Source organism: Escherichia sp. KTE114 (assembly GCF_000407765.1).
GTDB lineage: Bacteria > Pseudomonadota > Gammaproteobacteria > Enterobacterales > Enterobacteriaceae > Escherichia > Escherichia ruysiae.
In genome coordinates, this window is sequence record NZ_KE136626.1 from 2,120,773 (window position 1) to 2,236,115 (window position 115,343).

A 115,343-nucleotide genomic window follows, 5' to 3' on the forward strand; every position below is an offset into this window, starting at 1 on the left:
TTTATGGGGTGACTGCGTACCTTTTGTATAATGGGTCAGCGACTTATATTCTGTAGCAAGGTTAACCGAATAGGGGAGCCGAAGGGAAACCGAGTCTTAACTGGGCGTTAAGTTGCAGGGTATAGACCCGAAACCCGGTGATCTAGCCATGGGCAGGTTGAAGGTTGGGTAACACTAACTGGAGGACCGAACCGACTAATGTTGAAAAATTAGCGGATGACTTGTGGCTGGGGGTGAAAGGCCAATCAAACCGGGAGATAGCTGGTTCTCCCCGAAAGCTATTTAGGTAGCGCCTCGTGAATTCATCTCCGGGGGTAGAGCACTGTTTCGGCAAGGGGGTCATCCCGACTTACCAACCCGATGCAAACTGCGAATACCGGAGAATGTTATCACGGGAGACACACGGCGGGTGCTAACGTCCGTCGTGAAGAGGGAAACAACCCAGACCGCCAGCTAAGGTCCCAAAGTCATGGTTAAGTGGGAAACGATGTGGGAAGGCCCAGACAGCCAGGATGTTGGCTTAGAAGCAGCCATCATTTAAAGAAAGCGTAATAGCTCACTGGTCGAGTCGGCCTGCGCGGAAGATGTAACGGGGCTAAACCATGCACCGAAGCTGCGGCAGCGACGCTTATGCGTTGTTGGGTAGGGGAGCGTTCTGTAAGCCTGTGAAGGTGGCCTGTGAGGGTTGCTGGAGGTATCAGAAGTGCGAATGCTGACATAAGTAACGATAAAGCGGGTGAAAAGCCCGCTCGCCGGAAGACCAAGGGTTCCTGTCCAACGTTAATCGGGGCAGGGTGAGTCGACCCCTAAGGCGAGGCCGAAAGGCGTAGTCGATGGGAAACAGGTTAATATTCCTGTACTTGGTGTTACTGCGAAGGGGGGACGGAGAAGGCTATGTTGGCCGGGCGACGGTTGTCCCGGTTTAAGCGTGTAGGCTGGTTTTCCAGGCAAATCCGGAAAATCAAGGCTGAGGCGTGATGACGAGGCACTACGGTGCTGAAGCAACAAATGCCCTGCTTCCAGGAAAAGCCTCTAAGCATCAGGTAACATCAAATCGTACCCCAAACCGACACAGGTGGTCAGGTAGAGAATACCAAGGCGCTTGAGAGAACTCGGGTGAAGGAACTAGGCAAAATGGTGCCGTAACTTCGGGAGAAGGCACGCTGATATGTAGGTGAAGCGACTTGCTCGTGGAGCTGAAATCAGTCGAAGATACCAGCTGGCTGCAACTGTTTATTAAAAACACAGCACTGTGCAAACACGAAAGTGGACGTATACGGTGTGACGCCTGCCCGGTGCCGGAAGGTTAATTGATGGGGTCAGCCGCAAGGCGAAGCTCTTGATCGAAGCCCCGGTAAACGGCGGCCGTAACTATAACGGTCCTAAGGTAGCGAAATTCCTTGTCGGGTAAGTTCCGACCTGCACGAATGGCGTAATGATGGCCAGGCTGTCTCCACCCGAGACTCAGTGAAATTGAACTCGCTGTGAAGATGCAGTGTACCCGCGGCAAGACGGAAAGACCCCGTGAACCTTTACTATAGCTTGACACTGAACATTGAGCCTTGATGTGTAGGATAGGTGGGAGGCTTTGAAGCGTGGACGCCAGTCTGCGTGGAGCCGACCTTGAAATACCACCCTTTAATGTTTGATGTTCTAACGTGGACCCGTGATCCGGGTTGCGGACAGTGTCTGGTGGGTAGTTTGACTGGGGCGGTCTCCTCCTAAAGAGTAACGGAGGAGCACGAAGGTTGGCTAATCCTGGTCGGACATCAGGAGGTTAGTGCAATGGCATAAGCCAGCTTGACTGCGAGCGTGACGGCGCGAGCAGGTGCGAAAGCAGGTCATAGTGATCCGGTGGTTCTGAATGGAAGGGCCATCGCTCAACGGATAAAAGGTACTCCGGGGATAACAGGCTGATACCGCCCAAGAGTTCATATCGACGGCGGTGTTTGGCACCTCGATGTCGGCTCATCACATCCTGGGGCTGAAGTAGGTCCCAAGGGTATGGCTGTTCGCCATTTAAAGTGGTACGCGAGCTGGGTTTAGAACGTCGTGAGACAGTTCGGTCCCTATCTGCCGTGGGCGCTGGAGAACTGAGGGGGGCTGCTCCTAGTACGAGAGGACCGGAGTGGACGCATCACTGGTGTTCGGGTTGTCATGCCAATGGCACTGCCCGGTAGCTAAATGCGGAAGAGATAAGTGCTGAAAGCATCTAAGCACGAAACTTGCCCCGAGATGAGTTCTCCCTGACTCCTTGAGAGTCCTGAAGGAACGTTGAAGACGACGACGTTGATAGGCCGGGTGTGTAAGCGCAGCGATGCGTTGAGCTAACCGGTACTAATGAACCGTGAGGCTTAACCTTACAACGCCGAAGGTGTTTTGGCGGATTGAGAGAAGATTTTCAGCCTGATACAGATTAAATCGACAGGTCAGAAGAGGACGTGTTGATAAAACAGAATTTGCCTGGCGGCCGTAGCGCGGTGGTCCCACCTGACCCCATGCCGAACTCAGAAGTGAAACGCCGTAGCGCCGATGGTAGTGTGGGGTCTCCCCATGCGAGAGTAGGGAACTGCCAGGCATCAAATTAAGCAGTAAGCCGGTCATAAAACCGGTGGTTGTAAAAGAATTCGGTGGAGCGGTAGTTCAGTCGGTTAGAATACCTGCCTGTCACGCAGGGGGTCGCGGGTTCGAGTCCCGTCCGTTCCGCCACTTATTAAGAAGCCTCGAGTTAACGCTCGAGGTTTTTTTTCGTCTGTATTTCTATTTTTGCCAAAATCGCAAAAATCCTCTGCATTTCACGCTCTTTTTCCGCAACAGTCTGAAGCCCATAATCATCTCGGTTAACGAACATAGCATTAGAAGAGGCATATTATGGCTATCCCTGCATTTGGTTTAGGTACTTTCCGTCTTAAAAACGACGTTGTTATTGCATCTGTGAAAACGGCGCTTGAACTTGGCTATCGCGCAATTGATACCGCACAAATCTATGATAACGAAGCTGCCGTAGGTCAGGCGATTACAGAAAGCGGCGTGCCACGTAATGAACTCTATATCACCACTAAAATCTGGATTGAAAATCTCAGCAAAGACAAACTGATCCCGAGTCTGAAAGAGAGCCTGCAAAAATTGCGTACCGATTATGTTGATCTGACGCTAATCCACTGGCCGTCACCAAACGATGAAGTCTCTGTTGAAGAATTTATGCAGGCGCTGCTGGAAGCGAAAAAACAAGGACTGACGCGTGAGATCGGTATTTCCAACTTCACCATCCCGTTGATGGAAAAAGCGATTGCTGCTGTTGGCGCTGAAAACATCGCCACCAATCAGATTGAACTTTCTCCTTATCTGCAAAACCGTAAAGTGGTCGCTTGGGCTAAACAGCACGGCATTCATATTACTTCCTATATGACGCTGGCTTATGGTAATGCACTGAAAGATGAGGTTATTGCTCGCATAGCAGAGAAACACAATGCGACCCCGGCACAAGTAATTCTGGCGTGGGCAATGGGGGAAGGCTACTCAGTAATACCGTCTTCTACTAAACGTGAAAACCTGGAAAGTAACCTTAAGGCACAAAGTTTACAGCTTGATGCAGAAGATAAAAAAGCGATCGCCGCACTGGATTGTAACGATCGCCTGGTTAGTCCGGAAGGTCTGGCTCCTGAATGGGATTAAGCCTCTCTGACAGCTCCTTCGGGAGCTGTTTTTACATGCTCGCTAAGGAAATCGATAAAGGCTCGGATGCGAGTACTTACCGCTCGGTCGCTGTAATAAACGGCACTGAATGGCATTTCCACTGGCAACACTTTATCTGCCATTAACTCCACCAGTTCACCACGAGCAATTTCTCTGTCGATCATATAGTCGGACAAACACGCAATCCCGTTGCCACTCAGGCAAAGCTGTTTCAAGGTTTCCCCGCTATTGGACGACAAACCGTACTTCACTTCATGTAATTGTCCATCGCTACAGGCTATCGGCCAGGTATTGAGGGAAGCGGGTTCAGTGAATCCCAGGCAAACATGTTGCTTTAAATCGTCGATAGTTTCTGGCTTCCCGTAGCGGGCAATATAGTCGGGGGAGGCGATAATTTTTCGATAACTGTTAAATAACGGCCTGGCTCGTAAGCTGGAATCCGTTAACGTACCGGCGCGAATCGCGACATCCACTTTTCTTTCGATCAAATTAATAATCGTTTCGGAGGAGACTAGCGATAAAGTGACCTCCGGATAGCGTTCGCGGAAAGGCTTAATTAACGGCATCAGAAAGTGCAGTACCACAGGGGTTGCGGCATCGATCCGTAACAGTCCGCGCGGTGTATTACGCGTCTCCATAATTTCTGATTCTGCCGCTGCCATCTCCTGCAAAATTGACTGTACGCGACGAAAATAACGCTCGCCTTCTTCCGTCAGGCTAAGTTGTCGCGTGGTTCGATTAAGCAAACTGACGCCAAGTTTCATTTCCAGCTTTTTTACCGCCCGGCTGACCGCTGAGTTTGCTTGCCCTAATTGTTCCGCTGCCCGGCTAAAGCTGCCGCTTTCGACGACCGAAACAAAAATGGCGAGTTCTTCCGATGTGGCTTTCATTTTTGCTCCTGTTGCAAAATAGAAGAGATATTTTGAATTTATTTGTCATTAAACCATCAGGATACGTGATATGTCATCCGATTTAATGTTCTCAATAATGAGCAAAATTCTGTGCGGTGTAAGCACTTGCTTACATAACAATATACAATTGCTCGTTGAAAGAGTGAGCTAAAATCCCTATAACAGTAGAACCCTCCCGAGTGCGGAAGGGTTGACGTAATAGAGGTTTCAAAGTCAAAAGTGCGAAAAAATACCTATGCCATGCGCTATGTTGCCGGACAACCTGCGGAAAGGATCTTACCGCCGGGGTCATTTGCGAGCATCGGCCAGGCATTACCACCCGGAGAACCGTTAAGTACCGAAGAGCGTATTCGGGTCTTGGTGTGGAATATTTACAAACAGCAACGCGCTGAATGGTTGTCGGTATTAAAGAACTACGGCAAAGATGCGCATCTGGTGTTATTGCAGGAAGCGCAGACAACGCCAGAGTTAGTGCAGTTTGCGACTGCTAACTATCTTGCTGCCGATCAGGTGCCCGCTTTTGTGCTACCACAACATCCTTCCGGCGTAATGACCCTTTCGGCAGCGCATCCGGTGTATTGCTGCCCGTTACGCGAACGTGAGCCTATTTTACGTCTGGCGAAATCGGCACTGGTGACGGTCTATCCATTACCTGACACCCGCCTGTTGATGGTAGTCAATATACATGCGGTCAACTTCAGTCTGGGCGTGGACGTTTATAGCAAGCAGTTACTTCCTATTGGCGATCAGATAGCCCACCACAGCGGTCCGGTCATTATGGCGGGAGATTTCAATGCCTGGAGCCGTAGAAGGATGAACGCTTTATATCGCTTTGCGCGAGAAATGTCGCTGCGCCAGGTGCGTTTTACTGATGATCAGCGCCGCCGGGCGTTTGGTCGCCCGCTCGATTTTGTTTTCTACCGTGGTCTGAATGTCAGCGAAGCTTCCGTACTGGTTACGCGCGCTTCTGATCACAATCCGCTACTCGTTGAATTCAGTCCCGGCAAGCCTGATAAATAAGGTATGTCAGGTCTGCCACAGGGCAGACCAACGTTTGGCGCTGCCTTTTTATACTCAACCAACAAAAGGACAGTGCAATGACAACACAATCCCACCATGAGCACGTAGAAAAGCAGTTTAGCTCGCAGGCCAGTGAATATTTAACCAGTACCGTGCATGCATCCGGGCGTGACTTACAGCGCCTGGCGGCGTGTCTGACAGAGTATCCTGACGCTTGCGTACTTGATATGGGCTGTGGAGCAGGACATGCCAGCTTTGTCGCTGCGCAAAACGTGCAGGAAGTGGTGGCGTATGACTTATCTTCCCAAATGCTGGATGTTGTTGCACAGGCTGCAGATACCCGACAACTGAAAAATATCACCACTCGCCAGGGGTATGCCGAAAGCCTGCCTTTTGCCGATCACACCTTTAATATTGTTATTAGTCGTTATTCTGCCCACCACTGGCATGATGTCGGTGCGGCATTGCGTGAAGTGAATCGGGTGCTGAAACCCGGCGGTAGACTGATTGTGATGGACGTCATGTCACCGGGTCACCCGGTACGCGACATTTGGTTACAGACGGTAGAAGCATTGCGCGATGCCTCTCACGTGCGTAATTACGCCAGCGGTGAGTGGTTGACGTTAATCAATGAAGCCTATCTGCTTGTCGATAATTTGATCACCGATAAATTGCCTCTGGAATTCTCTTCGTGGGTTGCGAGAATGCGTACGCCAGAAGTGTTAGTAGATGCTATTCGCGTTTACCAACAGAGCGCATCGACAGAGGTGAAAACGTATTTTGCCTTGCAGAATGATGGCTCTTTCACCAGTGATATCATCATGGTTGAAGCACATAAAGCGGCATAAATAAAAAAGGCACCGGGGGAATCGGTGCCTTTCTGTTATCTGGTTTGTCAGGAATCTGGCATATTGTTGTTTTTCACAAACAACGTCAGCTTATCGCCTGGTTGCAGATTCGCAGTATCACTGTTCCAGCGCATCACATCTTTGATGTTTACGCCGTGACGCTTAGCAATGCTTGAAAGCGAATCACCTTTGCGCACACGATACGTAATACTGTCGCTGTTGTTTGCCAACCGCTGTGCGCTACTACCAGCGCCAATTGTCAGGCTTTGGCCTGGTTTCAGCTTAGAACCGCGCAGATTGTTCCACTGCTGCAAATTCTTTGTGCTTACGCCGAGACGTGAAGCGATGCTTGAAAGCGTGTCGCCAGAGCGTACGGTGTAAACGCGGCTATTAAGCGGCGTATTGTCGGCAACCAGTGTCGACTGTACGGCAGCAATTTCGCCTGAAGCCAGAGATTCACGCAGTTGATCTGCATGTTTCTTTGGCACCATCACGTACTGTGGACCACTTGCGCCCAGCGTGGAGCCTTTCACGCCAGCGTTGAAGGTCTTCAGTTTGCTGACGGAAATTCCCGCCATATCTGCAACCTTCGCCATTTCAACCGGGCTACTCAGGTGTACACGCGCCAGAGCACGGCTTTCATCGGTCGTCGGCAGACGTACACCATAACGCTTGCTGTTTTTGAGAATATCACTCAATGCCAGCATCTTAGGCACGTACTGCTTCGTTTCCTGCGGCAACGGTAACGACCAGAAGTCCGTGGATTTCCCACGCGCTTTGTTCGTTTTAATTGCCTTCATGACCCGACCTTCGCCGCTGTTATAAGCCGCTACGGTCAAAAGCCAGTCGCCATCAAACATCTTGTTCAGACGCTGCATCATGTTCAGCGCGGCAGTTGTTGAAGCAACAACATCGCGACGCGCGTCATAATTGCGGGTCTGTTTCAAACCATAATTGCGCCCCGTGCTCGGAATGATCTGCCAGATGCCTGCGGCATTGGCGCCAGACGTCGCGTGAGGATCAAAAGCGCTCTCCACTATGGGTAGTAGTACCAGTTCCATAGGCATGTTACGTTTTTTAACTTGCCCGGCTATCCAGTACATATACGGCTCTGCCCGTAAAGTTACATCGTGGAGATAGCTCTTATTGCGTAAATATTTCTGTTTCTGTTCGCGAATCCGGTCGTTTTCCGGAATTCCCATCTTTAGCTCGTCGCCTATGAAAGCCCACAAGTCACCATCCGGCGCGATAGACGTCCCATCGTCCATCCATCGTGCCTGACTTGTAAACTTTGCTGCTTCCCCTTGACCAGCTGCAGAAAGGCTCTGTGCGTGCTGTTGAACGTTACCAGTACTCTGGCAACCCACGAGCAGGACAGAGGCGAGTAATATCGCTTTTGCCTTCATGTGTGTGTCAATAGTTGCTTAAAAGACGACCGATCATAACGGCGAACGAAGCCGATGACAAGAAAGTTTTATCAGAATCTATCTTTCTTTGACCTTAACCAGGCAAAACGTTCTTCAGGTTGTTGCAATAATGTTTCTTTATTAATTACATTAATTAAATCAATATCTTCTGTTCTCAAAAAAACATTATTTTGCCGCTCATTTTTCAGAATTACGGGTAGTGTTATTTGATTTTTTGCCCGTAACTCCTTAACTTTACGATAATAATCATTTATAGACAAATCGTGCGGAAGAATGCTCAAAGCAAACTTCATATTTGATAAAGTATATTCGTGAGCGCAACACACCAGGGTATCGTCAGGAAGTTCACTTAATTTTTTAAGTGATTGATACATCCGTGATGCAGTGCCTTCGAATAGTCTACCGCAACCGCCAGAAAACAGAGTGTCGCCACAAAATAGATAAGGTTCGCTAAAGTAACAGATATGTCCTAAAGTGTGACCTGGCGTAGCAATTACACTAAATTCATGCCCCAAAACGAAGGCAGTATCACCATCTTTGACTACCTGCGTTGTTCCCTTATCTTGTGTCTCTTCTGGCCCATACACCACAATTTGCGGATACTTTTCTACCAGTTCTTTTACACCGCCAACGTGATCGTGGTGATGGTGGGTGAGGAAAATCGCTACTGGTTGCCAGTTGTTAGCTGAAATCGCCTTTAATACGGGTTCTGCCTCTCCTGGGTCGACAATCAGGCAACGACCTGCTTCATCAGACAAAACCCAGATGTAATTGTCATCAAAGGCGGAAATACTGTTAAGATTCATATATTACCTCTCAGTGCGAAACGGAAGGTTGTGATGAAACCGGCAAGGACCCCTCAAACTGTCGTGGCTCCTGATTGCTGGGGCGATTTGCCCTGGGGAGAGCTTTATCGCAAGGCGCTGGAACACCAGCTCAACCCGTGGTTCGCTAAAATGTATGGTTTTCATCTGCTTAAGATTGGCAATTTAAGCGCAGAAATCAATTGCGAAGCGTGCGCGGTTTCTCATCAAGTGAATGTTTCTGCGCAAGGAACGCCCGTCCAGGTGCAGGCTGATCCGCTTCACCTTCCTTTTGCCGATAAATCCGTCGATGTTTGTCTACTGGCGCATACATTGCCGTGGTGCACTGATCCGCATCGTTTATTGCGCGAAGCCGATAGGGTATTGATTGATGATGGCTGGCTGGTTATTAGCGGCTTCAATCCCATCAGTTTAATGGGATTACGCAAACTTGTGCCGGTATTGCGAAAAACATCACCCTATAACAGCCGGATGTTTACTCTGATGCGGCAACTGGACTGGCTCTCTTTGTTGAATTTTGAAGTGCTACACGCCAGCCGTTTCCATGTTCTCCCGTGGAACAAGCACGGTGGAAAACTATTGAGCACGCACATTCCTGCGCTTGGTTGCTTACAACTAATTGTTGCCCGGAAACGGACTGTTCCTTTAACGCTAAATCCGATGAAACAGAGTAAAAACAAACCGCGAATTCGCCAGGCAGTCGGCGCCACCCGGCAATGTCGTAAACCACAGGCTTAAACTTCGACTTGATAGCCCGTATCTTCCAGCGTGGGATTCATCGCCGCAGCATGAGCCAGTTCATCACAGCGTTCGTTTTCCGGGTGTCCGGCATGGCCTTTTACCCATTCCCATTTGATTTGATGCTGACCCAGCGCGGCATCAAGACGTTGCCAGAGATCGACATTTTTTACCGGTTTTTTGTCTGCGGTTTTCCAGCCACGTTTTTTCCAGTTATGGATCCACTGGGTGATCCCCTGGCGGACATACTGGCTGTCGGTACTCAAAATGACTTCGCAATGTTCTTTTAACGCTTCCAGCGCGACAATAGCAGCCATCAACTCCATACGGTTGTTGGTGGTGCGGGTGTAGCCTGCGCTAAAGGTTTTCTCGCGTCCGCGATAACGTAAAATAGCGCCATAACCCCCAGGTCCAGGATTACCCAGACACGAACCATCGGTGAAAATTTCTACCTGTTTAAGCATCTCTGGTAGACTTCCTGTAATTGAATCGAACTGTAAACGACAAGTCTGACATAAATGACCGCTATGAGCACTGCAATTACACGCCAGATCGTTCTCGATACCGAAACCACCGGTATGAACCAGATTGGTGCGCACTATGAAGGCCACAGGATTATTGAGATTGGTGCCGTTGAAGTGGTGAACCGTCGACTGACGGGCAATAACTTTCACGTTTATCTCAAGCCCGATCGGCTGGTGGACCCGGAAGCCTTTGGCGTACATGGTATTGCCGATGAGTTTTTGCTCGATAAGCCTACGTTTGCCGAAGTAGCTGATGAGTTTATGGATTATATTCGTGGCGCGGAGCTGGTGATCCATAACGCAGCGTTCGATATCGGCTTTATGGACTACGAGTTTTCGTTGCTCAAGCGCGATATTCCGAAGACCAATACCTTCTGTAAGGTCACCGATAGCCTTGCGGTGGCGAGGAAAATGTTTCCTGGTAAGCGTAACAGCCTCGATGCGTTATGCGCCCGCTACGAAATAGATAACAGCAAGCGTACGTTGCACGGGGCATTACTCGATGCCCAGATCCTTGCGGAAGTTTATCTGGCGATGACCGGTGGCCAAACGTCGATGGCTTTTGCGATGGAAGGTGAAACACAACAGCAACAAGGTGAAGCAACAATTCAGCGCATTGTGCGCCAGGCAAGTAAATTACGCGTTGTTTTTGCGACTGATGAAGAGCTTGCAGCGCATGAAGCCCGTCTCGATCTGGTGCAGAAGAAGGGCGGAAGTTGCCTTTGGCGGGCATAATTAACCGTTAAAGGCGCTAAAAATAGCGAGTTGGGCGATTTTTGCAGCAAACGATTCAAAAGATGAGAAAAAGCGTTGACGAAGGTCGAGGCAATCCGTAATATTCGCCTCGTTCCCAACGGAACACAACGCGGAGCGGTAGTTCAGTCGGTTAGAATACCTGCCTGTCACGCAGGGGGTCGCGGGTTCGAGTCCCGTCCGTTCCGCCAATATTTAGAAAGCCTGAATCAGTAATGGTTCAGGCTTTTGTCGTTTCTGGCTTTCGGGATTTTTCACCCCGGAAGTTAAATGGATATAATCCAGAAAATAGTTACACCATATAATGACCAGTAGTTATAAATTCTGGTCATTTTGGTTATTCCTGCGCATCCCACTTCTCCAGCAGTTCTGCTGGAACTTCATTGATTATCTCCGAAAAGCGTTTTCCGACCAGTCGTTCAGCCTGGCGCAACAAGGGAATGGTCGGGCTGCTTGGTTCACTGTGCTCAAACCAGCGGCGGATGACTCGCAGGCGTTTCAGTGCGTCGTTCCGATCGCTGATTTGCTGTGGCTCTGCGATGATCTTTGCAGTCGTTTCGGCTGGTATATCCACTGTGGGAGCGACATGCTCTGCTAGTGTCAGTCCGGTATTATCGATAGCCGCATACTTCGGCTGATCAGCCTGCGGTTTTGGTTGTGGGATTTCTGGCGTAGTGGTCTGTACCGCCCCAGGCAACAGGGTCAGCAGTTGCGTCAGACGCGAAAAGTCCGGAGCCAGGTCATTGAGCGTTTCACGAGCATGGTGTTGCAGTCGCTCAGTGATCTCGGCGGCCTGGCGAAATGCGTCCAGCGGCAGTGCGCCGCGTGCTTCCAGGTCGGCCAGTTGCTGACGTACTGATTCCGGTGCCAGCGCATCCGCCGGCCGTGATGCAGACAGCGAACGTTCCACATCCCGAACCTGAAGGCGCATGGCGGCGTTGTTTGATAGCGTAATGCCACGAATATCTGCCATTACGCCTTCGTGGTCCAGTAGCGCCGACAGCGCGTTACTGCGTGCTACAGCCGCATCTTCGGCGGTGGTATCTTCAGCCGCAAGCAGTTGTGGATGGATGGTGTCCGGGTTCGTGGCACACAACGTTTCCAGGAGCGTGAGTGTCTCCACCAGCCCTCTGGCTCCACCCTGATGGATGCGGCAGCGCAGTAGGATCACCAGGATGCGGATATCTTTGCTGCGCGCCAGCAGGCGGTGGGCGTCTCGCTCAAGCTCCGCCCAGTTAATGGTTTCCGGCGTACTGACAAAATCGCCATATTGCGCCTCTTCACGCGCTAAGGCGTGGGTGAACAGCAACAAGTACTCTGGATCATACTCTAGATCCGGGCCGCAGGGACATTCAGCCGAAATAGGGTCAGACAGGGGGGTATCCATTAAATTATCCTCAGTGTGCCAAATAGTGTTCAGGTTCGAAAATCATGCCCGTCACCGGGTTGCCGTGCAGGGCTTTCCCTGCCCAGGCGGTCCAGCCAAGCTGATATGGACCGCCAGTAACAGCCGGAGGGGCTGCGTGTGGTTTAAGCTGTAGCTCAATTTCCCAGCAGTATTCAAACCCGGTAAATGCGCGAACCAGTTCCGTTAGTACTGGCAGGTTATTACCACCAGGCAGGAAACGCCGGTAGTCAGCCAGTGTCAGCGGGCCAATCACCAGCCGGAACTTATACTGCATGTCCGGCACGGCCTGGCCGATGAGTGCGCCGTTGCCAATGACGGAAGAGGGGGCTGGCATCCCCAGTCGGGTAATTTCATCATCAGCCACAGTTATCCAGTGCAGGACATACTCTTGTATTCGGAAAGGCACACTGAAATAGTGCGCCAGCGTGGCGGCCAAGCCGTCCGGGTTGCGGGATTCGCGCACCAGATGGGCCGATGCCGCCAGGCGAACGTGATCCGGCAGCGAGCTGTCTGCACTTTCCCGTAAATCCTGTCCGCTGAGGCTGGAGATATAAAAGGCAAAACGGTCATATTCCTGTTTATCCAGACCGCCTCCAGCGGACTGGGCGCTGCGCCATGCCTGATAAAACTGCGTCAACCAGCGGTGATGAAAAAGATCGGTAAAACGGGTCAGGGTCGGATCGCAGCGGCTTTCGGTCCGATTGCGCGCCAGTTCGGTGTAGTGCAGTGGCAGCGGACCGTTCGGTCCCCACAGTCCAAGGCTGTAAAGGCTAAGGTGCAGGCGTCCTTGCTGCCAGCTCACACTGGCGATTTCTCGCGGCGCAAAGGTCAGTGTAGGTGTTTGTCCGAGGCGAAATTTTTCCATACTTGGTTGCCAGGCACTACCTGCAGGGACGGTACACAACTGCACATCCACGCGGCGCATCAGGTTCAGAAAACCATAGCGCCAGGGCGTTTTCTGCGCTTGGGTGAAATCGCCGCTCATACACTTCCCCGTAGTCCGGCTCTGACCGGCCAGGTCATAATTTTCCCACGTTGCATACTGTGCAGTGTCATTTGCGAGAAGGTATTAATGGAAACATGACGAGCGATATATTGCTCCAACACCAGACCGAACAGATACGGGCTGATACCAGAGAATCCGTCCTCATCCACCGTCAGCTCACAACTGACGCCGCGACCATAAACCAGCAGCCCGGAACCGGGCAGACGGCGGGTAACAGGCGTTGTTTTACAGCCAATCAGGCTGCGTACCTGACGCGATTGCGGACTGTCATGCGCCGGAATAAACAGGTTCAGCAGATCGCGCAGTGCCTGACCGCCGGTGCGGTGATCCAGATCGGCCAGCGGCAGATAATTAAAGGATAACTGGCGGATCAACCGCCAGGCCATTTCACGTTCCGCCAGTGGTGGCTGTGGTGGACGAGGTGGACGGATAAGCCCCACGCCTGCCACAGGGATGGCCGCATCTACGGTCAGATCGTCCCGGCCAGTGCGTGCAATAAGACAGGGCAGATCGCGGTTGGTGACCATGGCAGTGATGGTGATATGGCGCAGATTTTCCGGGTATGGGGCTTCATACTGGTCAACCAGCGACAGGAATACTTCCGAGCCCGTATAGGGTGTGCGGGTGCCGTAGCGGCGGGCGTTCTCAGACAACCGACGCGGCTCCCGGCGCAGGGAAAAATAACGCCCATGATTGCCTTCATCATTATTACGGGTGTGGTAGAGCGGGCGAAATGTCATCTTCCGCGTGGTGTCGACTTCCAACCCTTCCACTTCCTGTACCGAAAACACCTCATAGTCGAGCGGATGGGTCCTGTCCACCACCAGGTGCTGCTCCGTCGTGCTGTGAGTGATATCGATCCGGGCGGTGACGCGGGGAAACAGGTTGATCACCGGGGTACAGAACAGGCTGAACTGTGCCGCATTTGTCTGGTGGATCAGCCAGTCTGGCGGCAGGCGGTTCAGTAAGATAACAATTTCCGCCACGCCGCTGTGAATTTTTTGTAACCCGGCAGACAGACCCGTCGGGGTGAAAAAATAAAAGCGTTCCGGGCAGGCAAAATATTCATGCAACAGGTTATGGCCGTGGAACACGTTCCACGCCAGCGGCAATAGCCCTTGATCCGGCTCCAGACCCTCGTACATAACGGGCTGTTTCAGGTTCACATCCAGTACGCCGTCAAAATGACCCGGAACGCCTGCCAGTGTGGCAATGGCGCTGGTGTGCAGCAGTTCGAACAGGTGTGAGGCCGTGCGCTCCTCGCCACAGAGATAGAGCGGCAATCTGTCCAGCCCGGCAAGCTGGCTGAAGGTCAGTTCACCGAAGGTGCGCAGGGTGATGCGCAGCGCCCCGGCGACGTGAATGTTAGCTGGCAGGTAGCGGTGCAGGGCGGGCATATCCGGCGGCGCGGCGGTCAGGCGCGCCTCTTCGATGGCAAGCGGCCACAGTGTCACATCCTGGCTGCTGCGAAACTGGCAGGCGGCGCTTTCACCTTCCGGAATGGAGGAAAAAAAGGCAGTGTTGCGTGGGACGGTGAATCCCTTCGCCAAATCGCCTTCTTCCTGATCGGGATGTAGTTGTGCCACGCTCATTGAGGGGGTAGGGGTGATGTAATTGGGACTGACGACCTCCAACAAACGCTGGGTGAAGCGGGGAAATTCAGCATCAATTTTAAGCTGCGTGCGGGCGGTCAGGAAGCTGAAAGCTTCGATCATACGCTCCACATACGGATCGGCAATATCCGCTCCCTGCATTCCCAGCCGAGCGGCGATTTTGGGATGACGGGCGGCAAATTCGGCTCCCGTTTCCCGCAGGTAGCTCAATTCGCGGTTGTAGTATTCCAGTAGCCGTGGATCCATCACTCACCCTCTATATTAATAAAACGTAATGCGGCTGTGCTCCATATCCAGCGCACTACGTACCCGGAATGCTGTCGGATACGGCTGCGTGAGGATCTCACCGCAAATTTCAAACTGTAATGTGTTATGGCCATTCTGGCGTTGTTCATCCTGTAGCGGGATGATTTGCAGTGTGGAGGTCTTCAGCCGGGGTTCAAACCGGGTAATAGTACGCAAAATGGCTCTGCGGATATCATCCCACTTATGTTCATACAAAAAGCTCCCCGCCAGCGGCGGCAGGCCGTAGTTCACTACGGAAGCAGCCGCCTGCGGGTAACGCGCGGCATCAATATCATCTTCATGGCTGATGGTGTTGAGCAGAAACGACAAATCCCGGCGGATGATCTCTTTAAGCTGAGCTGGGCTAACACTGATATCGTGGTCGCGCTTCTGGTTTGGGGTGTCGTCGCACAGGCGGTCAAACAGAGTGGGTAGTAAGTGTTTGCCCGGGCGCTGGTGGGAGGCATTCATGCATCTTGGCCTTCAGGTGAATTAAAGGTGCAGGTGCTCAAATCCAGCAGGCTGATATCTCCGTGGCTGGTGAGCCACATTTTTTGCCCCAGTGCTTGTACCAGGGTTTCACCGGAACCATCCTGCCAGACGGTTTTGCGGCACAGACACAGGGTATCGGAGGCCTTTTCTGAACCGCTGTAGCGGGAAAATAGCCAGGCTCCATGCGCATCGCCATTGTGAAGTGTGATATTGACGGGTTTCCAGATCAGATCGGTCAGACTCGCTGGCGGGGGCGATTTCAGTGAGCGAATTTGCGAAAGCGGTAGCCAGATATACACGCCACCAGTGACCAGTTCCAGCACTGGGCCGGTACGGGAGTCGCTGTCGCTTATCCAGTCAAATGTGCCACCATTCCACTGTCCGGCTGTGTCTGTTATGGTCTCAAACGCGCGGCTGCGGTGGGCATCGGCATCTGACGTTTTACCACGGGCGTTACAGGCGAGGGCGACAAGCAGATCCTCCATCCAGACGGGCGGAGGGAGAATAAAACCAGGGCGTTGTTCACCATGAAAGCAGGACTGGCGGTATATCTCACAGCGAATCAACTCCCCAAATACCTGTGCTTCTCGGGTATAATTTGCGTCCATTCGGGCGCACAGTTGGATTTGTTGCAGCGCTCGTGACCAGTTGCCGATCACGCACAATAACTGAAACAGGCTGTGCCGATGTAAAGCCTTAGTTGGGTGCATCTTTACTTGTTGCTCTGCCATCTGAATACCTTCCGCTACAGAATAATTCCGCAGCAGCGCCGACAAGGTAGCCGGTAGCACGTTATTGTTTGTCATGATGGATATCTCCGTGTTGTACCGGATTTACCCGGTAATGGCTGTCAATGCCAATGATGCGGTGCTCACGCTGTGTCAGATCGGGTAGGACGGTGCTATGTACCATTTCCGATGCGTATTCCGGGGAAAGCAAGCGCAGAATATCGGGGAGAATCGTTTCGGTAGGCCAGACCGTTTCTCCTTCGCCGGTGGTATCCAGGACATCGAGAATAGCGTCAATGCTTAACCCTCCTGTGATCATATCCTGCAATGAATCAGCTTCAGTGGTCAGATTGCGCAATGAGGCCAGATCCAGCGTAACTGCCTCTTCATTAAGGGGAAATGGATCGGCATAACGATGGATATCTTGTTCAGGGGACAACAATGCCTGGCGGTATTCCTGGTAAAGTAGGGTTAGTGGGGTATCTGTTCCTGGGTTGCCTTCGGTGGCGACTGTGCCATGAACCGGAATGATATCGAACGGATTTTGCGACTGCCGTTGTTGTTGTCGAAACCAGTCAAGATCGAGATATTCGCTTATTGTTTCCAGCGAAACAGCAGTCTGTGGTGTCGTCTTTTCCTCACGTGGAGCAAGAGACGTCGGATTGTCACGAACAAGACACCAGGAAGATAATCCCCATTCAATCAGATCCCCTTCATTCAGGCGCATACGGTGATGCGGCTCGACAATCTGATCATTTACCGTGCAACAATATTCATCGGACTGATTGATTATCCACCACGCCTCTTCATGGCGAGTCAGGCTGAGAGCAATTTTCGCATTCTCATCCACCTCAAAAACAGGAAGCCAGGGCGCGTTGACGGTGAAGATAATCTGTGTTCCTGCAGTCGCGTAAATTGTGCTATCGGTAACCCCGTGCGCCTGTATTTTTTGTAGTCCCCAGATAATATTTCGTTTCATTACGTATCACTGTATAGAGTGTTCTTTTCAATAGAATAATAATTTTAATTTTTTAGATAAGTAATGCTGAACAATTTGTTTTATCAATATTAATTCCTGCGGAAATGTATTGCGGTATTTTTGATATAATATATACATAATGTATATGTAATTGATTTTCTGTATTGAAAAAAATCATAAAAAAGATACTAACCGCTATATTACATTGCGTTCTGTGATATGCATCATTGTTTCATTCTGGAATTTTGATGATTCTATTAATTAGAAGTTCTAATCGGTACATTTATGTTTATGTATCATTTATATGTTCTTACATCATCAGGTGTAACAGATGGACACTCCTGTTTCACGCAGTGCACTATATGGAAAGCTAACAAAACCTTTATTCAGGTCTTTGGAGTCTGCGACAACGTTCTGTAAATTACGCGCTAATCCTTATGTCGAACTAACGCATTGGTTGCATCAGCTAATACAACAACCAGAGAATGATATTCACCATGTCCTTCGGCATTACCAAATAACATCTTTTGATGTAGAGAATGCGTTAATTCAGCAATTGGATATATTGCCTGCCGGAGCTAGCGTAATTAGCGACTTTTCCCACCATATAGATCTTTCTGTTGAAAAAGCCTGGATGTTGGCAAGCATCCGTTTTGGTGATCACAAAATTCGTAGCGGATGGTTACTACTAGCCTGGTTAACCACACCAGAATTGTATCGAGTGTTAAAAAATATCTGTGCGCCATTGGCTGGGTTACCGGTAAATGAGCTATTGGATATTCTTCCGTCTTTAATCTCATCATCCTCTGAAATATCAGAGATTCCATATGATGGTTCGGATTTGAATTCTGCGGTTCCGGGAGAAAGCAGCCAGGCATTTTCCAGTGAATCAGCAGGAAGTAAATCCGCGCTGGCGAAATACTGTCAGGACATGACTGCACAGGCCCGCGAAGGTAGCATCGATCCAGTCACCGGTCGCGAGCACGAAATTCGTACTATGACGGATATTCTGCTGCGCCGTCGGCAGAACAATCCGTTGCTAACTGGCGAGGCAGGCGTCGGGAAAACGGCTGTGGTGGAAGGGTTCGCGCTGGCGATTGCCGAGGGGGAAGTGCCGCCTTCACTGCGTAACGTGCGGTTGCTGTCGCTGGATGTCGGGGCGCTGCTGGCCGGAGCGTCCATGAAGGGCGAATTTGAATCCCGCCTGAAGGCGCTACTGGAAGAGGCTGCGTGCTCGCCGCAGCCGGTGATTCTGTTTGTCGATGAGGTTCACACCCTGGTAGGCGCCGGAGGTACATCCGGTACAGGTGACGCTGCCAACCTGCTGAAACCGGCGCTGGCGCGTGGCAGTCTTCGAACGATTGGGGCGACCACCTGGAGTGAGTATAAACGCCATATAGAGAAAGATCCGGCATTGACCCGGCGATTTCAGGTGTTGCAGGTGGCAGAGCCGGAAGAGGTCGCCGCTGTTGAGATGGTACGCGGGTTAGTCACCACGTTGGAAAAGCACCATAACGTACTGATCCTTGATGAGGCCGTGCGTGCTGCTGTACAGCTTTCTCACCGTTATATCCCGGCTCGACAGCTACCGGACAAAGCCATCAGTTTGTTGGATACAGCCGCAGCCCGCGTGGCGCTGTCGCTGCACACTCCACCAGCAAATATCCAGTTTCTGCGTCAACGGCTTAAAGCCGCCGAAATGGAGCAGGAGCTGCTATTAAAACAGGAAAAAATGGGGCTCCGCGCAGAACGAGGCGACACACTGGCGTCGCAGATTATATCGCTGAAAAGAGAACTGTTTGATGCGGATGAACGTTGGCAGCAAGAACTAGAGCTGGTTCACAGATTACAGGAGCTGCGTGCTGCAAAAACCGGCGAGCGTGATGAAACCACACTGCAACAGTCGGAAGCAGCATTAAGAGTCTGGCAGGGTGAAAAACCCATCGTTTTTCCGGAGGTTAATGCGGCTGTGGTAGCGGCGATTGTCTCCGACTGGACCGGCATTCCCGCTGGGCGCATGGTAAAAGATGAAGCCAGCCAGATCCTGGAACTGCCTGCCCGCCTGGCGCAACGTGTTACCGGGCAAATGGATGCTCTGGCGCAGATTGGTGAGCGTATCCAGACTGCGCGGGCGGGGTTAGGTGATCCGCGCAAACCTGTGGGCGTCTTTTTGCTGGCCGGGCCGTCCGGTGTTGGCAAGACCGAGACCGCGCTGGCGCTGGCAGAAGCAATCTACGGCGGTGAGCAGAATCTGATTACTATCAATATGAGCGAGTTTCAGGAGTCTCACACCGTTTCCACGCTGAAAGGCGCGCCGCCCGGCTATGTTGGCTATGGCGAAGGCGGCGTGTTGACGGAAGCCGTACGCCGCCATCCCTGGAGCGTGGTATTGCTGGATGAAATTGAAAAAGCTCATCACGACGTCCACGAGTTGTTCTACCAGGTATTCGATAAAGGCGCGATGGAGGATGGCGAAGGTGTCCACATCGATTTCAAAAATACCACGCTGTTGTTGACCACTAACGCAGGTGCGGAGCTTATCAGCCAGCTCTATGAGGATCCGGCGCTGATGCCCGATTCAGCAGGGCTAAAAGAGGCGTTAATGCCGGAGTTACGCAAACATTTCCCAGCGGCTTTCTTGGGGCGGGTGACGGTTATCCCTTATTTGCCGTTGGATGAGAAGGCGCGTGGTGTTATTGCCCGTCTACATCTTGGCAGACTGATGGATCGTATGGCAGAGCAGCATAGCGTTTCACTCATCTATGGCGACGAACTCATTACGCACATTGTGGCGCACTGCCCGATGCACGAAACAGGGGCACGCTTGCTGATTGGTTATATCGAGCAGCATATTCTGCCGCAACTGTCCCGTTACTGGTTGCAGGCGATGACAGAGAAAACAGCTATCACGCAAATCTGCATCCGTGTTGATGAGGATGAACAGATTATTTTTGAAACGGATTAATGGAACATCCTTATTGCAAAAGAATTAAGTGGTGCGTTGTGGGTTAGCCGCTTTCCTGGAGGTTCTTCCACCAATGATTTGCAGGGGGCTTTTTGTGCATCGGTAGATAAACTTTTGCGCACGCCTGGTAATGCGCGTGCAAAGGGCTGTATTTCTGCAACATATCGCCCTCCCGCCAGAGCATATCTCATGCGCTGGTCAATTGACGGACATTAAGTATGACATTTCGTTATCCGATGTTGTTGACATTCCTGTTAATGATGTTCGCTTTCTGTGTTCAGGGGGAACCGCCTTTACCACAGGATGTGCAGCATTTTCTGAGTAATGCGGAAATGTGCCAGCATCTTGCTGGTGAATGGGACAGTTCTTTACCAGAGAAGGATAAAAGAGACATCGAAAAAAGGGTTGATACCTGGTGTCCTCCGGCGAAGAAATCACTCCCTGTGTTGCGGAAAAAATACAAAGAAAACAAAGAGATTATAAAAATACTCTCTGCGTATGATTTTTAAACTGTACCGTCGGACCACTCCCCTGGTGTCGTCGGCTGACTGATAAGGAAATGAAGGATTATGGCTATCAACAATAGCGCGCAGAAGTTTATTGCCCGCAACCGCGCGCCCCGTGTACAGATTGAGTATGACGTTGAGATTTACGGCTCCGAGAAAAAAATCGAACTGCCGTTTGTCATGGCGGTACTGGCCGATCTGGCCGGTAAACCACGCGAAGAACTGCCACCGGTCACCGATCGTAAATTCCTTGATATTGATATCGATAACTTCAACGAGCGGATGAAAGCCATTGCGCCGCGCGTGGCATTTGCTGTCCCCAATACGCTGACGGGCGAAGGGCAGTTAATGGTCGATATCACGTTAGAGAATATGGACGATTTTTCGCCTGCGCAGATTGCCCGTAAGGTGGATGCCCTGAACCAGTTGCTGGAAGCACGTACTCAGCTTGCCAACCTGCAAACCTATATGGATGGTAAAGCGGGAGCAGAAAATCTGATCAACAAACTATTACAAGACCCAACGTTACTGAAAGCTCTGGCCAGCGCGCCAAAACCTGTCGCTCAACAGGAAAGTGTCTTATCAGGTGAAACGGGAACAGCAGACTAACTGCGATTTTATTAAGGAACTTTCATGGTAAACAATACTCTTCTGGCGACTGGCGACCTCTCTACTGCGCAAACCACTGCCTATCAGGAAACGGAGTTTGATTCGCTGCTGGATAAAGCCTTCCGTCCCAAGACACCTCAAGCAGCAAAGGCTGTTGAGGCTGCAGTTCAGACACTGGCCCAACAGGCGCTGGCAAACTCTGTCACCGTCAGTGACGATGCTTATAAAAGTATTGCTACGATTATTGAGCAGATCGATTTCAAATTAACGGAACAGATCAAGCTAATCCTGAGTCATCCGGAATTTCAGAAACTGGAGTCCTCCTGGCGTGGGATGGAACATTTGGTTTACAACACTGAAACCGATGAAAAATTAAAAATCCGCTTTATGAACCTTTCGAAGGATGAATTGCGGAAAAATATGAAACGTTACAAAGGGATCGCGTGGGATCAAAGCCCCATGTTCAAAAAGCTGTATGAAGCCGAATATGGGCAGTTAGGCGGAGAACCCTACGGTTGTATCATTGCGGATTATTATTTTGATCACACCCCACCGGATGTGGATCTGCTCGGCTCCATTGCCAAAGTGGCAGCCTCAGCTCATGCGCCGTTTATTGCCGGAGCCTCTCCATCAGTGTTGCAGATGGATTCCTGGCAGGAACTGGCCAACCCGCGTGACCTGACCAAAATTGTCACCCAGAACCTCGAATATGCACCGTGGAACTCGCTGCGTAAAAGCGAGGATTCTCGTTACATTGGCCTGACGATGCCGCGTTTTCTCTCCCGTTTACCTTATGGTGCGAAAACAAACCCTGTCGATGAGTTTGATTTTGAAGAAGATGCGGATGGCGCAGATCACAGCAAATATGTCTGGAGCAATGCCGCCTATGCAATGGGTGTAAATATCAACCGTTCTTTCAAACATTACGGTTGGTGTACGTTGATCCGTGGTGTGGAATCTGGTGGGGCGGTGGAAAATCTGCCCTGTCATACCTTCCCGACCGATGACGGCGGCGTGGATATGAAATGCCCGACGGAAATCGCCATCTCTGACCGTCGAGAAGCAGAACTGGCAAAAAATGGATTTATCCCACTTATCCATCGCAAAAACTCTGATTACGCCGCCTTTATTGGCGCACAATCGCTACAGAAGCCGCAGGAATATTACGATCCAGATGCCACGGCTAACGCCAATCTCTCAGCCCGGTTGCCATATCTGTTCGCCTGTTCGCGGTTTGCGCACTTTCTCAAATGTATCGTGCGCGACAAGATCGGTTCGTTCAAAGAGCGTGAAGATATGCAACGCTGGCTCAATGAATGGATCATGAACTACGTTGATGCCGATCCGGTGAACTCCTCACAGGAAACCAAAGCTCGTCGGCCGCTGGCAGCTGCTGAAGTGGTGGTGGAAGAAGTGGAAGGTAATCCGGGTTATTACGATGCCAAATTCTTCCTGCGCCCGCATTTCCAGCTTGAAGGATTAACGGGGTCGCTGCGTCTGGTCACAAAACTGCCGTCAGTAAAACAGGGTAATGCCTGAGTTTTATGAATATTTTAATGAATGATGTCAGATAATACTCAGGGGGAGATATGGCATATGTTTATGGCCTGGTAGATTCATTGCAGGGCACTGAAATGGTGGGAATGGCGGGAGCAGGAGACAGAAAGGAATGTGTGTTCTTAGTTCAGGTATATGCACATGTAGGGCATACCGGAACGTGGAAGCAGGGGCGGAAAGTTTTCGGAGATAAATCGATCCGCAGAGGAACAGCAATCGCGACTTTTGTGAATGGGAAATATCCACCGAGGGAAGATGCTCATAAACATGCTGCTTTCTATCTCGAACAAGATGATTCGTATATTTATGTTATGGACCAGTGGACAGGTAAAGCCTCGAATGTATCGGCGCGCAAAATCTCCAGAAAAGGCGGAATGCGCAGTGATGGATCCTATCCTGATGCCAGTAATAATGCGGAAGCTTTTTATGTTATTGAGTAGAGAATAGATGCTATGGAGACGCGTTTTATTTTTTCTCTGTTATTGGGTTATATGTTGTTTTATTCACAATCTGTTGCAGCGTGGGAAGTCAGTTGCCCCGTATTTATCAATATAAAATCCTCAACGACAGTACTGGAGTCGGATGTACTTACATCGTGGCAGGAATCTTCCCGCTATGAACCCCGTCTGTGGTTGGACGGTGTAGGGATGTCGCAGGGAAAACCTGAAAACCGGGTGGATCTAAAACCAGAGACAGAGAAAATAAAGGGTGAAAACAGGCAAATATGGGATACCACAACGAACAGTAATCAGGATAGTGAACGTTACTGGGTTTCCTGTATTTATAACCACGGACAGGTTTGGTTATCACAACCGGTACCTGCATCGGCGACACAGTGTCAGGCATCTTCTCTGCCGGGTCAGCGGGAACAAAGAGAGTCATCGGTATCTGTGATATGTAAATAGATATAATACATTCAGTTTATGAATTAATTATATGCCGGTATCTCATTACCGGAAATTATACAGCCTTCTGTTCTTCTGAAATAAGGAGAGGGGGTTCTGTACGGCAATGATTTACCTGTATCCAGATGTACAGATAAATCAGAGATTATTTTTAAGTAATTCTTAATAAGGAAATAAAAATGGCTTATGACATTTTTCTGAAAATTGACGGCATTGACGGCGAGTCAATGGATGACAAACATAAAAATGAAATTGAGGTACTGAGCTGGCGCTGGAATATCCATCAGGAGTCCACCATGCACGCAGGCAGCGGTCTGGGATCCGGTAAAGTCTCCGTGACTAACCTGGAGTTTGAACATTACATCGATCGCGCCAGCCCGAATCTGTTCAAATACTGCGCCTCCGGTAAGCATATTCCGAAGTCTATCCTTGTCATGCGTAAAGCAGGCGGCAATCCACTGGAATACCTCAAGTATACCTTTACTGATCTGATTGTGGCTGTGGTTTCCCCCAGTGGTAGCAAGGAGGGCGAGATCGCCTCCCGCGAGAGAGTCGAACTCTCTTTCAGCACCGTGAAACAGGAATACGTGGTGCAGAACCAGCAGGGCGGCAGTGGCGGCACTATCACCGCAGGCTACGACTTCAAGGCCAATAAAGAAATTTAAGCGGTACTTTTCCGGCCAGGTAAATAGCCTGGCTGGTTTTTATTATTTGATTTTAAAGGAAATTACAGTGAATAAATGGCGTAACCCCGGTGGGTGGTTATGTGCGGTAGCTTTGTCTTTTGTCTGCCTGCTTTCCGGGTGCAGTATTGACAGCGACGACGTGCCGGACCTGATGTCACAAAGACTCGATCTGGTGATTAAGGCTTCCGATAAGGTGAATCCTGACAATCAGAAAAAAGCCGCGCCCATAGAGATACGCGTTTATGAACTGAAAAATGATGCAGCTTTCACGGCGGCGGACTGGTGGTCACTTCAGGAGAATGACAAGGCTGTTCTTGCCGATGATTTACTGCACCGCGATAGCTTTATCCTGCGTCCGGGCGAGGAGAAAAAATTGCGCCGCTCCCTCAATAAGGAAACTACCACGCTGGGGATCCTCGCCGGATACCGCAATCTGGGAAAATCGGTCTGGCGGGCTACATATAAAATTCCTGATCCACCGGAAAAAAGTTGGTACAGCCGCTTTATGCCGAAGAAAAAAGTCGAACTGGATGCTGGCATAGAGCAAAGCGCCATCGTGATTAAAGAACGGGATGAGTAAATTATGAGTTGGAATAACCGGGTGGTCTGGAGTGAAGGACAATTTTTGCTGCCACAGATGTTTCAGCAGCAGGAACGCTATCTGGAACACGTTATTCACTACCGCAGTCTGCCGCTTTCCCCCTTTTTCTGGGGCTTTAGTGAATACAGCATTGACAGTGAGGCGCTGAACATCGGCAAACTGGTGCTGAAGGAGGCTGCCGGGGTGTTTGCTGACGGTACGCCGTTTAATGCGCCGGGCCATACGCCGCTGCCGCCGCCGTTGACCATTCTGCCGGAGCATCTTAACCAGCAGATTTGCCTGGCGGTGCCGGTACGAACGCCGAACAGCGAGGAAACCAGCTTCGACAATAACCCGGAATCGCTGGCGCGCTTTTCGGTGCATGAAAATGAAATTCGCGATGCCAACTCGTTGGGGCGTGGCGCACAATTGTTGCAGCTCAGCCACCTGCGTCTGCGGCTACTGCCGGAAAAGGCAGTGACGGATGCGTGGATCGGTCTGCCGCTGACACGCATTACGGCCCAGCATCCTGATGGACGGATCGAGCTTGACAAAGATTTGATCCCGCCAGTGGTGAACTACCAGGCAAGTTCACTGATATGCACTTGGCTGTCGTGGATCAACGATCTGATAAAAATGCGCGCAGATTCACTGGCGGAACGGTTGACGGGCAGTGATAAACACGGCCATGAGGCGGCGGAAGTGTCGGATTACCTGCTGTTACAAATTCTCAATCGTTTTGGCCCATTACTTATCCATCTGGCGAAAACGCCGCTGTCGCCGGAAGTGCTCTATCGTAATCTGTCCGAACTGGCCGGTGAACTCTCGACCTATGTGCGACCACAAACTCGCCGCCCGGAAGAATATAAAGAATATAAACACCTGACGCCTTATGCTGGGCTGAAATCGGTAGTGGACGAGGTACAGTACCTGCTGAATGCCGTGCTGATCCGGGGGGCGCAGCGGATTCCGCTGGAAGAGGGGGCTTATGGCATCCTCAATGCGGTGGTTGAACCTTCCGAACTATCGGGTTTCAGCGCGCTGGTGCTGACGGTGAAGGCGCAGATGTCTGCCGACGCCCTGCTGCAATATTTTTCCGCCCAGACCAAAATCGGGCCGTCCGAACGCCTGCCGGAACTGATCCGCTCGCACCTGCCGGGGCTGACTTTGCAGGTGCTGCCGGTTCCCCCGCGTCAGATTCCGTTCCAGTCCGGGTACATCTATTACGACATTCGCCGCGATGGAGTGCTTTGGGAACATATTGCCCGCTATGGAGGTATGGCCATGCACACTGCCGGCGAGTTTCCGGGGCTGGAGATGGCTCTGTGGGGAGTGCGTGATAAATGACCGACGATATCCTGACGCCGCAGGCGGCGAATACCCTGCCATTTCAGCCATCAACCGGAGGGGGAAAGGCACCCGACAATGACGGTTACGGCGCGGGCATAAAGGACAGTCTTCGCAAGGAGGAGAGCAAGGTGGTAGTTGAGGACGGCCCGGATATGAAACTCCGGCTGGCTGAAATCACTGCTGCCGCTAATCCCCTGCTGGCGGCGGCTAGTCCTCTGTTATGCGCACTGGCGCAGATGCCCCGCGAACTCGCCCCTGGTTTTATCGAACATTACCGAGCCCTGCTAGAGCGGGAGGTTCGCCGATATCAGACGCTGTGTGACCAGGCAAACCTGCGCCGCGAACATGTGCTGGCGGTACGCTACTGCCTGTGTACGGCGCTTGACGAAGCCGCCAACAATACAAGCTGGGGGCGACGTGGGGTTTGGGCTGGAAAAAGCCTGCTGATCACCTTTCATGGCGAAAGTGAAGGTGGCATCAAGCTGTTTCAGATAATTGGTCGTCTGGCCTCCAGCTTCCAGGAGCACAGCGATGTGCTGGAAATCATTTACCACATACTGGGGCTGGGCTTTGAGGGGCGTTACAGCGTGCGCCCCGACGGGCGTAAACAACTGGATGATATCCGCCAGCAACTGCTGACTCAACTGATCCAGCGCCGCGATCTGGTAACACCAACACTTTCGCCTGGTTTCACCGGTGCCGTCGGCGGTCGGATTCGGCGGATGCAGCGAGTGCCGGTCTGGCTGAGTGGCGGAATAGCCCTGCTGGTGATGTTGACCTTATTTGGTTTTTACAACCACCGGATGAGTCTCGCCACAGAAGCCGTACAGCAGCGTATCGATGCCATTGGTAAAAATCTGCCGCCACCACCCGTTCCCGTGCATAAACTGCGACTGAAAATCTTGCTGGCGAACGAGATCACCCGTGGTCTGCTGACGGTGGAGGAAGATGAGCATCACAGTCGGGTGGTCTTCCGGGGCGACACGATGTTTGTGCCGGGGCAGAAAACCGTGAATGACGCGCTCCGCCCGGTGATTGATAAGGCCGCGCGCGAGATTGCGCGAGTGGGGGGCGCAGTGACGGTGACCGGCCACACCGACAGCCAGCCGATCCATTCTGTGGAATTCCCATCTAACCAGGAGCTATCGGAAAAAAGGGCGACGGAAGTGGCTATGCTGTTGAAGTCCGGTGGCGTTTCTGCCAGTCGAATCCGGGTTGTCGGGAAGGGGGATACCGTGCCGGTGGCTGATAACCGCACTAAAACCGGACGAGCGCAGAATCGCCGGGTAGAAATTCTGGTGGTGGAGTAAATTAATAATGGAAAAGCTGGAGTGTAATGCGTCTAACCATTCGCCAGTGTGGGGAGTAACAGAATTTATATTCTGGAAACTGGCGCCTAAAAAATGGGGGGGAGGAGTAGCATTTGGGCGTTATTTTAAAGATGGTTGGGTGAAGCATAACAGCCTTTTGATCAATGCAGCTGCAAATGCCTGGCATTTACCTGCTCCCTTGCTTGCTGGAGTTTGTTGGATTGAAGTAGGGGGAGCCCCTCAGATTATAGACACGTTGGCATTTGAATTTCGTGCTATGAGTTGGAGTGGGCCTGAGTGGGTTGATGAACATATCACAATAGCTTCGAAACCAGAAAAAACATCTTTTGGTGCGGTGAGTATGCAATTGCGAACTGCAGCCAAAACACTCGGGCTTGATGAGACTAAAATGGATAATTCTCAGTTGCGTGAGCTGGCAAATTGTCTCCAACATAATGTGTTTAATATACAATTAGCTGCAAGACATCTTTATCAATTGGCTGAAAAAGATGGCTTTCAGGTATCCTTACCTCACCTGACAGAAGAACAAATAAGAATTATTGGAGCTCGTTATAATCGAGGTATTTCTCTTAGTCTGGAAAAAATAAAGAAAGATACCAGCTATGGCGATTTTATTATCAACAACTGGTTACATTTCTCTGGTTTATTAATGACTGCCAGGGAGTCCTCATGAAAAAAATAATTAAGATAACAGGATGGTTATTATTCATTATGGGGTTGGTCACTATCATGCTTTTTTCCGGGAATGAGTATCAGTGGATGCAGGATATGGAGCCTTCAATAACAGCATTGCCTCAGGGAAATGGAAATAGAGAGGTAATCAGAAGATTAATTTATTCTATTTCAGCGGCTATTCAGATTGTTCTTTATTTTCTTTCAGTATCACGTACAGGAAAGGGGTTTTCAGTCCTGGGTATTTTGCTATTACTGATTATCGCATGGAGCTCTGAACAATAATGCAAAAATTTCTCAGTCTGCTGTTTTCCCGCCGCGCACTGGCGATTGTCGGCGTGGTGATGCTGGCGCTGCTGGTCTGGTTTATCGGACCGCTGGTGGCGTTTGACACCATGCATCCGCTGGCATCTGTGGGCAATCGGGGGGTGACCATTGTTCTGTTACTGATGCTACTCATACTGTGGCTGGTGAACTGGTCAATGAGCATTATTGGCGTTACGGTTCTGTGCCTGATCATCGGTTTTGTGTCGCCGTTGCTGGCCTTTGGCGACGTTCGCCCTTTTACGCCATTGTGGCTGCGTCTGACGCTTATCGGTCTGATCCTGCTGGCTTATGCACTATACGGCCTGTACCGCCTGTGGCGGGCGCTGCGCCTGGATGAACAATTGTTGCGCCGTTTCCTGCATCCTCGTGGGGAAGACGTGCCGGTGGCCGGGGAAATTAAAGCTGATTTGCGCACCGTCAGCAATATTGTCACCCGCGCCATCCGCCAACTGAAACAACTACGAGTAGATCAGCCATTTTGGCGTAAGGTCCTGGAAGGAAAGCGTTTTCTGTACGAGTTACCGTGGTTTATGGTCATCGGCAGTCCAGGCGATGGTAAAACTACCGCGTTGCTCAACACTGGATTGCAGTTCCCACTAGCAGAACAGATGGAACAGACCGTACATATCCTGAATGTACCTGGTGGCGGCACGCTGCATTGCGACTGGTGGTTTACCAACGAAGCGGTACTTATCGATACCGCTGGGCGCTATGCCCGCCATGATGACGGCGGCGAAACGAACGCGACACAGCGTAACGCCGGAGAGTGGCAAGGGTTTTTGGGGTTGCTGCGAAAACACCGCCCCAACGCGCCGTTGAACGGCGTGCTTCTGACGCTGAACGTGGCAGATCTAACCGCGCAGTCATCGGCAGAACGCCTGGCTACTTGTGCAGCCCTGCGTGCACGGCTGGCAGAACTGAGAGAGACGCTAGGGATCCGTTTTCCTGTGTATCTTATTGTCACAAAAATGGATCTGTTGCCGGGCTTTACGGAGTATTTCCGTGGTCTTACCAGTCACCTTCGTACCCAGGTATGGGGCTTCACTTTGCCTTACAGCCGGAAACGGAATTCCGCAGATCTGCAGTCGCGACATGCGCTCTGTGGGCAGGAACTGGCAAATCTGACGCGGCGGCTGGATCAGGGGCTGGATACCCGGTTGCAGGAGGAGTACGACCTTAAAAGCCGCCAACGGCTCTACCGCTTCCCGCGTGAATTTGCCGCGCTGGGCGCGCCATTGCTGGAAGCCATTGAACAGATCTTCCTCGATTCAAAATTCGACGCCACCCAGCTTAACAACACCCTACGCGGCGTCTTTTTCACCAGCGCCGCGCAGGCGCAGGCGGACGCCGTGGCAGACCATACGGGCATCTGGCAGCGTTTTGTGCGGGCAATAAAAGGGAAGGCGGATTCACCGTCTCATACCCTGCCGGACGGCAACCGCAGCTATTTTCTCCACGATCTACTAAAACAGTTAATCTTCCGTGAAGCGCACCTGGTGGAGCCGAATCTCCAGTGGGCATGGCGTTATCGACTACTGCGTACCGGCGGGCATCTGTTGGTACTGGCGCTGGCTTTCTGGTTATGGCAGGGAATGCAGGGCAGCCAGCAGGGTAACAACGGGTATCTGAGCGAAATTGCTAACCGTACGACCCGACTGGATACCGATGTCAAAGACTATACCGGAAACCCCGCGATGCAGCCGGTTCCGGCATTATTGAACCAGGCACGGGCGTTGTCAGCCTGGCCTGGTCTGGATCCTGACTCACCGCCGCTGGCCTGGCGTTATGGCCTTTACAGCGTTCCGCCGGTGACGGAGAGCGTGGCGTCCCTGTATGACCGCCTGCTGGAACGGTTGCTGCTGCCGCCGCTGGTAAAACGCATGGAATATGTGCTTTCGGATGCGATAGCGCGTCAGGACAGCAAAGCCGCCTATGACGCCCTGCATGTTTATTTGCTGCTGAACCTCGATAAAGACCACGAGGACAAATACAACGCGGCGGAAATTCACTCATGGGTACTGAATGACCTGGACAACCGAGATAGCATGGCGGAGTTTGGTGGTCGCGCAGCCGTGCTGGAACATATCGACGCTCTGTTTGACGGTAGCCGCGTAGTGCATTCGCCCTACGAAAAAGATGAGAGGTTGATCCGCCAGGCGCGAACTTTCCTCGATGGACACACCAGCACTGAGCGTATCTATGCTCGTGCACTGGCTTCTATGGAGAGTGAAGCACCGCAGGAGTTTTCGTTGGTGCGCGCTGTAGGGGCAGATGCAGGAAGCGTCTTTGTTCGTACTGATGGCGCGCCGCTGGATCGGGGTGTACCGGGTATCTTCACCCGCGAAGGCTACCGGGGGTTATTTGACAAACGACTGCCTGAATTTGTTACCGCAGCGTCAGCGAATGATGCCTGGGTAATGGGGCGGGAAAATGCGCAAAAAAAAACGACTGAGAATGTAATGAGCCAGCTACCGGGACAGGAACTCCCGGTTACCCGTGAAGTCCGTCGCCTGTACCTGGCTGAATATGCCCGCCGGTGGCAGGATTTTCTGGTCAGTATTCACAGCATCAACAGCGCCGGGGAGGACGGTAGTCCGGGGCTGGCCTATGACCTTCAGGTACTTCGTACCCTGGCCTCGCCGGATTCACCGCTGATGCGGCTGAGTAAAGCCGTGGTGGAGCAGACCACCCTGGTACCGCCGCTGGATGCACAGGCCAGACAAAAGCAGATGGCCCAGCGAGCGCAGGATCGGCTTTCCGGTAATGCGGGAAAAGCGGTACAGACGGCGAAGTTGTTCCAGGATATCCATCCAGAAGAACGTCTGGAGAAAACGCTGGTGGATGATCGTTTTGCCGCATTGCGGGAAGTTGTTTCCGGGCGTATGGACAGCGGACAAGGGGGCGGCGCACCACAGCTTAATTCGCTGCTGACGATGCTCAATGAATATTACACCCAGCTCACCATTGCAGACAGTGCACTGGCGGCCAGCACATTACCGGGTCGCATTTCGGCGGCGGATAAACTTCAACTGGAGGCAGCAAAACTACCCGCGCCGCTGAAAAATATTCTGCTGGATTTAACACAGCAGGGGACACGCAAAATCAATGCCGGAACGGGTGAAGTGCTGAATGCGCAAATGGAGGCGGTGATCGGTGATGAGTGCCGTGATGCCATTGACGGACGTTATCCCTTTGCCGACAGTCCACAGGAAGTCAGCGCGGACGATTTTAACCGTATCTTTGCCAGCGGCGGCGTGCTGGATGCCTTCTGGACGAAACAACTGGCCCCGCTGGCGGATACCGCCAGCAATCCGTGGCGCTACAAACCGACCGAAGGCAATATGACCTTACAGGGGCCGGATCTGACGCCATTTCAGGAGGCGAAACAGATCCGAAGCGTTTTTTTTAACGGGGAAGGTGGGAAAAAGTTCTCCTGGGCGATGCAGGTCCGCGTCGTGGATATGGACCCTGCCATCACCGAACTGGTGATTGATATTGACGGTCAGGTGTTGCGCTACGCTCACGGCCCGGTCAGGCCGCTAAAAGTGAACTGGCCGGGGCCGCGCAACGGCTCAATGGCGGAAATCACCGCTAGCCCGCGCATCCGCCAGGACACCTCGACGCTACTGACTAACGGGCCGTGGGCGCTGTTTCACCTGCTGGACGCGGGTAACGCGCAGGATACAGCGGTACGGGGAACGCAGCAGGTGGAGTACAGTTTTGATGGGCGACGGGTAGTGCTGGAAATCACCGCCGGGAGAGACTTTGACCCGGTGAACCGGGGACTACTGCAACGCTTCGCCTGCCCGGAGAGGGCGCTCTAATGCGCCGTGCTACGGCAGTATCGACCCCGGCGATGTTCGGTAGGTTGCCGGACCAGCGTGATTATGTGCGCTGGCGGGTGAGCGCGAACGAAGGACAGGTGTGGCAGGCGTGGCTGAACCAGCAGACGTGGCTTGGGCAGGGGCGGCATATTGTACTGCCGGAAGGATCGAATACCGTGACGACGGGAGAGAATGACGGTTGGATGCACTTATCACCGCGTGAAACGTCGGTGCTGCCGGAGCACCATCCGCTGCCGTGGAGCTTCGTCCTGTCGCCGGGGTTTTTACCCATTGGCGGGCGTGATGAATGGCTGACAGGGGTACTGACCGCCTCACGTGACAGCACGGGCAGGCCGTGGCCGCTGGTGATTTACCAGCGTGCCGGACGGGAATGGCTGGAAGAGAGTCTGGATGAAACGCAAGGCTGGCTGTACTGGCTGGCAAGACTGGCGGCAGTACATGTCTCACCACAGACAGAACGCTGCGGGCGACTGGCGGAGCAGGCAGACCAGCTGTGGGCGATGTGGCGACCGGGGCCACGCTGGGCGCAGTGGTTGCGTGGTTTGCGGCGTGTACCGCAGCGCAGCCGGGAACTCACCGGCCTGCCGGACGCACCGGTAGTGGAACTGCCCGGCGTGCGGCACCTGCCGTGGCCGGGCTGGCCGGACAAAATGCTGACGCAGGCACAACAAGGGCAGGGCTGGTTCTGGCAGCAGAACAGCGAGGGGCGGTATGTGGATGCGCTGCGGCTGACGGGGCAATCCTCATAATATATAAAATCATATTCCCCCCCCAAAATATTTCAGATGAAACCATATAATATTTAACGAGAATAAAATGACCAAGCTTAAATATGATGAAAACGGCCTGCTGGCAGAATACTATGCAAAAACAGATATTGACGGTGATGTCATCACTCACAAAGATGACAGAATGACGTATTTATTAAATAAAAATACTGGCTCTATTTCTGTAGTGATAAAGTGGAAGTATGAGTGGTATAAGGATAATACCGTTACAGATGACTGGACTGTATTGGAAAAAGCTATTTTCATGAGATCAGTATATTTATCTGTTCAACAGGCATGGAATGGCAAAATAACTTATTCTGTTTCCGGTGAGTCTGAGTTCGCTAAAAAATTCCAGGGGGAAGCTTTGCCTTTTGATGTGAGGATAATTCCTGTATCTCAGAATGAAGACTGGTTGGTAATTGCAACTAAAGTTTTGCCTGGTGCTGATTTAAGAACGTATGTTGATTTTAAGAACAGCACGGTTCATGTTGACTCAGCAGACCTGGAGAAAGTAGCAAAATGTTTTAATTGTAACAATACAGTGCAAATAAATATACCACATGAAGCCGGACATGTACTTGGTTACTTAGATGATGATTATGATTCTTCGTCTCCGTATGTTGGAGATGTTAGTGGGCTGATGAATATGGGAATGGAACTCCGGGAAAGATATCTTAAAAACTCAACTATAACGTTGAATGTAATAATGCCTGATACTAACTTCACTCTATTGAGTGTAACCAAATGAAATTAATCTGTATTATAGTGTTCTTTCTTTCAATAAATTACGTAATCACAGCAAATGTTTTCGAGCCTTCTGTAGTTTCTCAATCTACCAGGTATTATGAGGAAAATGATATACAGAATGGAAGTAACGATGCTTTTTTTGTGGAAAAATACGGCCCACCTGTTCATGAGTTCATGAAGCCACGATATAAGTTTGCCGGTGAATATTATATCGGCTTGAATCAGACTTATCGCATCACAAACCCTGAATTTAAAGATGTTCCTATTAAAGAAATGTTCTGGAACCTGCAAGAGGATTTAAATCTTACATGCTGGTTCCATTATAAAGACGGGCAGTGGCGGGTTATTTCTTATATTTTTTGGCCACCAGGGGCTAAATTTTAATCCGGTATTAAAGGAGTAAACACCATGAGTTTTGTATCTACGGGTAATAAACCAGTTGGAAACGGTGGACCCGTCATCACCACACCACCAATAGCTCGCGAAAGTGGCGGTATGAGCACAGGTTCAGCCGCAACTGGTGTTGCTGATGCAGCCGAACAGATGGCAGAACAGGCAGTTGCAGATCTATTTGGTGCGCTTCCAGAACCGTCAGGACTGGTTAAAGCTGCAGTAGCTGCTGCGCAGGCTGCCGCCGCAGCGGCAGGGATCTCGGATATGGCTGGTGCAGTTCAGGATGCGGCGGCATCGCTTGCTGCCGCTGGTCCGGGGGCGCATAACGTCACAGTAAGTGGTAGTGCGGTGCCGGCGCAGATGCTGCTGTTTGCAGGTATGAATGGTTCGGAAGGGCTTGGGAATCTGTTTTCCTATACAGTACAGCTTAAAACGCCTGACACCCTGAACCTCGGATATGTCTCCCCTGCTGCCAATCTGCCGCTCAAACCGATGGTGGGCAAAGACCTGTGCGTCAATATTGAACTGGATGGCGGCGGCAAACGGCATATCAGCGGGCTGGTGACGGCTGCGAGGGTAGTCGGTCACGAGGGGCGCTCAGTCACGTATGAATTGCGCATTGAACCGTGGCTGAAGCTGCTGACCCACACCAGCGACTACAAAGCTTTCCAGAACAAAACCGTGGTGGAGATTCTGGATGAAGTCCTGGCTGAATATTCTTTTCCGGTGGAAAAACGGCTGGTGGAAAATTATCCGCCCCGCGCCTGGCAGGTGCAGTATGGTGAAACCGATTTTGATTTCATCCAGCGCCTGATGCAGGAATGGGGTATTTACTGGTGGTTTGAGCACAGCGAGAACAGCCACACACTGGTACTGGCTGATGCCATCAATGGTCATAAAGTGTGCCCAGACTCGCCGCTGGTAGAGTGGCACCAGGAAGGACTGAAGCTGGATAAGGAATTTATCCACACCATTACGGCCAGTGAGAGGCTGCGTACTGGAAAGTGGGTGCTGGACGATTTTGATTTTATGAAGCCGCGTTCGCTGCTGAAAAGTACCGTGGCTAATCCGCGTGATACCGGTCATGCTGAATATGAGCATTACGAATGGCCTGGTGATTACTTCACTATAGGGGAAGGTGAGATGCTGACGCGCATTCGTATGGAAGCGCAGCGCAGCCCTGGCAGCCGGGTTGGAGGGGCGGGGAATATCCGCACCCTCATGACTGGTTACACCTTTACGTTGATTAATCATCCGACGGCGGAGGTCAACCAGGAATATCTGCTGGTGCAGACCACACTGTTTTTACGGGACAATGCGCAGTACAGCGGCCAGGACCAGCATTTTACCTATGTCACCACGTTCGAACTGCACCCTACCAGTGAAGTCTACCGCCCACAGCGAACCCTGAGCAAACCCCATACCAAAGGCCCGCAGAGCGCCATCGTCACCGGTCCGGCGGGGCAGGAAATCTGGACGGATAAATATGGCCGGGTGAAGGTGCAGTTTGGCTGGGATCGTTATGGTAACAATGACGAAAACAGCTCCTGCTGGATCCGCGTCAGCTACCCATGGGCGGGAAAAGGATTCGGGATGATCCAGATCCCGCGCATCGGCCAGGAAGTGCTGGTGGATTTCAAAAACGGCGACCCGGATTTACCCATCATTGTAGGGCGGACATACAACCAGGATACGATGCCGCCGTGGGGACTGCCGGGCATGGCGTCGCAGAGCGGGATATTCAGCCATTCGTTACAGGGGGGGCCGACCAACGGAAACATGCTGCGCTTCGATGACAAAACGGGCGCGGAAGAGGTGAAGTTCCATGCGGAAAAAGACCTCAATACCACAGTAAAAAACAATGAAACCCACACGGTCATGGTCGATCGCACAAAAACCATTGTCAAAAATGAAACCATCAGCGTGGGAGAAGACCGTAATGCCACCATCACAAAAAATGATGGGCTTTCCGTCAAACTAGCTCAAACCATCAATGTCGGGACGACATATCGTCTGGACGTTGGCGATCAATTTACCCTTCGCTGCGGCAATGCAGCGCTTGTATTACACAAGGATGGCTCGATTGAGTTTTGCGGAAAACAACTTTTACTGCACACCAGCGATGTTATGCAACTCATTGGCAGTGGCATTGATATGAATCCGGATGGCGGCACAGCCATGACTGCGGATGATATTGCCCCGTTACCTACCCCGGACGTTTCTGAATAAAAAAATATAAAAGGAATTTTTTCTATGACCAGCCTTTACCGTATTCAGGAGGGCAGCTTTGCCCTGCCTGAAACTTTTCTTGATCGCACCGTCAATATCTTCGTCCCGTCGGGCAATGAGAGGGCAACTCCCAGTCTGAATATTTCCCGCGACACGCTCAGGCCCGAGGAAAACCTGACCACCTACATTGACCGCCAGATAGCCTTGATGAAAAAAAACCTGGGTCAGCACCGGGTACTTTCGCGGGGAACGGCAGTGGCGGGAACTGGCGAAGCTGCCATGACAGGTGAACAGATTCTCGCAACTCATCGTTCTGGAAAAACAGAAGTGTACCAGCGTCAGGCCGGGTTTATCACCGGGCCAGGAAAGGTTCTGGTGTTAACCCTGACCAGTCAACGTCCTTTTGATGAGCATACTGACCAGCTATGGACTGCCTGGTTGACCAGTTTTCAGCCCGCTAAAAGTTAAAACAACATGGAGGTTTTGTCATGTATGAAGCCGCACGGGTGGATGACCCCATCTACCACACCAGCGCCCTTGCCGGGTTTCTTATCGGGGCTGTCATTGGCATCGCCATTATTGCCGTCGCCGCCTTTGCTTTCTTTACCTGTGGTTTTTTGGCCGGGCTGATTCTGGGTTTTCTGGCTGATCAGATAGCCTCCGGGGTATTACAACTGGGAGAGGCCATCGGGCGCTCGATACATTCCACTGCGGGAAAAATTCTGACCGGCTCTCCCAATGTCAGCACCAACAGCCGACCTGCTGCTCGGGCCGTACTGAGTACGGTGATATGCGAAGACCATTCCCCGGAAATCCGCATTGCTCAGGGATCCGGCAACATCTACATCAACAGCCAGCCCGCCGCCCGTAAGGATGACCACACTGAATGTGATGCAGTGATTGAGGACGGCTCTCCCAATGTCTTCCTCGGCGGCGGTACGCAGACGGTGCTGGAAATCAGCCCGGAAATCCCCGACTGGCTGCGTCAGGTGGTGGATGTACTGTTTGTGGTCGCCGGAATGCTTGGCGGGCTGGCTGGCGCCTGGCGTCAGGCGGCAAAGCTGGGCTCGAAATTTGGCACAAAATGCGCGGCCAAATTTATTGGTGGCGAAATTACCGGGATGGCCGTTTCCGAGGCCGCTATGGGGTTGTTCAGCAACCCGGTGGATGTCACGACCGGGCAAAAAATCCTGTTGCCGGAGACGGATTTCACCCTGCCGGGCCGTCTGCCTGTCACCTGCTCACGCTTTTATGCCAGCCACCTGGAAACAGAGGGAGTTCTGGGTAGAGGATGGCGGCTGAACTGGGAGATAAACCTGCGCGAAGATGAGGCATATATCACCTTCATCGGAGTACAGGGCCGGGAGCTGAGTTATCCGAAAGAAATGCTGACGCCGGGCCATCAGATATTCGACCCCGAAGAGCAGTTTTACCTTAGCCGCCTGCATGACGGGCGCTATGTGCTGCACTACACCGACCGCAGCTATTACGTGTTTGATGAATTTGATGACCACGGCGTCGCGCCGTTACTTTTTATGGAGACGCCGCACCGGCAGCGAATTGCTTTCGGGCGTGAGAACGGCAGGCTGGTGCGGGTAGCCTCCAGCAGCGGACACCATTTGCTGTTGCACCGCACGTTGACGCCGGCAGGAGAACGACTTTCGCATATTGAGCTGGTGAAGGGCGGGCGTCCCGGCAACCTGGTGGAATATCGTTACGATGATAACGGGCAACTGACCGGCGTGGTGAACCGGGCCGGTGTGACGGTGCGTCAGTTTGCCTATCAAAATGGCCTGATGACAGAGCACCGCAACGCGACGGGCTTCACCTGTACCTACCGCTGGGAAGAAGTTGAGGGTTTTCCCCGTGTGGTGGAGCACTCGACCAGCGACGGCGAGGATTACCGGTTCCACTATGATTTTGCTGGCGGGCAGACGGTGGTAACCGGCAGGTTAGAGCAGAAGTGGCAGTGGTGGTTTGATGAACAGACGTATGTGACCGCGCACCGGACGCCGGGCGGCGGGATGTACCGCTTCACCTACAACGAAAACCATTTTCCCGTCGCCGTGGAACTCCCCGGCGAACGCAGGGTAACGCTGGAATACGACACCCTGAGCCGGGTGGTGAAAGAGACGGACCCGGCGGGCAGGGTGACACAGACGCAGTGGAACGGCAGTTTTGCTGAAATCACGCGCCGGGCACTGGATGACGACCACGTATGGAAGGCGGATTACAACGAACACGGGCAGGTGATACGGGAGACAGACCCGGAAGGGCGCGTCACGCGGTACGGGTATGATGAACAGGGGCTGGCGGTCAGCCGCACGGATGCGCGGGGCGGCGAGGTTGTGCTGGTGCTCGATGCGCGCGGTCAACTGACGCGTTACACCGACTGTTCAGGGCGCACCACGGATTATGAATACGATGAAGACGGCAACCTTACGGCGGTGACGGATGCACAGGGAAAAACGGTACGCATCAGCTATAACCGTCTGGGGCTGCCGGAGACGGTCAGCCACCCCGGTAAACAGCAGGACCGTTACACGTGGAATGCGCTGGGATTACTGAGCAGCCACCGTCGCATCACGGGCAGCGTACAGTCCTGGCAGTATACGCCGCGCGGCCTGCCGGCAGTTCACACGGATGAAGAGAAACGGGAGACGCGCTGGCAGTACACACCGGAAGGTCTGGTTGCCAGCCTGACTAACGGCAACGGGGCACAGTACCGGTTCAGCCACGATGCGGACGGGCGGCTGACGGGAGAACAGCGCCCGGACGGTCTGATACGGATGTTTGTGCTGAACGCTAGCGGGTATCCGGTCATCATCCAGATGCAGGGCACAGAGGGCGGGGTGCGTGATGAGCGGCAGGTGCGTGACGCGCTGGGCCGCCTGCTGCGCAGTGACACGCAGCACAGTACACGGACCTTCAGCTATAACCGCCTTGACCAGATAACGGAAGTGACGCTCACCCCCACGGAAGAAGGGGAACGGCTGCATCACATGCAGCCGGACACGGTACGCTTTTCGTATGACCGCAGCGGGTGGCTGACGGCGGAGCACAGCGTGCACGGCAGCATAACGTACCGGCGCGACGTGCTGGGTAATCCCACCGATATCACGTTGCCGGACGGGCAACATCTCAGCCATCTTTACTACGGCAGCGGGCATCTGTTGCAGACGGCGCTGGACGGTATCACGGTGAGTGAATATGAACGTGACAGCCTGCACCGCCAGGTGATGCGCACCCAGGGGGCGCTGACGACGTTCAGCGGGTACAACGCCGACAACCGGTTAAGCTGGCAGCGCAGCCTGATAACCGGCAGCCAGACTCCGCAGCAGGCCGGTACTCCCCCGGCGCAGAACGACAGCGTGACGGCGCGGGATTACATCTGGAACGCAGACGGTGAAGTCGGCGGCATTAACGACAAACTGCGCGGCTGCCTGGTGTTCAGCTATGACCGGAGCGGCTGGCTGACCGGGCGCACGGGTCAGATGTACGACCATGACCATTATTATTACGATAAAGCGGGAAACCTGCTGACGGATGAATATCAGGGCGCGGTGATGGATAACCGCCTGCCGGGCTACGGGCGTGACCGCTACAGCTATAACGAATGGGGCGAACTGACAGAGCGCAGGGACCAGCAGCTGGAGTGGAACGCGCAGGGCCAGTTAACGCGGGTTATCAGCAGCAACAGCGAGACGCGGTATCAGTACGATGCGCTGGGCAGGCGCATCATCAAGGCGACATATGGCCGCCATACGGACCAGAGGGAACAGCGGCGGACGACGTTTGTGTGGGAAGGGTTCCGGCTGTTGCAGGAGACAACGTGGCAGGGAAAGCGGACGTACCTGTACGACGCGGAACAGCCGTACACGCCGTTGGCGGCCATCACGGGGTGCGGAGAGAGCCGGAAAATCTGGTATTACCACACGGACCTGACGGGAACGGTACAGGAGGTGACCGCAGCGGACGGGACGCTGGTATGGGCGGGCTACCAGGCGGGGTTTGGAGAAAACCGGGGCGACATCAGCAACAGCGGGGCGTACTTTGAGCAGCCGCTGCGGCTGCCGGGGCAGTATTATGATGAAGAGACGGGGCTGCACTATAATCTGTTCAGGTATTATGCGCCGGAGTGCGGGAGGTTTATCAGCCAGGACCCGATAGGGCTGGCGGGGGGCATAAACCTTTATGCTTATGCGCCTAATCCGTTAAGTTATATAGATCCCTTAGGGCTAACTAATTTAAATAGTGCTCAACAACAAATCGATGCTGTTCTTAGAGAACATTTATCAGCAATACAAGCAATTGATCCTAATGCTACAATAGGTTACAGAGGTAGTGCAGCAAGTGGTATTAGTAAAGCGCACGATCCAAGTATCTCTAGACCTATAGATTTTAATAACTTTGATGTGGATGCTTATATAAAATCAGATTTTTTGGCTAATGATCCCGCCTTTACTAACAGGCGTCGTGATGCTGCAGAGATTTCAGGGATGAAAGAAATCGAGGCATCTATAGATCGTAAATTACGTGCGATTTTCCCTGGATTAAGAGCTGAACCTTTTGGTTTCAGAATTTTTAAAACCCATGAGTTAAGCGATTTGGCGCGGCATGGCGATACTCAGCACAATGTTGGCTGTAAGTAGGAGTTAATGAGTATTAATAAGAGATGGTTAACTTTTGTATTAAGTGATGATGGGTCCTTTGATGAACTTATCATCAAAACAGAACTGGCATTCAAGCATAAACTAATATGTATAGATGATGAGGGTCGTTATATTGCCAGTGCTGATCTTGATGAGTTCAGTATTAAAGTTATAGACAAGGCTGACAGGCTTAGTGAATTGTTATGCGATGAAGATTATACACTTAAAATAACAATTTACTCAGAGGAATATTTTAATGATGAGTTTGAAGAATATATAAAAAAAATATTACATAAAAATGGAATTCAATGGAAACGATGTGTCTGGACCCCTGATAAATTAGCCTGCTAAATTATAATTGCTGTCTAAATATATAAAGTCGGAAAGAATATTAAATCTTCCCGGCTTTTTTTATTATTTAGCTCTCGTTCAGCACACTAAACATCCCGTCACGCATCCCCTTAACTGCCTGTTTAACCTGATAAAGCTCCTCCCGCAGTTCCTGCACCTTGTCACTGTCAGCGATGATGGTCAGGCACCCCTCCGAAATCTTCACCGTGACACCCCGCCCGGTATCAAATCCCGCCTCAGTCAGCCAGTCGCCTTTAAGGTGCACCTGGGGTGCCGTGAGTAATACGTGGTCATGCCGATTTTACGGTTCTCATGCCGGTCGCTGACATAGCCCACCTGTTAATGGCGCTGTTTTTTGGAAATGGTGACTTCCGGCGTAATGATTCGTGTTCAGCCATGATTAACTACCTTTATTAGTTGCTTGTGGTGAGCGGTGATTAAGGGGGGGCTGCCCCAGGGAAAGATCACATGACGTTGTTTTTTGCACTAAATAATTCGCACTATATATTCAATAATTGAGTAATTCCTTATTACTAAAAACTGTTTTTCACAGCTTATATATAATCAAATGCTCCTTACATAAATAAGGAGAACAAAATGGAACTTAAAAAATTGATGGAACATATTTCTATTATCCCCGATTACAGACAAGCCTGGAAAGTGGAACATAAATTGTCAGATATCCTGGCGCTGACAATCTGTGCCGTCATTTTCGGGGCTGAAGGATAGGAAGATATAGAGGATTTTGGGGAAACACATCTCGATTTTTTGAAGCAATATGGTTATTTTAAAAATGGCATCCCTGTTCACGATTCCATTGCCAGCGTTGTATCCTGTATCAGTCCTTGCGGAGGGCGTCTAACCCCGCCCCTTCCCTAAAAACAATGCCAACTCACAGCAACCTGAACCCATCCGCGTCCTGCCATGCCGGGAATTTTTCACGATATTCGCGTAATGCCACTATCGAAAGTTCTGCATCTATGCGTGTGGCCTGATGTGGTTCGGCGGTAGCGAGAGTTTCGCCTTGCGGATTAATCACCCGACTATCACCGCGATAGTGGCAGCCATTGCCATCACTACCCACGCGATTACATCCCACCACATATGCCTGGTTTTCAATAGCGCGAGCCGTCAGCAAAGCCTGCCAGTGCAGAGAGCGCGGGGCAGGCCAGTTGGCGACGTAGATGGCGAGGTCATAATCATTGAGATTGCGCGACCACACCGGAAAACGCAGGTCGTAGCACACCTGCGGCAAAATACGCCAGCCGCGCCATTCCACAATCACTCGCTCATTGCCCGCTTTATAATGCAGATGCTCATCCGCCATGCGGAACAGATGACGCTTGTCATAAAAATGTACCGTGCCGCCCGGCTCAACCAGCAAAAAGCGATTAACCGAACCTGAGTCCGTTTGTAATGCAACACTGCCTGCAATCAGCGCATTGCACTGCTGCGCTTTGGCGGTCATCCAGTTCACCACGTCCTGCTGCGCCAGAGACGTAACCGCCGCTTCCATGGCAAAGCCGCTGGTAAACATCTCCGGTAGAACGATCACATCACGCCCGGTAATACTTTCCAGTTGTCGATCAAAGTGGCGCAGATTGGCGGGACCATCCATCCACACCAACGGTTGCTGCAAAAGCGTAATCTTCAAACCAGGCACGGTGTACAACTCCTTTATGCGAAGGGATTTATAACTTTAACACCTTATCAGGCTATTACCTTACTGTGGAATAAATTGATAACAAATGCAGATATTGGAAATATCTGATTTGCAAAATATCGTGTTATCGCCAGGCTTTAGGGTGTTAATAACATGGGCAGGATAAGCTCGGGAGGAATGATGTTTAAGGCAATAACGACAGTCGCCGCTTTGGTCATCGCCACCAGTGCAATGGCGCAGGATGATTTAACAATTAGCAGCCTGGCAAAGGGCGAAGCTACCAAAGCTGCGTTTAATCAGATGGTGCAAGGGCATAAGCTACCAGTCTGGGTGATGAAAGGCGGTACTTATACCCCCGCACAAACCGTAACGTTGGGAGATGAGACTTATCAGGTGATGAGTGCGTGCAAACCGCATGATTGCGGCTCGCAACGTATTGCGGTGATGTGGTCCGAGAAATCTAATCAGATGACGGGTCTGTTCTCGACTATTGATGAGAAAACTTCGCAAGAGAAGCTCACCTGGCTGAATGTGAACGATGCGCTCTCGATTGATGGTAAAACGGTGCTGTTCGCGGCGTTGACTGGCAGCCTGGAAAACCATCCAGATGGATTTAATTTCAAATAATTAGCAGATAAAGAAACGGAGCCTTTCGGCTCCGTTATTCAATTACGCGGCTTCAATTTTCCGCACTTTCTCCGGCAACTTTACCGGCTTCGTCGCCAGCTCTTCCGGATCAAAGTCATCAACGTTAATACTGCGCAGACGGCTTTCTTCAGCTTTCACCAGAATAGCGGCTTCATCTTTATCAATCAGCCCCTTCGCCAGCGCGTTGTGCGCCAGTTCATCCAGACGGGTAAACGGCAGGTTTTTACCCAGCTCTTTACAGATCCGCTGATGAATTGGGTCGGCGGCAATCACATCCACCAGCGCCTCTTCCAGCAAGCCAACCGGATTATGCTCACTCGGCGTCAGGTACTGACCGCGACCAATGCGAGAACGGGTGGCGTTTGGCACTTGTAAAATTTTCGCCACCTTATGATCCAGCTTGTCAGACGGCGCCAGATAGTGACGACCGGTTGGGAAGATCACCACATTCAGCAGCCCGGCAACCACGCGGTTCGGGAAGTTTTGTAGCAAATCATCCATCGCCTGTTCAGCCTGATACAGCGCATCCTGAACGCCCCAGTGCACCAGCGGCAGGTCAGCTTCATTGCGGCCTTCGTCGTCATAACGTTTCAAAACGGCGGAGGCGAGGTAAAGCTGACTTAAAATATCCCCCAGACGTGCCGAGATACGCTCACGTCGTTTCAGGCTACCACCCAGCACCGCCATCGACACATCGGAAAGTAAGGCGAGGTTGGCGCTCAGGCGGTTCAGGTGCTGGTAATAACGTTTAGTCGCATCGCCGGTTGGTGTGCTACTGGTTAAACCGCGCGTCAAACCGAGCCAGAAGCTACGAACTTTGTTACTACCGACGTGACCGATATGTTTGAACAACAGTTTATCGAACGCGTTGACGTCATTGTTCTTCGCCGCTTCCATCTCTTCGAGCACGTACGGATGGCAACGAATCGCCCCCTGACCGAAGATCATCATACTACGGGTCAGAATATTCGCCCCTTCAACGGTGATGGCAATCGGTGCGCCCTGGTAAGCTCGCGCCAGGAAGTTGCTCTGACCGAGCATAATGCCTTTACCACCAGTGATATCCATCGCATCGATAATCGACTGCTGCCCACGGTGGGTACAGTGATACTTAACGATAGCCGACAGCACGGCCGGTTTTTCACCGAGCATAATGCCGTAGGTAATCAGCGACGCCGCAGCATCCATTACGTACGCATTACCGGCAATACGCGCCAGCGGCTCTTCAATCCCTTCCATCTTACCTATAGAGATTTTGAACTGACGACGAATGTGAGCATACGCCCCCGTTGCCAGCGCCACCGACTTCACGCCGCCGGTTGAGTTGGAAGGTAGGGTGATGCCACGACCCACCGAGAGACACTCCACCAGCATCCGCCAGCCTTGTCCGGCCATTTTGGGGCCGCCGATAATGTAATCGATCGGTACGAAGACATCTTTTCCGCGCGTCGGTCCGTTCTGGAACGGCACGTTCAGCGGGAAGTGGCGACGACCAATTTCCACGCCCGGCGTGGTGGTCGGGATCAGCGCACAGGTAATGCCTAAATCTTCTGCACCACCCAGCAGTTTGTCCGGGTCGGAGAGTTTAAACGCCAGCCCAAGCACGGTCGCAATGGGTGCCAGCGTAATATAGCGTTTGTTCCAGGTCAGACGCATTCCCAGCACCTGCTGGCCCTGCCACTCACCCATGCAAACAATCCCGGTGTCCGGAATAGCGCCCGCATCGGAACCCGCTTCCGGGCTGGTCAGCGCAAAGCAAGGGATCTCCTGACCACGCGCCAGACGCGGCAGATAGTGATTTTTCTGCTCGTCAGTGCCGTAATGTTGCAGCAGTTCACCCGGACCTAATGAGTTTGGCACGCCGACGGTAATCGCCAGAATCCCGCTCACCCCAGAGAGTTTTTGCAGCACGCGAGACTGGGCATAAGCCGAGAACTCCAGCCCACCGTACTCTTTCTTGATGATCATCGCGAAGAAACGATGCTCTTTCAGATACGCCCACAGCTCCGGCGGTAGATCCGCCAGTTCATGGGTAATCTGGAAATCATTCGCCATTCGGCAGGCTTCTTCTACCGGGCCATCGAGAAACGCTTGCTCTTCAGCGGTCAGGCGCGGCTGCGGATAGTTATGCAGCTTTTTCCAGTCCGGTTTACCCTGGAATAGATCGCCTTCCCACCAGGTCGTTCCGGCGTCAATCGCTTCTTTCTCAGTGCGCGACATCGGCGGCATCACCTTACGGAAACCGCGAAACACTGGCGCTGAAATCATCGACTTACGCATTGGCGCAAAGTTAAACGGTACGAGGATAATGGCCAGAGGCACCAGTACCCACGCCGACCACAGACCAGCGACGCCGAGGGCGGCTGTCCAGGCGAGCAAAATCAGACTGCTGATAAATAAGCTCACGCGGTGATAAAACAACGCGCCGAGCAGGACAACCGTAGCGAGAATACTCAAAATCATCATAACGAAAAGCCCCTTACTTGTAGGAGGTCTGACCACTTGTGATGATATGGTTGTAGTGGATGTAAAAACATTTAGCAATGCGTTTACAATATAATTACAACAAAGCTCACATTGTTGCTGTTTTTATCCGCACTTCGGGTCAAAAAGTCCTGGTCATTCCGCCGAGCTGGTCTTCTCGCTTCTGGCGGTATCCGGTACACTGCATTTTGTCTATTTCATTTATGCTGAAGGATATCCTCATGTACCAGGATCTTATTCGTAACGAACTGAACGAAGCGGCGGAAACGCTGGCTAACTTTTTAAAAGATGACGCCAATATTCACGCCATTCAGCGCGCGGCGGTCCTGTTAGCAGACAGTTTTAAAGCCGGTGGCAAGGTGCTTTCCTGCGGCAACGGCGGCTCCCATTGCGACGCCATGCACTTTGCAGAAGAACTGACGGGGCGCTACCGTGAAAACCGTCCGGGCTACCCGGCGATTGCCATTTCCGATGTCAGCCACATCACCTGTGTTGGTAATGATTTTGGGTTTAACGATATTTTCTCCCGTTACGTTGAAGCAGTAGGTCGCGAAGGTGATGTGCTGCTGGGGATCTCCACCTCCGGTAACTCAGCTAACGTAATCAAGGCGATTGCGGCGGCGCGTGAGAAGGGCATGAAAGTGATCACCCTGACCGGTAAAGACGGCGGCAAAATGGCTGGCACGGCAGATATCGAAATTCGCGTTCCTCACTTTGGCTATGCCGATCGCATTCAGGAGATCCACATTAAAGTTATCCATATCCTGATCCAGTTAATTGAAAAAGAGATGGTCAAGTAAGAGCACTTCCCCCTCTCCCTTTCAGGGAGAGGGCCGGGGTGAGGGAAACAGCACTCACCTTTTTACTTTTTAATCAATCTTCGCCGGGGGCATTTCCCCCGCTGTTGTGGAGGTTACCCATGTGCGAACTGCTCGGGATGAGCGCCAACGTCCCAACCGATATCTGCTTTAGTTTCACCGGGCTTGTACAGCGCGGTGGTGGAACCGGGCCACATAAAGATGGTTGGGGTATCACCTTTTACGAAGGTAAAGGTTGTCGCACATTTAAAGATCCACAACCCAGCTTTAATTCCCCCATCGCCAAACTTGTCCAGGACTACCCGATAAAATCCTGCTCGGTAATCGCTCATATTCGCCAGGCCAATCGGGGCGAGGTGGCGCTGGAAAATACTCACCCGTTTACCCGTGAGCTATGGGGACGCAACTGGACTTATGCGCATAACGGGCAACTGACGGGCTATAAATCACTGGAAACCGGCAACTTCCGCCCGGTAGGTGAAACCGACAGCGAAAAAGCCTTCTGCTGGTTGTTGTATAAACTGACGCAGCGTTACCCGCGTACGCCGGGCAATATGGCGGCAGTGTTTAAATATATCGCCTCACTGGCGGATGAACTGCGGCAGAAGGGCGTTTTCAACATGCTGCTTTCTGACGGGCGCTATGTGATGGCGTATTGCTCGACGAATTTACACTGGATCACCCGCCGCGCGCCGTTTGGCGTGGCAACGTTGCTGGATCAGGATGTGGAAATCGACTTCAGCTCACAGACCACACCGAATGATGTGGTCACGGTGATTGCGACTCAGCCGCTGACGGGCAATGAAACCTGGCAAAAGATTATGCCAGGCGAATGGCGCTTATTTTGCCTCGGGGAGCGTGTAGTTTGATGCCAGTTGTGGCTGCACCACTTCGTGGCTCAACGGCTTGCTGACCACGTAACGGCCATTGACTACAGAAACGGTCGGTGGCTTACGAGTCTGTTCAAAGTAGTCGTAGCCTGGCTTGAGTTGCTCCCAGAAGTCCTTAAAGTTGGAATACTTATGGCGCTTCATATTGGCGTCGGTCATGCGGAACGGGTAAATACTCACCTGCACGCTCGGCTGACCAAATACCAGCGCACCAGTAACGAACTGGAAGATCTCATCAATACCCTGATTGGTCATCGCGTAGCAGCCGATGGAAACACAATCGCCGTGAATCATCAGGTATTTCCCTTCGTAACCATGCGCGCGGTCATAGGCGTTAGGGAAACCAATATTAATCGCTTTGTAGTAACGGCTGTCTGGTTTTAATTGATTACGCTGAACGCTATAAAACCCTTCCGGACTTTTGAAATCGCCCTGACGCTGTTTTGGTCCTAACCCGCCGGAATATTTACAGATTTTATAACTGTCGAGCAGTTGATATTGCTCGCCCATTTTGACGTAGAGATCGAGCGTGCGCTCTTCCTTGAAGATTTGGATGTAGACAGGAGATCCCATCAACTGCTGCTTATACTCTTTGCTCACTGGCGTGGTGGAACTACCGCTGCCCAGCAAACTGGCAAACGAAACGCACGGGATCAACAACATCGCAAGAATTAATGCGATTTTACGCATACTGCTTATTCCTTGATAAAACGGTTACACACGCCAGGGCGGCAAAATAGATCCCAAATCGGAATAGTCTGGATTTGGAAGGCTCACATTAGCACCAAAAGAGTTTTACGCAAGCCTGTCGGTGCAGGGTTTACAAATTTCATCGGAAGCGGGCTTTACCCAAATAGCGCCGCGTGAGTTCCAGTTCTCTCAAATCGTAAAAGTTTATCGGTAAGTTTGTAAATCAGGATCCAGTCCGGTTCGACATGAGCATCGCGATAACCTTTCCATGAACCTTGCAGCGGGTGGTCTTTATAAACGGCTGGAAGCGGTAAAGTATTATTGATAAGAAGCGTCATAAGATATTTCAATTTATTCATATCCTTATGACGCTTTTGTGCAAGTTTTACATCCTTTGAAAATTGTCCCGAGTATTCAATATCCCTTTGAATCATATTTAAATTCCTAATTTATCAAATAAATCATCGGCGTCTTTGGCCTTATGAACATCAACGCCAGCTTCGCTGTTTTTGATTGATTGAATGGTTGATTGATTAGGCTCGCGTAAATCAAACGGCAATGCCTTTTCACGCGCGACTTTTGTGAGGGTTATGCGAACCAGGTCAGAGATGGTCAGCCCCATCCCGGCTAGTACGTCCGCCGCCTGATTCTTCAAATCCTCATCGATTCGGGCGCGAACAAACGCGTTAGCAGCCATTGGGGTATCTCCTGTGCTGTATATTTATTCAGCTTGAATTGTAGCTCAAATGAGCAACAGCGACAATCCATGAGTAATTTAATAAACGGATGTTTTTACATAATTAACTGAAATATATTTATTAATTTTATAATAATGGTTTATTAAGTTTGTTCAGGTACGGGCCGGGATACACTGCAACATCAATGCATGACCAGCCATTATTGAGAATGTCTTTGCCGTCGATTCCCTCTTTTGTGTTGTCGGGATTATTGTTGCTTTGCTTGCCGTTTTCTTCATTTGCCAGCGCCACCACATCACATATCTCTTTCAGCTACGCCGCCCGCCAGCGGATGCAAAACCGTGCGCGTTTATTAAAACAGTACCAAACCCATCTGAAAAAACAGGCCAGCTACATTGTGGAAGGTAATGCCGAAAGCAGAAGGGCGCTGCGCCAGCATAACCGCGAACAGATAAAACAGCATCCTGAATGGTTTCCTGCGCCGCTCAAGGCGAGTGACAGACGCTGGCAGGCACTGGCAGAGAACAACCATTTCTTAAGCAGCGATCATCTGCACAATATCACCGAAGTGGCGATCCACCGCCTGGAGCAGCAGCTTGGCAAGCCTTACGTCTGGGGCGGCACGCGGCCTGATAAAGGCTTCGACTGTAGCGGATTGGTTTTTTATGCCTACAACAAGATCCTCGAGGCGAAACTTCCGCGCACGGCGAATGAGATGTATCACTACCATCGGGCGACGATTGTGGCGAACAACGACCTGCGCCGGGGGGATTTGCTGTTTTTCCATATTCATAGCCGTGAGATAGCTGACCATATGGGCGTGTATCTGGGCGATGGACAGTTTATCGAGTCGCCACGCACCGGGGAAACCATTCGGATAAGTCGCTTAGCCGAACCTTTCTGGCAGGATCATTTTTTGGGCGCGCGACGGATTTTGACGGAAGAGACGATTTTGTAAATGGGTAATATTGACGATCAGGCAAAGGGTCGGATGCCATGCGGCATCCGGCCTGTTTACATCTGGGCTGAAAACTCACGTTCTAAGACATCAACAATGAGCTGGTTTTTTGAAATGGAATGTTGTCTGGCGACGATGGTCAGCCGTGAATCGATGTGATGTGGCACACGAAGCGTCAGGCGTTTTTGCCCTTCTTCTTCACGAAAAGGAGCAATGCCGTCCTCTTCACAATCCGCAATCCACTCATCCAGCGCGCTTTCACCTTCACGATATAATGCCTCAATACTTGTGGCCACAAAGTCGCAATAACCATTTACATTAAGGAATTTGCCGCGAAATGCGTTGATATCGGCTTCAAATGTCACTGCGGCTGGTTGACCTTTAATGGTGATAATGTTCGATGCTTGAGATATTAATGAACGCGTTTTCATCATCTTATCAATCCCTGACGTCATAAATTGATGTCATCGTATTGCGTTTCTTAAAAGGCATCAACTCAACGCCCCCATAATCTTCAACTCCAGCTCATCCGGCACTTCGTTATACGACAGCACATGCAGCCCCGGCGCAAACAATCTCGCATAGCGCGCCAGCAAAGGACGCAGCTGCGGCGGAACCAGCAGCACCGGGTCTTTTCCTGCCGCTTTCATCTGCTCCTTCACTTGCGGCATCGTACTCTGGAACTGGTTGAGCATATTCGGGTCCACCGGCACGCTGTCGAGCATCACTTTCCCGGCCTGCTGTGCCTGATTCACCACGTTGGTCAGCAGATTTTCCAGCTCATTATTCAGCGTATACACTGTCAGCTCCTGCTTGCGAACAAACGGATGGGTAATGCTGCGCCGCAGCGCCAGGCGCACATCGGCTGCCAGCAGAATATGATCTTTGGTCACTGTACTACTGGCAACCAGCACGGTGGCGATGGTGACGATATCGCGCAGGGAAACGCCTTCGGTCAGCAGCGCACGGTACACTTTCAGCAACTGGCTGTAATTCAGCGCCGCGCTTAAGTCTTCCGCCAGGCGCGGTGCCATCGACGACAAACGGTTATGCAACTGCGTAATATCGTCATAGTTAAATAAATCAGGGATATAGCTGCGCACAATCTTGTTCACATGGGTGGCAATCACGCTGGCGCTGTCGATCACCTGATACCCCATATTCAGCGCCTTCGCTTTCTGCACCGCCTGGATCCAGGTCACTGGCATCCCGTACGCCGGGTCGTTCCCCAGCACGCCGTCAATCTCGCCGTAGGTTTCGCTGGAGGGCAGGGCCATCAGTTTATCCGCCGGAATATCCGCTTCATCAGCCTTAATGCCGTTGATGAAAATGGCGTACTGGCTCGGCTTAAGGTGGAAGTTTTCCCGAATGCGGATCTCCGGTAGCAGCACGCCGTTGCCGTCGGAAATCACCTGCCGCACGCCGCGAATACGCTGGGTGAGCGGGTTGCCCTGTGCTTTATCGACCAGCGCCACCAGCTTGTAGCCGAGGCTTAAGCTGATGGGTTCGATCAGCGGAATGGTCTCCCAACTGACCTGTTGCTCGCTGGTTTCGGTGATAGTGCGGGTCAGCGTTTCGAGGCTTTTCTCTTCCGCCTCCGCCGCCTGCGGGCGTTTGCTCATCCGCCAGCCGGTATAGCCAAGCAGGGCGCTGAACATCAGGAACGGGAAGTGCGGCATTCCCGGCACCACCGCCAGCACGAACATGATCCCGGTGGCGGTGTAGAGCACTGACGGGCTTGCCAGCAACTGGTTACGCACGTCGTGGGCGATATCGCCGTTATCGCTGACGCGGGTGACAATAATCGCCGCCGCAGTGGAGAGGAGCAGGGAAGGGATCTGCGCCACTAGCCCGTCGCCGATGGTCATCAGCACATACTGCTGGAAGGCGGCATCGGCGCTCAGGTTGTATTTAAAGATCCCGATACAGACGCCGCCGATCAGGTTGATCGCCAGAATCATCATCCCGGCGATAGCATCCCCGCGTACAAACTTCGATGCCCCGTCCATCGCGCCGTAGAAATCGGCCTCGCTGGCAACATCTTTACGCCGGGTTTGCGCCTGCGCCTGGTTGATCAACCCGGCGTTAAGGTCGGCGTCAATCGCCATCTGCTTACCGGGCATCGCGTCCGGGGTAAAGCGGGCAGAAACCTCGGAAATACGCTCGGCCCCTTTGGTGACGACGATAAAGTTGATTGTGAACAGCGTCAGTAAATCCGAGCGTGAAAGCATTATGGCGGCGCTGCATGGGCAGTCGATCTTCAACGGTGGCGGGCTGTCGCCGTTAAATAAAATAAGCCCGACTCATCCGCCGAAACCGACTACCGTGGCGGTGCCGGAAGAAACTGAGAAAAAAGCACGTGATGTGAACGAGAAAACGGCGTTACTGAAGAAGAAATCCGCCACTGAACTGGGCGAGCTGGCGACCAATATCAATACCATCGCCCGTAATGCGCATATGGAAGCGAATCTGGAGATGGAGATTGTTCCGTAGGGATTACGCGTGCTGATTAAAGATGACCAGAACCGCAATATGTTTGAACGCGGCAGCGCGAAGATTATGCCGTTTTTTAAAACGCTGCTGGTGGAATTAGCGCCAGTTTTTGACTCACTCAATAACAAAATTATTATTACCGGGCATACCGATGCGATGGCCTATAAAAGCAATATCTATAACAACTGGAACCTTTCGGGTGACCGCGCGCTCTCTGCCCGTCGGGTGCTGGAAGATGCCGGAATGCCGGAAGATAAAGTGATGCAGGTAAGCGCGATGGCGGACCAGATGCTGCTGGACGCGAAGAATCCGCAAAGCGCAGGCAACCGGCGCATTGAGATTATGGTGCTAACCAAAAGCGCCTCGGACACGCTGTATCAATATTTTGGTCAGCATGGAGATAAGGTGGTGCAGCCGTTGGTGCAAAAACTGGATAAGCTGCATGGGTAACAAAAACAGCCTCCTGTAGGCCGGACAAGCGCAGCGCATCCGGCGTTAAGGGGGACTGATTGCAAAACCTTTACGCATTTCTCAAACCCTAAAATCACTGTATACTTTACCAGTATTGAGAGGTGAGCGATGCGTAAAATCATTCATGTGGATATGGACTGCTTTTTCGCAGCGGTGGAGATGCGTGATAATCCCGCCCTGCGCGATATCCCTGTTGCTATTGGCGGTAGCCGCGAACGTCGGGGGGTGATCAGCACCGCCAATTATCCCGCGCGTAAATTTGGTGTACGCAGCGCAATGCCAACCGGCATGGCGCTCAAATTATGCCCGCACCTCACCTTGCTTCCGGGGCGCTTTGACGCCTACAAAGAAGCCTCAAATCATATCCGCGAAATCTTCTCGCGTTACACTTCGCGCATTGAGCCGTTGTCGCTGGATGAAGCCTATCTCGATGTCACCGACAGCGTGCATTGCCACGGTTCTGCGACTCTCATCGCCCAGGAAATCCGTCAGACAATCTTTAACGAGTTGCACCTGACGGCATCTGCGGGAGTTGCGCCGGTAAAGTTTCTCGCCAAGATCGCCTCTGACATGAACAAACCCAACGGTCAGTTTGTGATTACACCTGCTGACGTTCCTGCATTTCTGCAAACGTTGCCGCTGGCGAAGATTCCTGGTGTCGGCAAAGTATCAGCGGCAAAACTAGAGGCGATGGGACTGCGCACCTGCGGTGAGGTACAAAAGTGTGATCTGGTGACCTTGCTCAAACGCTTTGGCAAATTTGGCCGCATTTTGTGGGAGCGTAGCCAGGGTATCGACGAGCGCGATGTTAACAGTGAACGGCTGCGTAAATCCGTCGGAGTGGAACGCACGATGGCGGAAGATATCCATCACTGGTCTGAATGTGAAGCGATTATTGAGCGGCTTTATCCTGAACTGGAGCGCCGTCTGGCAAAGGTGAAGCCTGATTTACTGATCGCCCGCCAGGGAGTGAAATTAAAGTTCGATGATTTTCAGCAAACCACTCAGGAGCATGTCTGGCCGCGTTTGAATAAAGCTGACCTAATCGCCACTGCGCGTAAAACCTGGGATGAACGTCGCGGCGGACGCGGTGTACGGTTGGTGGGGTTGCATGTGACGTTGCTTGATCCGCAAATGGAAAGACAACTGGTGTTGGGATTATGATGTATACTATTATGTATATTCTGGTGTGCGTTATTATGAGGGTATCACTGTATGCATCGAATTCTCGCGGAAAAATCGGTCAATATCACTGAGTTACGTAAAAACCCAGCTAAATACTTTATTGATCAACCGGTTGCGGTTCTTTCTAATAATCGCCCCGCAGGATATCTCTTAAGTGCCAGCGCATTCGAAGCGTTAATGGACATGCTTGCTGAACAAGAGGAGAAAAAGCCCATAAAGGCGCGCTTCCGTCCGAGTGCTGCAAGATTAGAGGAAATTACACGCCGCGCTGAACAATATCTTAATGATATGACGGATGATGATTTCAATGACTTTAAGGAATAAGGATGCGGGTATTCAAAACAAAACTTATTCGCCTGCAACTTACAGCAGAGGAACTTGATGCGTTAACGGCGGATTTTATTTCCTATAAGCGTGACGGTGTTTTGCCAGATATATTTGGTCGCGATGCACTCTACGACGATTCGTTTACCTGGCCATTAATTAAATTTGAGCGAGTTGCTCATATTCATATGGCAAATGAGAATAATCCATTTCCGCCACAGTTGCGCCAATTCAGCAGAACGAATGACGAAGCGCATTTGGTATATTGCCAGGGTGCGTTTGATGAGCAAGCATGGTTGCTCATTGCCATTCTGAAACCTGAACCTCATAAACTCGCTCGAGATAACAACCAAATGCATAAAATTGGGAAAATGGCAGAAGCGTTTCGTATGCGTTTTTGAATTTATATTATGAATAACATACAAATAAGAGACTATCAGCCTGGCGATTTTCAGCAACTATGCGCTATTTTCATTAGAGCGGTTACGATGACTGCCAGTCAGCATTATTCACCGCAACAAATTGCCGCCTGGGCGCAGATTGATTAATCTCGCTGGAGGGAGAAACTCGTGCAATCACAAGTGCGGGTTGCGGTCATTAATGCACAACTGGTCGGCTTTATTACCTGCATTGAACACTATATCGATATGCTATTTGTTGACCCGGAATACACCCGCTGTGGTGTCGCTAGTGCCTTGTTAAAACCTTTTATTAAGTCTGAATCCGAACTTACGGTTGATGCCAGCATAACCGCAAAACCCTTTTTTGAACGTTATGGTTTTCAGGTAGTTAAGCAGCAGCGCGTTGAATGCCGGGGAGAGTGGTTTACTAATTTTTATATGCGATATAAACAGCAACATTAAATCCAGCTTGCAATGAAAATAACGTCCGCCTAATATGTGCGCGTTTTCTTATTCCACAAACTGCAAGGAGGTAAATCATGACAAATCCTTTATCAATGACTCTTTGCAGACCTTTCCAGGATTAATTCTTTTTTTCTTGCCCTGGATTCGTCTGCCATTTCCTGATTTTTTATGTTTATAAATGGAATGGTACATGGGCAAATATATTCGTCCCTTATCCGATGCGGTATTTACCATCGCATCTGATGACCTGTGGATCGAGAGTTCAGCAATCCAACAATTACATACCACGGCAAATTTACCCAACATGCAACGCGTAGTAGGGATGCCTGATTTACACCCCGGACGCGGCTACCCGATTGGAGCAGCGTTCTTCTCCGTAGGTCGTTTTTACCCGGCACTGGTCGGTAATGATATCGGCTGCGGCATGGCGCTATGGCAAACAGATATCCTTACTCGCAAATACAACGCCGATAAGTTCGAAAAGCGATTGTCTGCGCTGGATGACGTTGCTGAAGAAAGCTGGCTGGAGGAAAACCTGCCATCAGCATTTGCACAGCACCCGTGGCGCAGCGCGCTTGGCTCCATCGGTGGCGGCAATCATTTTGCTGAACTGCAACAGATTGATCAAATCATCGACGCTGAACTGTTTGCACTGGCAGGCCTGGATGCGCAGCATCTGCAACTGCTGGTTCATAGCGGCTCGCGTGGTTTCGGGCAGTCTGTTTTACAAAAACATATTGTCTCATTTTCGCACCATGGTTTGCCGGAAGGCAGTGACGACGCGCTACGTTATATCTCGGAGCATGACGATGCGCTGGCGTTTGCTCGCATGAATCGCCAGATGATCGCTCTGCGCATAATGCAGCAGGTGAAAGCCAGCGGAAGTCCGGTTCTGGATGTGGCGCATAACTTTATTACCGCAAGTCAAATTGGCGATCAACAAGGCTGGTTACACCGTAAAGGGGCTACGCCTGATGACCGTGGCCTGGTGATTATTCCCGGTTCTCGCGGTGATTACTCATGGCTTGTACTGCCTGTCAGTAGCGAAGAAACATTGCACTCGCTGGCTCATGGGGCAGGGCGCAAATGGGGGCGCACCGAGTGTAAAGGGCGGCTGGCAGCGAAATATACGACGACGCAACTCTCACGTACTGAACTTGGTAGCCGGGTAATTTGCCGCGATAAACAACTCATCTTCGAAGAAGCGCCACAAGTCTATAAATCGGCTGAAAGCGTGGTGCAATGTCTGGTGCAGGCCGGTTTAATTATTCCTGTCGCGCGGCTGCGTCCGGTACTGACGCTCAAAAACAGTGGAGGGAAAAAAGGATGATCTTGTTGCAACTCTCCTCTGCCCAGGGGCCGGAAGAATGCTGTCTCGCAGTGAAAAAGGCGCTGGACAGGCTGATTAAAGAAGCATCCCAACAGCGTGTTGCGACAACGGTGCTGGAGACAGAAACGGGGCGCTATTCAGACACATTGCGTTCGGCACTGGTTTCTCTGGATGGCGATAACGCACTGGCATTAAGTGAAAGCTGGTGCGGTACTATCCAGTGGATTTGCCCCAGCCCATACCGGCCTCATCACGGGCGTAAAAACTGGTTTCTTGGTATTGGACGTTTTACCGCTGATGAGCAGGAACAATCAGATGCGATCCGTTATGAGACGCTGCGTTCGTCGGGGCCGGGCGGTCAACATGTTAATAAGACCGACTCGGCGGTGCGCGCCACGCATCTGGCAACCGGGATTAGCGTGAAAGTACAGTCCGAGCGCAGCCAGCATGCTAACAAACGGCTGGCGCGATTGCTGATTGCCTGGAAGCTGGAACAACAGCAACAGGAAAATAGCGCAACGCTGAAATCGCAGCGGCGAATGTTCCATCACCAGATTGAACGTGGTAACCCGCGACGGACATTTACAGGGATGGCATTTATCGAAGGGTAATTGAGGAACGTCTCCCGCCGTTTTCTTCGTGAAAGCGGCGGACAAAAACGAAAGGAATCGTCATGTTTATTGGTCATCTTCCTGCTGGATATTTAATAACTTGTACTTTAGTGAAACGCTTGCCGCTGATTGCTCGTCATGCGCGGAGGACGATGATTATTGGCTTAATCGGAGCCGTCGCACCCGATTTTGATCTCTTCTGGTGCTATCTGATTGATAGCGGGCAACGACATCATCATCTGTACCCATCCCATTGGCCATTGTTATGGTTTGCTCTGCTGGTGGCGACGTTGCTCTGGGCAGGTGCCGCGAAGAATAAACTGCCGGCGTGGTTGGGCGTGGTGTTTTGCCTGAATAGTATCGTGCATTTATTACTCGATACGCTGGTCGGTGATATCTGGTGGTTGATGCCTTTCGTTAACCAACCATTTGCACTTTTTCATATTACGGCGATACATCATCCGTGGTGGCTCAATTTTTTATTACACTGGTCGTTTTTACTGGAACTGGCATTAGTGGCTGCCGCCATTGCCATGTGGTGCAGACGTAATGCCAAAATGGTAAAAGCATGAAAAAATTATTCTGACTTTAAGCGGCGTAACATGTTTCCTGGGGAAATTCTCCAGTGGTTAAGTATGTTCTTCTGACTTTTCCCCAGGCTCTGAACATATAAAAATTCTGCTTTTCCCCCTTAAGTTCTTTCACGGATTCCAGCGCAAAATTTTCTTTAGTGATCAGAAATTCCCCCCATGAAATATGGTCGCAACTATATAAATATGCGACCTTTTCCTGGGTTTCATAATGTTTTGTTATTTCGATATAGATAGCCATTGACTTCAAACAGAAGTCCACGCCCGCAGGCGTGGACTTCATCGTTATTACTTCGCAGGAATTTCTTTCAGTAGTTCAGTCAGAAGCCGCCAGTAATGACCAACGCTTTCGATATGAACTTGCTCATCCGGAGAGTGTGGACCGGTGATAGTCGGCCCGATAGAAACCATGTCCATTTCCGGATACGGTTTTTTGAACAGACCACATTCCAGACCCGCGTGGATAATCTGGATGTTCGGCGTCTTGTTGAACAGACGCTGATAGGTTTCACGTACCAGATGCATCACCGGAGAGTTAGCATCCGGCTGCCAGCCAGGATATGCGCCTTTCGCTTCGGTTTTCGCGCCAGCCAGTTTACCCAGCGAATCCAGCATACTGACCACGTAGTCTTTACCGCTGTCGATCAGAGAACGGATCAGGCAGTGAATTTCTACGTTGTTGTCGGTCATGGTCACCACACCCACGTTCAGTGAGGTTTCAACCACGCCTTTTGCCACGTCGGAGTTGCGGATCACACCGTTCGGGGTGGCGTTCAGCAGACGAATAAAGGTATCGCGAGATTTGGCGGTCAGCGCAGTTTTGTCGTTCGCTACTGAATCCAGCAGTAATGCCAGGTTTTTCTCTTTCTCTGCCAGTTCGTTTTTCAGGATCTCCTGATAGGTATTCACCAGCGATTTCAGTGCGTCGACTTTATCAGCTGCGACAGCAATGGTTGCAAAGGCTTCACGCGGGATGGCGTTACGCAGTGTGCCGCCGTTGAAATCGATAAGGCGCAGATCCAGTTCTTCCGCATGACCTGCCAGGAAGCGCACCAGCAGTTTGTTTGCATTACCCAGGCCAACGTGGATTTCGCCACCAGAGTGACCACCTTTCAGACCTTTTAAGGTTAATTTAAAGGTTTCAAAACCTGCCGGAACTGTTTCACGGTCTAAATGCAGGTTGGAGGTGAAGTCGATACCCCCTGCACAACCCATGTAGATTTCACCTTCTTCTTCGGAGTCGGTGTTAATCAGAATATCTGCCTGTAACCAGTTGCTCTGTAAGCCGAACGCACCGTCCATACCGGCTTCTTCGGTCATGGTCAGCAGCACTTCCAGCGGGCCGTGTACTACGTTGTCATCGGCAAGCACCGCCAGCGCAGAGGCCATGCCAATGCCGTTATCTGCACCGAGCGTGGTGCCGCGTGCTTTAACCCATTCGCCATCAATATAAGGCTGGATAGGATCTTTGGTGAAGTCGTGCACGGTGTCGTTGTTTTTCTGCGGCACCATATCGAGGTGAGCTTGTAAGACGACCGGTTTACGATTTTCCATACCTGCGGTGGCAGGTTTACGAATCAGGATATTCCCCACTTGATCGCGTTCGACATGGAAACCTTTTTCTTTTGCCCAACCTACAATGTATTCAGCAAGCTGCTCTTCGTGGTAGGACGGGTGAGGAATAGAACAGATTTTGGCAAAAATATCCCACAGCGGCTGTGGAGATAATTGAGACAGTTCAGACACGTTAAGTCTCCTTGTCGATCACCCGCAAAACAGTATTGCAGGTCACAGGGTTAGCAGAAAATGTTGTCAGCACAAGTCAGGCTTGCGAGATATGTTTGAGAATACCACTTTATCCAGCGACAGGTAGTAGCAGTGCGCAAAAAGACGCGGACTTATGTGAAATACTGGTTTTTAGTGCGTCAGATCTCTATAATCTCGCGCAACCTATTTTCCCCTCGAACACTTTTTAAGCCGTAGATAAACAGGCTGGGACACTTCACATGAGCGAAAAATACATCGTCACCTGGGACATGTTGCAGATCCATGCACGTAAACTCGCAAGCCGACTGATGCCTTCTGAACAATGGAAAGGCATTATTGCCGTTAGCCGTGGCGGTCTGGTACCGGGTGCGTTACTGGCGCGTGAACTGGGTATTCGTCATGTCGATACCGTTTGTATTTCCAGCTACGATCACGATAACCAGCGCGAACTGAAAGTGCTGAAACGTGCAGAAGGCGACGGTGAAGGTTTCATCGTCATTGATGATCTGGTGGATACCGGCGGTACTGCGGTTGCGATTCGTGAAATGTATCCTAAAGCGCACTTTGTCACCATCTTCGCTAAACCGGCTGGTCGTCCACTGGTTGATGATTATGTTATTGATATCCCACAAGATACCTGGATTGAGCAACCGTGGGATATGGGTGTGGTATTCGTTCCGCCTATCTCTGGTCGCTAATCTTTTCAACGCCTGGCTTTGCCGGGCGTTGTTCTTTTTAACTGCAGGCGAGTTACAATAGCTTCCAGTAAGTATTCCTGGAGGTTGCATCCATGACACAGGCAAACCTGAGCGAAACCCTGTTCAAACCCCGCTTTAAACACCCTGAAACCTCGACGCTTGTCCGCCGTTTTAATCACGGTGCACAACCGCCTGTGCAGTCGGCTCTTGATGGCAAAACTATTCCCCACTGGTATCGCATGATTAACCGCCTGATGTGGATCTGGCGCGGCGTTGATCCGCGTGAAATCCTCGACGTCCAGGCGCGTATTGTGATGAGCGATGCCGAACGCACCGACAATGATTTGTACGATACGGTGATTGGTTACCGTGGCGGTAACTGGATTTATGAGTGGGCCACCCAGGCGATGTTGTGGCAACAGAAAGCGTGCGCGGAAGAAAATCCACAAGTCAGCGGTCGTTACTGGCTGCACGCAGCGACGTTGTACAATATTGCTGCCTATCCACACCTGAAGGGTGATGATCTGGCAGAACAGGCGCAGACGTTATCAAACCGCGCTTATGAAGAAGCGGCGCAACGTCTGCCAGGAACGATGCGGCAAATGGAATTCACTGTGCCGGGGGGAGCACCCATCACCGGGTTTCTCCATATGCCAAAAGGTGATGGTCCGTTCCCGACAGTATTAATGTGTGGTGGTCTGGATGCGATGCAAACGGACTATTACTCCCTTTATGAGCGTTATTTTGCGCCGCGCGGCATTGCGATGTTGACTATCGATATGCCTTCGGTTGGTTTTTCTTCAAAATGGAAACTCACCCAGGATTCCAGCCTTCTGCATCAGCATGTGTTAAAGGCTCTGCCTAACGTGCCGTGGGTAGATCACACACGCGTTGCGGCCTTTGGTTTCCGTTTTGGTGCTAACGTCGCTGTACGTCTGGCTTACCTTGAATCGCCGCGTCTGAAAGCTGTGGCCTGTTTAGGTCCAGTGGTTCACACCTTGCTGAGTGATTTTAATTGCCAACAACAGGTGCCGGAAATGTATCTTGACGTTCTGGCGAGTCGTTTAGGGATGCACGATGCTTCCGATGAAGCGTTACGTGTAGAGCTGAATCGCTATTCATTGAAAGTGCAAGGGTTGCTGGGACGTCGCTGCCCAACGCCAATGTTATCAGGCTTCTGGAAGAACGATCCGTTCAGCCCGGAAGAGGATTCACGATTAATCACTTCGTCATCTGCTGACGGTAAATTGTTAGAAATTCCATTTAATCCTGTGTATCGGAATTTTGACAAAGCACTCCAGGAAATTACCAACTGGCTCGAAAAGCGATTGTGTTAAAAATTTGCTAAATTTTGTCAATTTGGTAAAACAGTTGCTTCACAACAGGAGATCGCAATGACGTTACCGAGTGGACACCCGAAAAGCAGATTGATCAAAAAATTTACCGCACTAGGCCCGTATATTCGTGAAGGTAAGTGCGAAGATAATCGATTCTTTTTCGATTGTCTGGCTGTATGCGTCAATGTGAAGCCGGCACCGGAAGTGCGTGAGTTCTGGGGCTGGTGGATGGAACTGGAAGCGCAGGAATCCCGTTTTACCTACAGTTACCAGTTTGGTCTGTTCGATAAAGCAGGCGACTGGACGCATGTTCAGGTAAAAGATGCGGAAGTGGTTGAGCGGCTGGAGCACACCCTGCGCGAGTTTCATGAAAAGCTGCGTGAACTGCTGGCGACGCTGAATCTGAAGCTGGAACCGGCGGATGATTTTCGTGATGAGCCGGTGAAGTTAACGGCGTGAGTGAAAAGTGCCGGATGCGATGTTTGAGCATCTCTTCCGGCCTGAAATAGTGGTTTTCGTAGGCCGGATAAGGCGTTCACGCCGCATCCGGCAATATTATTAAAACTGATATGTCATCCCAACCGCGACAATATCATCATTATTAATATTCAACTTATTATCGCTATCCAGTTGGTTGATTTTATAATCAACAAACGCTGACATGTTTTTGTTGAAATAATACGTGGCACCGACATCAATATAATTGACCAGATCCTCATCACCGATACCTTCAATATCTTTTCCTTTCGATAGCACATAACCTAAAGATGGACGCAGACCAAAGTCGAATTGGTATTGCGCGACCGCTTCAAAATTCTGTGTCTTATTAGCAAAACCGCCAGAAATTGGCGTCATTTTACGCGTTTCAGAATAGATGGTTGCCAGGTAAATATTATTGGCATCGTATTTAAGACCCGTTGCCCACGCTTCGGCGCGTTTGCCCGAACCACGGCTTTGCAGGTTCTGCTCGTTGGTGCGATCAGAGTTGGTATAGGCTCCACTGATAGCGAAATCGCTGCCGCCAAAGTCATACGTCAGTGAAGTACCAAACCCATCGCCGTTCTGCTTTTTAACATCGCGGTTTTCGTTTTTTCCTTGATATTGCAGGGTTAAGTTCAGGCCATCAATAACGCCGAAGAAGTCGGTGTTCCGATACGTCGCCAGCCCGCTGGCGCGTTTGGTCATAAAGTTGTCGGTCTGCGCCGAGGAGTCGCCACCAAATTCCGGGAACATATCGGTCCAGGCTTCGACGTCATACAGCGCGCCCAGGTTACGTCCATAGTCGAAAGAACCTAAATCCTTATATTTCAACCCGGCAAAAGCGAGACGTGTTTTTTGCTGTGCGGTATCACTCTCCGCTTTATTTCCGGCAAACTCCGCTTCCCACCGACCATAACCGGTCAGTTGATCATTAATTTGTGTTTCGCCTTTAAAACCAAAACGGATATAACTCTGGTCGCCATCTTTACTGTCATTATCACTCATATAATGCATGGCTTTAACTTTGCCATAGACATCCAGTTTATTACCGTCTTTGTTATATATTTCTGCGGCCTGTACGGATGCAGATGCCACAATACCCATCACCACTAATGCCAGAGTGCTCTTTTTCATTTTCATTCCTGATTTTAATTAACGCGCGAATATTCAGCGGGAGAGACCCGTTCAAAACAGGAAAGTTTTTAACCTGAGATTGTTAAAGATATATTACAGATTAATAATATTCTTAAAATGTGGTAATTTATTAAATCTGTAATAAAAACGTAAACAACTGCCGCTACGCTTGCTGATCCCGCGCAACAAAACGCTATGCTTTGCTCGCAGATGGTTGGCAACCGGCGACAGTCCTGCTAAAACGTTCGTTTGATATCATTTTTCCTAAAATTGAATGGCAGAGAATCATGAGTGACAGCCAGACGCTGGTGGTAAAACTCGGCACCAGTGTGCTAACAGGCGGATCGCGCCGTCTGAACCGTGCCCATATCGTAGAACTTGTTCGCCAGTGCGCGCAGTTACATGCCGCCGGGCATCGGATAGTCATTGTGACGTCGGGCGCGATTGCCGCCGGACGTGAGCACCTGGGTTACCCGGAACTGCCGGCGACTATCGCCTCGAAGCAACTATTGGCGGCGGTAGGGCAGAGTCGACTGATTCAACTGTGGGAACAACTCTTTGCAATTTACGGCATTCACGTCGGGCAGATGCTGCTGACCCGTGCCGATATGGAAGACCGTGAACGCTTCCTGAACGCCCGCGATACGCTGCGTGCGCTGCTCGATAACAACATTGTTCCGGTAATTAATGAGAATGATGCTGTTGCTACGGCGGAGATTAAAGTCGGCGATAACGACAACCTTTCTGCGCTGGCGGCGATTCTGGCGGGTGCCGATAAACTGTTGCTGCTGACCGATCAAAAAGGTTTGTATACCGCTGACCCGCGCAACAATCCGCAGGCAGAACTGATTAAAGATGTTTACGGCATTGATGACGCACTGCGGGCGATTGCCGGTGACAGCGTTTCAGGTCTCGGAACCGGCGGTATGGGCACCAAATTGCAGGCCGCTGACGTGGCTTGCCGTGCGGGGATCGATACTATTATTGCCGCAGGTAACAAGCCGGGCGTCATTGGTGATGCGATGGAAGGTATTTCTGTCGGTACGCTGTTCCATGCCCAGGCAACGCCTTTAGAAAACCGTAAACGCTGGATTTTTGGCGCGCCACCGGCAGGTGAAATTACCGTTGATGAAGGGGCGACCGCCGCCATTCTTGAACGCGGCAGCTCCCTGTTGCCGAAAGGTATTAAAAGCGTGAGCGGCAACTTCTCGCGTGGTGAAGTCATTCGTATTTGCAACCTCGAAGGTCGCGATATTGCTCATGGCGTCAGCCGTTACAACAGCGATGCATTGCGTCGCATTGCCGGACACCACTCGCAAGAAATTGATGCAATACTGGGATATGAATATGGCCCGGTTGCCGTTCACCGTGATGACATGATTACCCGTTAAGGAGCAGGCCGATGCTGGAACAAATGGGCATTGCCGCGAAGCAAGCCTCGTATAAATTAGCGCAACTCTCCAGCCGCGAAAAAAATCGCGTGCTGGAAAAGATCGCCGATGAACTGGAAGCACAAAGCGAAAGCATCCTCAACGCTAATGCCCAGGATGTTGCTGACGCGCGTGCCAATGGCCTTAGCGAAGCGATGCTTGACCGTCTGGCACTGACGCCCGCACGGCTGAAAGGCATTGCCGATGATGTGCGTCAGGTGTGTAATCTCGCCGATCCGGTGGGGCAGGTGATTGATGGTGGTGTGCTGGATAGCGGTTTGCGTCTGGAGCGTCGTCGCGTGCCGTTGGGGGTGATTGGCGTAATTTATGAAGCGCGCCCGAACGTGACTGTTGATGTCGCTTCCCTGTGCCTGAAAACCGGTAACGCGGTGATCCTGCGCGGTGGCAAAGAAACCAGTCGCACCAACGCTGCAACGGTGGCGGTGATTCAGGACGCCCTGCAATCCTGCGGTTTACCGGCAGGTGCTGTACAGGCGATTGATAATCCGGATCGCGCGTTGGTCAGTGAAATGCTACGCATGGATAAATACATCGACATGCTGATCCCGCGTGGTGGCGCTGGTTTGCATAAACTGTGCCGCGAACAGTCGACGATACCGGTGATCACGGGAGGTATTGGCGTCTGCCATATTTACGTTGATGAAAGTGCAGAGATCGCTGAAGCCCTGAAAGTAATCGTCAACGCGAAAACCCAGCGCCCGAGTACGTGTAATACGGTAGAAACGTTGCTGGTGAATAAAAACATCGCTGATAGCTTCCTGCCCGCATTAAGCAAGCAAATGGCGGAAAGCGGCGTGACATTACACGCAGATGCTGCTGCACTGGCGAAGTTGCAGGCAGGCCCCGCGAAGGTGGTGGCTGTTAAAGCCGAAGAGTACGACGATGAGTTTCTGTCATTAGATTTGAACGTCAAAATCGTCAGCGATCTGGACGATGCCATCGCGCATATTCGTGAACACGGCACGCAACACTCCGATGCGATCCTGACGCGTGATATGCGCAACGCCCAGCGTTTTGTTAACGAAGTGGATTCCTCCGCTGTTTACGTTAACGCTTCAACCCGTTTTACCGACGGCGGCCAGTTTGGTCTGGGGGCGGAAGTCGCGGTAAGCACACAAAAACTCCACGCGCGCGGCCCAATGGGGCTGGAAGCACTGACCACTTACAAGTGGATCGGCATTGGTGATTACACCGTTCGTGCGTAAATAAAACCGGGTGATGCAAAAGTAGCCGTTTGATTCACAAGGCCATTGACGCATCGCCCGGTTAGTTTTAACCTTGTCCACCGTGATTCACGTTCGTGAACATGTCCTTTCAGGGCCGATATAGCTCAGTTGGTAGAGCAGCGCATTCGTAATGCGAAGGTCGTAGGTTCGACTCCTATTATCGGCACCATCAAGAAAATCAATAACTTAGCTTAACTTCTCTAAGAAATTGTATCTTCTGTTATCACTTACAAACGCCTATACGTTGTTATGGGCTTTTGGTAGTTTAACACGTATGGGCGAGTAGTTCCCAGGCTCAACCTCGTAACAAGTTCCTTTGAAGCTGGAAGACGTGCCACCGTCTCTAAACCTTCTACCAAAACTCTTAGCAAGATGTTCCACACCTGGCGCGGTGTCCAATGATGCTACACGTCGTGAGACGTTGCAGAGGATAAACAGGCTAAATGATGGGAAGAGTTTTAAGTGCAATAGTGGATTAAAGCCCACCTCTTCAAAACCTAACTTGATCGGGAAAGAATCAAGCTCTAGCACGGTTTCGTCCACCGGAGTACAACGGGTGCCTGATAAGAGAAGAACTGCTAAGACTTCATAGCTTTTGTGAAAAAGCCCTTTTTAGTGGATACGCCTACGGCGCTTATTTTTTGGTATAACCATCAAAGGCGCTTTATGGCTCCTATTGTCTTGAAAATGTATCTTTACTTGTATTGTGTTTTATGCGTAGTCTCCCTGTGTAGTATGTAACTTGTTAATTTTCATATGAATACAGAGGCAACACGATGAAAAACATTGCAGCTATAAAACGTAATAACCGCAAGATTCACGCTCGTAAGTTCCTGTCTACGCCAGAGGGAAAAGCCTGGCTAGAGCGAAAGCAACGAGAGAACGAAGAAAGAAAACTCCTTAGTGAGTTGAAATGGCTTAAGGATTGAATCACCAGTAGGCGCATAACACATCCAGCGATCAAAGATGTGTTTATGCGCCTGATAGTGAAATTATTAAAGTTTTTTAGTTAATGTAGCCATTGCATGAACGATGATCGCTAGTGAATCGATTTTATCTCGAGGGGTAAAATAGATGAGGTATATGATGGTAACAATTACAGCTAAAGTAATTGTGGTTCTGCAGGTTTTTAAAATGGATGAGATAAAGCGCATAGATACCCCCTATTGATTTAACAATAGCAAAGTATCATTTATTTTTTATTGCACGCAACATGCAAATTTTCACATATAATAGTTTACTATTCACTTTGTATGGTGTCAACAAGATGATGTGTTGTTTTGTTTGATTTGTTCAAGATAATGTTTCATTTTCTCATCTATATAACTTGTGTTTTAGATAATTTCACTAATTGTAAAAGTTACGTATTGCTTAATAGCTACCTTTTTATCTGAAATCGGCGCAGACGTGATCAATGTTTAACGCGAAGATCAGCGGCGTCAGGTCCACGCAGCGACAATTCTCAAATATCAAGGAGGCATTACGCCTCCTCTTCTTCCTTCTTGATACGTTGCACCGTTGAAGGAGCAACATTAAAGCTCTCGGCGGTTTTACGCACTGACAGGCCATCAGAAAGGGCTTTCTTTATACCTTCTCGATCCACTGCTTTTCCATTACCACGTTTTGTAGGATTGACGGCTTGCGCTTCTCGTTTACGTTCTAACATCAGTTCACGTTCACACGTTGCAACTGCCGACAACATCGTAAGCATCATCTTTCCCATCGCGCTTGTAATGTCTGCAATGATTCCTTCTTTGTGAAATCGAACAATTACACCTCGATTATTAAGTTGTTCAACTAAAGCAAGGATGTCTAAGGTGTTACGTCCTAAACGGTCGAGAGAGTGCACGTGTAAGGTGTCGCCTTCTCTCAGATAGGCTAAACACGCTTGTAAGCCTGGGCGGTTAGTGTCTTTACCAGACAGCTTATCTTCAAAGACTTTATCGAGAGTTACTCCTGCAAGCTGGCGATCAGTGTTCTGATCTACAGTGCTCACACGCTTATAACCGATATTGCTCATAAAATCCTCTTAATGTGTCGATTTGGCACTACTTTAATGCAAATGAGTATACCGTATTCATTTGGTCTGTTTCAAGCCTTATGGGTACGGAATATTACACGATTTAGCTGTATTCATTTGGTATGCCTAATGGATACACAGGGGGATAGATTAAATGGTGTTCTGATCTACAGGTTTATTTGTTAGATCAACAATTTGGCATTTCTAAACAGATGTTTGAACGTTGCCAAATGTCTTGACAACACAAGAAAAGGGCTTGCTATGCCACGCATTACACGAAATAAGGCTGTAAAAACAAAATAAATTTTAAAATTTGCACAAACGAGAAAACTCATTAAGAAACAAGCAGAACAATTTTTAGCCAACAATTTCTGATGGTGTGCTGTAAGCCGCACTACACAAGGATTTGCGAAAGTGATGTAAAAGTGAAGAAAGTAAGAATTGCACTTTTAAGCTACTTTTCATTGAATTTTTTAGTATGGAATTACACAGGAATAAGTTAGGGATATTCTATGATTTACACAGGGAATATAGGGGGATTATGGCACACACATAGAAAGGCATTACACAAAGTGCTATGTGACAAATGGATGTAACGGTAGCTCACAGTGAACTACCCCCACAGAATTCTGTTACCCCTATCAAGTCTGATACCCGATAAGTATAAATAACACCTAGGAAATGATTTCCGATCTATTTAGGAAGTAACCTAGGAAGTGGTTTCCTACCTACTTAGGAAATGAGTTCCTACCTACCTAGGAAATGAGTTCCACCAATACTATAATTAAATACTATAATTAAATAATATAAATAATATTCTTTATACTATATATATGATCTTTTGCCTTCCGGCGTTAGCTTCACTCTCTGGCAAGCAGCCTTACTCCGCTACCTTTCGGGCTTCGTGGCTGGCCCGTTCCGCTCACACCGAAAGTAAAGCGTTACTTTCTTCGTGTAACTATCGTTGGCGGTAACGCCCACGAAGAAATACTATTGCGCTGTGCGCAGAAGAGTAATCACCTAACCAATCATACTGATTGCTTATGTGTAACTCTCTCTACCTCTTAATTCCACTTCCTACATTTAATAACTCTGTTATTCTCTGTAGTTGTGTAATTACTCGAAGAGAGAGCGGCTAAAGCTCAATTACACTCTGCTTTCCTCGTGTAATTTCACTAAGCCTCAATACAATTCCACTTCCTACATTTAATAACTCTCGTTATTCTCTGTAGTTGTGTAATTGTTTTCGGTGGAAAAGCCAGAGGCGACACCGAAAGAGAATTCTGATCTTATTAATCTTATCTATCTTAGTTAATCTTCTTACTTATCTTACTTACTTTATCTACTTTATTATTAATAATAGCTTTATAAGCTCTCTGTGTAGCTCTCTGACGCAAGAAACAGAGTTCAGGAAGGGAATCACCTTAGAAAAGTGTTCTTTGCGTCATAATGTGTTTTATGAAGGATTCAGAGGTGTTTCATAACAGGAATGTATAGAGAATACTTTAGTTAATTAAAAATAAGGGGTCTAAATGCTTCTCTAACAGCATTAAGCAGGGTAGGGAATGGAAACGCATTGCCTACATATAATAAACTCACTACAGGGCTTTACAGAGCGTTTTATAAAGTGACTCTCTATCTTATATCTACAATCACCTTTTCATATACCTAACAAATACAAAATAAGCCCCTTAAATAAGCCTCTGACGAGATAAATAGCCTCTACATAAGGGAATGTATTGCTTTTATCAAAACTTCGTTAGAACGCGTTTTAGAGCGTTTTAGACAATAATGAAGAATAGCACTACACAGGAGAGCACGAATTGCTAAGAAAAAATGTAAGTGCATGAAAAAGATCAGATTTTTTATGAAAGGGTATTGACAAATGTTTCTTTATATGTAATAATAGGTATTAGAGGGACAGAAAAACATTCTTCTCTAAATAATCAAAATCAATGCACTTTGAAGCCGTCAGGCTTGCAAGGTGTTTTATTTCTTTTAACTGAATAAGGAGTTTTTTATGAAATGGTTTACACCGGAGCACGTCGTAGAGGCATTTAAAAAAGGTGAGCTAACACGCCATCAAGTAGTAATGAACCGTAATATGGCAAGGAGTCGAGGTTATCCAGAGCGAGCAGCTTGTTTCAATGAAGCACTCAAGATTATTGATGAACTGCGTAAGAAAGAAGCAGAGAAAGAATAATAACAGGAGAAGGAGAAAACCAAATGAATATTAATTTTGATTCTGCAACTTATAACGCGTTGTTAAATCGCGCAAAGGCAGAAGGGAAATCAATTCCAAAACTTGTTAATGAACTACTAATTACAGTCCTTACAAAGGAGGAACTAAATGATCAAAAATATCAAAACAATTGCCGAAGCGAAAGCCAAATGTCTAAATCAGAAAGATGGTAAACAAAAATATGTAGTTGTTGAGCAATGGTTGAAGATGTTTAAAAAATGGTATTCACCATCTGGTAATGAATACACCGCTACACTGCCAGCCGTTGAAATCTATAGTTATATAGCTGGATTCAATGAACAAGGGCAAGAATGTTACGCTACTCAAAAAACATTAGCTAATATTGGAATGGTTAGTGATCGTCAGGTTCGCAATATTATAAATATGTTTGTTGATATGGGAGTTCTTTCTGTAGAGGCACGGGACGGTCAAACATCACTCTATAAAGCATTACCATTTACAGATGCACATATTACTCCCCCAGGAGAATCATCACTCTCTGATCTTTCTGAGGCAGAAGAAGCACAGGAACAACCTAAAGGCAATAAACAGCCTTCTTTTGATGTTCTTGATGATTGGGATGCGCCTTTGCCGTGGGAGACGGAAGAAACACCTGTTTCATCAAGTGAAAAGCTACCAAATGGTATTGAGGCATATTTTTCTAAGAATTACCCAAATGTGTATGATGACTTTGATATTCCATTTTAATAAGGAGGGTTATGATTCAATATTTAGTAAAAAATCAAGTAGACAGAATTCAGTGTAATGACACAGGAAAACGCATCTACGAAACACTTGCTTACCTCTATAAAGGAAAGCCAACACCGCTAAAATATAGCGATGTGTTACATCGAGCAGGTTGCTCTGAAGCTGGTTTAAAATTCTGGCTGAAACAGCTATCAAACTTCGGTGTTATTGAGATTAAAGAATTATCTTTCTCTACATTCAATCTCAAAAGACTAGACAAAGAAATAGAATTCATCTATTCCACTCTCTAAAATCTCTCTATGTAATTAAAATATAAAAGGAAAACATTATTATGATAGTAGCTATGTATTGGTTATTGTTCTTTCTCACGTTAGAAACATATTTCGGGGTGTTTTCCTTTAAAAGAAAAGGAAAATTAAATAATGGCAAAAAGAAAAAACAACGTTGTTAAGAAAATCGGGGATTCAGCTTCTCTTCTAAGTAAACCTAAATCTATTCTAAGACGTAAAGACTTTAAAGAGCTAGTTACGCTCACCAAGCAAAATAGCGCCCCTGGCGAATGGAAAACAGAGATCATAGAACATTCTCCCTCTGTGCCTTGTGGAGATGAATTTAACGCCTTACAAGAAATCTTATCTTCAACACCTGGCGTGTTCTGGAAACCTAAAAAAAGAAAAGAGTATATCGTTGACAGCTCTGATTTACGCAAATACCAGATTTTAGGATTTGAAGATTATAATCACTACGTCGGTTATCTCGCCACAAATGGCCTAAATAATTTAGTTCCTGAATTCCAAATTTTAGATAATGCAGATCACTATGGAGACTTTTAATATGAACAAAAACACGTATGACACAATTTACTCACTAATTAATTATTATGAGGATGATTACCTCCTGCCTTTAAACCGCGCTGAACTTGAAGCATACAAAGAAAACACGCCAGCGGCACTAAATGAGGCGTTTAAACACTGGGATTTAGCTGTGAATGCCTTTGAGCACCTCTCTAAGCGTGTAGAGATGCTCTGTAAGCGTGAGAACGCATATCTAACAGCGGATCAGCTATGGGAGCTATCAAACTGGATAGAAGGTATTGCATCGGACGTTCGCTATGTAGGAGATGGACTTGTTGAACTAGCTCAACGCTTAGGCGCTACTATCACAGAAGAATAAAAAAAGCAACAAAAAAGTTGTAAAATATCTTGACATTTCATATATTGTATGTTAATATAATTATATAGGGGTGATTATTTTTCCTTTATTGGTTCGATATTAAAAATTCTTCCTGTCATTAAAGGGGAGTAAAATCTCCGCTCCCCGCTTCTCCTCCTTAAGTAAATACTGTGCCATTATACCTCTTTGTTATGCATACATCTTGGAGTATGCATAACATAGGGTAATTACATAGGTATGAGTTAATAAAAGGCGGCTTTAAATGCTGCCTTTTATTTTGCCCGTTATGCAACTTAAAAGTTGTATTTCTTACTTTAAACAAGGTAACAAGGTTTATATAAATGTTGTTCTTAAATGATAAAGAGCAAATCATCAAGTATAAAGATGAAATGCTGAAAATTAATCCACAAATTACCGAAATGGTAGCTAAATACGCTGGGTGTTCTGTAGAGGAAGTAGAAAGATGTGTTGAAAAATATTTTTCTCCTTCTTCTCCGTCTACACCTTCCCTTAATGAATTAATCAAATTAAAAGCTAAGGAGATTACTAAATGATTATTGATTTAGACACTCTGTTTCCAGTTCGAAAGACTTTCACAGATATTGTAAGTTATTGTACTGATCCGTTTGCCTCTGTAGAAAGCAAGGTTTTTGCTTCTCTTCCTGCTGATGTTGAGTGCGGAGACTTGATCACCAGCACGGGCGCTAAATATGAATCAGGAGATGATATTTATGTTGTTATGAGTGAATTTGTAACGGCTGGAGAAAACAAGCCTGTAGATGTGCTACGTAGCAATGCTGGCCTTGTATGCATCAAAGCTGATGCCCTGAATGCTGTAAGTGAAGCAGCAAAAACAGCATTAATTAAAAAAGGCTTCCAGCTTGAAGGCTTTAATACGGTTTTCACTTCTTAATAAAAGGAATAATAATAAATGATTCTAGGTAATGATTACGTTGATTTAGCTCCTCTGTTCCAGGCACACAGCACTAGAAACTATCTGCTCTCTACCCTTGATTTTACGGATTCTGTAGGGGTTACATCTCATAAAGTAGCTATTTCCCAGCTTGTCGAAAGCAACGAATCTCTCTTTAACAAAGAGACAAGCCGTTTCTCTTCTGAACACAACGTTACTAAGCGAGAACAAGGTAAAGAATGGCTGATCGAAATCCCGTATTTTCTTCGTGAGGATGTGATCCGTCCCTCTGATGTTCAAGGCAAGCGTAAGCCTGGCACTGATTTTCAGGAAACACTCACTGATATCTATGCTGACTATGTTGCTAAACACCACGTAGCGTATCAGCGTACAAAAGAGAGCGTATTGGCTGCTTCTTTGTTCTCTGGCAAAACTTACACGCCTAAAACTGATGATGTTCTTATCGAGTGGAGCAAGCTGTTTAACGTGGTACCTATGAAAACCACTGTGAACGCTTCCAGCACTGACACCACGAAGATTTTTAAAGAATTTGATCAGATTGCTACTGACATTATCGAGAAAGCACAAAGCCAGGCGGCTGCTGTAGAGCGTATTGTTGTTTTCTGTAAACCTGAAGCCTTCTCTGCAATTCGATTCTCTGCGGGTATGGCAAACGCATTCCAGTATGTAAGCCCACTGGAAGAAGGGAACGTTGTGTATCAGCGTCGTGACCTGCTGCCAGGGGTGACAGCGTTCACTATTCCAGGAACTAACATCGATGTTGTTAAACTGGTAGATCCGCTACACCTTGCACATATGACCGCAGACGCTGTAGCTGTTCCGAAGTTTGCTAAAGGCTCTAATGTATATCAGAACATCTACGGGGCTGCTTCCAGCACCTTTGAACTGATTAATGCCGCTCCTGCTGAAGTGTATAGCTATAGCTATGAATCTTCTCGTGGTGATGCTGTTAACGTGGTTACAGAGAATAGCCAGATGGTTGTAAACCACGGTGTAGGCTTCTCCGTTCAAATCACTGTTAAATAATATTTTAACGTGTAATAGAGGCGTGGCGTGAATAACACGCTTCGCCTTTTTTTATTTATTTTTTAAATTTTGAGAGGTGATTAAAATATGGAAGTGATTTTGAAATCAAAAAATGGTGTACACGTTCATTTAGATGCTAATGATTCTAGAGGCTTGTTAAATCTGAAATATCTATGTTCTCTCTTGGATGTTCCATATGAAGGCGTAAAAGCCCGTATGTTCAGATTAAACGAGAGTATTGATCAGGCTCTACACCATTTCTTAAGCAAAGAAGGTGGTAAAAATGATTAATAAGAGGATTTTAAATGTTAGAAATTAACACTTCTAAAATTAAGAACACAGTAACATTTAGTGTAGATAAAGACAGCTTGAAAAAAGCGAAAGACTCTATTACAGGCTTAAAGGAATTCGCAGAAAATATCAAGCCAGCTAAATTAAGGTTTGATACTGTCACTAAAGGCTATAAGAAAGCACAAAGTGAAGTAGATAAGATTGCTCAACAGAAAGCTAAAGCCGAAAAACAGAATCAAAGAGCACAAGCTGCCGCAGCAAGAGCACAGGCAAGGCAACAGCAACAAATAGCAGCACGCAGTGAGAAGGCAGCCTTAAAACTGTTAGACGTTGGATCAAGCATTAGTGCAATGCACCGTCTCTCTGTAGCGGAACAATACAAAGCTATTGCACAGGCTAGAGAAATTGCCCTCCAATATGAAAGAGGCGCTATCAGCCTGGCACGTATGAATAGCCAGATGAAACGCCTACAACAACAACAACGTAAGATTAATGGCAACAGAAAAGCTCAATTAGCCCCCGTTAAGGGAGGAGGATCAGGGAATGCCGCCACTATGGGCGCTCTGTTATTTGGAGGCGCTACGGCTGCTGCTGGCGTGATGGCTGTAAGTAAAGCGTCGGAGTTTGTTAGTAACAGTTTCGCTAACGCAGAGACCCAAGGTGAGCTAATTCAACGTGCAAAGCTGGGCGGTGTAGACGTTAACCAGATGTATAATATTACAGAATGGGCGTATAAAAACGGCGTTGACTCTATGATGGGTGATCAAGGGGCTAGAAAATACCTGGATCAGATGAAAGATGTGCGTGAACGTGCCGCAAAATCCTATAGTGAAGCTGAATTGGTGAAAGACAAGAAAACCGGAAAATCAGGGAAATGGAAAGGCGGTGATAATGCTATTAATGAACTTCTAAACATCGGTGTTATTAACAAAAGCGACCTTAAAAAATTTGCTGATAATCCAGCCGGATTAATTTCTAAGGCTGTTAATGGAATGATGAAAAAAGGGTTTTCAGACTCCCAAATTGGACAACGTTTAGAAGACCTGGGCGATGATTTGATGCTTACGTCAAAATATTGGCAACGTTCCGTTAAAGATGTACAAGAAAGTATTAATCAGCAAAAAGCCTCTGGAAAATGGCTAACAGAAACACAGCAAGACTCTATTGTTAAATTCAGAGAACTAAACAGACAGCTTTCACAGCTTTCTGATGCAAGACAAGTAGCATTCGTAGACGGCTTTATGAAGTCTCTTGATCCAAAAGTAACGGAAGAGTTTATGAAAAACCTTTCTAATCTCACTCCGTATTTTACGAAGCTGGGAGAAGCTACAGGAAGTCTCTTTGAAGCTATTATGAAGATTGTAAACTGGTTTAATCGTAATGATGATAAGACAGATGCTATTCAGAAAAATTTAGGTGATGCACCGCCATTAAGCAATGAAGGGATGAAACAGCATCTTTCTAATCTCGTTCCTGACCAATATAAAGGCGCTGGCACTGCAACAACTACACCTGATAATAGTCATTCTCTCTTTAACACGATTAAGGGATTGCTTTTCGATGATAATTCTTCTGTGTCAGATGTAAAAATGTCAGTCAGCGAAGCACCGATAACCAATCTCAAACAGGGTGCTTTAAATAATCTTGCAATGACAACTCCGGCTTATAATTTATCTCCTGTGTTTAATCTGAATCCTACATTTGAAGTGGTAACAGAAGTTCCTCTTACTATTAATTCTGACACGTCGAGATTAAGCGATTATGTGGATTTTACAGCGAGAGCAAGTCGGGATAGCTTCTTGAAATCATTAACATTAACCAGCTTATCAGGACAATCTAACGGCGGGTAATTCCCGCCATAACATTACAAGGAAAATTATTATTATGGCGACCGCCGGGATTTTAACCATACGTGCAGCAAATACTCCAGAACAACACGTTCAGGCTGTTTACAAAGCAGAACAAGATATAAACTCTACAAAAAACGAAAATAGCAAAGCTAATAAAACAAAAGGAGAGAACGGATTTGCTATTGTTACCAGTGGCTTGGCATCTTCTGGTAATGACGTTTATGAAAATTATATGGCACTGGCTTTTGACAGTGTAGACGATGTGAACGTGAGACGTTCGGCAGATGTCACAAGCTACCCCGTAGAGAATGGTGCTACTGTGTCTGATCACGTTCAAATTAAAAACAATAAATTTTCTCTTAAAGGGCGTATCTCTGAAACACCGATTAAAAGCGATCCTGGCTTGTTAAAGAGTGCAGGGGTGAACGGGAACAGAAGATCATTAGCTATCGACTACCTGAATCAGATTATGGACAGTAGACAGCCTTTTCTTCTTGTTACAGAAAATAAAACTTTTGAGAACGTTGTTTTAACAGGCATCGAATACACAGAAGAGGCAAGCGAATCTCTGGTATTTGATCTTAGCTTTGAGCAGATCAGGCTCGTTTCGTATGGCACTGTAAACACTGTAGCTATCAAAACACAGCCATCTAAGAACATCGGGGCGAATATGAAAAAACGTGTTAACACTGAAAAATCAAGTGAAGGTGAAGACACTATTACTCCTGCCTTTAAACAGGAATAGCCGTAAACGCCTCTAAAACGCTCTGTAACGATGTAATTGTAAAAGAGGCTACCAATATGTTGAAGCCTCTTTATTGCGTCTATGGCGTTGTTTTACGCCTTAAATTTGATTTTTTATTGATTGATAAGCCTTTCTCTATTTCAGGGTAGCGTAGAAGCTCAATATATTTTTTAAGCTCTACTGGAGAAGCTGCATTCTTGCTATATGTGCGGAATGTCTCTGTATTGCCGCGTGTATGGCCCAGGAGAAGGGCGATCCTGTCTTCTGGAATTTGATTTCGATCAAGAAGCTGTGCTACTCCGTGTCTCAGAGAATGAAACACCTTCCTTTCTGTTCCCTTTTCCCCTAAAGCCTTTCGTTTAGCTCTTGTAAATCTCTGCGTATGCCACGTGGAACGTTTACCATCAGCACGCTCTGTAATGCTGGCGTGATAGAACAAAAAGCCATTATGAGGCTTTTCACGCAGCGACAACACCAACGGAGTGATAAGGCTATGTACAGGCACAACACGTGCCGCAGCTTTCGTTTTTCCCTGTGTGATTTCAAAACACAGCACACCTTCGATCTCTTTCACATCGTCTATTGTGAGACTTGCTATCTCATTGATCCGCATACCTGTATAAGCACCAATAAGACACAAAGCCATCATTTCTTTGTTTTCTGCTGAATTACCGGAAAATACTTGCAACACCTGCAATAGCTCTTTGTTAGAAAATGCCTCGTAGCTCTCTCTACTTTGTGCCACATCAAGCCTATGCCCTCGCCAGGGGGAGAGCGCCCTTTCTGGCGCATCGTGGTAACGTGATGAAGCTAACTCCCATAGCTGGGCCATTGGGCTGATATAATTTGCAATTGATTGTTGTGAAAGGGTTTTTTGCATGTGTTCAATCCAGCCTGTAACAGTGGTGCGGCTCACATCTTGCAATGCAATATCAGGCTTTTTACGGTAGGAGAGAAACATCTCTACCGCTTTTCTTGCCTTAGCTAAAGTGGCTGGCTTCTTCTTCGTGCTGTTAATTGTCAGGTAGATTTCAAGAATTTTAAGCAATGACGGACACGAAGACGCTGTATCTTGCATTCTGGTAGCTGTTTTGGCGTATTTAGCCTTACTGCGTAACAGCTCCAGCGTGTTCTCTATTGTGCTGTTTACAGGAGCGACACTCTCTCGTAAGCAATGGTATTCATCTGCAATCTGATCACGCTTTCTACGTGCAACACGAAGATTACTTGTGTGTAGACTTCTGACAAACGTCCTTTTTCCTTCAAAAAAGGGCTGCATATACACAGGCAGCGTGATCCGTAAATAGTAGTTACCGTAAGAATCACAGATTATGTATTGATTAGGCTTGTATCTCATAAACTCCCCGGCTAAAGTGTCGGAGCGTTTGTAATGTGAAAATTGATTGTAACGCATAGAAAATGATGATTTTTTCTATAAGATTCAATCAATTAGTAATGGTCGTAGGTGATGGCATTAACACGAGATTAATCGAGTGTTTTACTCCTATTATCGGCACCATTTAAATCAATAAGTTACCTCACATTTACGTAAACCACGTTCTCCTCTTGTGCCGTATTTGGGACATTGCGACTCATAATTACGTCCAATAGCGCAGTTTGATTTACGATCTTCCGGGTTTATTCATGCTACCCGCGCTGCATATCTATTTGTTGTCATTCAAGGTTGATGATGTTCGTGCTGTCTGTAGACGAAAGCGGCAGGTGAGTAAAATGTCTTTATTTATCATCCGTAACCCATGACGCCTGGTCATTGGGGCACTGTTCGGGACAGCAACATGATGAGACGCGGGCGTATCAAATTGCAACCCACACAATTTATCAAAATACTGCTCTAACATGAGGCAGTTAAGCCAATTGTTGTCGCCATTCCTTGACGTGGTCAATCAGAGCGCGGAGCTTTGGTGCAATATTGCGACGCTGAGGGAAATACAGATAGAAGCCAGGGAATTGTGGAAGAAAGTCATCGAGCAGAGATACGAGCTTACCACTTTCAATATACGGCCTGAAAGTTTCCTGAGTGGCAATTGTTATGCCTCCGCCGGCAAGAGCCAGCTTTAACATCAGACGCAGATCATTCGTTGTAATCTGCGGTTCAATCGCAAGGTCGAAAGCTCTCCCGTTTTCTTCAAATGGCCAGCGATAGGGCGCAACATCCGGGGATTGACGCCAGCCGATACACTTATGATTCACAAGTTCACGCGGATGAACAGGTATGCTGTTGGCTGCGAGATAGGAGGGAGAGGCAACCACCATTTCACGTTGCCTGGCGGTAAGGGGAACAGCAATCATATCTTTTTCAATGACTTCTCCGAGCCTTACGCCAGCATCGTAACCTGCGGCTACGATATCGAATTCCTCATCCGTGACAACAATATCAAGCGTAACGGCTGGATTGGCGGCTGCAAACGAAGCGAGTAGCGGACCTGAAAGAAATTCTTCAGCTATCGACGTCACCGCGATTCTGAGAAGTCCACGTGGCATATGGTCAGAAACCATTTCTTCGAACGCCGCCTCAATACCGGATAAAGGTAATGACAGTGATTTGTGCAGCCGTTCTCCTGCTTCCGTCAAATTAACTGAGCGCGTGGTCCGCATTACAAGCATGGTTCCGAAAGTATCCTCAAGCCGTCTTATTCCCTGACTGACCGCTGAACGGGTAACGCCCAGCCGTGCGGCGGCTTTACTGAAATTACTCTCTTCTGCTACCGCGATAAAAATGGGTAAAAGATTAAGATCGATTTTCATTGTTTAATGCCGCTAACCACTGAGTACATTGAAAGCAGGATACTGGAACCAATCATAAAGTTCTATTATCTCTCCGAACACATTTGAAGGAGAACGTAATGGATAAGGTCATATTAATCACCGGTGCATCAAGTGGTATTGGGGAAGGTATTGCCAGAGAGTTGGGAACGACAGGTGCGAAGGTTTTACTGGGAGCACGCAGACTTGAGCGGATCGAAGCCATTGCAGCAGAAATCTGTCGCGCAGGCGGTATTGCTAAAGCGCGGGAGTTGGATGTCACAGACCGACAGTCCATGAGCGGCTTTGTGCAAGCTGCGCTGGATAGCTGGGGCCGGGTTGATGTCCTTATTAATAATGCGGGTGTTATGCCGCTTTCACCGCTTGCAGCAGGAAAACAGGATGAATGGGAGCTCACTATTGACGTGAATATCAAGGGCGTGCTTTGGGGAATTGGCGCCGTACTTCCGGTGATGGAAGCACAGGGTTCCGGTCAGATCATCAATCTTGGTTCTATTGGTGCTCTTTCTGTCGTGCCCACTGGGGCAGTCTATTGTGCAACTAAGTTTGCTGTGCGGGCTATTTCTGATGGTTTACGGCAGGAAAGTTCGAAAATACGCGTGACCTGCGTAAATCCTGGCGTTGTAGAAAGCGAACTGGCGTCAACCATTGCCCATGTGGAAACCATGAAGGCAATGGACGCTTACCGTTCTGTTGCACTTCAACCCGCAGATATAGCCCGCGCAGTAAGGCATATTATTGAATCTCCTGAAAGCGTTGATACAACTGAAATTACCATCAGACCCACTGCGTCTGCAAACTGAAGGATAACGTTAATGTTTACATTCCCGTTTTATTAAATATATCGGGAGGAAAGTTTATATACCCCTGTCTTGCATAGCAAGATACATTAAATTATGCATTCTCACCCCGAGGGAGATAGAGGTTTAATTGCAGTAAAATGATTTTCTCAGGGAATAAACTGAAACTTGTTTAATTCCTTTGCATATAAAAACTCATGCTCTCAGTTATCAGGATAATAACCATGAATATTACATATTCTTTAATTGTTATTGCCGCTCTGTCTTTATTGTCCTTCAGTAGCGTCGCCAAAACTATTACTGCCGTCGGTTCAACCATTGACAGTGCTGAGAAAGAGATTTCTCTACAGGCAGAAAAACAAGGGAAATCATATGAAATTCTGGGTGTGCTTTTTAAGAACAGAGTTTATATGATAGCAAAGTTAACACCTGTCAGTAAAAATAACGCCTCATAAAGCAAATGGTATAATTTGTAAAATATTACCAGGATGCATGTATATTGATTCAAAATTGTCATTGTTATGGCAATGGAATGCCTGACAAATGACTCTATTCAAACCTGCTGCGCCAGTTGTTTTGCTAATTTTACCGATGCTTCGGTTTGCAGTGCTAAAATAATATTGGTCACTGTTTTATTTACTCTCTCTTACGCGGTCTGTAAATGAGCAGAAATAATACATCCTTAAGAGGTTAATGCTGGCGTAATCAATAGGCCAGCATTAATCACAGATGATTATGTTGCCAGTCAGATAGATATTGTTAAACCGTCGAATTCATAATCAACACTTTTTCTTACGCCTCTGAACAGCTTGAAAAGCAGGGAGAGGAAGCATATTTTAAATATCACGTAAGTGAATTGTTTTATGACGTTATTAGTAGAAATGGAGGAATAAATAGGCATATTCTACAACTGCAACAAAAACAACAATATTAATCAGTTTATGACTTATTTGCTGTACTTTATTCTCTTTCATTGGTACTTCCTCGCTTTAAAAAAGAGCGCACCTCATAAGCGCCTCTTATATAGATAACGAGTTTGGTCAACCAATTTTTTGAGGTGTATCACAAATTTGAAAAGATGTATTACATCAGCCATCACTCATGACAGCAAAGTCATCGATATACGTCACCTGAAAATCAGCTCCGGGGATGCGTCTGCTCTCATGAGTGACCAATTCTGGCGTTGATTGGCGCAGGGGAAGCATATAATACAGCTAAAATGATTGTATCTATGAACACCCTTCATAAGTGCGTTTTGAAGGGAATGCTTCTACAAGGAAATCGCTAATGCTCAAAGAAAACTTCAACGAACTGCAAATCTTTCTTGTGGTGGCAAGGGAGCGAAGTTTTACCAAAGCAGCGGGCAAACTCGGTGTTTCTCAGTCAGCTCTCAGCCATGCGATTAAGGCTCTGGAGGAAAGGTTAAATATCCGCCTCTTAACCCGAACGACTCGCAGCGTGGCTCCCACAGAAGCGGGGGAGAGAATAATCGCCTGTCTTGAACCTCGTATTGACGAACTTGAACAGGAACTGGAATCACTGATTCAACGGGACGGCACGCCCTCCGGGAATATTCGGTTATCTGCCGGGGAACATGCCGCGCGCAGTCTGATCTGGCCGAAGCTAAAACCCTTTCTCAGAGAGTATCCCGAAATCAATGTCGAACTGGTGGTGGATAACGGTTTTGTCGATATTGTCGAAGGTCGCTTTGATGCCGGAGTACGGCTGGGCGAAAGTATAGATAATGATATGATTGCCGTGAAGATTGGACCAGATATGCGAATGGCTGTGGTGGGGGCACCGTCTTATTTCGCTACAAACCCTGCGCCTGGAACGCCTCACGAGCTACAAAATCATCGCTGCATCAATATGCGTCTGCCAACTGCCGGTGGACTTTATCACTGGGAGTTTGAGCGAGAAGGGAAACCGTTACGGGTCAGAGTTGATGGGCAACTGACGTTCAATTTGCTGCCAGAAAGAATTGATGCAGCATTATCAGGATTTGGTATCGCCTGTGTTCCCGAAAACGCGGTTCAGGATCATATAAAGTCAGGCGAGCTTATTCAGGTTTTACAGGAGTGGTGTCCAACTTTTCCCGGATATTACCTTTACTATCCAAGCCGTAAGCAGCACCCACCTGCTTTTGCGCTGATGATCGATGCACTTCGCTACGCAGAATAACGGAGCCGCATTTTACTGTGGCTCCGTTTGAGCATTAACGGCCTACGCGAGCCTGATGCTCAGGCGAGTAACGTTCACCGACGATTTTAATCGTTTCCAGTGCCTGGGTTATCTGCTGAGTATCATTCTGCGAAAGAACGATGTCGACAGCGGCCAGGTTTTCCTCCAGCCGGTGCAGTTTAGTGGTGCCTGGGATGGGAACAATCCACGGCTTTTGTGCTAACAGCCATGCCAGTGCGATTTGTGCAGAGGTTACCCCTTTCTCCGCAGCCAGTTCACCTAACAAGGTGACCAGTTTTTCATTGGCTTCAATGGCTTGTGCTGCGAAACGCGGTACGGTGCTGCGGTAATCATCTTTGCCGAAAGTGGTTCCCGGCTTAATCGCACCTGTCAGGAAACCTTTACCTAGTGGGCTGAATGGTACAAAACCAATCCCCAGTTCCTCCAGCAACGGCAGGATTTCCTGTTCAGGTTCACGCCACCACATGGAATATTCGCTTTGCAGGGCGGTGACTGGTTGTACTGCATGGGCACGACGAATGGTTTGTGCCCCCGCTTCTGACAAGCCGAAATGTTTGACCTTACCTTCTGCGATTAGGTCTTTTACCGTTCCTGCAACATCTTCAATCGGGACATCCGGATCGACACGGTGTTGATACAGCAGGTCAATAACATCCGTCTTAAGGCGGCGTAATGATCCTTCAACGGCTTCACGGATATGTTCCGGGCGGCTGTTTAGAATCTGCTGCTTATTATCATCGCCGAAGGTAAAACCAAATTTAGTCGCAATCACCACGCGGTCACGAAACGGTTTTAAGGCTTCACCGACCACTTCTTCATTCAGATACGGACCATACACTTCGGCGGTATCGAAGAAGGTGACGCCGCGTTCAACCGCAGCACGAATGAGTTCGACAGCCTGACGGGTATCTGTCGCCGGGCCGTAGCCGTGGCTTAAGCCCATACAACCTAGCCCAAGAGCGGAGACATCTAGCCCGGATTTACCCAGATAACGTTTTTGCATTGAATGAATACCTCTTTTATCGCGGCTTAAACATCAAGTTTGCGGCCAGCCAGCCATTCCACCATCGCCGGGTCGCGGTGAGAGAAGAACGCGCTGGTTGCGGTATCCAGGGCAGTAATTTGCAGCATATCTTCAGGACTGAGTTCAAAATCTAGAATGTTGATGTTCTCTTCCATGCGTTCTTTGCGCACTGATTTTGCCAGTGAAACAATGCCTCGTTGGTAGATCCAGCGCAGAACAACCTGGCCCACGCTTTTGCCATACTTCTCGCCAATTGCCGTTAACACGGGATGCTGGAACAGACCATTTTTACCTTCCGCAAACGGTGCCCAGGCTTCTGGCTGAATGCCACGGCTTTGCATCCACGGAACGGCATGAAGTTGCTGGTTGAAGGGGTTAACTTCAATCTGATTGACCGCCGGAACGACTTTATTAAAGGCGATAAGGTCAGCCAGTCGGTCAGGGTGGAAGTTACTGACGCCAATCGCGCGAATTTTACCGGCCTGGTGAAGCTCTTCCATGGCACGCCAGGCTCCGTGGACATCACCGTAAGGCTGATGAATCAAATACAGGTCAACGTAATCAAGTTGCAGCCGATTCAGAGAGCGTTCGAACTGGGCTTTGGCACCTTCGTAACTGGTATCCTGCAACCAGAGTTTCGTTGTGACAAAGAGTTCGTTACGCGCAATACCGCTTTGTTTCAGCGCATTCCCGACCTGAGTTTCATTCTGATATGAGGCGGCGGTGTCAATCAGTCGATAACCAGTATCAATAGCGTCAATGACCGCTCTTTCGCATTCGGTGGCATCGGTCATCTGAAATACACCAAAACCCAGCAAGGGCATTTCAATACCGTTGTTCAGTCTTACAGTTTGCATGGTGTTATCCTTCCGTTATTGTTTATGGAAAGCATACCGTAAAGAGAGTTATTAGATTAGACGGCGAGATTTGTCAGGGGCTATGAACAAAATTCATTAATCTGCCTTAATGCTGGTGAGTAGCACTGTTATCGTGCAGGTCTATTTTATTGATGAATTATTTGCATAAGTGAAATCGATATTTACATACTAATCGAGAGTCGCATTTTAACTTAGAATAATAAGTCATACGTGATGGAGGTGCTTACCGTGGTGTTTTCTGTATTAAGCAACAATCTTAAAATGCCGATGATCGGTTTTGGAGTTTTTCAGGTTACCGATAAAGAAGAGTGTAAACAGTCGGTGTTGAGTGCTATCCGAACAGGTTATCGTCTAATCGATACTGCTGCGGTATACGGTAATGAAGATGCTGTCGGTGATGCCGTTCGTGAAGCTATTTCGGAAGGATTCTGTACTCGTGAGGAGTTATTTATTACTTCAAAACTGTGGGTGCAGGATATGGTTAATCAGGATACGGCAAAAGCAGGAATTGAAGCATCGTTAAAAAAATCGGGACTTGAATATTTTGACCTCTATTTATTGCACCAGGCGATGCGTGATTATTTCAGTGCGTGGCGAGCCCTGGAAGCGGCTTATGACGAGGGCAAACTGAAAGCGATTGGTGTTTCCAATTTCTATCCTCATGTATTAACAAACTTTTGTGAGACAGTCAGAATAAAACCAATGGTGAACCAGGTTGAGCTGCATCCCTATTTTGCACAACCAGAGGCGCTGGCAACCATGAAGCACTATAATGTGCAACCTGAAGCCTGGGCTCCGTTAGGCGGCGGAAGACATAAGCCGTTTGAAAACAAAATGCTTCAGAGTATTGCTGATGCCCACCAAAAAACGATTTCTCAGGTGATATTGCGCTGGAATATTCAACGTGGCGTGGTCGTTATCCCGAAATCAACTCATCAACAGCGTATTGAAGAGAACTTCGCCATTTGGGATTTTTCACTGACAGAGGCAGAAATGGAGCAAATTAGCTCGCTTGATTTAGGCTATGTTGGTGAATCCGTAAAACATTTTAATCCAGAATTTGTTCGTGGTTGTCTTGGCGTAAAAATACATGACTGATTTTAGTATTTGTTGAGCTATATTATTGGGATGATGACGTTTTTATCTGATCTTACAGGCTTTGTTTTATAAAATAACAAATTCAGACAATATGGGTTTTAACCAACGATTTAAGAATATGATTCTTAAATTATCAATCATTTCATAATGAAGAGGCACTTTATGAAAACTATCGGTTATGCCGCACTCTCTTCCGACGCAAAACTGGTTCCTTATCATTTTAAACGTCGTGAGTTACGGGACAATGATATTGCCATCGAAATTCTTTATTGTGGCGTTTGTCACTCAGATTTACATACAGTTAATGGTGACTGGGGGCCTCAGCCTTATCCGTTAATTCCGGGGCACGAAATTGTCGGTATCGTGAGAGCAGTGGGGCAGGGGGTTAAAAAATATCAAGTAGGCGATCATGTTGCCGTTGGCTGTATGGTCGATAGCTGTATGCATTGCGACCAGTGTGAACAAGGTGAAGAACAGTATTGCCGCCACGGGATGACGCCAACCTACGGTGCTAAGGATCGGATTAGCGGCGAAATTACTCAGGGAGGCTACTCCAAACATATTGTGGTACGTGAAGAATTTGTACTGCGGATCCCTGAAAATATGGATTTAGCCAAAACTGCGCCGATTCTCTGTGCCGGAATTACCACGTTCTCACCATTACGTACCTGGAATGTTGGTCCTGGCAGCCGTGTGGGCGTTATTGGGTTAGGCGGTTTAGGTCATATGGCTGTGAAACTGGCTGTCGCGATGGGGGCTGACGTTACTGTGATTAGCCGGACTAAAAGCAAAGAAGCAGACGCAAAATTGCTCGGTGCAAAAGGCATTCTGCCATCTTCAGACCCAGAGGCATTACAGATGTCAGCCTGTGCATTCGATTTGATTATCGATACGGTTCCCGTTAAACACGACCTGAATATCTACACCCCATTGTTAGATATTGATGGCTCATTAGTTATTGTTGGACAGGTTGGGCCAATGGAAGAACCGTCAACGATCCCTCTGATTATGGGGCGTCGCCGTGTTGCTGGCTCACTCATCGGCGGTATTGCAGAAACACAGGAAGTGCTGGATTTCTGTGCGAAGCATAATATTTATCCCGAATGTGAAATGATCAATATTGATCAGATAAACGATGCTTTTGCTCGCCTTGCAAAAGGGGATATGGCACATCGTTTTGTTATTGACATGGCTTCACTGAATGCTGAGTAACGAAATAATTCAGCGCAGAGCTTCTGTATATTTTCCAGCAACTCACAAGAAAGGTGTTCAATAATGGAACCCAAAATGTGTTTGAGAGCAGGAATTTGCGCTGAGCACTAACAGACATAATGATATTAAAAAAGCCAGAGTCTTGCGATAGCCCTGGCTTTTGTTTGCCTGATGTTCAGTTTTTTTTATGATGGCGTAGCGCATCAACAACCAGCTGGAATGCTTTTGAGTGATTTCTGTTTTCCGGGTAATAAATATAATAACCATCCCAATAAGGACACCAGTCTTCAAGTACACTGATCAGTTCGCCGCTGGCGATGTATTTTTCCGCAATATCGCGTGGAACATGCGCCAGGCCGTAGCCCTCTAACGCCGCCTGCAAATTTTGATAGATACGGCTAAACACCAGTTGACCGCTGACTTTGACATTCAGGCTTTTTCCTTCTTTCTCAAACTCCCACGCATACAGATTGCCATGCGTTGGAAAACGAAGATTAATGCAGTTATGACTAATAAGGTCATCTGGATGCTTTGGCAAAGGGTGCTGAGAAAAATATGCTGGCGAACCGACAACAGCAAAGCGCACGTCGGGACCAATACGTACAGAGATCATACCGCTGGATATCTGTTCTCCCAGGCGAGTTCCTGCATCGAATCGACCAGATACAATATCCGTTAAAGTATAATCATCAATTAATTCCAGATTTATATCCGGATATTCTTTTAGTAATGGCTCAAGTTTTGGCCAGATGACTGACCTGATAGCATAATCGGATGTGGATATTCGAACGGTTCCAGCAGGCTTCTTATTGAGATCTTTTAGTTGCTGCAATGTTCCCTGAATCCCATCAATATGAGGCCCCAGCTCATCAAGCATTGATTGCCCTACATCCGTTAGCGATATGCTGCGGGTGGTGCGCGTGAGGAGTTTCATACCCAGACGAGATTCAAGGGTGCGCATACTGTGACTCAAAGCCGATTGTGATATCCCCAATTGAGCAGCAGCCCTGGTGAAACTCTTTTCACGCGCAACAACGATGAATGTCATTAAATCATTAAGATTTTCTCGTGCCACTCTCTGCCTCTCATTGCGGAAAAAAGATATCTGTTTATATGTTAGCGTGAGAGATATGGTAAGCCCCAACCTTAAACAAGGAAACATTGAGCATAAAAATAGCGTCAGTCTTACCTGTACAAAGGGAAAACTGACGCCTGAAAAATTAAACAACAGATTCTCTTCTGATTATAAAGAGTTAAATTTTAAAATCTGAACACGACTCATTACTTCGTTGCTTAAGGATTTCCCGAGCCGAATCAGCCATTATCATGACTGCGCCAGCCAGCATCAGGGTATCTTTCAACACCAGACGACCGGCTCCGGATAAATAAGGAAAACCATGATGAGCATCCCCCAGAGCCGGCACCCAGGCTTCAGGAGTGGTGATTAAAAATGAGAGTGTTACCAGTGGTGTAGCAAATGACATTAATGCACCCAATAAACCCAACCACCGGTTAACAGGATTTGCTAACACCAGCAGAGCAATCATCACCTCCACGACGCCAAGGCCATTGGAAAAACCATAGGTATTATTAGCAATTTGCCATGTCCGGGCTTCCGGTTTATATTCGCCTTCGTGAGTCAGATACTGTTTATATTCTTCTGGATGTTCATAGAAGAACGACATTAGCGGACTGTTCGCGACGAATGGTGTAATGCTGTCGGCCTCGTAAGGGACAAACTTTAATAACCCAATCCACATAAAAACAATCGCAATACTCAGACGAATCAATGTCAGGCCAATTTTATCTCCCCGACTTAACAGGTGCAGGTATTTTTCCATTATCAACATCCTTATTTATACAATACTGCCGTCGCGGTTGAGTTGTTATCAATCCGCATGGAGGTGATTTTCCATGATGATGCGTCATGTTTTCTGGCGATATCAGCAATGGCATCCTCAAGAACGGTCGGTGAGGCTGATACTGACGAGACGCTGACATGTTTCAGGACTATTTTGTCATCTGCATTGGTGGAAAAAGCCATAACGCCAGATAATAGCGTTGCAAATAAAACAGTTTTTTTAAACATATAAAATACCATCAATGGAGTGATTAAGAAGTTATAGAATAAGCAAAAATTAATAAAGTTGTTTTCTCTGAGACGCCAGAAGATTTGTCCTGGCGTCTGATTTTGGGTTTATTTGACTAATGAAAATAGATCATTGAGTGATTCGCTCATCGACGGATGAGTAAAAATCTGATCGCGTAATACGCTATAAGGCAATCCGGCATCCATCGCCATTTTCACAATATTGATCATCTCGTGGGAGTCAACACATAGCAGTGATGCCCCTAATATGCGCTGGGTTTTATTATCGATAATCGCTTTTAATACCCCACGGGTATCGTTCATCACTCTGGCGCGCGGAATTGCCGCTACAGGCAATGTAACCACCTGAATATCTGCACCACACTCTCTGGCTTGTTCTTCTGTCATACCAACCCGAGACAGTGGAGGAGTCATGAATACGGAATAAGGCACATTTTTCCGATCATCAGTACTACGTCTGCCTTCTCCCAGTAACTCATCGCGCACAATGCGGTAATCATCCAGTGAAATATAAGTAAACTGCAGCCCGCCGGTAACATCTCCCATCGCCCAAATATTGTCTGCGGTGGTATGTAATCGCTTGTCAACGACAATTGCCCCGCGCTCGTTCACCGCAACCCCGGCATTTTCTGGTTTTAACGAGGCGGTAGCAGGCTGGCGACCGGAAGCAATTAACAGGACATCCACTGCCAGTTGAGCGTGTCCGGTATGCACTTGTACTTTATTTTTATCGTGGCTGATACGCTGCACATGGGCGTTGAGGATAATATCCACTCCCTGCTCACGTAAAATAGTCGCGATATTATCAGCAATATCCCGATCTTCCCGAGGCAAAAACAGAGGCGCGGCTTCGAAAATAGTCACCTTACTGCCAAAATTAGCGAACATAGAGGCAAACTCAACGCCAATATATCCCCCGCCTAAAATGCCCAAATGTTCGGGCAATTCCTTCAGGTTAAGTAATCCGGTACTGTCATAGACGCCAGGTGTCGTGGTTATTCCTTGAACTGGCGGAACAACAGTTTGTGCGCCGGTATTAATAAAAATTTTCTCACCATGAATCTCCAGATTTCCCTCAGGTCGATGAATACGCAGAATATGATTATTGATAAACTCCGCTTGCCCGACGATCACGTCGATATTGGGCATATCCGCAAGATTATGGAAATTCTTATTGCGTAAAAAATTGACGACTTCATCTTTACGCTGCATGGCATGGGAAAAATCTGTGTGCTGTTGTGCATCATGAACCAATGTTTTGGTTGGGATGCAGCCGATATTAATACATGTCCCGCCATACATTGCATTCGATTGTTCTATGAGAGCCACACGCCAACCCGCTTTAGCCAGCGTGACGGCTAATGTTTTTCCTGCCTTACCAAAACCAATAATAACTGCCTGATATTTATTCATGATAATTTCCTGTCGAAACGTATTCATTTGACGTAATGACTATAGACGTAAATTCGTAAATAACACTTCTTCACAACGCTTGATATTTTGTCTTATCGTCTGATGTTCGTTGTTTTTTAATCAGAGTCACAATATAACGATGATGATTAACTAATTGATGATATTGGCTTAAGGCTTATATAAGATTATTGCTGTCTATAATCAAAAAACTACTCAGGAGTCTGATATGGATGCCCTTAGCCGTTTGTTGATGCTTAACGCTCCACAAGGAACGATCGATAAAAATTGCGAGTTAGGAAGTGACTGGCAGCTTCCACATGTTGCGGGGGAACTATCGGTTATTCGTTGGCATGTGTTAACACAAGGTGCGGCAAAACTGGAAATGCCGGCGGGGCAGACCTTTACATTGCGCCCTGGGAATGTGGTTCTGCTAACACAAAATTCAGCTCATCGTCTGAATCACATTGAAAATGAATCGACCTGTATTGTGTGCGGCACTCTTCGGCTGCAACGTTCGGCGCGTTATTTTTTAACCTCTTTGCCGGAAGCTCTGTTTTTGGCACCGGAAAGTGACAGCGTGGAGTTTAACTGGCTGAGGGAGGCGATTCCTTTTTTACAACAGGAATCCAGAGCGGCAATGCCGGGAGCGGATGCTCTGTGCAGCCAGGTATGCGCCACACTCTTTACACTCGCCGTGCGTGGATGGATCGTACAGGCTAATACGGAGAAAAATATCCTCAGTTTGTTGCTTCATCCGCGCCTTGGTGCGGTGATTCAGCAAATGCTGGAAATGCCTGCTCATCCCTGGACAGTCGAATCGCTGGCCAGCATCGTTCACATGTCCAGGGCAAGTTTTGCCCAACTTTTTCGTGATGTTTCTGGAACCACGCCATTGGCTGTATTAACAAAGTTGCGGCTACAAATAGCGGCTCAGCGGTTTTCCAGGGAAACGCTCCCCGTCGTGGTGATCGCTGAGTCAGTAGGCTATGCCAGTGAATCATCCTTTCACAAGGCATTTGTTCGTGAGTTTGGCTGTACTCCTGGAGAATATCGGGAAAGAGTCAGACAGCTTCAGGAGGTTATCTTATAAGCTAAATATGGATAAGATTACCCGTTATAAAAATAGAGCATGTCATACTCAGCGTAGCGGGGAAAAACAGCAGGATGTTCTGGTAGAAATAAAGAACATCCTGGCATTCTAAAGGCAAGATTTCTGTTACTTAATCGTTGCGTGCATCCTTATCCATATAAAAGCATATGGTTAAGAAAACCACTTTATCGCATAAACCAGAAGTAAAAGAGACCTACTTTTAAGCCGAGTATTGCGATGTAGGCACAGCAGTACTTCATGGTGCCAGACATTATTTGATTGGCTTGCCCTTCCATTTTTGTGGCAGAAACGGCAATGGCAATACTTTGTGGTGAAATCATTTTCCCTCCCGTGGCACCGGAAGTATTCGCTGCCGCCAGCCAATTGGGATCGATATGCAACTTACTGGCTGCAATAGTTTGCAGTTTGCCAAACAAAATATTCGAGTTAGTATCGCTGCCTGTGACAAAAGTACCCAGCGCACCAATGACCGGCGCGAGGAAGACGTATGAACTTCCGGTGAGATCGACAATTGACCGAGCCAGCGTAGAAATAATGCCGCTGAGATCCATAACTGTTGCCATGGCGACAATGGCCATAATCGCAATAATAGAATTTTTAAGCTGGAATACGGTTTTGATAAATACTTCCAGCATACCGCGTGCTGATGCCCCCTGAATAAAACCACCGAGAATAGTTGCAAAGATAATCAACATTCCAGGCGTTGTGAGCCATTCTATTTTTAACGCTAAGGTCCCGCCATCGACCAGTGAAAAGTGTAGCACTGAAGCCAGCTTAGATGCTGCTGCTTTTATCGTTGGGAATAACGGTGAGCACAGCAGAATAAAGACAAAAATAAACAGGTAAATAGAACCGACCCGGAACAGCACCTTTGCCGAACGTGGTGCCATTTCACGGGTATGGCTGGCTGCAATACGCCACTCTGGGTCTACTTCACCTTTGCGCAGACGGCTGGCAATCGCGACAGCGAAAAGGCTAGCCAGGCTGCCAGCAAAAGCGGGCAATTCGGCACCAAGATGGATGGCAACAAAGTATTGCGGAATAAGTGTCGCGATGCCACATAGCAGTGTGATAAGGAATACGCCGCGAATCGCTTTCACGCCGCCGCCAATAATACAAATAATGACAAAGGGCAGCAGGAGATTAAAAATCGCTAATTGCAGAATAATTGTTCCACCTAAGGTGTAAACAGACAGGTTAACCTGCTCGGCGAGGATTGAAACCGGAATACCTACCGCCCCAAACGCTGTAGGCACAGTATTGGCAACCAGTGAAGCAATTGCGGCCTTCAGTGGGTTGAATCCCAACGCAATGAGGATACCAATAGGAATGGCGACCGCAGTACCGTAACCGGCAGCAGCTTCAAGAAAACCACCAAAACACCATGAAATAAGGAGTACCTGGATACGCTTATCTTCGCTAATACTGGCGAGAATATCGCGGAGAATATCCAGAGCTTTGGTTGCCTGCATGACGTTATAACTGAATATCGCACCGAGGATCACAATCACGATCGGCCATAATCCTTTGAGTGCGCCATAACCCACTGAGGCTTTAAGATTCTGTATTGGCATGTCCCAGAACAGGACAGATAAAACAGCTGTAAATGCCAGTGATATCAGTACTGAATAATGAACAGGCATCTTCAGTTTCAGAATCAAAAATACCATAAGGAGCAAAGGTGAGAGTGCAATAGCAAACATTAAATATCCGTGCATTTCTATTCCTGACTATATTTATCAACCTTGTTTATATATTTTTCCGAGCAAGGCTAGCTCATTATGAAAATAAAAAATGCAAACTGAATCGCTTCAGTAAAATAAAATTACAGTTGTTAATATTTGTATATCCATTGTTAATAATTTGATTTTCATAACGATGCGTGTATATTTTAACAGCTCCGAAATGAGTAGCTCTAAATAGGTATTTAAGATTGGGTTTATGAACTTTGTGACCTACTTAAATCAAATTTACGCTCCCATATTGATAGAGGTTGTCTTTATAAAAATGTGAGCGACGCCGAAAGAAATAAAATTAGTTATTGCATCCCGGTATTGAATGAAGGATTATCTGTTTTGTCATACAAATGAGTTTGAAATTGTATTTTAGTACCTAATAAAAAAGAGCCCCTATTTTTATTGATGATTGATAACCCAGAAGGGGTGGTTGCCATCGGGCATAAACAGAAATGAAGTAATGGAGTGTTGGTTGTGAATGTAAATTTCTTTGTTACCTGTATTGGTGATGCACTGAAATCAAGGATGGCACGAGACTCCGTGCTGCTACTGGAAAAACTCGGCTGTCGCGTAAATTTCCCGGAGAAACAGGGATGCTGCGGTCAGCCTGCGATCAATAGTGGTTATATCAAAGAAGCGATTCCAGGGATGAAAAATCTGATTGCCGCACTGGAGGATAACGACGATCCCATTATTTCACCGGCTGGTTCCTGCACTTATGCCGTAAAAAGTTACCCGACATATCTGGCGGATGAACCTGAATGGGCATTACGTGCCGAAAAGGTTGCCGCGCGTATGCAGGATCTCACCTCTTTTATTGTTAATAAATTAGGGGTAGTGGATGTAGGCGCCAGCTTGCAAGGGAGAGCGGTGTATCACCCATCTTGCAGCCTGGCCCGTAAGTTAGGGGTGAAGGACGAGCCACTTACGCTGCTGAAAAATGTGCGCGGACTGGAGCTGTTGCCCTTTGCCGAACAGGATACTTGCTGCGGGTTTGGCGGCACGTTCTCGGTCAAAATGGCCGAAATATCCGGCGAGATGGTGAAAGAAAAGGTTTCACACCTGATGGAAGTCCGCCCTGAGTATTTAATTGGCGCTGACGTGAGTTGCCTGCTGAACATTAGTGGGCGATTACAACGAGAAGGGCAGAAAGTCAAAGTTATGCATATTGCTGAAGTGCTGATGAGCCGCTGAGGATATAAAGATGTCGATCAAAACCAGTAATACAGAATTTAAGACACGCATCCGTCAGCAAATTGAAGATCCGATCATGCGCAAAGCGGTGGCAAACGCGCAGCAGCGTATTGGTGCAAATCGGCAAAAAATGGTTGATGAATTAGGGCACTGGGAGGAGTGGCGCGATCGTGCTGCCCAGATACGTGATCATGTTCTGAGTAATCTTGACGCTTATTTGTACCAGCTCTCAGAAAAAGTGACGCAAAACGGCGGTCACGTCTATTTTGCAAAAACCAAAGAAGATGCTACCCGCTACATTTTGCAGATCGCCCAGCGTAAAAATGCGCGGAAAGTGGTGAAGTCTAAATCAATGGTGACCGAAGAGATTGGCGTCAACCATGTGTTGCAGGATGCTGGCATTCAGGTGATTGAAACCGATCTGGGGGAATACATTCTCCAGCTGGATCAAGATCCGCCATCTCATGTTGTGGTTCCGGCTATTCATAAAGATCGCCACCAGATCCGCCGGGTGCTACACGAACGTCTGGGCTATGATGGCCCGGAAACGCCTGAAGCGATGACCTTATTCATCCGTCAAAAGATCCGCGAAGATTTCCTCAGTGCTGAAATCGGTATTACCGGCTGTAATTTCGCGGTGGCAGAAACCGGTTCGGTATGTCTGGTGACTAATGAAGGTAATGCGCGAATGTGTACCACGCTGCCGAAAACGCACATTGCGGTGATGGGTATGGAGCGTATCGCCCCCACGTTTGCCGAGGTTGATGTATTGATCACCATGCTGGCGCGCAGTGCCGTTGGTGCGCGTTTGACGGGATATAACACCTGGCTGACAGGGCCGCGCGAAGCGGGACACGTTGATGGCCCTGAAGAGTTTCATCTGGTTATTGTCGATAACGGACGCTCTGAGGTGCTGGCCTCTGAATTTCGTGATGTGCTGCGCTGTATTCGCTGCGGAGCCTGTATGAATACCTGCCCGGCATATCGCCATATTGGCGGTCACGGATATGGCTCTATTTACCCAGGACCAATCGGCGCGGTGATTTCTCCACTGCTTGGCGGCTATAAAGATTTTAAAGATCTGCCCTACGCCTGTTCTCTATGCACAGCCTGTGACAGCGTTTGCCCGGTGCGTATTCCGCTGTCGAAACTAATTTTACGTCATCGTCGGGTGATGGCTGAAAAAGGGATAACAGCAAAAGCAGAGCAACGGGCGATCAAAATGTTTGCTTATGCCAATAGTCATCCGGGGTTGTGGAAAGTCGGAATGATGGCTGGCGCCCATGCGGCAAGCTGGTTTATCAATGGCGGCAAAACACCACTCAGGATCGGCGCAATTAGCGACTGGATGGAAGCACGCGATCTTCCTGAAGCTGACGGAGAGAGTTTCCGTAGCTGGTTTAAGAAACATAAGGCGCAGGAGAAAAAGAATGGATAATCGGAGCGAATTTTTGAACAACGTTGCTCAGGCACTGGGGCGCCCGCTGCGACTTGAACCGCAAGCAGCAGATGCGCCGCTTAACAATTATGCTAACGAGCGGCTTACCGAACTTAACCAACAGCAGCACTGTGATGCGTTTATCCAGTTTGCCAGCGATGTCATGTTGACGCGTTGTGAACTGACCAGCGAGGCGCAGGCGGCAGAAGCGGCATTACGTTTGTGTAAAGAGCTGGGAGATCAGTCGGTCGTGGTCAGTGGCGACAAGCGACTGGAGGAGCTGGGGATCAGTGGGCGTTTACAGCAGGAATGCAATGCCGTCGTGTGGGATCCGGCGAAAGGTGTCGAGAATATCGCTCTGGCGGAGCAGGCGAAAGTTGGCGTTGTGTATGCTGAATATGGCTTAACAGAGTCGGGAGGCGTGGTACTTTTTTCCGCCGCCGAGCGCGGACGTTCATTGAGTCTGCTACCTGAGTCCTCTATTTTTATCCTGCGTAAAAGCACTATTTTGCCCCGAGTGGCGCAGCTGGCAGAAAAATTGCACCAGAAAGCGCAGGCCGGTGAACGTATGCCATCCTGCATTAACATCATCAGTGGCCCCAGTTCAACAGCGGACATTGAGCTTATCAAAGTTGTTGGGGTTCACGGGCCGGTGAAAGCAGTGTACCTGATTATTGAGGATTGTTGAGAGAGATTGGCAATCATTCTGGTATTCAGCAGCCAGAAAGACATCGATAGCGACTATATCGCTATTACTGATTTGCACTGCGGGACACAAGTTTGCGCCATGTCCAGGATATGGCGCACTTTCTTATACCTCTGGTGCCATCATCACTGTGTAGATAATCATGTATCCTCTCGCAGATGTTATATCTATACAGCGCAGCCATTAGTTTAGATTGGTGGTCTGCCAGACAGCGAATAATAAAAAAACATAAAAAGAAACATTGATGCCTAAAATCACTACTGGGCTGAAATCATTGTTCAATAAGCTTATTCTTATTTAATGCAATTGAATTGACATATTTGAGTTGCAACCTTATTCATGAAAGGCGTGTAGAGTCAACGCGTCAGATTTAAGATAACTATATGTTACTTAAGGTTTAATTATCTGTGTGTGATATTTTATTGGATGTTTTAAATATTATTTTTTCTTAATCTCTCATTAATATTTTAATGTGAGCTGAATGGATTCAGTCCTAAATCTGATGGAATCAAAACATGCGCATGGCATGGCTTTGTTGAATAAATAAGATTTCGTGCGAACGACCCTGTAGCTGGCTGGATTTTCAGGCAATACGCACGCTTTCTGGCATCCCAGCCTTTGTCATCCTGTTCAACGCACGCACCATGGCCATAGCTTCCGCTACCTGACCATCGTAGTCACGCAGCGTCAGTGAATCTCCCAACAACTGCTTCATTCTGTACATTGCCGTTTCCGCTATCGAGCGACGGTTATATTCCGTTGTCCATTTCCACCGTGCATTGCTTCCGCTCAGCCGCTGATTAGCAACGGCACGGTTGCGGTCTGCGTACTCACCGGGCCAGTAACCTGCTCCTTTTCGGGGAGGAATAAGCGCGCTGATTTTTTTGCGGCGCAGTTCATCGTGACAGAGCCGGGTATCGTAAGCCCCGTCTGCCGCGGCTGCCCTGATTTTTCTGTGAGTCTGCCGGATAAGGCCCGGGAAGGCTTCTGAGTCCGTGACGTTATTCAGCGACAGGTCTGCACAGACAACTTCATGTGTGTTGCTGTCAACAGCAAGATGCAACTTTCGCCAGATACGACGGCGCTCTTTGCCGTGCTTTCTGACTTTCCATTCGCCTTCACCAAAGACCTTCAGCCCGGTGGAATCAATCACCAGGTGTGCGATTTCACCCCGGGTGGACGTTTTGAAACTGACATTAACCGACTTTGCCCGCTTACTGACACTGGTGTAATCCGGGCAGCGCAACGGAACGTTCATCAGGGCAAAAATGGAATCAATAAAACCCTGCGCAGCCCGCAGGGTCAGCCGGAATACGCGTTTAATCACCAGAACGGTGGTGATGGCGAGATCAGAATAGCGCTGGGGCCTTCCTCGTGATGAAGGCGTTGCCGACTCATACCAGGCCTGAATCGCTTCATCATCCAGCCAGAAAGTGAGGGAGCCACGGTTGATGAGAGCTTTGTTGTAGGTGGACCAGTTGGTGATTCTGAACTTTTGCTTTGCCACGGAATGGTCTGTGTTGTCGGGAGGATGCGTGATCTGATCCTTCAACTCAGCAAAAGTTCGATTTATTCAACAAAGCCGCATGGCATGAATAATTTGCATGTTTAACACGCATCTTTACTCATTTTGTAATCGGATGTTGACGCTATGTTCATATCGATGGGGATATTTTAAGTTGATTTGGATTGTTAAATTCATATAATGCGCCTTCGCTCGTGACTGAAAGTCAGTACTTAGTGGTAAATTATAAATATAGAAATAGTAAAACTACTTCTCTAGTACCCAAAATGAGTTGACTGAAATTTTTGGCTTTAAATATTAAATTTGCGTGATTATCTGCTGAGATTCACTTGTGATGACATTTCTGAGGTATTTAACGTAATCGTTATTGAGTAAACATTAGAGGTAACGATAAGCTGATCGATAGTGGTGTTTGTTGTTATAGATACGGCATCGCTGATGTTTATGGTTACCCCTTATGCGTGCTCAGGAATCCACCAGTAGTAACTCATACTGAACAGCGATAAAAGATAAAAGGTGTGTTCATGGATTCATGTGATTTTCGTGTTTTTCTGCAAGAGTTCGGTACAACGGTTCATTTGTCATTGCCCGGTAACGTATCCGAGAAAGAACGACTGCTACTCAAGCTGCTGATGCAGGGGATGTCGGTAACAGAAATATCACAATACAGAAATCGCAGTGCAAAGACAATTTCACATCAAAAGAAACAACTCTTTGAGAAACTGGGGATTCAGAGTGATATTACTTTCTGGCGCGATATTTTCTTTCAGTACAATCCGGAGATCATATCCGCCACTGGTAATAACAGTCACAAATATATTAATGACAACCGTTGTCACCATATTGTCACGCCTGAAGCCATCAGCCTGGCGCTGGAAAACCATGAATTTAAACCATGGATCCAACCTGTTTTCTGCGCACAGACAGGGGTACTGACAGGCTGTGAAGTGCTTGTTCGCTGGGAGCATCCGCAAACGGGAATCATCCCGCCGGATCAGTTTATTCCTCTGGCGGAGTCATCTGGTCTTATTGTCATAATGACCCGCCAGTTGATGAAACAGACTGCGGATATTCTGCTGCCGGTAAAACATTTGTTGCCGGACAATTTCCATATTGGTATCAACGTCTCGGCGGGCTGTTTTTTGGCTGCGGGATTTGAAAAAGAGTGCCTGAACCTGGTCAAGAAATTAGGCAACGATAAAATCAAGCTGGTTCTTGAGCTGACGGAACGTAACCCCATTCCGGTAACGCCAGAAGCCAGAGCGATATTTGATAGCCTTCATCAGCACAACATTACCTTTGCGCTGGATGACTTTGGTACTGGTTATGCAACCTATCGTTATTTGCAGGCGTTTCCGGTCGATTTTATTAAAATTGACAAGTCGTTTGTGCAAATGGCGAGTGTTGACGAAATCTCCGGCCATATTGTGGACAATATTGTCGAACTGGCGCGTAAGCCCGGTCTGAGTATCGTGGCGGAAGGGGTAGAAACCCAGGAACAGGCGGACTTAATGATCGGTAAAGGCGTTCACTTTTTGCAGGGCTATTTGTACTCTCCGCCGGTTCCGGGTAATAAATTTGTCTCTGACTGGGTAATGAAAGCCGGTGGTTGATGTAAGCCGCTATTCAGGGTGCGTCGGGAGGTTGGCTGGTATCAATTCTCCCGATGCAGTAAATCCTGATAAATCTCCGTTAATATCCCTTTAGGCATAAATTGTTTTTTAATCCACTGCGTCACCTGGCCGGTGGCAGAGTGTTGGGTTGCCAGTAACATGCGTGAATCCTGGCGCGGGTTATGAATTTGTCGGATAACCAGCAGTGATTGTTCCATCGCTTCACGAACCATGTAATCTGGCAAAAAACCAATCCCTTCGCCCAGAATCTGACACTGACATTTGGTGTTGAAATCTGGCACCAGAATCGACTCCTGCCCATGCAGCAACCAGCCCACCTTTTTATTAATCGTATGCGCGGTGTCCTCCACCATAATATTAGGGTAGAGACGTAGCTGACTTTCAGCGATTGGCTCCGGCACAAAGGCTAACGGGTGATCCGGGGCGATAGCAAAAGCCCAGCGAATCGCGCCAATCTCGGTGTAATCAATGCCGCCACCGTCCAGCAGCGTGTCGGGCGCGCCGATGGCGATATTCGCCTGGTTATTGATAATCGCATCCCAGACGCCGTTATACACTTCAGTTGTTACGGTTATCTGGCAGGTAGGAAACTGCTTTTTCAGCACCTGTAATAAGCGTGCGGTGTGTTTAGGGGTATAAAGTAGCTGATTAATACAAATACGAACCCGTGCTTCTATGCCCTGTGAAATAGTATCGATGCTGCGTTTGATGGCGTGAAAATCATTCAGCAGGTCGGTAGCTTTGCGGAAAAAATAACGCCCGGACTCGGTTAACTCAATGCTGCGGGTATTGCGGGTGAACAGCACCACATCCAGCCCCGTTTCCATTCGCTTGATGGTGTAGCTAATGGCGGAAGTGGTTAAACCCAACTCTTCTGCCGCTTTACTGAAACTGCCAAAACGCGCAGCGGTAGTAAACGCCAACAGGTTTTCTTCGGTAAAAATTGAGTTCATTAAACCATTCCCGCCATTTTCTAATATGAATTTCTCCAGTCACAACTGTAGAGGTATCGATTAAAGATAGATAATCATTTTTGAATAACTTTTAATACCCATCGCTTTTAGTCGTCGCTTCGCTTAATTTTTGTCCGCCATATTCGGAAATTATCCCCACGCAGTTACCCGCCAGAAAACCCAGTAACGTTACTGTCCAGTTCATCCCGCTGGCAAAAAATAGCGTCATGCCGAGAAAGCCACCGGGAATGAATGACAGTAACCAGAAACGTCCTTGCCAGACCACCACCGCCGAGAAGGGCACGGTAATAATCACGCTTGCCCAGAACGCGGAAATCCCACTTACAGAAGCCAGCCAGCCGGCAGTCAGCGCGGCGAAAAACGCCCACACCATCCCGGAATAATTAACCGCCAGACTTCTGATAAACCCCGATTTACCGCCGCCTGCGGCATAAAAACTGCAAAAGGCGACGAAGCCAATCGTTCCTAATAATTCCCATCCCTGAGAGAGCCCGACATGTGAAGACACTAACTGCCAAAGCCCTGCACAAATACCGACGGTGACACCCGTTGCCGTGAGTCCGTTCATCTTGTTCCCCTCTGGTTAGACATGGACGATAGCTACTCTTACATGTGCAGACTATAGAGAAATAAAACCGGATTGAGTGAAAGGGTATGGCGAGAAAGAGACAAATATTGCACTACCGCACACTGCGAAAAGATTATTGAACATCATTCAACAAAAAGGCGAAATACGGCGAATTAAATTTAAGCGGGTTCTTTTAGCTGAATTTCGTTGCTATTCTCAATTCATCGAAAACAGCCACAAAAACCAGGGGAATGTGAATGAGTATAAAAAATCTACCTGCCGACTATTTATTGGCTGCGCAACAGGGTGATATCGATAAAGTAAAAACCTGCCTTGCGCTGGGTGTCGATATTAATATCTGCGATCGTCAGGGGAAAACGGCAATTACGCTGGCAAGTTTATATCAGCAATATGCTTGCGTTCAGGCATTAATTGATGCCGGAGCGGATATTAATAAGCAAGATCAGATATGTTCAAATCCTTTTTTAATTAGCTGCCTGACCGGTGATTTAACCTTGTTACGAATTATTTTAGCTGCTAAACCCGATCTTAATTGCGTAACCCGCTTTGGCGGCGTTGGCCTGACGCCTGCCTGTGAAAAAGGTCATTTAAGTATTGTGAAAGAGCTTTTGGCGCATACGGATATTAACGTTAACCAGACCAACCATGTTGGCTGGACGCCACTACTGGAAGCTATTGTGCTTAATGATGGCGGTATTAAACAGCAGGCGATTGTCCAGTTATTGCTGGAACACGGGGCCAGCCCGCACATGACCGATAAGTATGGCAAAACGCCGCTGGAACTGGCGCGGGAACGCGGTTTTGAAGAGATTGCGCAATTGCTGATTTCCGCAGGTGCATAATCCGGGAGGCTTGCTATCGACACACCAGAAAGACGGTGTGTGTGGGCGCTAACTGCGGATGTGGATTTTCTGGCGCAGCGGGGGCAAGGACAGGTTGAACAGGTCTTTGCCAGAGCGGTAAATATTGCGCTCCCGGCTCGCCAGCAGTTGCTGACGCTGCTTTGTGAAGAATACGACAATGCGCCAAACAGTTGTCGGTTGGCACTCACTCACTTTAATGGTTTGTTCCAGCATGGTGATAAGGTTCAGTTTGACGAGCACGGAATTACGATTGGTCAACATATTCGAATAGAGATGACTCGTTGCCAGCGTTGGCTGTCCCCAACCTTGCAAATGACCGCTCTGAATTTTCACCTTATCGCCTGGCAACAGTGGCACGACATTATTCATCAGCATCTGGGGGAAAATGAAACCCTGTTTAATTATCGCGGTGATAATCCGTTTTATCAGGCGTTAAATAAAGAATTACATATCAGGCGACGTGCTGTTATTCAGGCATTAAACGATAAACAAAATATCGCGTCGGCGGTCGCTAATATGATGGGGTTAGGGATTGGCCTGACGCCTTCAGCCGATGATTATTTAACAGGTCTGGCGCTTGTTTTATTTATTTCCGGGCATCCGGTAGAAAAATACAAAGAGGAATTTTATCTCGGCCTGCAACGCGGCAGAAATAATACCACGTTATTAAGTGCCATAACGCTGGAAGCCGCATTACAACAACGCTGTCGGGAAAATATTTATCACTTTATCCACGGCATCATTAATGACATCCCTGAGAACGCCACTCAGGCAATAGAAAAAATTAAACATATTGGCTCCAGTTCCGGCTGCGACATGCTGTATGGCATGGCCGATGGTTGTGCGCTGAGCCAAACCTACGGAGGGAATTATGTCAGTTAAAATAGTCATTAAACCGAATACCTATTTTGATTCTGTCTCGCTGATGTCTATCTCCACGCGTGCAAATAAACTCGACGGCGTCGAGCAGGCATTTGTGGCGATGGCGACCGAAATGAACAAAGGCGTGCTGAAGAATTTAGGGCTGCTGACGCCGGAGCTGGAACAGGCGAAAAACGGCGACCTGATGATTGTCATCAATGGCAAAGCGGGCGCGGACAACGAGCAGTTGCTGGCGGAGATTGAAGAACTGTTCAACACCAAAGCGCAAAGTGGCTCGCATGAGGCGCGTTACGCCACCCTTGCCAGCGCGAAAAAGCATATCCCGGAAAGTAACTTGGCGGTGATTTCGGTTAACGGTCTGTTTGCCGCTCGCGAAGCGCGTCAGGCGCTGCAAAACGACCTTAACGTGATGCTGTTTTCCGATAACGTCTCGGTTGAAGATGAACTGGCGCTCAAACAACTGGCCCACGAAAAAGGGTTGCTGATGATGGGGCCTGACTGCGGCACGGCGATTATTAACGGCGCGGCGCTCTGCTTTGGTAACGCCGTGCGTCGCGGCAACATCGGTATTGTTGGCGCATCCGGCACTGGTAGCCAGGAACTGAGCGTCCGTATCCATGAATTTGGCGGCGGCGTTTCACAACTGATCGGCACCGGCGGGCGCGACCTGAGCGAGAAAATCGGCGGCCTGATGATGCTCGACGCTATCGGGATGCTGGAAAACGATCCGCAAACTGAAATCATCGCGCTGATCTCCAAACCGCCTGCGCCTGCGGTGGCTCGCAAAGTGCTGGAACGCGCGCGCACCTGCCGTAAGCCGGTGGTGGTCTGCTTCCTTGGTCGTGGCGAAACGCCTGTGGATGAGCAGGGGCTACAGTTTGCCCGTGGCACTAAAGAAGCGGCGCTGAAAGCGGTGATGCTCTCTGGCGTGAAAAAGGAACATCTCGACCTGCATACGCTTAACCAGCCGTTGATTGCTGACGTACGTGCTCGCCTGAAACCACAACAGAAGTACATTCGTGGCCTGTTCTGCGGCGGCACGCTGTGCGACGAAACCATGTTTGCGGTGATGGAAAAACATGGCGATGTCTACAGCAACATCCAGCCCGATCCTGAATTCCGCCTGAAAGATATCAACCGCAGCATCAAACACACCTTCCTCGACTTTGGCGATGACGACTTCACCAACGGCAAGCCGCACCCGATGATTGACCCGACCAACCGTATCAGCCGCTTGATCGAAGAGGCGCGCGATCCAGAAGTGGCGGTGATCGTGATGGATTTTGTGCTCGGATTTGGATCGCATGAAGATCCGGTCGGCTCCACCATTGATGCGATCAAAGAAGCGAAAGCGATCGCCGCAGCCGAAGGACGCGAGTTGATCATTCTCGCCTATGTGCTGGGCACCGATCTCGATACGCCATCGTTAGCACAACAAAGCCAGATGCTGCTTGATGCCGGAGTGATTCTGGCCAGCAGCAGTACCAATACCGGATTGCTGGCGCGTGAATTTATCTGCAAAGGGGAGGAAGCCTGATGAGCCCGTCACTGTTTAGCCAACCGTTGAACGTTATTAACGTCGGCATCGCCATGTTTAGCGATGACCTGAAAAAGCAGCATGTTGAAGTAACCCAGCTCGACTGGACGCCGCCGGGGCAGGGCAATATGCAGGTGGTGCAGGCGCTGGACAACATTGCCGATTCGCCGCTGGCAGACAAAATCGCCGCCGCTAACCAGCAGGCGCTGGAGCGCATTATCCAGTCGCATCCGGTGCTGATTGGTTTTGATCAGGCGATTAACGTGGTGCCGGGCATGACGGCGAAAACCATTCTTCACGCCGGGCCGCCGGTTACCTGGGAAAAAATGTGCGGCGCGATGAAAGGCGCGGTCACCGGGGCGCTGGTGTTCGAAGGGCTGGCGAAAGATCTCGACGAGGCGGCTGAACTGGCGGCCTCCGGGGAGATCACCTTCTCGCCGTGCCACGAACACGATTGCGTAGGCTCGATGGCGGGCGTCACCTCGGCCTCGATGTTTATGCACATCGTGAAAAACAAAACCTACGGCAACGTCGCTTACACCAACATGAGCGAGCAGATGGCGAAGATTTTGCGTATGGGTGCCAACGACCAGAGCGTGATTGATCGTCTCAATTGGATGCGCGATGTGCAGGGGCCCATGTTGCGCGACGCGATGAAAATTATCGGTGAGATCGATCTGCGCTTAATGCTGGCGCAGGCGCTGCATATGGGCGATGAGTGCCATAACCGCAATAACGCCGGGACGACGCTGCTGATTCAGGCGCTGACGCCGGGGATTATTCAGGCAGGCTATTCCGTGGAGCAACAGCGCGAAGTGTTTGAGTTTGTCGCCAGCAGCGACTACTTCTCCGGCCCGACGTGGATGGCGATGTGTAAAGCGGCGATGGATGCGGCGCACGGCATCGAATACAGCACCGTGGTCACCACGATGGCGCGAAACGGCGTCGAGTTCGGCCTGCGGGTCAGCGGCCTGCCGGGGCAGTGGTTTACCGGCCCGGCGCAGCAGGTCATCGGCCCGATGTTTGCCGGTTATAAGCCGGAGGATTCGGGGCTAGATATCGGCGACAGCGCCATCACTGAAACCTACGGTATTGGTGGATTTGCTATGGCGACCGCGCCTGCGATCGTCGCGCTGGTGGGTGGCACGGTGGAAGAGGCTATCGATTTCTCCCGCCAGATGCGTGAAATCACCCTCGGCGAAAACCCGAACGTCACCATTCCGCTGCTCGGTTTTATGGGCGTGCCGTCGGCAATCGACATCACCCGCGTGGGCAGCAGCGGCATTCTGCCAGTGATCAACACCGCCATCGCCCATAAAGATGCGGGCGTCGGCATGATTGGCGCGGGCATTGTGCATCCACCATTCGCCTGCTTCGAAAAAGCCATTCTTGGCTGGTGCGAACGTTACGGCGTCTGACCTGCGTGTTTATGCCGGATGCGGCGTGAACGCCTTATCCGGCCTACAAGTGGCACGAGAATTTCCAGGCCTGATAAGCGTAGCGCATCAGGCAGTCTGGCGTTGGTCATAACCCCATCACCCTCTGTAGCGGACATAACAACATGAAAGAACTTGTGGTCGTTGCCATTGGTGGCAACAGCATTATCAAAGATAACGCCAGCCAGTCGATTGAGCATCAGGCGGAGGCGGTGAAAGCCGTCGCCGATACGGTGCTGGAAATGCTGGCTTCCGATTACGACATTGTGCTGACCCACGGTAACGGGCCGCAGGTCGGGCTGGATTTACGCCGCGCGGAGATTGCCCACGAGCGCGAAGGGCTGCCCTTAACGCCGCTGGCGAACTGTGTGGCGGATACGCAAGGCGGCATTGGCTACCTGATCCAACAGGCGCTGAACAACCGGCTGGCGCGCCACGGCGAGAAAAAAGCCGTCACCGTGGTGACTCAGGTGGAAGTGGATAAAAACGATCCGGGGTTTGCCCATCCCACCAAACCCATTGGCGCATTCTTCAGTGAAAGTCAGCGTGACGAATTACAAAAGGCAAACCCTGACTGGCGTTTTGTTGAAGATGCCGGACGGGGCTATCGCCGGGTTGTCGCCTCGCCGGAACCGAAACGTATTGTCGAAGCACCGGCCATTAAGGCGCTGATCCAACAAGGCTTTGTGGTGATTGGCGCGGGCGGTGGCGGCATTCCGGTGGTGCGCAGTGAAGCGGGGGATTACCAAAGCGTGGACGCGGTTATCGACAAAGATCTCTCCACCGCGCTACTGGCGCGTGAAATTCATGCCGACATTCTGGTGATCACCACCGGCGTGGAAAAGGTGTGCATTCACTTTGGCAAGCCGCAGCAGCAGGCGCTGGATCGGGTAGATATTGCCACCATGACCCGCTATATGCAGGAAGGGCATTTCCCGCCTGGCAGCATGTTGCCAAAAATCATCGCCAGCCTGACGTTCCTGGAGCAGGGCGGCAAAGAAGTGATTATCACCACGCCGGAATGCCTGCCAGCGGCGCTGCGCGGTGAAACGGGCACTCATATTATTAAAACGTAAGGACGTAAGATGAAAGAAAGCAATAGCCGCCGTGAGTTTTTGAGCCAGAGCGGTAAGATGGTCACCGCCGCCGCGCTGTTTGGTACGTCTGTGCCGCTCGCCCATGCGGCGGTTTCTGGCACCACAAACTGCGAAGCGAATAACACCATGAAAATCACTGACCCGCACTACTATCTCGACAATGTGCTGCTGGAAACCGGTTTTGATTACGAAAACGGTGTGGCGGTGCAGACCCGCACGACGCGCCAGACCGTGGAAATTCAGGACGGCAAAATTGTTGCGCTGCGCGAGAACAAGCAGCATCCGGACGCCACGCTGCCGCACTATGACGCTGGCGGTAAGTTGATGCTGCCCACCACCCGCGACATGCATATTCATCTCGACAAAACCTTTTACGGCGGGCCGTGGCGCTCGCTCAATCGCCCGGCAGGCACCACTATCCAGGACATGATTAAGCTCGAGCAAAAAATGCTGCCGGAGCTGCAACCCTACACGCAGGAGCGGGCGGAAAAACTGATCGATTTATTGCAGTCGAAAGGCACCACTATTGCCCGCAGCCACTGCAATATCGAACCGGTATCCGGTCTGAAAAATCTGCAAAATTTGCAGGCGGTGCTGGCGCGACGTCAGGCGGGCTTCGAGTGTGAAATTGTCGCCTTCCCGCAGCACGGTTTGCTGCTGTCGAAATCGGAGCCTTTGATGCGCGAAGCGATGCAGGCGGGGGCGCATTACGTCGGCGGGCTGGACCCGACCAGTGTTGATGGCGCGATGGAAAAATCCCTCGACACCATGTTCCAGATTGCGCTGGACTACGACAAAGGCGTCGATATTCACCTGCACGAAACCACGCCAGCGGGCGTGGCGGCCATCAATTATATGGTTGAAACGGTAGAGAAAACGCCGCAGCTTAAAGGCAAGCTGACCATCAGCCACGCTTTTGCGCTGGCAACGCTTAACGAGCAACAGGTGGAGGAACTGGCAAACCGCATGGCGGCGCAGCAAATTTCTATCGCCTCGACGGTGCCGATTGGCACGCTGCATATGCCGCTCAAACAGCTACACGACAAAGGTGTAAAAGTGATGACCGGCACCGACAGCGTTATCGACCACTGGTCGCCTTACGGCCTGGGCGACATGCTGGAAAAAGCCAATCTGTACGCGCAGCTCTATATTCGTCCTAACGAACAGAACCTCTCCCGCTCGCTGTTTTTAGCCACTGGCGATGTATTGCCGCTCAACGAAAAAGGCGAACGCGTCTGGCCCAAAGCACAGGATGACGCCAGCTTTGTGCTGGTGGATGCCTCCTGTTCTGCCGAGGCGGTCGCGCGTATTTCACCGCGCACGGCAACGTTCCATAAAGGGCAACTGGTGTGGGGGCGTGTGGCAGGGTGATATTCATTTGAAATGTCTGCAACGGTGAGTCGTAAGAGATTTATAGCCCCAGGGAGTGGGGCAGCCTGAATACGAGGTTGTTAGCCTTGATTCTCCTGAGCCGGAGAAATTATGAATGACACCGCTAACCACACCGCAAATATTGCGAGCCGCCTTAAGCATCCGGCAACGCATAACACTTCACTGGTTTACCGTCTTTCATTTCCACCAACATGCGGCTGGTCTGCAACGGCTTGTCCAGCATATTTTGTTGGAATTGATCGAACGCCTGGCTAGCTTCCTTAATTGCGACTTTTTGCGGCATTAAGCGGTTATTGCACCATTTTCGCAAAATGACTTTATTGGCGCTGGTGGTATTCGCCTGTTCCGCTACGGCGCTGATGCTATCAATTCGTGACTGTAATTGTTTTTCTACCTTGCTGATAACCGTATCGAACTGCGCGTAATGATGTTCTATAGCCTGCTGGCGGCGCTCTACCAGCATCGTCTGACCCTCACTATGGCTGACCAGATGCAATGCTTGCCCGCGTACCTTCATCGCTAAATCCCACTCCATCGTCCGTTCTTCGATAATTTTTTGTTGCGCCTGAATTTTACTGGTGATTGTTGCGCTACTGAAAAAACTGCCGTCATTTATAGAGGCTACCTTCTCGCCAGCAAAGGCAATATCCGTCAGCAGATGATCCTGGAGCGTTGAAAAATCCTTTTCGATAGCTTCAAGTATTTGCCGTATTTCTGGCGAAGATTGCCCCTCAATGACGACAGGCGTGATTTGCTGTAAATACTGAATAGCGCCGACAATTTCAGATTTGCGGGCATTGTTCTGGAATGCAGAAATCTCCCGAATAGTTTCAATTATCTGCGTTAGTTTGTTGCTGATATCTGCCAGATGTTTTTGCGCCAGTATCGCCGAGGCGACATTCAGTAATATGCCGGCATTGACCAATTGATTCAGTTTGTCAGGGTTCAGCAAAACTGCGTGCGCTTTAATCCCTTTTTCCCCGAGGCTGAAGCCACGATATCCCGAGCCATCTTTCACTTTCGCCAGTGCGCCATCAATAATAACTTCCATATAGTGATGACTGGCAATATGGGCGGCGGTGGCGAGCGAAGGAAGCGTCTGTAAGAGTGGGCCTAACCGTGAAATTTCAGTAATGTCATGCCGTACCAGAGTGTCGGGATGGGTAATTTTATTTAAAGCGATAGACGATACAGTTAAAACGCGCTGCGACTTTTCATTTTCAAACACCCAGCGATTGTCATAGTTTGCGGTTGAAATTGTCGTTGATGATACCGATTCGCTCAGACGGTGATGGCGGGAATTTTTTAAGCGAATCCAGGCAATTTGCACCACACAGGGCAAGGTGATTCGGAACGCCGGGTTGGAAATATCATAAGCGGTATATAAGCCGGTGAGGGCTAACCCGACAGGACCGGTGAGAACGCCCAACACGCGACCTATCCCCAGACCCGCAATTAACGGTAGTGCCTTCCCCGTGGCGATCTGCGCCAGACCGCTTGCTACCATTGCCGCACGTTGCAAAAGTGGCAGCTCCATACGTGACAGCTTATCCAGGCTGATACTGGTGTTAATTCCCATATCGCGGAGAAGCTGACGGCGATCGTCATCTGACATTTTGTTCCAGGATGAAGCGAAAACGGCATCAATAATCAGTGATTCTTTTTCTTTTACCGGGGCATTTTTCGCGACTTTAATTTTCAGATGGCTGGCAACATCGTCAACAATTTCGCTATAGCTAACGCCATTGCCTCGGAACAGATTAATCACGGTGTTACCGCCAAAATGTTGCAGTTCGCGAATCAGCAAACGCAATGTTTCCTCATCAATAGCTTCGCTATTTTTACCATCGCGCAAGGCCTTTTTAACGCGGTCAGACTGGGAAAAATTAAATTTTCCGTCTGGGGTAATGTAATCAATCAGTAGATCGATATCGTTTTTGTCGGCGTTCAGTAGCAGAGCAACCAGCGTTTCATCGCCCTTAATGTCAATCTCACTCATTTAATTGTCTCGTTGAATAGTGACTGGACGTTATTAGAAGCAGCGCGCCCCATGAAAAAGTTTCATACGTAAGTCTGGCGGCGAAAAAATAAAATCCCCAATCTTTGTGGCATAAAGCATAAATTCTGTGAATTATTTTTACCAAGCGATTTAAATTTCTTACGTATGCGCGTGATCAATGTTTTTGTGAGATATATAACGTTTTATTGATGTAAAAATCGAGACTTTTCCTATAATGAGCGGGCGATTTTTTTCCTTGCTGGTGATGTTCCGCCCTGCAAATTTCTTTTCCTTCACTCAAGGTATTTAGATGTTTTCGCTGACTTCGTTCCTCGACACGTTAACCTCTGTTAATCCAGAAAATGTGCCGATTTATGTCGCTATTGTGGTTGGGGTTTTGTTGCTGGGTTTCATTGTCCGTTACGCGATTCCTTCATTTAGGGTTTCAGCGCGCTTTAAACAAAAAGCGAAAGCAATTCGGGGACTTGGCAATGAAAAACCGGCACAACAACTCGAAAAATTAGACGCGTTATTCTCTGATAAATTTTTTGCGCACCCCTGGAGCGAATTTAAAGAGTCTCTACATCGCCAGTTTGAGTTTGATGAAAATAGCGGGCAAAAAAAAATTAGCGCCATTCGTTCAACGGCTCCAGCGTCAGCATGGTTTACGGAACCGTTATTAGTCGAAATTCCTCTCTATACGGAAGCGTTTAAACATCTTCCAGGCATCCTGACCGGAATTGGGATCATCGGCACCTTTTCGGGATTGATGATTGGTTTGCACCATTTTGACCCCAGCACGCCAGAACAGGTCAGCGCCAGCGTTGCTAACCTTTTACGCGACGTTCTGTATGCGTTTTTAGGTTCGGCGTTTGCTATTACGTTTTCCATTCTGGTCACCATGTTTGAAAAATGGCGACTGGCGCAATGCTATAAAAACCTTGAACTCCTTACCGCCAGCATTGACCAGCTTTTTGAAGGCGGCGTCGGTGAAGATTACCTTTCGCAACTTCTTTCCAGTACTAAAGAAAACACCACCCATGCGCGGCAACTTAAGGATGGTCTGGTCACTGACCTGCGCGAAATGCTGCAAAATCTGGTGGATAGCCAGATGCGGGAAAATCAAAAGCTGGCAGAGACATTATCAACAACATACCGCGAGTCAGGCCAACAGTTTGCTGAACAGGTTAGTGGCGCTATCGAAACCAGCCTGAAAAATCCGCTGGATAAAATTGCTGGCGTGGTGCAAACCGCCTCCGGCGATCAGAGTCATCGTGTGCAGTCGATGCTGGAGAACGTCCTGACCGCCTTTATGAGCAAAATGGATAACACCTTTGGTCAGCAGTTCACCACCATGCAGGAGATGATGGGGCGTTCAGTGGAAGCCATTCAGTCTATGCAAAGCGGCTTCTCAACGTTGTTGCAGGATATGCGTCAGGCCGGGGATGACTCACGTCAGGGCAGCGCGCAACTGATCTCTCAACTGTTAAGTGAAATGAAAAGCGGTCAGCAGGAGATGCAGGCAGGGATGAATGAGATGCTGCGCAGCTTGCAGGAGTCCGTTGCCCGTATTGGCGCAGAAGGCGAAGGCGCGGGCGAACGGATGGCGCAACAACTGGAAAAAATCTTTGCCGACAGCGAAGCGCGTGAAAAAGCGATGGCGGAACAGATGCGCGCGTTTATTGAGGCTATCCAGTCCAGTGTTCAGCAAGGGCAAAATGAAACCATGGAGAAAATGGCAGCTTCCGTTGATACGCTTGGCAGCCATATGGCGACGCTCTTTGCACAGCTGGAAAATGGTCAGCAGCAACTTAATCAGCAGCAAAATCAGGCGCAAAATCTGCTGATGGGCAATATGAGCAAAGGTGTCGAAACGCTGACGCAAAACCTGGCGGGCGTATTCAGCCAGCTGGAGTCCGGGCAAAAACAGATGAGCCAGACTCAGGAACAGGGGCAACGCGTGCTGCATGAAGAGACTCAGCAGCTTCTGGCACGTAGCGAAGCACGTGAGCAGGCGGCGGCTGAGCAACAACAACAGTTTATGACGTCGTTACAGCAAACCATGCATTCCGGTCAGGATGCCCTGCGAGAAAAAATGACCAGCGGTATCGATCACCTGGGTAGCCAACTTGGCAACCTGTTTGGGCAACTGGAAGAAGGCCAGAAGTCGCTCAGCCAGCAACAGCAATCAGCGCAGAGTGCGTTACAACAGGAAGCGCAGCGAATCATTGGTCAGCTTGAAAGTCAGGTTGAGTCGCTGATGCAGATGCTGCGTGAACAGCAATCGGCTTCAGGCGAGCTGCTGCAACGGATGGCGAAAAACACCACGCGCCATCTGGAAGAGATACAAACAGGAGCCGATAAAATGCGCGTGGCTGCCGACCGCTTTGAAGCTGCGGGCGATCGTGTCGCCGAGGCTAATCAGTTGACCGCCGAGGTGCTCAATGGCACGCAACAGGCGGGACGCACGCTTTCCAGTGCCAGCGCGGAGTTGGGGGCATTGATTGCTGATTATCGTAATACCCGCGAAGTCGTGGCGAATGCCATAACGGCACTCGAAACGCTGATTAACCGTAGCCATGATGAACAATCATCGCGCAGCCGTTTTGTTGACGATCTGAAAGCGTACTCTGAACGCCTGCAACAATATAACCGTGAGGCTCAGGAGTTCCTGCATAACATTGCCGAGGTAATGGGAACCAGTTTTGAATCCTTTACGACCGGAGTGGAAAACGGCCTGAATCGTTCACTGCAAGAGATGGATACGCAACTGACGAAAGCGGCGGGAGCCTTAAGTTCTTCGGTTGAGATTATCGGTGAAAGCGTGGATACGCTGGAAACAGTACTCCGTCATCGTCGCGCGTAAGGAACAGGCTGATGTTTAACCGGGTATTTAATGGCAGGCAACGGCGCAGCGATGAAGCGGAAAAACCCTTCTGGATCTCCTATGCAGACCTGATGACCGCCATGATGGTGCTGTTTCTGGTGGTGATGGTGGCGTCACTTAGCTCTGTTACGCAGCGGATCCAGCAGGCGGAAGCGGGGGAGAAATCGCGCGGGCATGATATCGCTCGCCTGTGTGAAAAACTTGAGCTTCAGGCGAAAAATCTCAACAAGACGATTCAGGTTGATTGTCATGACAACCGTATCAGCTTTGGTGAAGCCGGGCGTTTTGAGCACAATCGCTTTGCGCTTAACGCCGAAGGATTGCAGGCGCTACAGGATGTGGTGCCGTTAGTGCTGGAGGCGGCAAATAGCGATGAAGGCAAAAAATGGTTTAAGCAAATTGTTATAGAAGGTTTTACGGATACCGACGGTTCTTATCTCTATAACTTGCACCTTTCGTTGCAACGCTCGGAATGGGTGATGTGCAGTTTGCTGGATAGCAGAAGCGCGCTACAGCAAAAAATAACCCCGGAACAGCAAGTCCAGATCCGCAAATTATTTCTGGCGGGCGGGGTTTCGTTCAACAATGCGAAAGAGAGTAAAGAAGCCAGCCGTCGCGTAGAACTGCGGATGCAATTCTTTGGCCTGAAAGACAAAAAGCACGACGAAAGCATGGATGTTGTTCCTGGCATTAGTCAGGAAACCTGTCAGTTGGGAGCCATGTAATGACTTCCGCTATTGAAAAACTGAAAACCCGTTTGCTGCCCTACCGGGAGCAGAACGTGCAGCCGACGGTAAGTCACGCTTTTCACTATCTTCAGCGCGTTATCGCGCAACTTGAGAGGAAGGTAGATGCTCGCGCAGTGCAGATGGTTCCCCCTCTGGAGAAACGCCGTCAGGCCATTGCCCGACTGCGTGCGGGGGAGATGCCAGGGCCCTTCGAGTGGAAGATGATTTTTTTTGGCCTTAATGACGTGGCAGAAGGCGATCTGTTTGAAATTGCATTGATTGATGATGCAACAAACTTCGCGAGGATTATCGCTGAAATTGAACAAAAAATTGCGCAGCAGCGGTTAACACGCCGCGAATGGCTGGCGTTATGTACCAGCTACTTTGGTCATTCCAACGATACGCCGGAAAAGAATCCACAGTGGCTTCAGCTACGCACGCAGATTGCTCGCGGCTTTCAGCAGCTAAAAGAGAGTGCGCCGCGTCAGATGTCCTGGATGTCGGTCATTGACACCTATAGCGATATTTTTACCGATAATGCAGGTTTTCTTCTCGGACAACAGCTT

Annotated in this window: 105 protein-coding genes, 3 tRNA genes, 2 rRNA genes and 5 pseudogenes (1 of these 115 running past the window's edge); 79 read left to right on the forward strand and 36 right to left on the reverse strand. The window is 49.1% G+C overall.

Going from position 1 to position 115,343, the window contains the following annotated elements; translation table 11 throughout:
• The 4 genes from WC5_RS23985 to dkgB all read left to right on the forward strand — a co-directional run bounded on the left by WC5_RS23985 (nucleotide 1) and on the right by dkgB (nucleotide 3,675).
• Nucleotides 1-2,362: ribosomal RNA gene (locus WC5_RS23985) — 23S ribosomal RNA — on the forward strand.
• Nucleotides 2,363-2,462: 100 nt separating this feature from the next.
• Nucleotides 2,463-2,578 (forward strand): 5S ribosomal RNA (gene rrf, locus WC5_RS10855).
• 54 nt (nucleotides 2,579-2,632) lie between these two features.
• Nucleotides 2,633-2,709 (forward strand) — tRNA-Asp (locus tag WC5_RS10850).
• Between the two features lie 162 nt (nucleotides 2,710-2,871).
• Nucleotides 2,872-3,675: a 2,5-didehydrogluconate reductase DkgB gene (dkgB, locus tag WC5_RS10845; RefSeq protein ID WP_000997064.1), complete on the forward strand. Its 804-nt coding sequence runs from the start codon at nucleotides 2,872-2,874 to the stop codon at nucleotides 3,673-3,675.
• Here dkgB and yafC read toward each other — a convergent pair.
• Nucleotides 3,672-4,586, reverse strand: a complete 915-nt coding sequence (yafC, locus tag WC5_RS10840; protein WP_000648558.1) for a DNA-binding transcriptional regulator YafC — start codon at nucleotides 4,584-4,586, stop codon at nucleotides 3,672-3,674. The two genes, dkgB and yafC, sit on opposite strands and share 4 nt — an antisense overlap.
• Nucleotides 4,587-4,826: 240 nt before the next feature.
• Here yafC and WC5_RS10835 point away from each other — a divergent pair, with 240 nt between their 5' ends.
• Together WC5_RS10835 and WC5_RS10830 are read left to right on the forward strand one after the other, a co-directional pair.
• Nucleotides 4,827-5,627, forward strand: a complete 801-nt coding sequence (locus WC5_RS10835; RefSeq protein WP_001230985.1) for an endonuclease/exonuclease/phosphatase family protein — start codon at nucleotides 4,827-4,829, stop codon at nucleotides 5,625-5,627.
• A 77-nt stretch (nucleotides 5,628-5,704) separates the two neighbouring features.
• Nucleotides 5,705-6,475, forward strand: a complete 771-nt coding sequence (locus WC5_RS10830; protein ID WP_000211736.1) for a class I SAM-dependent methyltransferase — start codon at nucleotides 5,705-5,707, stop codon at nucleotides 6,473-6,475.
• A gap of 47 nt (nucleotides 6,476-6,522) precedes the next feature.
• On the opposite strand, the gene mltD is transcribed toward WC5_RS10830, so the two are convergent.
• Entirely contained in the window at nucleotides 6,523-7,881 is a 1,359-nt protein-coding gene (mltD, locus tag WC5_RS10825; protein ID WP_000644688.1) for a murein transglycosylase D, read from the reverse strand.
• A gap of 71 nt (nucleotides 7,882-7,952) precedes the next feature.
• Nucleotides 7,953-8,708: a hydroxyacylglutathione hydrolase gene (gene gloB / locus WC5_RS10820; RefSeq protein WP_016231580.1), complete on the reverse strand. Its 756-nt coding sequence runs from the start codon at nucleotides 8,706-8,708 to the stop codon at nucleotides 7,953-7,955.
• 33 nt (nucleotides 8,709-8,741) lie between these two features.
• Here gloB and WC5_RS10815 point away from each other — a divergent pair, with 33 nt between their 5' ends.
• A complete protein-coding gene (locus WC5_RS10815) occupies nucleotides 8,742-9,464 on the forward strand; it encodes a class I SAM-dependent methyltransferase (RefSeq protein ID WP_010349063.1) in 723 nt (240 codons plus the stop codon).
• On the opposite strand, the gene rnhA is transcribed toward WC5_RS10815, so the two are convergent.
• A complete protein-coding gene (gene rnhA, locus WC5_RS10810) occupies nucleotides 9,461-9,928 on the reverse strand; it encodes a ribonuclease HI (protein ID WP_000917880.1) in 468 nt (155 codons plus the stop codon). The genes WC5_RS10815 and rnhA overlap by 4 nt on opposite strands.
• 63 nt (nucleotides 9,929-9,991) lie before the next feature.
• On the opposite strand from rnhA, the gene dnaQ reads away from it, so the two are divergent.
• Both dnaQ and WC5_RS10800 read left to right on the forward strand, forming a co-directional pair.
• Nucleotides 9,992-10,723, forward strand: coding sequence for a DNA polymerase III subunit epsilon (dnaQ, locus tag WC5_RS10805; RefSeq protein WP_024192206.1), 732 nt, complete (start codon nucleotides 9,992-9,994; stop codon nucleotides 10,721-10,723).
• 132 nt (nucleotides 10,724-10,855) lie between these two features.
• Nucleotides 10,856-10,932, forward strand: a tRNA-Asp gene (locus WC5_RS10800).
• A 146-nt stretch (nucleotides 10,933-11,078) separates the two neighbouring features.
• On the opposite strand, the gene WC5_RS10795 is transcribed toward WC5_RS10800, so the two are convergent.
• Genes WC5_RS10795 through tagK form a run of 6 tightly spaced genes read right to left on the reverse strand, consistent with a single transcriptional unit; the run spans nucleotide 11,079 to nucleotide 17,252 of the window.
• Nucleotides 11,079-12,128 (reverse strand): type VI secretion system protein TssA, encoded by a 1,050-nt coding sequence (locus tag WC5_RS10795; RefSeq protein ID WP_000380753.1) that lies wholly within the window; start codon nucleotides 12,126-12,128, stop codon nucleotides 11,079-11,081.
• A 10-nt stretch (nucleotides 12,129-12,138) separates the two neighbouring features.
• The gene (gene tssG / locus WC5_RS10790; RefSeq protein ID WP_000012135.1) at nucleotides 12,139-13,134 is read right to left on the reverse strand and encodes a type VI secretion system baseplate subunit TssG; all 996 of its coding nucleotides are present in this window, start codon (nucleotides 13,132-13,134) and stop codon (nucleotides 12,139-12,141) included.
• Nucleotides 13,131-15,014 (reverse strand): type VI secretion system baseplate subunit TssF, encoded by a 1,884-nt coding sequence (gene tssF / locus WC5_RS10785; protein ID WP_000371475.1) that lies wholly within the window; start codon nucleotides 15,012-15,014, stop codon nucleotides 13,131-13,133. Before tssF ends, tssG begins: the two co-directional genes overlap by 4 nt.
• A gap of 15 nt (nucleotides 15,015-15,029) precedes the next feature.
• Nucleotides 15,030-15,524, reverse strand: a complete 495-nt coding sequence (gene tssE, locus WC5_RS10780) for a type VI secretion system baseplate subunit TssE (RefSeq protein WP_000994234.1) — start codon at nucleotides 15,522-15,524, stop codon at nucleotides 15,030-15,032.
• On the reverse strand, nucleotides 15,521-16,351 hold the full coding sequence (locus WC5_RS10775) for a type VI secretion system accessory protein TagJ (protein WP_000183895.1): 831 nt from the start codon (nucleotides 16,349-16,351) through the stop codon (nucleotides 15,521-15,523). The genes tssE and WC5_RS10775 overlap by 4 nt, the downstream gene beginning before the upstream one ends.
• Nucleotides 16,338-17,252: a type VI secretion system-associated protein TagK gene (tagK, locus tag WC5_RS10770; protein ID WP_000827825.1), complete on the reverse strand. Its 915-nt coding sequence runs from the start codon at nucleotides 17,250-17,252 to the stop codon at nucleotides 16,338-16,340. Before tagK ends, WC5_RS10775 begins: the two co-directional genes overlap by 14 nt.
• A gap of 331 nt (nucleotides 17,253-17,583) precedes the next feature.
• Between tagK and tssH the strand changes: the two genes are divergently transcribed.
• The 20 genes from tssH to WC5_RS10675 all read left to right on the forward strand — a co-directional run bounded on the left by tssH (nucleotide 17,584) and on the right by WC5_RS10675 (nucleotide 41,727).
• Nucleotides 17,584-20,217 carry a type VI secretion system ATPase TssH gene (gene tssH / locus WC5_RS10765; RefSeq protein WP_016231581.1) on the forward strand — a complete coding sequence of 878 codons (2,634 nt, stop codon included), beginning with the start codon at nucleotides 17,584-17,586 and terminating at the stop codon, nucleotides 20,215-20,217.
• Between the two features lie 218 nt (nucleotides 20,218-20,435).
• Nucleotides 20,436-20,726, forward strand: a complete 291-nt coding sequence (locus WC5_RS10760) for a hypothetical protein (RefSeq protein ID WP_000144224.1) — start codon at nucleotides 20,436-20,438, stop codon at nucleotides 20,724-20,726.
• Between the two features lie 60 nt (nucleotides 20,727-20,786).
• The gene (gene tssB, locus WC5_RS10755; protein WP_000996814.1) at nucleotides 20,787-21,332 is read left to right on the forward strand and encodes a type VI secretion system contractile sheath small subunit; all 546 of its coding nucleotides are present in this window, start codon (nucleotides 20,787-20,789) and stop codon (nucleotides 21,330-21,332) included.
• A gap of 24 nt (nucleotides 21,333-21,356) precedes the next feature.
• Nucleotides 21,357-22,871 carry a type VI secretion system contractile sheath large subunit gene (gene tssC, locus WC5_RS10750; protein WP_000247918.1) on the forward strand — a complete coding sequence of 505 codons (1,515 nt, stop codon included), beginning with the start codon at nucleotides 21,357-21,359 and terminating at the stop codon, nucleotides 22,869-22,871.
• 50 nt (nucleotides 22,872-22,921) lie between these two features.
• On the forward strand, nucleotides 22,922-23,329 hold the full coding sequence (locus WC5_RS10745) for a BPSL0067 family protein (protein WP_000332237.1): 408 nt from the start codon (nucleotides 22,922-22,924) through the stop codon (nucleotides 23,327-23,329).
• A 12-nt stretch (nucleotides 23,330-23,341) separates the two neighbouring features.
• Entirely contained in the window at nucleotides 23,342-23,794 is a 453-nt protein-coding gene (locus WC5_RS26015; protein WP_016231582.1) for an STY0301 family protein, read from the forward strand.
• 179 nt (nucleotides 23,795-23,973) lie between these two features.
• On the forward strand, nucleotides 23,974-24,459 hold the full coding sequence (locus WC5_RS10740) for an Hcp family type VI secretion system effector (RefSeq protein ID WP_000312804.1): 486 nt from the start codon (nucleotides 23,974-23,976) through the stop codon (nucleotides 24,457-24,459).
• Between the two features lie 67 nt (nucleotides 24,460-24,526).
• Entirely contained in the window at nucleotides 24,527-25,060 is a 534-nt protein-coding gene (tssJ, locus tag WC5_RS10735; RefSeq protein WP_001045932.1) for a type VI secretion system lipoprotein TssJ, read from the forward strand.
• A gap of 3 nt (nucleotides 25,061-25,063) precedes the next feature.
• Nucleotides 25,064-26,407 carry a type VI secretion system baseplate subunit TssK gene (tssK, locus tag WC5_RS10730; protein ID WP_016231583.1) on the forward strand — a complete coding sequence of 448 codons (1,344 nt, stop codon included), beginning with the start codon at nucleotides 25,064-25,066 and terminating at the stop codon, nucleotides 26,405-26,407.
• On the forward strand, nucleotides 26,404-27,720 hold the full coding sequence (tssL, locus tag WC5_RS10725; protein ID WP_000128886.1) for a type VI secretion system protein TssL, long form: 1,317 nt from the start codon (nucleotides 26,404-26,406) through the stop codon (nucleotides 27,718-27,720). Before tssK ends, tssL begins: the two co-directional genes overlap by 4 nt.
• Before the next feature lie 7 nt (nucleotides 27,721-27,727).
• On the forward strand, nucleotides 27,728-28,414 hold the full coding sequence (locus WC5_RS10720) for a hypothetical protein (protein WP_000412905.1): 687 nt from the start codon (nucleotides 27,728-27,730) through the stop codon (nucleotides 28,412-28,414).
• Nucleotides 28,411-28,698, forward strand: a complete 288-nt coding sequence (locus tag WC5_RS10715) for a hypothetical protein (protein WP_000720310.1) — start codon at nucleotides 28,411-28,413, stop codon at nucleotides 28,696-28,698. Before WC5_RS10720 ends, WC5_RS10715 begins: the two co-directional genes overlap by 4 nt.
• Nucleotides 28,698-32,564: a type VI secretion system membrane subunit TssM gene (gene tssM, locus WC5_RS10710; RefSeq protein WP_016231584.1), complete on the forward strand. Its 3,867-nt coding sequence runs from the start codon at nucleotides 28,698-28,700 to the stop codon at nucleotides 32,562-32,564. The genes WC5_RS10715 and tssM overlap by 1 nt, the downstream gene beginning before the upstream one ends.
• Nucleotides 32,564-33,334 carry a TagF domain-containing protein gene (locus WC5_RS10705; protein WP_001250470.1) on the forward strand — a complete coding sequence of 257 codons (771 nt, stop codon included), beginning with the start codon at nucleotides 32,564-32,566 and terminating at the stop codon, nucleotides 33,332-33,334. The genes tssM and WC5_RS10705 overlap by 1 nt, the downstream gene beginning before the upstream one ends.
• Nucleotides 33,335-33,401: 67 nt before the next feature.
• Nucleotides 33,402-34,103: a hypothetical protein gene (locus WC5_RS10700; RefSeq protein WP_000163824.1), complete on the forward strand. Its 702-nt coding sequence runs from the start codon at nucleotides 33,402-33,404 to the stop codon at nucleotides 34,101-34,103.
• Nucleotides 34,100-34,486, forward strand: a complete 387-nt coding sequence (locus tag WC5_RS10695) for a hypothetical protein (RefSeq protein ID WP_010349160.1) — start codon at nucleotides 34,100-34,102, stop codon at nucleotides 34,484-34,486. Before WC5_RS10700 ends, WC5_RS10695 begins: the two co-directional genes overlap by 4 nt.
• Nucleotides 34,487-34,510: 24 nt before the next feature.
• Nucleotides 34,511-36,724 carry a type VI secretion system Vgr family protein gene (locus WC5_RS10690; RefSeq protein ID WP_000011502.1) on the forward strand — a complete coding sequence of 738 codons (2,214 nt, stop codon included), beginning with the start codon at nucleotides 34,511-34,513 and terminating at the stop codon, nucleotides 36,722-36,724.
• A gap of 24 nt (nucleotides 36,725-36,748) precedes the next feature.
• Nucleotides 36,749-37,192: a DcrB-related protein gene (locus tag WC5_RS10685; protein WP_000203119.1), complete on the forward strand. Its 444-nt coding sequence runs from the start codon at nucleotides 36,749-36,751 to the stop codon at nucleotides 37,190-37,192.
• Between the two features lie 20 nt (nucleotides 37,193-37,212).
• Nucleotides 37,213-41,376: an RHS repeat-associated core domain-containing protein gene (locus WC5_RS10680; RefSeq protein ID WP_010349164.1), complete on the forward strand. Its 4,164-nt coding sequence runs from the start codon at nucleotides 37,213-37,215 to the stop codon at nucleotides 41,374-41,376.
• A gap of 6 nt (nucleotides 41,377-41,382) precedes the next feature.
• Entirely contained in the window at nucleotides 41,383-41,727 is a 345-nt protein-coding gene (locus WC5_RS10675; protein WP_000026347.1) for a hypothetical protein, read from the forward strand.
• A 67-nt stretch (nucleotides 41,728-41,794) separates the two neighbouring features.
• Here the strand turns inward: WC5_RS10675 and WC5_RS0122265 are convergent.
• A pseudogene (locus tag WC5_RS0122265) lies at nucleotides 41,795-42,125 on the reverse strand (SymE family type I addiction module toxin).
• 199 nt (nucleotides 42,126-42,324) lie between these two features.
• On the opposite strand from WC5_RS0122265, the pseudogene WC5_RS24845 reads away from it, so the two are divergent.
• Nucleotides 42,325-42,573 (forward strand): annotated as a pseudogene (locus WC5_RS24845) (transposase family protein); the annotation flags it as partial.
• 46 nt (nucleotides 42,574-42,619) lie between these two features.
• On the opposite strand, the gene WC5_RS10670 reads toward WC5_RS24845, so the two are convergent.
• The gene (locus WC5_RS10670; protein ID WP_001118062.1) at nucleotides 42,620-43,390 is read right to left on the reverse strand and encodes an amidohydrolase; all 771 of its coding nucleotides are present in this window, start codon (nucleotides 43,388-43,390) and stop codon (nucleotides 42,620-42,622) included.
• A gap of 180 nt (nucleotides 43,391-43,570) precedes the next feature.
• Between WC5_RS10670 and ivy the strand changes: the two genes are divergently transcribed.
• The gene (gene ivy, locus WC5_RS10665) at nucleotides 43,571-44,017 is read left to right on the forward strand and encodes an Ivy family C-type lysozyme inhibitor (protein WP_016159303.1); all 447 of its coding nucleotides are present in this window, start codon (nucleotides 43,571-43,573) and stop codon (nucleotides 44,015-44,017) included.
• Between the two features lie 42 nt (nucleotides 44,018-44,059).
• Here ivy and fadE read toward each other — a convergent pair whose 3' ends face one another.
• On the reverse strand, nucleotides 44,060-46,504 hold the full coding sequence (gene fadE / locus WC5_RS10660; protein ID WP_000973089.1) for an acyl-CoA dehydrogenase FadE: 2,445 nt from the start codon (nucleotides 46,502-46,504) through the stop codon (nucleotides 44,060-44,062).
• A 239-nt stretch (nucleotides 46,505-46,743) separates the two neighbouring features.
• Between fadE and lpcA the strand changes: the two genes are divergently transcribed.
• Together lpcA and WC5_RS10650 are read left to right on the forward strand one after the other, a co-directional pair.
• Nucleotides 46,744-47,322, forward strand: a complete 579-nt coding sequence (lpcA, locus tag WC5_RS10655) for a D-sedoheptulose 7-phosphate isomerase (protein ID WP_016159301.1) — start codon at nucleotides 46,744-46,746, stop codon at nucleotides 47,320-47,322.
• Between the two features lie 119 nt (nucleotides 47,323-47,441).
• On the forward strand, nucleotides 47,442-48,209 hold the full coding sequence (locus tag WC5_RS10650; protein WP_010346050.1) for a class II glutamine amidotransferase: 768 nt from the start codon (nucleotides 47,442-47,444) through the stop codon (nucleotides 48,207-48,209).
• On the opposite strand, the gene dpaA is transcribed toward WC5_RS10650, so the two are convergent.
• The 3 genes from dpaA to dinJ all read right to left on the reverse strand — a co-directional run bounded on the left by dpaA (nucleotide 48,180) and on the right by dinJ (nucleotide 49,617).
• Complete coding sequence (gene dpaA, locus WC5_RS10645; RefSeq protein ID WP_001225687.1) at nucleotides 48,180-48,920, reverse strand: peptidoglycan meso-diaminopimelic acid protein amidase; 741 nt, start codon at nucleotides 48,918-48,920, stop codon at nucleotides 48,180-48,182. The two genes, WC5_RS10650 and dpaA, sit on opposite strands and share 30 nt — an antisense overlap.
• Nucleotides 48,921-49,075: 155 nt before the next feature.
• Complete coding sequence (gene yafQ, locus WC5_RS10640; RefSeq protein WP_000615979.1) at nucleotides 49,076-49,354, reverse strand: type II toxin-antitoxin system mRNA interferase toxin YafQ; 279 nt, start codon at nucleotides 49,352-49,354, stop codon at nucleotides 49,076-49,078.
• A gap of 2 nt (nucleotides 49,355-49,356) precedes the next feature.
• Nucleotides 49,357-49,617, reverse strand: coding sequence for a type II toxin-antitoxin system antitoxin DinJ (dinJ, locus tag WC5_RS10635; protein ID WP_000729710.1), 261 nt, complete (start codon nucleotides 49,615-49,617; stop codon nucleotides 49,357-49,359).
• A gap of 209 nt (nucleotides 49,618-49,826) precedes the next feature.
• Between dinJ and WC5_RS10630 the strand changes: the two genes are divergently transcribed.
• A complete protein-coding gene (locus tag WC5_RS10630; RefSeq protein ID WP_010349174.1) occupies nucleotides 49,827-50,576 on the forward strand; it encodes a C40 family peptidase in 750 nt (249 codons plus the stop codon).
• 56 nt (nucleotides 50,577-50,632) lie between these two features.
• Here the strand turns inward: WC5_RS10630 and WC5_RS10625 are convergent, their stop codons facing one another.
• Nucleotides 50,633-50,989: a type II toxin-antitoxin system HicB family antitoxin gene (locus WC5_RS10625; RefSeq protein ID WP_024192207.1), complete on the reverse strand. Its 357-nt coding sequence runs from the start codon at nucleotides 50,987-50,989 to the stop codon at nucleotides 50,633-50,635.
• Between the two features lie 78 nt (nucleotides 50,990-51,067).
• Nucleotides 51,068-52,786 (reverse strand): annotated as a pseudogene (locus WC5_RS10620) (flagellar biosynthesis protein FlhA); the annotation flags it as partial.
• On the opposite strand from WC5_RS10620, the pseudogene lafU reads away from it, so the two are divergent.
• The 8 genes and pseudogenes from lafU to WC5_RS10580 all read left to right on the forward strand — a co-directional run bounded on the left by lafU (nucleotide 52,752) and on the right by WC5_RS10580 (nucleotide 58,428).
• A pseudogene (gene lafU, locus WC5_RS24000) lies at nucleotides 52,752-53,519 on the forward strand (putative lateral flagellar export/assembly protein LafU). The pseudogenes WC5_RS10620 and lafU overlap by 35 nt on opposite strands.
• Nucleotides 53,520-53,648: 129 nt before the next feature.
• A complete protein-coding gene (gene dinB / locus WC5_RS10605) occupies nucleotides 53,649-54,704 on the forward strand; it encodes a DNA polymerase IV (protein ID WP_016231587.1) in 1,056 nt (351 codons plus the stop codon).
• Nucleotides 54,705-54,755: 51 nt separating this feature from the next.
• Nucleotides 54,756-55,049 carry a type I toxin-antitoxin system antitoxin YafN gene (gene yafN, locus WC5_RS10600; RefSeq protein WP_000554758.1) on the forward strand — a complete coding sequence of 98 codons (294 nt, stop codon included), beginning with the start codon at nucleotides 54,756-54,758 and terminating at the stop codon, nucleotides 55,047-55,049.
• A gap of 2 nt (nucleotides 55,050-55,051) precedes the next feature.
• Nucleotides 55,052-55,450 (forward strand): type II toxin-antitoxin system mRNA interferase toxin YafO, encoded by a 399-nt coding sequence (yafO, locus tag WC5_RS10595; RefSeq protein WP_001263497.1) that lies wholly within the window; start codon nucleotides 55,052-55,054, stop codon nucleotides 55,448-55,450.
• Nucleotides 55,451-55,459: 9 nt separating this feature from the next.
• A pseudogene (locus tag WC5_RS0122275) lies at nucleotides 55,460-55,912 on the forward strand (GNAT family N-acetyltransferase).
• Nucleotides 55,913-56,105: 193 nt separating this feature from the next.
• Nucleotides 56,106-57,245, forward strand: a complete 1,140-nt coding sequence (locus tag WC5_RS10590) for an RNA ligase RtcB family protein (RefSeq protein WP_000521580.1) — start codon at nucleotides 56,106-56,108, stop codon at nucleotides 57,243-57,245.
• The gene (gene prfH, locus WC5_RS10585) at nucleotides 57,242-57,856 is read left to right on the forward strand and encodes a peptide chain release factor H (RefSeq protein ID WP_000602117.1); all 615 of its coding nucleotides are present in this window, start codon (nucleotides 57,242-57,244) and stop codon (nucleotides 57,854-57,856) included. The genes WC5_RS10590 and prfH overlap by 4 nt, the downstream gene beginning before the upstream one ends.
• A 62-nt stretch (nucleotides 57,857-57,918) precedes the next feature.
• Complete coding sequence (locus WC5_RS10580) at nucleotides 57,919-58,428, forward strand: metal-dependent hydrolase (RefSeq protein ID WP_000469795.1); 510 nt, start codon at nucleotides 57,919-57,921, stop codon at nucleotides 58,426-58,428.
• A gap of 16 nt (nucleotides 58,429-58,444) precedes the next feature.
• On the opposite strand, the gene WC5_RS26020 is transcribed toward WC5_RS10580, so the two are convergent.
• Both WC5_RS26020 and pepD read right to left on the reverse strand, forming a co-directional pair.
• Nucleotides 58,445-58,687, reverse strand: a complete 243-nt coding sequence (locus WC5_RS26020; RefSeq protein ID WP_032147818.1) for a hypothetical protein — start codon at nucleotides 58,685-58,687, stop codon at nucleotides 58,445-58,447.
• 47 nt (nucleotides 58,688-58,734) lie between these two features.
• Complete coding sequence (pepD, locus tag WC5_RS10570) at nucleotides 58,735-60,192, reverse strand: cytosol nonspecific dipeptidase (protein ID WP_001292989.1); 1,458 nt, start codon at nucleotides 60,190-60,192, stop codon at nucleotides 58,735-58,737.
• Nucleotides 60,193-60,452: 260 nt separating this feature from the next.
• Between pepD and gpt the strand changes: the two genes are divergently transcribed.
• The 3 genes from gpt (at nucleotide 60,453) to crl (ending at nucleotide 62,707) form a co-directional block, all read left to right on the forward strand.
• The gene (gpt, locus tag WC5_RS10565) at nucleotides 60,453-60,911 is read left to right on the forward strand and encodes a xanthine phosphoribosyltransferase (protein ID WP_001291989.1); all 459 of its coding nucleotides are present in this window, start codon (nucleotides 60,453-60,455) and stop codon (nucleotides 60,909-60,911) included.
• A gap of 92 nt (nucleotides 60,912-61,003) precedes the next feature.
• Complete coding sequence (frsA, locus tag WC5_RS10560; protein ID WP_000189561.1) at nucleotides 61,004-62,248, forward strand: esterase FrsA; 1,245 nt, start codon at nucleotides 61,004-61,006, stop codon at nucleotides 62,246-62,248.
• Between the two features lie 57 nt (nucleotides 62,249-62,305).
• On the forward strand, nucleotides 62,306-62,707 hold the full coding sequence (crl, locus tag WC5_RS10555) for a sigma factor-binding protein Crl (RefSeq protein WP_000174679.1): 402 nt from the start codon (nucleotides 62,306-62,308) through the stop codon (nucleotides 62,705-62,707).
• Between the two features lie 99 nt (nucleotides 62,708-62,806).
• On the opposite strand, the gene phoE is transcribed toward crl, so the two are convergent.
• Nucleotides 62,807-63,862, reverse strand: a complete 1,056-nt coding sequence (phoE, locus tag WC5_RS10550) for a phosphoporin PhoE (RefSeq protein ID WP_010348897.1) — start codon at nucleotides 63,860-63,862, stop codon at nucleotides 62,807-62,809.
• A 287-nt stretch (nucleotides 63,863-64,149) separates the two neighbouring features.
• Between phoE and proB the strand changes: the two genes are divergently transcribed.
• The 4 genes from proB (at nucleotide 64,150) to WC5_RS25560 (ending at nucleotide 67,468) form a co-directional block, all read left to right on the forward strand.
• Nucleotides 64,150-65,253, forward strand: coding sequence for a glutamate 5-kinase (gene proB, locus WC5_RS10545; RefSeq protein WP_001285269.1), 1,104 nt, complete (start codon nucleotides 64,150-64,152; stop codon nucleotides 65,251-65,253).
• Between the two features lie 11 nt (nucleotides 65,254-65,264).
• Nucleotides 65,265-66,518, forward strand: coding sequence for a glutamate-5-semialdehyde dehydrogenase (proA, locus tag WC5_RS10540; protein ID WP_000893312.1), 1,254 nt, complete (start codon nucleotides 65,265-65,267; stop codon nucleotides 66,516-66,518).
• A gap of 114 nt (nucleotides 66,519-66,632) precedes the next feature.
• Nucleotides 66,633-66,708, forward strand: a tRNA-Thr gene (locus WC5_RS10535).
• 607 nt (nucleotides 66,709-67,315) lie between these two features.
• Nucleotides 67,316-67,468, forward strand: coding sequence for a hypothetical protein (locus WC5_RS25560; RefSeq protein WP_000788776.1), 153 nt, complete (start codon nucleotides 67,316-67,318; stop codon nucleotides 67,466-67,468).
• 551 nt (nucleotides 67,469-68,019) lie between these two features.
• Here WC5_RS25560 and WC5_RS10525 read toward each other — a convergent pair.
• The gene (locus WC5_RS10525) at nucleotides 68,020-68,559 is read right to left on the reverse strand and encodes a recombinase family protein (RefSeq protein ID WP_000065231.1); all 540 of its coding nucleotides are present in this window, start codon (nucleotides 68,557-68,559) and stop codon (nucleotides 68,020-68,022) included.
• 2,020 nt (nucleotides 68,560-70,579) lie between these two features.
• Between WC5_RS10525 and WC5_RS10520 the strand changes: the two genes are divergently transcribed.
• From WC5_RS10520 to WC5_RS10470, 11 genes are all read left to right on the forward strand, one after another.
• Complete coding sequence (locus WC5_RS10520) at nucleotides 70,580-70,762, forward strand: hypothetical protein (protein ID WP_000870970.1); 183 nt, start codon at nucleotides 70,580-70,582, stop codon at nucleotides 70,760-70,762.
• A 147-nt stretch (nucleotides 70,763-70,909) separates the two neighbouring features.
• Nucleotides 70,910-71,509: a helix-turn-helix domain-containing protein gene (locus WC5_RS10515; RefSeq protein WP_000594463.1), complete on the forward strand. Its 600-nt coding sequence runs from the start codon at nucleotides 70,910-70,912 to the stop codon at nucleotides 71,507-71,509.
• Nucleotides 71,510-71,520: 11 nt separating this feature from the next.
• Nucleotides 71,521-71,799 (forward strand): hypothetical protein, encoded by a 279-nt coding sequence (locus WC5_RS10510; RefSeq protein ID WP_000617147.1) that lies wholly within the window; start codon nucleotides 71,521-71,523, stop codon nucleotides 71,797-71,799.
• Between the two features lie 132 nt (nucleotides 71,800-71,931).
• Nucleotides 71,932-72,342 carry a hypothetical protein gene (locus WC5_RS10505; protein WP_001129163.1) on the forward strand — a complete coding sequence of 137 codons (411 nt, stop codon included), beginning with the start codon at nucleotides 71,932-71,934 and terminating at the stop codon, nucleotides 72,340-72,342.
• A gap of 1 nt (nucleotide 72,343) precedes the next feature.
• Nucleotides 72,344-72,682, forward strand: a complete 339-nt coding sequence (locus WC5_RS10500) for a hypothetical protein (protein WP_001039292.1) — start codon at nucleotides 72,344-72,346, stop codon at nucleotides 72,680-72,682.
• 341 nt (nucleotides 72,683-73,023) lie between these two features.
• The gene (locus tag WC5_RS10495) at nucleotides 73,024-73,236 is read left to right on the forward strand and encodes a hypothetical protein (protein ID WP_000898164.1); all 213 of its coding nucleotides are present in this window, start codon (nucleotides 73,024-73,026) and stop codon (nucleotides 73,234-73,236) included.
• Nucleotides 73,233-73,595, forward strand: a complete 363-nt coding sequence (locus tag WC5_RS10490; RefSeq protein WP_000582638.1) for a hypothetical protein — start codon at nucleotides 73,233-73,235, stop codon at nucleotides 73,593-73,595. Before WC5_RS10495 ends, WC5_RS10490 begins: the two co-directional genes overlap by 4 nt.
• Before the next feature lie 18 nt (nucleotides 73,596-73,613).
• Complete coding sequence (locus tag WC5_RS10485; RefSeq protein ID WP_016231590.1) at nucleotides 73,614-74,642, forward strand: major capsid protein; 1,029 nt, start codon at nucleotides 73,614-73,616, stop codon at nucleotides 74,640-74,642.
• An 87-nt stretch (nucleotides 74,643-74,729) separates the two neighbouring features.
• Nucleotides 74,730-74,933 (forward strand): hypothetical protein, encoded by a 204-nt coding sequence (locus WC5_RS10480; protein ID WP_000452041.1) that lies wholly within the window; start codon nucleotides 74,730-74,732, stop codon nucleotides 74,931-74,933.
• A 14-nt stretch (nucleotides 74,934-74,947) separates the two neighbouring features.
• A complete protein-coding gene (locus WC5_RS10475) occupies nucleotides 74,948-76,783 on the forward strand; it encodes a hypothetical protein (protein ID WP_000890066.1) in 1,836 nt (611 codons plus the stop codon).
• 34 nt (nucleotides 76,784-76,817) lie between these two features.
• Nucleotides 76,818-77,528 carry a phage baseplate protein gene (locus WC5_RS10470; protein ID WP_000179447.1) on the forward strand — a complete coding sequence of 237 codons (711 nt, stop codon included), beginning with the start codon at nucleotides 76,818-76,820 and terminating at the stop codon, nucleotides 77,526-77,528.
• A gap of 79 nt (nucleotides 77,529-77,607) precedes the next feature.
• Here WC5_RS10470 and WC5_RS10465 read toward each other — a convergent pair whose 3' ends face one another.
• Together WC5_RS10465 and WC5_RS10460 are read right to left on the reverse strand one after the other, a co-directional pair.
• Nucleotides 77,608-78,885 carry a tyrosine-type recombinase/integrase gene (locus WC5_RS10465; protein WP_001269619.1) on the reverse strand — a complete coding sequence of 426 codons (1,278 nt, stop codon included), beginning with the start codon at nucleotides 78,883-78,885 and terminating at the stop codon, nucleotides 77,608-77,610.
• 509 nt (nucleotides 78,886-79,394) lie between these two features.
• Nucleotides 79,395-80,294, reverse strand: a complete 900-nt coding sequence (locus WC5_RS10460; protein ID WP_000687186.1) for a LysR family transcriptional regulator — start codon at nucleotides 80,292-80,294, stop codon at nucleotides 79,395-79,397.
• A 98-nt stretch (nucleotides 80,295-80,392) separates the two neighbouring features.
• On the opposite strand from WC5_RS10460, the gene WC5_RS10455 reads away from it, so the two are divergent.
• Nucleotides 80,393-81,115 carry an SDR family oxidoreductase gene (locus WC5_RS10455; RefSeq protein WP_000361971.1) on the forward strand — a complete coding sequence of 241 codons (723 nt, stop codon included), beginning with the start codon at nucleotides 80,393-80,395 and terminating at the stop codon, nucleotides 81,113-81,115.
• Between the two features lie 194 nt (nucleotides 81,116-81,309).
• Complete coding sequence (locus WC5_RS10450) at nucleotides 81,310-81,567, forward strand: hypothetical protein (protein ID WP_029379265.1); 258 nt, start codon at nucleotides 81,310-81,312, stop codon at nucleotides 81,565-81,567.
• Nucleotides 81,568-81,984: 417 nt separating this feature from the next.
• Here WC5_RS10450 and ykgR read toward each other — a convergent pair whose 3' ends face one another.
• Nucleotides 81,985-82,086: a small membrane protein YkgR gene (gene ykgR, locus WC5_RS10445; protein WP_000662260.1), complete on the reverse strand. Its 102-nt coding sequence runs from the start codon at nucleotides 82,084-82,086 to the stop codon at nucleotides 81,985-81,987.
• Between the two features lie 313 nt (nucleotides 82,087-82,399).
• On the opposite strand from ykgR, the gene WC5_RS10440 reads away from it, so the two are divergent.
• On the forward strand, nucleotides 82,400-83,293 hold the full coding sequence (locus tag WC5_RS10440) for a LysR family transcriptional regulator (RefSeq protein ID WP_016231592.1): 894 nt from the start codon (nucleotides 82,400-82,402) through the stop codon (nucleotides 83,291-83,293).
• A gap of 34 nt (nucleotides 83,294-83,327) precedes the next feature.
• Here WC5_RS10440 and WC5_RS10435 read toward each other — a convergent pair whose 3' ends face one another.
• Nucleotides 83,328-84,317 carry an aldo/keto reductase gene (locus WC5_RS10435; RefSeq protein WP_001172273.1) on the reverse strand — a complete coding sequence of 330 codons (990 nt, stop codon included), beginning with the start codon at nucleotides 84,315-84,317 and terminating at the stop codon, nucleotides 83,328-83,330.
• A gap of 26 nt (nucleotides 84,318-84,343) precedes the next feature.
• On the reverse strand, nucleotides 84,344-85,195 hold the full coding sequence (locus WC5_RS10430; RefSeq protein WP_001195332.1) for an aldo/keto reductase: 852 nt from the start codon (nucleotides 85,193-85,195) through the stop codon (nucleotides 84,344-84,346).
• A gap of 249 nt (nucleotides 85,196-85,444) precedes the next feature.
• On the opposite strand from WC5_RS10430, the gene WC5_RS10425 reads away from it, so the two are divergent.
• Both WC5_RS10425 and WC5_RS10420 read left to right on the forward strand, forming a co-directional pair.
• The gene (locus WC5_RS10425; protein WP_010350406.1) at nucleotides 85,445-86,314 is read left to right on the forward strand and encodes an aldo/keto reductase; all 870 of its coding nucleotides are present in this window, start codon (nucleotides 85,445-85,447) and stop codon (nucleotides 86,312-86,314) included.
• 162 nt (nucleotides 86,315-86,476) lie between these two features.
• Nucleotides 86,477-87,526: an NAD(P)-dependent alcohol dehydrogenase gene (locus WC5_RS10420; RefSeq protein WP_000848743.1), complete on the forward strand. Its 1,050-nt coding sequence runs from the start codon at nucleotides 86,477-86,479 to the stop codon at nucleotides 87,524-87,526.
• A gap of 175 nt (nucleotides 87,527-87,701) precedes the next feature.
• On the opposite strand, the gene WC5_RS10415 is transcribed toward WC5_RS10420, so the two are convergent.
• The 4 genes from WC5_RS10415 to rclA form a co-directional block, all read right to left on the reverse strand.
• Nucleotides 87,702-88,601 (reverse strand): LysR family transcriptional regulator, encoded by a 900-nt coding sequence (locus tag WC5_RS10415; protein WP_010350404.1) that lies wholly within the window; start codon nucleotides 88,599-88,601, stop codon nucleotides 87,702-87,704.
• Nucleotides 88,602-88,779: 178 nt separating this feature from the next.
• A complete protein-coding gene (rclC, locus tag WC5_RS10410; RefSeq protein WP_010350402.1) occupies nucleotides 88,780-89,367 on the reverse strand; it encodes a reactive chlorine species resistance protein RclC in 588 nt (195 codons plus the stop codon).
• An 11-nt stretch (nucleotides 89,368-89,378) separates the two neighbouring features.
• Nucleotides 89,379-89,615, reverse strand: coding sequence for a reactive chlorine resistance periplasmic protein RclB (gene rclB / locus WC5_RS10405; protein WP_000475159.1), 237 nt, complete (start codon nucleotides 89,613-89,615; stop codon nucleotides 89,379-89,381).
• Between the two features lie 108 nt (nucleotides 89,616-89,723).
• Complete coding sequence (gene rclA, locus WC5_RS10400; protein ID WP_001046284.1) at nucleotides 89,724-91,049, reverse strand: reactive chlorine resistance oxidoreductase RclA; 1,326 nt, start codon at nucleotides 91,047-91,049, stop codon at nucleotides 89,724-89,726.
• A gap of 226 nt (nucleotides 91,050-91,275) precedes the next feature.
• On the opposite strand from rclA, the gene rclR reads away from it, so the two are divergent.
• On the forward strand, nucleotides 91,276-92,139 hold the full coding sequence (gene rclR / locus WC5_RS10395) for a reactive chlorine-specific transcriptional regulator RclR (protein ID WP_000339578.1): 864 nt from the start codon (nucleotides 91,276-91,278) through the stop codon (nucleotides 92,137-92,139).
• A 185-nt stretch (nucleotides 92,140-92,324) separates the two neighbouring features.
• On the opposite strand, the gene WC5_RS10390 is transcribed toward rclR, so the two are convergent.
• A complete protein-coding gene (locus WC5_RS10390) occupies nucleotides 92,325-93,878 on the reverse strand; it encodes an L-lactate permease (RefSeq protein ID WP_000546181.1) in 1,554 nt (517 codons plus the stop codon).
• 492 nt (nucleotides 93,879-94,370) lie between these two features.
• On the opposite strand from WC5_RS10390, the gene WC5_RS10385 reads away from it, so the two are divergent.
• The 3 genes from WC5_RS10385 to WC5_RS10375 are packed head-to-tail and all read left to right on the forward strand — an operon-like array spanning nucleotide 94,371 to nucleotide 97,216.
• Entirely contained in the window at nucleotides 94,371-95,090 is a 720-nt protein-coding gene (locus tag WC5_RS10385; protein ID WP_001102103.1) for a (Fe-S)-binding protein, read from the forward strand.
• 10 nt (nucleotides 95,091-95,100) lie between these two features.
• Nucleotides 95,101-96,528: a LutB/LldF family L-lactate oxidation iron-sulfur protein gene (locus tag WC5_RS10380; protein ID WP_000023936.1), complete on the forward strand. Its 1,428-nt coding sequence runs from the start codon at nucleotides 95,101-95,103 to the stop codon at nucleotides 96,526-96,528.
• On the forward strand, nucleotides 96,521-97,216 hold the full coding sequence (locus tag WC5_RS10375; protein WP_000370395.1) for a LutC/YkgG family protein: 696 nt from the start codon (nucleotides 96,521-96,523) through the stop codon (nucleotides 97,214-97,216). The genes WC5_RS10380 and WC5_RS10375 overlap by 8 nt, the downstream gene beginning before the upstream one ends.
• A gap of 601 nt (nucleotides 97,217-97,817) precedes the next feature.
• On the opposite strand, the gene WC5_RS10370 is transcribed toward WC5_RS10375, so the two are convergent.
• On the reverse strand, nucleotides 97,818-98,786 hold the full coding sequence (locus WC5_RS10370) for an IS5 family transposase (RefSeq protein WP_000654811.1): 969 nt from the start codon (nucleotides 98,784-98,786) through the stop codon (nucleotides 97,818-97,820).
• A 497-nt stretch (nucleotides 98,787-99,283) separates the two neighbouring features.
• On the opposite strand from WC5_RS10370, the gene pdeL reads away from it, so the two are divergent.
• Complete coding sequence (gene pdeL / locus WC5_RS10365; RefSeq protein ID WP_010350394.1) at nucleotides 99,284-100,372, forward strand: DNA-binding transcriptional activator/c-di-GMP phosphodiesterase PdeL; 1,089 nt, start codon at nucleotides 99,284-99,286, stop codon at nucleotides 100,370-100,372.
• A gap of 41 nt (nucleotides 100,373-100,413) precedes the next feature.
• On the opposite strand, the gene WC5_RS10360 is transcribed toward pdeL, so the two are convergent.
• Complete coding sequence (locus WC5_RS10360) at nucleotides 100,414-101,346, reverse strand: LysR substrate-binding domain-containing protein (protein WP_001084385.1); 933 nt, start codon at nucleotides 101,344-101,346, stop codon at nucleotides 100,414-100,416.
• Nucleotides 101,347-101,437: 91 nt separating this feature from the next.
• A complete protein-coding gene (locus WC5_RS10355) occupies nucleotides 101,438-101,935 on the reverse strand; it encodes a DUF1097 domain-containing protein (RefSeq protein ID WP_001013884.1) in 498 nt (165 codons plus the stop codon).
• Nucleotides 101,936-102,192: 257 nt separating this feature from the next.
• Between WC5_RS10355 and WC5_RS10350 the strand changes: the two genes are divergently transcribed.
• From WC5_RS10350 to WC5_RS10325, 6 genes are all read left to right on the forward strand, one after another.
• Entirely contained in the window at nucleotides 102,193-102,798 is a 606-nt protein-coding gene (locus tag WC5_RS10350; protein WP_000023627.1) for an ankyrin repeat domain-containing protein, read from the forward strand.
• 39 nt (nucleotides 102,799-102,837) lie between these two features.
• Nucleotides 102,838-103,701: an oxamate carbamoyltransferase subunit AllH family protein gene (locus tag WC5_RS10345; RefSeq protein WP_016231594.1), complete on the forward strand. Its 864-nt coding sequence runs from the start codon at nucleotides 102,838-102,840 to the stop codon at nucleotides 103,699-103,701.
• On the forward strand, nucleotides 103,691-105,238 hold the full coding sequence (fdrA, locus tag WC5_RS10340) for an acyl-CoA synthetase FdrA (RefSeq protein WP_000111780.1): 1,548 nt from the start codon (nucleotides 103,691-103,693) through the stop codon (nucleotides 105,236-105,238). Before WC5_RS10345 ends, fdrA begins: the two co-directional genes overlap by 11 nt.
• A complete protein-coding gene (locus WC5_RS10335) occupies nucleotides 105,238-106,656 on the forward strand; it encodes a YlbE family protein (protein ID WP_000075084.1) in 1,419 nt (472 codons plus the stop codon). Before fdrA ends, WC5_RS10335 begins: the two co-directional genes overlap by 1 nt.
• A gap of 143 nt (nucleotides 106,657-106,799) precedes the next feature.
• Nucleotides 106,800-107,750, forward strand: a complete 951-nt coding sequence (locus WC5_RS10330) for a carbamate kinase family protein (RefSeq protein WP_000661631.1) — start codon at nucleotides 106,800-106,802, stop codon at nucleotides 107,748-107,750.
• Nucleotides 107,751-107,759: 9 nt separating this feature from the next.
• Entirely contained in the window at nucleotides 107,760-109,142 is a 1,383-nt protein-coding gene (locus tag WC5_RS10325) for an amidohydrolase family protein (RefSeq protein WP_000665147.1), read from the forward strand.
• Between the two features lie 154 nt (nucleotides 109,143-109,296).
• Here the strand turns inward: WC5_RS10325 and WC5_RS10320 are convergent, their stop codons facing one another.
• Complete coding sequence (locus tag WC5_RS10320; protein WP_001289338.1) at nucleotides 109,297-111,162, reverse strand: YaaW family protein; 1,866 nt, start codon at nucleotides 111,160-111,162, stop codon at nucleotides 109,297-109,299.
• 310 nt (nucleotides 111,163-111,472) lie between these two features.
• Here WC5_RS10320 and zorA1 point away from each other — a divergent pair, with 310 nt between their 5' ends.
• The 3 genes in view from zorA1 to zorC are tightly spaced (at most 11 nt apart) and all read left to right on the forward strand, a layout consistent with a single transcriptional unit that may run on beyond the window.
• Complete coding sequence (gene zorA1 / locus WC5_RS10315) at nucleotides 111,473-114,028, forward strand: type I Zorya anti-phage system protein ZorA1 (RefSeq protein ID WP_000492262.1); 2,556 nt, start codon at nucleotides 111,473-111,475, stop codon at nucleotides 114,026-114,028.
• 11 nt (nucleotides 114,029-114,039) lie between these two features.
• On the forward strand, nucleotides 114,040-114,774 hold the full coding sequence (gene zorB1 / locus WC5_RS10310) for a type I Zorya anti-phage system protein ZorB1 (RefSeq protein ID WP_000483325.1): 735 nt from the start codon (nucleotides 114,040-114,042) through the stop codon (nucleotides 114,772-114,774).
• Nucleotides 114,774-115,343, forward strand: partial view of a type I Zorya anti-phage system protein ZorC gene (zorC, locus tag WC5_RS10305; protein WP_000199508.1) — the start only. 1,218 nt of this gene lie beyond the right edge of the window; only the first 570 of its 1,788 coding nucleotides appear in the window; its start codon is at nucleotides 114,774-114,776; its stop codon lies beyond the right edge, outside the window. The genes zorB1 and zorC overlap by 1 nt, the downstream gene beginning before the upstream one ends.

What these genes read in the sequence shown, in the direction of transcription:
- WC5_RS10440 (WP_016231592.1), top strand. Translation starts at nt 82,400, where the DNA reads ATGCTCAAAGAAAACTTCAACGAACTGCAAATCTTTCTTGTGGTGGCA.
- WC5_RS10320 (WP_001289338.1), bottom strand. Translation starts at nt 111,162, where the DNA reads ATGAGTGAGATTGACATTAAGGGCGATGAAACGCTGGTTGCTCTGCTA.
- gloB (WP_016231580.1), bottom strand. Translation starts at nt 8,708, where the DNA reads ATGAATCTTAACAGTATTTCCGCCTTTGATGACAATTACATCTGGGTT.
- WC5_RS10470 (WP_000179447.1), top strand. Translation starts at nt 76,818, where the DNA reads ATGGCGACCGCCGGGATTTTAACCATACGTGCAGCAAATACTCCAGAA.
- WC5_RS10525 (WP_000065231.1), bottom strand. Translation starts at nt 68,559, where the DNA reads ATGAGCAATATCGGTTATAAGCGTGTGAGCACTGTAGATCAGAACACT.
- WC5_RS10355 (WP_001013884.1), bottom strand. Translation starts at nt 101,935, where the DNA reads ATGAACGGACTCACGGCAACGGGTGTCACCGTCGGTATTTGTGCAGGG.
- pdeL (WP_010350394.1), top strand. Translation starts at nt 99,284, where the DNA reads ATGGATTCATGTGATTTTCGTGTTTTTCTGCAAGAGTTCGGTACAACG.
- WC5_RS10775 (WP_000183895.1), bottom strand. Translation starts at nt 16,351, where the DNA reads ATGACAAACAATAACGTGCTACCGGCTACCTTGTCGGCGCTGCTGCGG.
- WC5_RS10510 (WP_000617147.1), top strand. Translation starts at nt 71,521, where the DNA reads ATGATTCAATATTTAGTAAAAAATCAAGTAGACAGAATTCAGTGTAAT.
- WC5_RS10745 (WP_000332237.1), top strand. Translation starts at nt 22,922, where the DNA reads ATGGCATATGTTTATGGCCTGGTAGATTCATTGCAGGGCACTGAAATG.
- tssF (WP_000371475.1), bottom strand. Translation starts at nt 15,014, where the DNA reads ATGGATCCACGGCTACTGGAATACTACAACCGCGAATTGAGCTACCTG.
- dkgB (WP_000997064.1), top strand. Translation starts at nt 2,872, where the DNA reads ATGGCTATCCCTGCATTTGGTTTAGGTACTTTCCGTCTTAAAAACGAC.
- tssC (WP_000247918.1), top strand. Translation starts at nt 21,357, where the DNA reads ATGGTAAACAATACTCTTCTGGCGACTGGCGACCTCTCTACTGCGCAA.
- WC5_RS10675 (WP_000026347.1), top strand. Translation starts at nt 41,383, where the DNA reads ATGAGTATTAATAAGAGATGGTTAACTTTTGTATTAAGTGATGATGGG.
- WC5_RS10390 (WP_000546181.1), bottom strand. Translation starts at nt 93,878, where the DNA reads ATGCACGGATATTTAATGTTTGCTATTGCACTCTCACCTTTGCTCCTT.
- rnhA (WP_000917880.1), bottom strand. Translation starts at nt 9,928, where the DNA reads ATGCTTAAACAGGTAGAAATTTTCACCGATGGTTCGTGTCTGGGTAAT.
- ykgR (WP_000662260.1), bottom strand. Translation starts at nt 82,086, where the DNA reads ATGAAAGAGAATAAAGTACAGCAAATAAGTCATAAACTGATTAATATT.
- WC5_RS10520 (WP_000870970.1), top strand. Translation starts at nt 70,580, where the DNA reads ATGAAATGGTTTACACCGGAGCACGTCGTAGAGGCATTTAAAAAAGGT.
- WC5_RS10740 (WP_000312804.1), top strand. Translation starts at nt 23,974, where the DNA reads ATGGCTTATGACATTTTTCTGAAAATTGACGGCATTGACGGCGAGTCA.
- dinJ (WP_000729710.1), bottom strand. Translation starts at nt 49,617, where the DNA reads ATGGCTGCTAACGCGTTTGTTCGCGCCCGAATCGATGAGGATTTGAAG.
- WC5_RS10335 (WP_000075084.1), top strand. Translation starts at nt 105,238, where the DNA reads ATGAGCCCGTCACTGTTTAGCCAACCGTTGAACGTTATTAACGTCGGC.
- proB (WP_001285269.1), top strand. Translation starts at nt 64,150, where the DNA reads ATGAGTGACAGCCAGACGCTGGTGGTAAAACTCGGCACCAGTGTGCTA.
- WC5_RS10695 (WP_010349160.1), top strand. Translation starts at nt 34,100, where the DNA reads ATGAAATTAATCTGTATTATAGTGTTCTTTCTTTCAATAAATTACGTA.
- lpcA (WP_016159301.1), top strand. Translation starts at nt 46,744, where the DNA reads ATGTACCAGGATCTTATTCGTAACGAACTGAACGAAGCGGCGGAAACG.
- yafO (WP_001263497.1), top strand. Translation starts at nt 55,052, where the DNA reads ATGCGGGTATTCAAAACAAAACTTATTCGCCTGCAACTTACAGCAGAG.
- zorB1 (WP_000483325.1), top strand. Translation starts at nt 114,040, where the DNA reads ATGTTTAACCGGGTATTTAATGGCAGGCAACGGCGCAGCGATGAAGCG.
- rclA (WP_001046284.1), bottom strand. Translation starts at nt 91,049, where the DNA reads ATGAATAAATATCAGGCAGTTATTATTGGTTTTGGTAAGGCAGGAAAA.
- tssL (WP_000128886.1), top strand. Translation starts at nt 26,404, where the DNA reads ATGACCGACGATATCCTGACGCCGCAGGCGGCGAATACCCTGCCATTT.
- tssE (WP_000994234.1), bottom strand. Translation starts at nt 15,524, where the DNA reads ATGAATGCCTCCCACCAGCGCCCGGGCAAACACTTACTACCCACTCTG.
- WC5_RS10420 (WP_000848743.1), top strand. Translation starts at nt 86,477, where the DNA reads ATGAAAACTATCGGTTATGCCGCACTCTCTTCCGACGCAAAACTGGTT.
- WC5_RS10490 (WP_000582638.1), top strand. Translation starts at nt 73,233, where the DNA reads ATGATTATTGATTTAGACACTCTGTTTCCAGTTCGAAAGACTTTCACA.
- WC5_RS10485 (WP_016231590.1), top strand. Translation starts at nt 73,614, where the DNA reads ATGATTCTAGGTAATGATTACGTTGATTTAGCTCCTCTGTTCCAGGCA.
- mltD (WP_000644688.1), bottom strand. Translation starts at nt 7,881, where the DNA reads ATGAAGGCAAAAGCGATATTACTCGCCTCTGTCCTGCTCGTGGGTTGC.
- dpaA (WP_001225687.1), bottom strand. Translation starts at nt 48,920, where the DNA reads ATGCGTAAAATCGCATTAATTCTTGCGATGTTGTTGATCCCGTGCGTT.
- WC5_RS10685 (WP_000203119.1), top strand. Translation starts at nt 36,749, where the DNA reads ATGACCAGCCTTTACCGTATTCAGGAGGGCAGCTTTGCCCTGCCTGAA.
- WC5_RS10630 (WP_010349174.1), top strand. Translation starts at nt 49,827, where the DNA reads ATGTCTTTGCCGTCGATTCCCTCTTTTGTGTTGTCGGGATTATTGTTG.
- prfH (WP_000602117.1), top strand. Translation starts at nt 57,242, where the DNA reads ATGATCTTGTTGCAACTCTCCTCTGCCCAGGGGCCGGAAGAATGCTGT.
- WC5_RS10360 (WP_001084385.1), bottom strand. Translation starts at nt 101,346, where the DNA reads ATGAACTCAATTTTTACCGAAGAAAACCTGTTGGCGTTTACTACCGCT.
- WC5_RS25560 (WP_000788776.1), top strand. Translation starts at nt 67,316, where the DNA reads ATGAAAAACATTGCAGCTATAAAACGTAATAACCGCAAGATTCACGCT.
- WC5_RS10455 (WP_000361971.1), top strand. Translation starts at nt 80,393, where the DNA reads ATGGATAAGGTCATATTAATCACCGGTGCATCAAGTGGTATTGGGGAA.
- gpt (WP_001291989.1), top strand. Translation starts at nt 60,453, where the DNA reads ATGAGCGAAAAATACATCGTCACCTGGGACATGTTGCAGATCCATGCA.
- fadE (WP_000973089.1), bottom strand. Translation starts at nt 46,504, where the DNA reads ATGATGATTTTGAGTATTCTCGCTACGGTTGTCCTGCTCGGCGCGTTG.
- WC5_RS26015 (WP_016231582.1), top strand. Translation starts at nt 23,342, where the DNA reads ATGGAGACGCGTTTTATTTTTTCTCTGTTATTGGGTTATATGTTGTTT.
- phoE (WP_010348897.1), bottom strand. Translation starts at nt 63,862, where the DNA reads ATGAAAAAGAGCACTCTGGCATTAGTGGTGATGGGTATTGTGGCATCT.
- WC5_RS10815 (WP_010349063.1), top strand. Translation starts at nt 8,742, where the DNA reads ATGAAACCGGCAAGGACCCCTCAAACTGTCGTGGCTCCTGATTGCTGG.
- WC5_RS10435 (WP_001172273.1), bottom strand. Translation starts at nt 84,317, where the DNA reads ATGCAAAAACGTTATCTGGGTAAATCCGGGCTAGATGTCTCCGCTCTT.
- yafC (WP_000648558.1), bottom strand. Translation starts at nt 4,586, where the DNA reads ATGAAAGCCACATCGGAAGAACTCGCCATTTTTGTTTCGGTCGTCGAA.
- rclC (WP_010350402.1), bottom strand. Translation starts at nt 89,367, where the DNA reads ATGGAAAAATACCTGCACCTGTTAAGTCGGGGAGATAAAATTGGCCTG.
- WC5_RS10650 (WP_010346050.1), top strand. Translation starts at nt 47,442, where the DNA reads ATGTGCGAACTGCTCGGGATGAGCGCCAACGTCCCAACCGATATCTGC.
- WC5_RS10705 (WP_001250470.1), top strand. Translation starts at nt 32,564, where the DNA reads ATGCGCCGTGCTACGGCAGTATCGACCCCGGCGATGTTCGGTAGGTTG.
- ivy (WP_016159303.1), top strand. Translation starts at nt 43,571, where the DNA reads ATGTTTAAGGCAATAACGACAGTCGCCGCTTTGGTCATCGCCACCAGT.
- WC5_RS10380 (WP_000023936.1), top strand. Translation starts at nt 95,101, where the DNA reads ATGTCGATCAAAACCAGTAATACAGAATTTAAGACACGCATCCGTCAG.
- WC5_RS10715 (WP_000720310.1), top strand. Translation starts at nt 28,411, where the DNA reads ATGAAAAAAATAATTAAGATAACAGGATGGTTATTATTCATTATGGGG.
- WC5_RS10465 (WP_001269619.1), bottom strand. Translation starts at nt 78,885, where the DNA reads ATGAGATACAAGCCTAATCAATACATAATCTGTGATTCTTACGGTAAC.
- proA (WP_000893312.1), top strand. Translation starts at nt 65,265, where the DNA reads ATGCTGGAACAAATGGGCATTGCCGCGAAGCAAGCCTCGTATAAATTA.
- WC5_RS10590 (WP_000521580.1), top strand. Translation starts at nt 56,106, where the DNA reads ATGGGCAAATATATTCGTCCCTTATCCGATGCGGTATTTACCATCGCA.
- crl (WP_000174679.1), top strand. Translation starts at nt 62,306, where the DNA reads ATGACGTTACCGAGTGGACACCCGAAAAGCAGATTGATCAAAAAATTT.
- WC5_RS10480 (WP_000452041.1), top strand. Translation starts at nt 74,730, where the DNA reads ATGGAAGTGATTTTGAAATCAAAAAATGGTGTACACGTTCATTTAGAT.
- WC5_RS10515 (WP_000594463.1), top strand. Translation starts at nt 70,910, where the DNA reads ATGATCAAAAATATCAAAACAATTGCCGAAGCGAAAGCCAAATGTCTA.
- WC5_RS10680 (WP_010349164.1), top strand. Translation starts at nt 37,213, where the DNA reads ATGTATGAAGCCGCACGGGTGGATGACCCCATCTACCACACCAGCGCC.
- WC5_RS10430 (WP_001195332.1), bottom strand. Translation starts at nt 85,195, where the DNA reads ATGCAAACTGTAAGACTGAACAACGGTATTGAAATGCCCTTGCTGGGT.
- WC5_RS10690 (WP_000011502.1), top strand. Translation starts at nt 34,511, where the DNA reads ATGAGTTTTGTATCTACGGGTAATAAACCAGTTGGAAACGGTGGACCC.
- WC5_RS10495 (WP_000898164.1), top strand. Translation starts at nt 73,024, where the DNA reads ATGTTGTTCTTAAATGATAAAGAGCAAATCATCAAGTATAAAGATGAA.
- WC5_RS10500 (WP_001039292.1), top strand. Translation starts at nt 72,344, where the DNA reads ATGAACAAAAACACGTATGACACAATTTACTCACTAATTAATTATTAT.
- WC5_RS10325 (WP_000665147.1), top strand. Translation starts at nt 107,760, where the DNA reads ATGAAAGAAAGCAATAGCCGCCGTGAGTTTTTGAGCCAGAGCGGTAAG.
- WC5_RS10795 (WP_000380753.1), bottom strand. Translation starts at nt 12,128, where the DNA reads ATGGATACCCCCCTGTCTGACCCTATTTCGGCTGAATGTCCCTGCGGC.
- tssH (WP_016231581.1), top strand. Translation starts at nt 17,584, where the DNA reads ATGGACACTCCTGTTTCACGCAGTGCACTATATGGAAAGCTAACAAAA.
- tssG (WP_000012135.1), bottom strand. Translation starts at nt 13,134, where the DNA reads ATGAGCGGCGATTTCACCCAAGCGCAGAAAACGCCCTGGCGCTATGGT.
- zorA1 (WP_000492262.1), top strand. Translation starts at nt 111,473, where the DNA reads ATGTTTTCGCTGACTTCGTTCCTCGACACGTTAACCTCTGTTAATCCA.
- tagK (WP_000827825.1), bottom strand. Translation starts at nt 17,252, where the DNA reads ATGAAACGAAATATTATCTGGGGACTACAAAAAATACAGGCGCACGGG.
- WC5_RS10475 (WP_000890066.1), top strand. Translation starts at nt 74,948, where the DNA reads ATGTTAGAAATTAACACTTCTAAAATTAAGAACACAGTAACATTTAGT.
- WC5_RS10505 (WP_001129163.1), top strand. Translation starts at nt 71,932, where the DNA reads ATGGCAAAAAGAAAAAACAACGTTGTTAAGAAAATCGGGGATTCAGCT.
- frsA (WP_000189561.1), top strand. Translation starts at nt 61,004, where the DNA reads ATGACACAGGCAAACCTGAGCGAAACCCTGTTCAAACCCCGCTTTAAA.
- dnaQ (WP_024192206.1), top strand. Translation starts at nt 9,992, where the DNA reads ATGAGCACTGCAATTACACGCCAGATCGTTCTCGATACCGAAACCACC.
- WC5_RS10450 (WP_029379265.1), top strand. Translation starts at nt 81,310, where the DNA reads ATGCTCTCAGTTATCAGGATAATAACCATGAATATTACATATTCTTTA.
- WC5_RS10350 (WP_000023627.1), top strand. Translation starts at nt 102,193, where the DNA reads ATGAGTATAAAAAATCTACCTGCCGACTATTTATTGGCTGCGCAACAG.
- tssK (WP_016231583.1), top strand. Translation starts at nt 25,064, where the DNA reads ATGAGTTGGAATAACCGGGTGGTCTGGAGTGAAGGACAATTTTTGCTG.
- tssB (WP_000996814.1), top strand. Translation starts at nt 20,787, where the DNA reads ATGGCTATCAACAATAGCGCGCAGAAGTTTATTGCCCGCAACCGCGCG.
- fdrA (WP_000111780.1), top strand. Translation starts at nt 103,691, where the DNA reads ATGTCAGTTAAAATAGTCATTAAACCGAATACCTATTTTGATTCTGTC.
- yafQ (WP_000615979.1), bottom strand. Translation starts at nt 49,354, where the DNA reads ATGATTCAAAGGGATATTGAATACTCGGGACAATTTTCAAAGGATGTA.
- yafN (WP_000554758.1), top strand. Translation starts at nt 54,756, where the DNA reads ATGCATCGAATTCTCGCGGAAAAATCGGTCAATATCACTGAGTTACGT.
- WC5_RS10830 (WP_000211736.1), top strand. Translation starts at nt 5,705, where the DNA reads ATGACAACACAATCCCACCATGAGCACGTAGAAAAGCAGTTTAGCTCG.
- rclB (WP_000475159.1), bottom strand. Translation starts at nt 89,615, where the DNA reads ATGTTTAAAAAAACTGTTTTATTTGCAACGCTATTATCTGGCGTTATG.
- WC5_RS10720 (WP_000412905.1), top strand. Translation starts at nt 27,728, where the DNA reads ATGGAAAAGCTGGAGTGTAATGCGTCTAACCATTCGCCAGTGTGGGGA.
- WC5_RS10330 (WP_000661631.1), top strand. Translation starts at nt 106,800, where the DNA reads ATGAAAGAACTTGTGGTCGTTGCCATTGGTGGCAACAGCATTATCAAA.
- WC5_RS10460 (WP_000687186.1), bottom strand. Translation starts at nt 80,294, where the DNA reads ATGAAAATCGATCTTAATCTTTTACCCATTTTTATCGCGGTAGCAGAA.
- rclR (WP_000339578.1), top strand. Translation starts at nt 91,276, where the DNA reads ATGGATGCCCTTAGCCGTTTGTTGATGCTTAACGCTCCACAAGGAACG.
- dinB (WP_016231587.1), top strand. Translation starts at nt 53,649, where the DNA reads ATGCGTAAAATCATTCATGTGGATATGGACTGCTTTTTCGCAGCGGTG.
- WC5_RS10375 (WP_000370395.1), top strand. Translation starts at nt 96,521, where the DNA reads ATGGATAATCGGAGCGAATTTTTGAACAACGTTGCTCAGGCACTGGGG.
- WC5_RS10580 (WP_000469795.1), top strand. Translation starts at nt 57,919, where the DNA reads ATGTTTATTGGTCATCTTCCTGCTGGATATTTAATAACTTGTACTTTA.
- WC5_RS10760 (WP_000144224.1), top strand. Translation starts at nt 20,436, where the DNA reads ATGACATTTCGTTATCCGATGTTGTTGACATTCCTGTTAATGATGTTC.
- tssM (WP_016231584.1), top strand. Translation starts at nt 28,698, where the DNA reads ATGCAAAAATTTCTCAGTCTGCTGTTTTCCCGCCGCGCACTGGCGATT.
- WC5_RS26020 (WP_032147818.1), bottom strand. Translation starts at nt 58,687, where the DNA reads ATGGCTATCTATATCGAAATAACAAAACATTATGAAACCCAGGAAAAG.
- WC5_RS10700 (WP_000163824.1), top strand. Translation starts at nt 33,402, where the DNA reads ATGACCAAGCTTAAATATGATGAAAACGGCCTGCTGGCAGAATACTAT.